The 113,422-nt window shown below is 60.9% G+C and carries 107 protein-coding genes and 3 pseudogenes (1 of these 110 cut by a window edge); 68 read left to right on the top strand and 42 right to left on the bottom strand.

The window, feature by feature from the left end; translation table 11 throughout:
- Positions 1-582, bottom strand: the 5' end (the start) of a protein-coding gene (locus tag AACU78_RS16270) for a hybrid sensor histidine kinase/response regulator (RefSeq protein ID WP_106577286.1). It extends 1,728 nt beyond the left edge of the window; the window shows 582 of its 2,310 coding nt (coding positions 1-582); its start codon is at positions 580-582; its stop codon lies off the left edge, out of view.
- 172 nt (positions 583-754) lie between these two features.
- Between AACU78_RS16270 and AACU78_RS16265 the strand changes: the two genes are divergently transcribed.
- Both AACU78_RS16265 and AACU78_RS16260 read left to right on the top strand, forming a co-directional pair.
- Positions 755-1,645, top strand: a complete 891-nt coding sequence (locus AACU78_RS16265) for an ATP-binding protein (protein WP_106576807.1) — start codon at positions 755-757, stop codon at positions 1,643-1,645.
- A complete protein-coding gene (locus AACU78_RS16260) occupies positions 1,642-2,124 on the top strand; it encodes a GAF domain-containing protein (protein WP_106576806.1) in 483 nt (160 codons plus the stop codon). The genes AACU78_RS16265 and AACU78_RS16260 overlap by 4 nt, the downstream gene beginning before the upstream one ends.
- A 38-nt stretch (positions 2,125-2,162) precedes the next feature.
- On the opposite strand, the gene AACU78_RS16255 is transcribed toward AACU78_RS16260, so the two are convergent.
- The 8 genes from AACU78_RS16255 to AACU78_RS16220 all read right to left on the bottom strand — a co-directional run bounded on the left by AACU78_RS16255 (position 2,163) and on the right by AACU78_RS16220 (position 10,953).
- Positions 2,163-5,801 (bottom strand): transporter substrate-binding domain-containing protein, encoded by a 3,639-nt coding sequence (locus AACU78_RS16255; protein ID WP_106576805.1) that lies wholly within the window; start codon positions 5,799-5,801, stop codon positions 2,163-2,165.
- An 8-nt stretch (positions 5,802-5,809) separates the two neighbouring features.
- Positions 5,810-6,433, bottom strand: a complete 624-nt coding sequence (locus AACU78_RS16250) for a response regulator transcription factor (protein ID WP_106576804.1) — start codon at positions 6,431-6,433, stop codon at positions 5,810-5,812.
- Positions 6,434-6,688: 255 nt separating this feature from the next.
- Complete coding sequence (locus tag AACU78_RS16245) at positions 6,689-7,084, bottom strand: response regulator (protein WP_106576803.1); 396 nt, start codon at positions 7,082-7,084, stop codon at positions 6,689-6,691.
- 172 nt (positions 7,085-7,256) lie between these two features.
- The gene (locus AACU78_RS16240; protein WP_106576802.1) at positions 7,257-8,588 is read right to left on the bottom strand and encodes a deoxyguanosinetriphosphate triphosphohydrolase; all 1,332 of its coding nucleotides are present in this window, start codon (positions 8,586-8,588) and stop codon (positions 7,257-7,259) included.
- A 71-nt stretch (positions 8,589-8,659) separates the two neighbouring features.
- Entirely contained in the window at positions 8,660-9,823 is a 1,164-nt protein-coding gene (locus AACU78_RS16235) for an EAL domain-containing protein (protein WP_106576801.1), read from the bottom strand.
- Between the two features lie 92 nt (positions 9,824-9,915).
- Complete coding sequence (locus AACU78_RS16230) at positions 9,916-10,251, bottom strand: hypothetical protein (RefSeq protein ID WP_106576800.1); 336 nt, start codon at positions 10,249-10,251, stop codon at positions 9,916-9,918.
- Positions 10,248-10,634 carry a phage holin family protein gene (locus AACU78_RS16225; RefSeq protein WP_064451560.1) on the bottom strand — a complete coding sequence of 129 codons (387 nt, stop codon included), beginning with the start codon at positions 10,632-10,634 and terminating at the stop codon, positions 10,248-10,250. The genes AACU78_RS16230 and AACU78_RS16225 overlap by 4 nt, the downstream gene beginning before the upstream one ends.
- Positions 10,635-10,638: 4 nt before the next feature.
- Complete coding sequence (locus tag AACU78_RS16220; protein WP_106576799.1) at positions 10,639-10,953, bottom strand: DUF883 family protein; 315 nt, start codon at positions 10,951-10,953, stop codon at positions 10,639-10,641.
- Between the two features lie 361 nt (positions 10,954-11,314).
- Here AACU78_RS16220 and AACU78_RS16215 point away from each other — a divergent pair, with 361 nt between their 5' ends.
- On the top strand, positions 11,315-12,523 hold the full coding sequence (locus tag AACU78_RS16215) for an ammonium transporter (protein WP_106577285.1): 1,209 nt from the start codon (positions 11,315-11,317) through the stop codon (positions 12,521-12,523).
- Here the strand turns inward: AACU78_RS16215 and AACU78_RS16210 are convergent.
- A complete protein-coding gene (locus tag AACU78_RS16210) occupies positions 12,510-14,228 on the bottom strand; it encodes a cation:proton antiporter (RefSeq protein ID WP_106576798.1) in 1,719 nt (572 codons plus the stop codon). The two genes, AACU78_RS16215 and AACU78_RS16210, sit on opposite strands and share 14 nt — an antisense overlap.
- Before the next feature lie 326 nt (positions 14,229-14,554).
- Between AACU78_RS16210 and AACU78_RS16205 the strand changes: the two genes are divergently transcribed.
- The 3 genes from AACU78_RS16205 (at position 14,555) to AACU78_RS16195 (ending at position 16,164) form a co-directional block, all read left to right on the top strand.
- Entirely contained in the window at positions 14,555-14,791 is a 237-nt protein-coding gene (locus tag AACU78_RS16205) for a glutaredoxin family protein (RefSeq protein WP_106576797.1), read from the top strand.
- A gap of 74 nt (positions 14,792-14,865) precedes the next feature.
- Positions 14,866-15,201 (top strand): hypothetical protein, encoded by a 336-nt coding sequence (locus AACU78_RS16200; protein ID WP_017529348.1) that lies wholly within the window; start codon positions 14,866-14,868, stop codon positions 15,199-15,201.
- Between the two features lie 72 nt (positions 15,202-15,273).
- Positions 15,274-16,164, top strand: coding sequence for a pseudouridine synthase (locus AACU78_RS16195; protein WP_106577284.1), 891 nt, complete (start codon positions 15,274-15,276; stop codon positions 16,162-16,164).
- A gap of 56 nt (positions 16,165-16,220) precedes the next feature.
- Here AACU78_RS16195 and AACU78_RS16190 read toward each other — a convergent pair whose 3' ends face one another.
- Complete coding sequence (locus AACU78_RS16190; protein ID WP_065901933.1) at positions 16,221-16,442, bottom strand: YgdI/YgdR family lipoprotein; 222 nt, start codon at positions 16,440-16,442, stop codon at positions 16,221-16,223.
- Positions 16,443-16,521: 79 nt separating this feature from the next.
- On the bottom strand, positions 16,522-17,124 hold the full coding sequence (gene mobA / locus AACU78_RS16185) for a molybdenum cofactor guanylyltransferase MobA (protein ID WP_106576796.1): 603 nt from the start codon (positions 17,122-17,124) through the stop codon (positions 16,522-16,524).
- 76 nt (positions 17,125-17,200) lie between these two features.
- Between mobA and moaB the strand changes: the two genes are divergently transcribed.
- Both moaB and AACU78_RS16175 read left to right on the top strand, forming a co-directional pair.
- On the top strand, positions 17,201-17,740 hold the full coding sequence (moaB, locus tag AACU78_RS16180) for a molybdenum cofactor biosynthesis protein B (protein ID WP_106576795.1): 540 nt from the start codon (positions 17,201-17,203) through the stop codon (positions 17,738-17,740).
- 22 nt (positions 17,741-17,762) lie between these two features.
- Positions 17,763-18,950, top strand: a complete 1,188-nt coding sequence (locus tag AACU78_RS16175) for a molybdopterin molybdotransferase MoeA (RefSeq protein ID WP_106577283.1) — start codon at positions 17,763-17,765, stop codon at positions 18,948-18,950.
- Positions 18,951-19,073: 123 nt separating this feature from the next.
- On the opposite strand, the gene AACU78_RS16170 is transcribed toward AACU78_RS16175, so the two are convergent.
- Together AACU78_RS16170 and fliK are read right to left on the bottom strand one after the other, a co-directional pair.
- Positions 19,074-19,403 (bottom strand): EscU/YscU/HrcU family type III secretion system export apparatus switch protein, encoded by a 330-nt coding sequence (locus AACU78_RS16170; protein WP_053255183.1) that lies wholly within the window; start codon positions 19,401-19,403, stop codon positions 19,074-19,076.
- Positions 19,400-20,977: a flagellar hook-length control protein FliK gene (fliK, locus tag AACU78_RS16165; protein WP_106577282.1), complete on the bottom strand. Its 1,578-nt coding sequence runs from the start codon at positions 20,975-20,977 to the stop codon at positions 19,400-19,402. The genes AACU78_RS16170 and fliK overlap by 4 nt, the downstream gene beginning before the upstream one ends.
- A gap of 200 nt (positions 20,978-21,177) precedes the next feature.
- Between fliK and ccmA the strand changes: the two genes are divergently transcribed.
- The 10 genes from ccmA (at position 21,178) to AACU78_RS16115 (ending at position 28,531) form a co-directional block, all read left to right on the top strand.
- A complete protein-coding gene (ccmA, locus tag AACU78_RS16160) occupies positions 21,178-21,813 on the top strand; it encodes a cytochrome c biogenesis heme-transporting ATPase CcmA (RefSeq protein WP_106576794.1) in 636 nt (211 codons plus the stop codon).
- Positions 21,810-22,478 (top strand): heme exporter protein CcmB, encoded by a 669-nt coding sequence (gene ccmB / locus AACU78_RS16155; RefSeq protein WP_003189951.1) that lies wholly within the window; start codon positions 21,810-21,812, stop codon positions 22,476-22,478. Before ccmA ends, ccmB begins: the two co-directional genes overlap by 4 nt.
- A gap of 81 nt (positions 22,479-22,559) precedes the next feature.
- Positions 22,560-23,315, top strand: a complete 756-nt coding sequence (locus tag AACU78_RS16150; RefSeq protein ID WP_106576793.1) for a heme ABC transporter permease — start codon at positions 22,560-22,562, stop codon at positions 23,313-23,315.
- A complete protein-coding gene (gene ccmD / locus AACU78_RS16145; protein ID WP_106576792.1) occupies positions 23,312-23,488 on the top strand; it encodes a heme exporter protein CcmD in 177 nt (58 codons plus the stop codon). Before AACU78_RS16150 ends, ccmD begins: the two co-directional genes overlap by 4 nt.
- Positions 23,485-23,940 carry a cytochrome c maturation protein CcmE gene (gene ccmE / locus AACU78_RS16140; protein ID WP_106576791.1) on the top strand — a complete coding sequence of 152 codons (456 nt, stop codon included), beginning with the start codon at positions 23,485-23,487 and terminating at the stop codon, positions 23,938-23,940. The genes ccmD and ccmE overlap by 4 nt, the downstream gene beginning before the upstream one ends.
- Positions 23,941-23,944: 4 nt before the next feature.
- Positions 23,945-25,933, top strand: a complete 1,989-nt coding sequence (locus tag AACU78_RS16135; protein WP_106576790.1) for a heme lyase CcmF/NrfE family subunit — start codon at positions 23,945-23,947, stop codon at positions 25,931-25,933.
- The gene (locus tag AACU78_RS16130) at positions 25,930-26,466 is read left to right on the top strand and encodes a DsbE family thiol:disulfide interchange protein (protein ID WP_106576789.1); all 537 of its coding nucleotides are present in this window, start codon (positions 25,930-25,932) and stop codon (positions 26,464-26,466) included. Before AACU78_RS16135 ends, AACU78_RS16130 begins: the two co-directional genes overlap by 4 nt.
- Entirely contained in the window at positions 26,463-26,936 is a 474-nt protein-coding gene (locus AACU78_RS16125) for a cytochrome c-type biogenesis protein (protein WP_106576788.1), read from the top strand. The genes AACU78_RS16130 and AACU78_RS16125 overlap by 4 nt, the downstream gene beginning before the upstream one ends.
- A complete protein-coding gene (ccmI, locus tag AACU78_RS16120; RefSeq protein WP_106576787.1) occupies positions 26,929-28,119 on the top strand; it encodes a c-type cytochrome biogenesis protein CcmI in 1,191 nt (396 codons plus the stop codon). The genes AACU78_RS16125 and ccmI overlap by 8 nt, the downstream gene beginning before the upstream one ends.
- Before the next feature lie 16 nt (positions 28,120-28,135).
- Positions 28,136-28,531 (top strand): hypothetical protein, encoded by a 396-nt coding sequence (locus tag AACU78_RS16115; RefSeq protein WP_106576786.1) that lies wholly within the window; start codon positions 28,136-28,138, stop codon positions 28,529-28,531.
- Positions 28,532-28,873: 342 nt separating this feature from the next.
- Here AACU78_RS16115 and AACU78_RS16110 read toward each other — a convergent pair whose 3' ends face one another.
- Complete coding sequence (locus tag AACU78_RS16110) at positions 28,874-29,185, bottom strand: DUF6124 family protein (protein WP_256586933.1); 312 nt, start codon at positions 29,183-29,185, stop codon at positions 28,874-28,876.
- 204 nt (positions 29,186-29,389) lie between these two features.
- Positions 29,390-30,088, bottom strand: a complete 699-nt coding sequence (locus AACU78_RS16105) for a DUF695 domain-containing protein (protein WP_256586932.1) — start codon at positions 30,086-30,088, stop codon at positions 29,390-29,392.
- 241 nt (positions 30,089-30,329) lie between these two features.
- On the opposite strand from AACU78_RS16105, the gene phnC reads away from it, so the two are divergent.
- The 13 genes from phnC (at position 30,330) to phnP (ending at position 40,779) form a co-directional block, all read left to right on the top strand.
- Positions 30,330-31,163: a phosphonate ABC transporter ATP-binding protein gene (phnC, locus tag AACU78_RS16100; protein ID WP_106576785.1), complete on the top strand. Its 834-nt coding sequence runs from the start codon at positions 30,330-30,332 to the stop codon at positions 31,161-31,163.
- A gap of 32 nt (positions 31,164-31,195) precedes the next feature.
- Entirely contained in the window at positions 31,196-32,197 is a 1,002-nt protein-coding gene (gene phnD, locus AACU78_RS16095) for a phosphonate ABC transporter substrate-binding protein (RefSeq protein ID WP_106576784.1), read from the top strand.
- A gap of 148 nt (positions 32,198-32,345) precedes the next feature.
- Entirely contained in the window at positions 32,346-33,128 is a 783-nt protein-coding gene (gene phnE / locus AACU78_RS16090; protein ID WP_017136208.1) for a phosphonate ABC transporter, permease protein PhnE, read from the top strand.
- Between the two features lie 36 nt (positions 33,129-33,164).
- Positions 33,165-33,869 (top strand): phosphonate metabolism transcriptional regulator PhnF, encoded by a 705-nt coding sequence (gene phnF / locus AACU78_RS16085; RefSeq protein WP_164487918.1) that lies wholly within the window; start codon positions 33,165-33,167, stop codon positions 33,867-33,869.
- Between the two features lie 11 nt (positions 33,870-33,880).
- Positions 33,881-34,318 (top strand): phosphonate C-P lyase system protein PhnG, encoded by a 438-nt coding sequence (gene phnG / locus AACU78_RS16080; protein WP_106576782.1) that lies wholly within the window; start codon positions 33,881-33,883, stop codon positions 34,316-34,318.
- Positions 34,318-34,908 carry a phosphonate C-P lyase system protein PhnH gene (gene phnH, locus AACU78_RS16075; RefSeq protein WP_106576781.1) on the top strand — a complete coding sequence of 197 codons (591 nt, stop codon included), beginning with the start codon at positions 34,318-34,320 and terminating at the stop codon, positions 34,906-34,908. Before phnG ends, phnH begins: the two co-directional genes overlap by 1 nt.
- Entirely contained in the window at positions 34,908-35,984 is a 1,077-nt protein-coding gene (locus AACU78_RS16070; protein WP_106576780.1) for a carbon-phosphorus lyase complex subunit PhnI, read from the top strand. Before phnH ends, AACU78_RS16070 begins: the two co-directional genes overlap by 1 nt.
- Positions 35,977-36,843, top strand: a complete 867-nt coding sequence (locus AACU78_RS16065; RefSeq protein ID WP_106576779.1) for an alpha-D-ribose 1-methylphosphonate 5-phosphate C-P-lyase PhnJ — start codon at positions 35,977-35,979, stop codon at positions 36,841-36,843. The genes AACU78_RS16070 and AACU78_RS16065 overlap by 8 nt, the downstream gene beginning before the upstream one ends.
- Positions 36,804-37,613 carry a phosphonate C-P lyase system protein PhnK gene (gene phnK, locus AACU78_RS16060; RefSeq protein ID WP_164487974.1) on the top strand — a complete coding sequence of 270 codons (810 nt, stop codon included), beginning with the start codon at positions 36,804-36,806 and terminating at the stop codon, positions 37,611-37,613. The genes AACU78_RS16065 and phnK overlap by 40 nt, the downstream gene beginning before the upstream one ends.
- Positions 37,613-38,332 carry a phosphonate C-P lyase system protein PhnL gene (phnL, locus tag AACU78_RS16055; RefSeq protein ID WP_106576777.1) on the top strand — a complete coding sequence of 240 codons (720 nt, stop codon included), beginning with the start codon at positions 37,613-37,615 and terminating at the stop codon, positions 38,330-38,332. The genes phnK and phnL overlap by 1 nt, the downstream gene beginning before the upstream one ends.
- Positions 38,322-39,467, top strand: a complete 1,146-nt coding sequence (locus AACU78_RS16050; protein WP_106576776.1) for an alpha-D-ribose 1-methylphosphonate 5-triphosphate diphosphatase — start codon at positions 38,322-38,324, stop codon at positions 39,465-39,467. The genes phnL and AACU78_RS16050 overlap by 11 nt, the downstream gene beginning before the upstream one ends.
- On the top strand, positions 39,467-40,039 hold the full coding sequence (gene phnN, locus AACU78_RS16045; RefSeq protein ID WP_106576775.1) for a phosphonate metabolism protein/1,5-bisphosphokinase (PRPP-forming) PhnN: 573 nt from the start codon (positions 39,467-39,469) through the stop codon (positions 40,037-40,039). The genes AACU78_RS16050 and phnN overlap by 1 nt, the downstream gene beginning before the upstream one ends.
- Positions 40,030-40,779, top strand: coding sequence for a phosphonate metabolism protein PhnP (gene phnP / locus AACU78_RS16040; protein WP_106576774.1), 750 nt, complete (start codon positions 40,030-40,032; stop codon positions 40,777-40,779). The genes phnN and phnP overlap by 10 nt, the downstream gene beginning before the upstream one ends.
- Positions 40,780-40,892: 113 nt before the next feature.
- On the opposite strand, the gene AACU78_RS16035 is transcribed toward phnP, so the two are convergent.
- The gene (locus tag AACU78_RS16035) at positions 40,893-41,588 is read right to left on the bottom strand and encodes an ArsR/SmtB family transcription factor (RefSeq protein WP_106576773.1); all 696 of its coding nucleotides are present in this window, start codon (positions 41,586-41,588) and stop codon (positions 40,893-40,895) included.
- A gap of 75 nt (positions 41,589-41,663) precedes the next feature.
- Here AACU78_RS16035 and AACU78_RS16030 point away from each other — a divergent pair, with 75 nt between their 5' ends.
- Positions 41,664-42,782: a cytochrome P450 gene (locus AACU78_RS16030; protein WP_106576772.1), complete on the top strand. Its 1,119-nt coding sequence runs from the start codon at positions 41,664-41,666 to the stop codon at positions 42,780-42,782.
- A gap of 324 nt (positions 42,783-43,106) precedes the next feature.
- On the top strand, positions 43,107-45,146 hold the full coding sequence (locus AACU78_RS16025) for a M10 family metallopeptidase C-terminal domain-containing protein (protein WP_106576771.1): 2,040 nt from the start codon (positions 43,107-43,109) through the stop codon (positions 45,144-45,146).
- On the opposite strand, the gene AACU78_RS16020 is transcribed toward AACU78_RS16025, so the two are convergent.
- Positions 45,103-46,017, bottom strand: a complete 915-nt coding sequence (locus AACU78_RS16020) for a LysR family transcriptional regulator (protein WP_106576770.1) — start codon at positions 46,015-46,017, stop codon at positions 45,103-45,105. The two genes, AACU78_RS16025 and AACU78_RS16020, sit on opposite strands and share 44 nt — an antisense overlap.
- Before the next feature lie 14 nt (positions 46,018-46,031).
- A complete protein-coding gene (locus AACU78_RS16015) occupies positions 46,032-46,688 on the bottom strand; it encodes a peroxiredoxin-like family protein (RefSeq protein ID WP_106576769.1) in 657 nt (218 codons plus the stop codon).
- Between the two features lie 223 nt (positions 46,689-46,911).
- Between AACU78_RS16015 and AACU78_RS16010 the strand changes: the two are divergent.
- Positions 46,912-47,091: pseudogene (locus AACU78_RS16010) on the top strand (type II toxin-antitoxin system HicA family toxin); the annotation flags it as partial.
- 26 nt (positions 47,092-47,117) lie between these two features.
- Positions 47,118-47,204, top strand: a pseudogene (locus AACU78_RS16005) (type II toxin-antitoxin system HicB family antitoxin); the annotation flags it as partial.
- Positions 47,205-47,216: 12 nt separating this feature from the next.
- On the opposite strand, the gene AACU78_RS16000 reads toward AACU78_RS16005, so the two are convergent.
- Entirely contained in the window at positions 47,217-48,413 is a 1,197-nt protein-coding gene (locus tag AACU78_RS16000) for an MFS transporter (protein WP_106576768.1), read from the bottom strand.
- 178 nt (positions 48,414-48,591) lie between these two features.
- Here AACU78_RS16000 and AACU78_RS15995 point away from each other — a divergent pair, with 178 nt between their 5' ends.
- Positions 48,592-49,206, top strand: coding sequence for a DUF5666 domain-containing protein (locus AACU78_RS15995; protein WP_106576767.1), 615 nt, complete (start codon positions 48,592-48,594; stop codon positions 49,204-49,206).
- A gap of 132 nt (positions 49,207-49,338) precedes the next feature.
- Here AACU78_RS15995 and AACU78_RS15990 read toward each other — a convergent pair whose 3' ends face one another.
- From AACU78_RS15990 to gcl, 8 genes are all read right to left on the bottom strand, one after another.
- Complete coding sequence (locus tag AACU78_RS15990; RefSeq protein WP_106576766.1) at positions 49,339-50,343, bottom strand: sulfate ABC transporter substrate-binding protein; 1,005 nt, start codon at positions 50,341-50,343, stop codon at positions 49,339-49,341.
- A 105-nt stretch (positions 50,344-50,448) separates the two neighbouring features.
- Entirely contained in the window at positions 50,449-51,273 is an 825-nt protein-coding gene (locus AACU78_RS15985; protein ID WP_106576765.1) for an ion transporter, read from the bottom strand.
- A 31-nt stretch (positions 51,274-51,304) separates the two neighbouring features.
- Positions 51,305-52,177, bottom strand: a complete 873-nt coding sequence (locus AACU78_RS15980) for an urea transporter (RefSeq protein WP_106576764.1) — start codon at positions 52,175-52,177, stop codon at positions 51,305-51,307.
- 119 nt (positions 52,178-52,296) lie between these two features.
- Positions 52,297-53,712: a pyruvate kinase gene (gene pyk / locus AACU78_RS15975; RefSeq protein WP_106576763.1), complete on the bottom strand. Its 1,416-nt coding sequence runs from the start codon at positions 53,710-53,712 to the stop codon at positions 52,297-52,299.
- On the bottom strand, positions 53,702-54,982 hold the full coding sequence (locus AACU78_RS15970) for a glycerate kinase type-2 family protein (RefSeq protein WP_106576762.1): 1,281 nt from the start codon (positions 54,980-54,982) through the stop codon (positions 53,702-53,704). Before AACU78_RS15970 ends, pyk begins: the two co-directional genes overlap by 11 nt.
- Before the next feature lie 189 nt (positions 54,983-55,171).
- The gene (locus AACU78_RS15965) at positions 55,172-56,062 is read right to left on the bottom strand and encodes a 2-hydroxy-3-oxopropionate reductase (RefSeq protein WP_106576761.1); all 891 of its coding nucleotides are present in this window, start codon (positions 56,060-56,062) and stop codon (positions 55,172-55,174) included.
- 175 nt (positions 56,063-56,237) lie between these two features.
- Positions 56,238-57,020: a hydroxypyruvate isomerase gene (gene hyi, locus AACU78_RS15960; protein ID WP_106576760.1), complete on the bottom strand. Its 783-nt coding sequence runs from the start codon at positions 57,018-57,020 to the stop codon at positions 56,238-56,240.
- A 10-nt stretch (positions 57,021-57,030) separates the two neighbouring features.
- Positions 57,031-58,806, bottom strand: a complete 1,776-nt coding sequence (gene gcl, locus AACU78_RS15955; RefSeq protein ID WP_106576759.1) for a glyoxylate carboligase — start codon at positions 58,804-58,806, stop codon at positions 57,031-57,033.
- A gap of 256 nt (positions 58,807-59,062) precedes the next feature.
- On the opposite strand from gcl, the gene AACU78_RS15950 reads away from it, so the two are divergent.
- Entirely contained in the window at positions 59,063-59,503 is a 441-nt protein-coding gene (locus tag AACU78_RS15950; RefSeq protein ID WP_106576758.1) for a GlcG/HbpS family heme-binding protein, read from the top strand.
- Positions 59,504-59,622: 119 nt separating this feature from the next.
- Here the strand turns inward: AACU78_RS15950 and AACU78_RS15945 are convergent, their stop codons facing one another.
- Together AACU78_RS15945 and AACU78_RS15940 are read right to left on the bottom strand one after the other, a co-directional pair.
- Positions 59,623-60,081: an REP-associated tyrosine transposase gene (locus AACU78_RS15945; RefSeq protein ID WP_106576757.1), complete on the bottom strand. Its 459-nt coding sequence runs from the start codon at positions 60,079-60,081 to the stop codon at positions 59,623-59,625.
- Between the two features lie 210 nt (positions 60,082-60,291).
- On the bottom strand, positions 60,292-60,897 hold the full coding sequence (locus AACU78_RS15940; protein WP_083359383.1) for a TetR/AcrR family transcriptional regulator: 606 nt from the start codon (positions 60,895-60,897) through the stop codon (positions 60,292-60,294).
- A gap of 241 nt (positions 60,898-61,138) precedes the next feature.
- On the opposite strand from AACU78_RS15940, the gene AACU78_RS15935 reads away from it, so the two are divergent.
- From AACU78_RS15935 to AACU78_RS15910, 6 genes are all read left to right on the top strand, one after another.
- Positions 61,139-62,266 (top strand): efflux RND transporter periplasmic adaptor subunit, encoded by a 1,128-nt coding sequence (locus AACU78_RS15935; protein ID WP_106576756.1) that lies wholly within the window; start codon positions 61,139-61,141, stop codon positions 62,264-62,266.
- 13 nt (positions 62,267-62,279) lie between these two features.
- Positions 62,280-65,342, top strand: coding sequence for an efflux RND transporter permease subunit (locus tag AACU78_RS15930; protein ID WP_106576755.1), 3,063 nt, complete (start codon positions 62,280-62,282; stop codon positions 65,340-65,342).
- A gap of 4 nt (positions 65,343-65,346) precedes the next feature.
- The gene (locus AACU78_RS15925) at positions 65,347-68,472 is read left to right on the top strand and encodes an efflux RND transporter permease subunit (protein ID WP_106576754.1); all 3,126 of its coding nucleotides are present in this window, start codon (positions 65,347-65,349) and stop codon (positions 68,470-68,472) included.
- A complete protein-coding gene (locus AACU78_RS15920) occupies positions 68,469-69,881 on the top strand; it encodes an efflux transporter outer membrane subunit (protein WP_106576753.1) in 1,413 nt (470 codons plus the stop codon). The genes AACU78_RS15925 and AACU78_RS15920 overlap by 4 nt, the downstream gene beginning before the upstream one ends.
- A 444-nt stretch (positions 69,882-70,325) precedes the next feature.
- Complete coding sequence (locus AACU78_RS15915) at positions 70,326-71,231, top strand: DUF808 domain-containing protein (RefSeq protein WP_106576752.1); 906 nt, start codon at positions 70,326-70,328, stop codon at positions 71,229-71,231.
- 146 nt (positions 71,232-71,377) lie between these two features.
- Positions 71,378-71,749 (top strand): DUF805 domain-containing protein, encoded by a 372-nt coding sequence (locus AACU78_RS15910; RefSeq protein ID WP_106576751.1) that lies wholly within the window; start codon positions 71,378-71,380, stop codon positions 71,747-71,749.
- 64 nt (positions 71,750-71,813) lie between these two features.
- On the opposite strand, the gene AACU78_RS15905 is transcribed toward AACU78_RS15910, so the two are convergent.
- Both AACU78_RS15905 and AACU78_RS15900 read right to left on the bottom strand, forming a co-directional pair.
- Positions 71,814-72,602 carry an MlaA family lipoprotein gene (locus AACU78_RS15905; protein ID WP_106576750.1) on the bottom strand — a complete coding sequence of 263 codons (789 nt, stop codon included), beginning with the start codon at positions 72,600-72,602 and terminating at the stop codon, positions 71,814-71,816.
- On the bottom strand, positions 72,595-73,893 hold the full coding sequence (locus tag AACU78_RS15900; RefSeq protein WP_106576749.1) for a serine/threonine protein kinase: 1,299 nt from the start codon (positions 73,891-73,893) through the stop codon (positions 72,595-72,597). The genes AACU78_RS15905 and AACU78_RS15900 overlap by 8 nt, the downstream gene beginning before the upstream one ends.
- Positions 73,894-74,128: 235 nt before the next feature.
- On the opposite strand from AACU78_RS15900, the gene AACU78_RS15895 reads away from it, so the two are divergent.
- On the top strand, positions 74,129-74,497 hold the full coding sequence (locus tag AACU78_RS15895; RefSeq protein WP_106576748.1) for a hypothetical protein: 369 nt from the start codon (positions 74,129-74,131) through the stop codon (positions 74,495-74,497).
- Positions 74,498-74,587: 90 nt separating this feature from the next.
- Here the strand turns inward: AACU78_RS15895 and AACU78_RS15890 are convergent, their stop codons facing one another.
- Positions 74,588-76,141, bottom strand: a complete 1,554-nt coding sequence (locus AACU78_RS15890) for a glycoside hydrolase family 17 protein (protein WP_106576747.1) — start codon at positions 76,139-76,141, stop codon at positions 74,588-74,590.
- 331 nt (positions 76,142-76,472) lie between these two features.
- Between AACU78_RS15890 and AACU78_RS15885 the strand changes: the two genes are divergently transcribed.
- The 3 genes from AACU78_RS15885 to AACU78_RS15875 all read left to right on the top strand — a co-directional run bounded on the left by AACU78_RS15885 (position 76,473) and on the right by AACU78_RS15875 (position 79,508).
- Positions 76,473-77,324 (top strand): glycine betaine ABC transporter substrate-binding protein, encoded by an 852-nt coding sequence (locus AACU78_RS15885; RefSeq protein WP_106576746.1) that lies wholly within the window; start codon positions 76,473-76,475, stop codon positions 77,322-77,324.
- A gap of 217 nt (positions 77,325-77,541) precedes the next feature.
- Positions 77,542-77,853: a DUF485 domain-containing protein gene (locus tag AACU78_RS15880; protein WP_106576745.1), complete on the top strand. Its 312-nt coding sequence runs from the start codon at positions 77,542-77,544 to the stop codon at positions 77,851-77,853.
- Positions 77,850-79,508: a cation acetate symporter gene (locus tag AACU78_RS15875; RefSeq protein WP_106576744.1), complete on the top strand. Its 1,659-nt coding sequence runs from the start codon at positions 77,850-77,852 to the stop codon at positions 79,506-79,508. Before AACU78_RS15880 ends, AACU78_RS15875 begins: the two co-directional genes overlap by 4 nt.
- A 335-nt stretch (positions 79,509-79,843) precedes the next feature.
- On the opposite strand, the gene gltA is transcribed toward AACU78_RS15875, so the two are convergent.
- A complete protein-coding gene (gltA, locus tag AACU78_RS15870) occupies positions 79,844-81,133 on the bottom strand; it encodes a citrate synthase (RefSeq protein ID WP_078047629.1) in 1,290 nt (429 codons plus the stop codon).
- A 364-nt stretch (positions 81,134-81,497) separates the two neighbouring features.
- Here gltA and sdhC point away from each other — a divergent pair, with 364 nt between their 5' ends.
- The 11 genes from sdhC to AACU78_RS15815 all read left to right on the top strand — a co-directional run bounded on the left by sdhC (position 81,498) and on the right by AACU78_RS15815 (position 95,570).
- The gene (gene sdhC, locus AACU78_RS15865) at positions 81,498-81,872 is read left to right on the top strand and encodes a succinate dehydrogenase, cytochrome b556 subunit (RefSeq protein WP_106576743.1); all 375 of its coding nucleotides are present in this window, start codon (positions 81,498-81,500) and stop codon (positions 81,870-81,872) included.
- Positions 81,866-82,234, top strand: coding sequence for a succinate dehydrogenase, hydrophobic membrane anchor protein (gene sdhD / locus AACU78_RS15860; protein ID WP_003172805.1), 369 nt, complete (start codon positions 81,866-81,868; stop codon positions 82,232-82,234). The genes sdhC and sdhD overlap by 7 nt, the downstream gene beginning before the upstream one ends.
- Before the next feature lie 3 nt (positions 82,235-82,237).
- Positions 82,238-84,010: a succinate dehydrogenase flavoprotein subunit gene (sdhA, locus tag AACU78_RS15855; protein ID WP_106576742.1), complete on the top strand. Its 1,773-nt coding sequence runs from the start codon at positions 82,238-82,240 to the stop codon at positions 84,008-84,010.
- Between the two features lie 11 nt (positions 84,011-84,021).
- The gene (locus AACU78_RS15850) at positions 84,022-84,726 is read left to right on the top strand and encodes a succinate dehydrogenase iron-sulfur subunit (protein WP_003172807.1); all 705 of its coding nucleotides are present in this window, start codon (positions 84,022-84,024) and stop codon (positions 84,724-84,726) included.
- A 261-nt stretch (positions 84,727-84,987) separates the two neighbouring features.
- Complete coding sequence (locus AACU78_RS15845; protein WP_106576741.1) at positions 84,988-87,819, top strand: 2-oxoglutarate dehydrogenase E1 component; 2,832 nt, start codon at positions 84,988-84,990, stop codon at positions 87,817-87,819.
- Positions 87,820-87,863: 44 nt separating this feature from the next.
- Positions 87,864-89,096, top strand: a complete 1,233-nt coding sequence (odhB, locus tag AACU78_RS15840) for a 2-oxoglutarate dehydrogenase complex dihydrolipoyllysine-residue succinyltransferase (RefSeq protein WP_106576740.1) — start codon at positions 87,864-87,866, stop codon at positions 89,094-89,096.
- A 99-nt stretch (positions 89,097-89,195) separates the two neighbouring features.
- Positions 89,196-90,632 carry a dihydrolipoyl dehydrogenase gene (gene lpdA / locus AACU78_RS15835; RefSeq protein WP_106576739.1) on the top strand — a complete coding sequence of 479 codons (1,437 nt, stop codon included), beginning with the start codon at positions 89,196-89,198 and terminating at the stop codon, positions 90,630-90,632.
- A gap of 202 nt (positions 90,633-90,834) precedes the next feature.
- A complete protein-coding gene (gene sucC / locus AACU78_RS15830) occupies positions 90,835-92,001 on the top strand; it encodes an ADP-forming succinate--CoA ligase subunit beta (protein WP_003233235.1) in 1,167 nt (388 codons plus the stop codon).
- The gene (sucD, locus tag AACU78_RS15825) at positions 92,001-92,882 is read left to right on the top strand and encodes a succinate--CoA ligase subunit alpha (protein ID WP_003172813.1); all 882 of its coding nucleotides are present in this window, start codon (positions 92,001-92,003) and stop codon (positions 92,880-92,882) included. The genes sucC and sucD overlap by 1 nt, the downstream gene beginning before the upstream one ends.
- Before the next feature lie 418 nt (positions 92,883-93,300).
- On the top strand, positions 93,301-94,614 hold the full coding sequence (brnQ, locus tag AACU78_RS15820) for a branched-chain amino acid transport system II carrier protein (RefSeq protein WP_106576738.1): 1,314 nt from the start codon (positions 93,301-93,303) through the stop codon (positions 94,612-94,614).
- 215 nt (positions 94,615-94,829) lie between these two features.
- Positions 94,830-95,570 carry a DUF599 domain-containing protein gene (locus AACU78_RS15815; protein ID WP_106576737.1) on the top strand — a complete coding sequence of 247 codons (741 nt, stop codon included), beginning with the start codon at positions 94,830-94,832 and terminating at the stop codon, positions 95,568-95,570.
- Positions 95,571-95,672: 102 nt separating this feature from the next.
- On the opposite strand, the gene AACU78_RS15810 is transcribed toward AACU78_RS15815, so the two are convergent.
- A complete protein-coding gene (locus AACU78_RS15810; protein WP_106576736.1) occupies positions 95,673-95,930 on the bottom strand; it encodes a hypothetical protein in 258 nt (85 codons plus the stop codon).
- Positions 95,931-96,088: 158 nt separating this feature from the next.
- Between AACU78_RS15810 and AACU78_RS15805 the strand changes: the two genes are divergently transcribed.
- From AACU78_RS15805 to AACU78_RS15790, 4 genes are all read left to right on the top strand, one after another.
- Entirely contained in the window at positions 96,089-96,565 is a 477-nt protein-coding gene (locus AACU78_RS15805) for a PaaI family thioesterase (protein WP_106576735.1), read from the top strand.
- Positions 96,562-97,014 (top strand): PaaI family thioesterase, encoded by a 453-nt coding sequence (locus AACU78_RS15800; protein WP_106576734.1) that lies wholly within the window; start codon positions 96,562-96,564, stop codon positions 97,012-97,014. The genes AACU78_RS15805 and AACU78_RS15800 overlap by 4 nt, the downstream gene beginning before the upstream one ends.
- A gap of 89 nt (positions 97,015-97,103) precedes the next feature.
- A complete protein-coding gene (gene htpG, locus AACU78_RS15795; RefSeq protein ID WP_106577279.1) occupies positions 97,104-99,008 on the top strand; it encodes a molecular chaperone HtpG in 1,905 nt (634 codons plus the stop codon).
- A gap of 65 nt (positions 99,009-99,073) precedes the next feature.
- Positions 99,074-99,802 carry a dienelactone hydrolase family protein gene (locus AACU78_RS15790; RefSeq protein ID WP_106576733.1) on the top strand — a complete coding sequence of 243 codons (729 nt, stop codon included), beginning with the start codon at positions 99,074-99,076 and terminating at the stop codon, positions 99,800-99,802.
- Positions 99,803-99,900: 98 nt separating this feature from the next.
- Here the strand turns inward: AACU78_RS15790 and AACU78_RS15785 are convergent, their stop codons facing one another.
- A complete protein-coding gene (locus AACU78_RS15785; protein ID WP_106576732.1) occupies positions 99,901-100,767 on the bottom strand; it encodes a pirin family protein in 867 nt (288 codons plus the stop codon).
- A gap of 64 nt (positions 100,768-100,831) precedes the next feature.
- Positions 100,832-101,248, bottom strand: coding sequence for an OsmC family protein (locus tag AACU78_RS15780; protein WP_106576731.1), 417 nt, complete (start codon positions 101,246-101,248; stop codon positions 100,832-100,834).
- A gap of 142 nt (positions 101,249-101,390) precedes the next feature.
- Here AACU78_RS15780 and AACU78_RS15775 point away from each other — a divergent pair, with 142 nt between their 5' ends.
- The 3 genes and pseudogenes from AACU78_RS15775 (at position 101,391) to AACU78_RS30085 (ending at position 104,136) form a co-directional block, all read left to right on the top strand.
- Positions 101,391-102,413: an amidohydrolase family protein gene (locus AACU78_RS15775; protein ID WP_106576730.1), complete on the top strand. Its 1,023-nt coding sequence runs from the start codon at positions 101,391-101,393 to the stop codon at positions 102,411-102,413.
- Positions 102,397-103,281: pseudogene (locus tag AACU78_RS30090) on the top strand (MCP four helix bundle domain-containing protein); the annotation flags it as partial. The gene AACU78_RS15775 and the pseudogene AACU78_RS30090, both read left to right, overlap by 17 nt.
- Positions 103,273-104,136 (top strand): methyl-accepting chemotaxis protein, encoded by an 864-nt coding sequence (locus tag AACU78_RS30085; protein ID WP_371924121.1) that lies wholly within the window; start codon positions 103,273-103,275, stop codon positions 104,134-104,136. The pseudogene AACU78_RS30090 and the gene AACU78_RS30085, both read left to right, overlap by 9 nt.
- A 178-nt stretch (positions 104,137-104,314) precedes the next feature.
- Here the strand turns inward: AACU78_RS30085 and fabB are convergent, their stop codons facing one another.
- The 5 genes from fabB to AACU78_RS15745 form a co-directional block, all read right to left on the bottom strand.
- Entirely contained in the window at positions 104,315-105,535 is a 1,221-nt protein-coding gene (gene fabB, locus AACU78_RS15765) for a beta-ketoacyl-ACP synthase I (RefSeq protein WP_106576728.1), read from the bottom strand.
- Positions 105,536-105,546: 11 nt separating this feature from the next.
- Complete coding sequence (gene fabA / locus AACU78_RS15760; protein WP_003210552.1) at positions 105,547-106,062, bottom strand: 3-hydroxyacyl-[acyl-carrier-protein] dehydratase FabA; 516 nt, start codon at positions 106,060-106,062, stop codon at positions 105,547-105,549.
- A 249-nt stretch (positions 106,063-106,311) separates the two neighbouring features.
- A complete protein-coding gene (locus AACU78_RS15755) occupies positions 106,312-108,213 on the bottom strand; it encodes an ATP-binding protein (protein ID WP_106576727.1) in 1,902 nt (633 codons plus the stop codon).
- Entirely contained in the window at positions 108,210-109,139 is a 930-nt protein-coding gene (locus tag AACU78_RS15750; RefSeq protein WP_106576726.1) for an ABC transporter substrate-binding protein, read from the bottom strand. The genes AACU78_RS15755 and AACU78_RS15750 overlap by 4 nt, the downstream gene beginning before the upstream one ends.
- Before the next feature lies 1 nt (position 109,140).
- Positions 109,141-111,261, bottom strand: coding sequence for a TonB-dependent receptor plug domain-containing protein (locus AACU78_RS15745; protein WP_339382655.1), 2,121 nt, complete (start codon positions 111,259-111,261; stop codon positions 109,141-109,143).
- Between the two features lie 195 nt (positions 111,262-111,456).
- Here AACU78_RS15745 and AACU78_RS15740 point away from each other — a divergent pair, with 195 nt between their 5' ends.
- The 3 genes from AACU78_RS15740 to sixA are packed head-to-tail and all read left to right on the top strand — an operon-like array spanning position 111,457 to position 113,286.
- Positions 111,457-112,482 (top strand): NAD(P)H-dependent glycerol-3-phosphate dehydrogenase, encoded by a 1,026-nt coding sequence (locus AACU78_RS15740; protein WP_106576724.1) that lies wholly within the window; start codon positions 111,457-111,459, stop codon positions 112,480-112,482.
- A gap of 10 nt (positions 112,483-112,492) precedes the next feature.
- Entirely contained in the window at positions 112,493-112,840 is a 348-nt protein-coding gene (locus AACU78_RS15735; protein ID WP_106576723.1) for a DUF4389 domain-containing protein, read from the top strand.
- Complete coding sequence (gene sixA / locus AACU78_RS15730; RefSeq protein WP_106576722.1) at positions 112,837-113,286, top strand: phosphohistidine phosphatase SixA; 450 nt, start codon at positions 112,837-112,839, stop codon at positions 113,284-113,286. Before AACU78_RS15735 ends, sixA begins: the two co-directional genes overlap by 4 nt.
- Positions 113,287-113,422 lie beyond the last annotated feature (136 nt).

Genomic DNA, 113,422 nt, shown 5'->3' with positions numbered 1-113,422 from the left:
CAGCGCGCGAATAATGCGCACCAGCGGTTGGGTCAGCATCACGTAAAACAGGCCCAACAGGATGCCGGTCAGCAGCAGGCTGCGGGCAAAACCGTTAAGCAGTGTGATCTCGGCGCGGTGCAGAAAGCGGCTGCCGAAGGCGTAAGTGTCGACGTCCAGGCGCAACACGCCCAAGGAATCATTAGGCATGTGGCTCAGGAACAACCGGTCCTCAAACTGGCGGTTGGCGCCAAACAGAAAATCGCTGATGGGGCGGTAGGTGCTTTCCTTGCGCGGGCGATCGACGTCGGCCAGTACCACGCCATTGTTGTCGACCAATTGCGCACGGGTGATCGCCGGGGAGTGCAGCAGGCCCAGCGTCAGTTCCTGGGCGAGTTCGGCGTCGATGTTGTAGGCGATACGGGAGGCGGGGTTATGGCTGATTTCGATCAGCGAGCGTATTTCACGGTTGATGGATGCGTCTTCGCTGGCATAATCAATGCCGATTTGGATCAGACTGAGCAAGGTTCCCAAGACGAAACCGACCAGCACAGTCAATCGAGCTTGTTTATAAGACAAGCGGTGGGCGAACTTGATATCCATCGGGTGTTGAACCACTTCACGTTTCCCTTCGCCCGGCAAGCATAGCTGAACATCCACCGGCTTTGGCTTGCTCGGCATAATCGTTGATTTTTTTACAGGTGCAGCCCTGTCGCGGTGTGCCGCAGGGTTGCCAATACGCCATCTTTTGCAAGAACTTGCCAGAGGAATAGTCGTGGATAATCGATTGAATGCCTTTCTTGAGCGTGCCGATGCGGTACTTGCACGCCTGGAACCGTTGTTGCCGGCGCCCCGCCAAGCCATCGACTGGGACCAGTGCCTCGCCGCCCGTTGGCAGCGCGAAGGCCGCAGCGGCTTTTTGCTGCCCCTGGAAGTCAGCCTGGACATGCGCCTTAGCGACCTGATCGGTGTGGACAAGCAACGCGAACAACTGGCTCGCAACACCCAGCAGTTTCTCGAAGGCCTGCCCGCCAACCACGCGCTGCTGTGGGGTTCGCGCGGCACGGGTAAATCGTCAATGGTGCGCGCCTTGCTCGCCCAGCACGCCAAGGCCGGCTTGCGCCTGATTGAAATCGAGCGCGATCACCTGGCCGACTTGCCGCGCGTGGTCGAGCAACTGCTCAAGCTGCCGCAGCGGTTCATCCTGTTCTGCGACGACTTGTCGTTCGAGGCCGGCGAGGGCGACTACCGCGTGCTCAAGAGTGTGCTGGACGGCTCGCTGGAGCAGGCGCCGGAAAACGTGCTGTTGTATGCCACGTCCAACCGTCGTCACCTGGTGCCGGAAAACCAGAGCGACAATGACAACTGGAAACGCGTGGACGGCGAGCTGCACCCCAGCGAGGCCGTTGAAGATAAAATCGCCCTGTCCGACCGGTTCGGCCTGTGGTTGTCTTTCTACCCGTTCTCTCAGGAACATTTCCTGAACGTGGTCGAGCACTGGATTGGCGAACTGGCCAGCAAGGCCGGTTTGCAATGGCAGCGCGATGAAGCGCTGGATATTTTGGCCGTACGTTGGGCCACCGGGCGCGGCAACCGCAATGGCCGGTGCGCGTATCAATTCGCCCGTTACTGGGTAGGTCTCAAGTTGTTGGAGCGTCAACCATGATCGATTTGCAACAGGCCGGCACGGGCCTGGATGGCTATGCAATGCTGTGTGCGCAACTGGAGTCGCTGTTGGCCGATGAACGCGACTTCATCGCCAACAGCGCGCAGTTCTCTGCGTTTCTGTTCAACCAGCTGGATGACCTGAACTGGGCCGGCTTCTACCTCAACCGCAACGAAGAGCTGGTGCTTGGCCCGTTCCAGGGCCAGATTGCCTGCGTGCGCATTCCGTTCGGTCGTGGGGTGTGCGGCGCGGCGGCGGCTTCGCGGCAAACCCAGCGGGTGGAGGACGTTCACGCGTTCCCTGGGCATATCGCCTGTGACAGCGCTTCCAACAGCGAACTGGTGGTGCCCCTGGTCAAGGACGGCCAACTGATTGGCGTCCTTGATCTGGACAGCCCGTCGCTCTCGCGTTTTACCGCGCAGGACCAGGCGGGCATCGAACAGCTGGCAGCGATTTTCCTGCGTCTGACCGACTGCTGACCGCTGGCGGCAGGGAGAGTGCAAAACACTCGCCCTGCCTATTGCAAGGCGTCCAGTTCATTAAGGCGCATCTGCAGCATCCTCTCCAATTCAAGCATGCATTTTTCCAGGGTCTTGATGCCGGTTTCGATCCTCGGCCGATCTTCACCTTGCGCGCAGGCGTGCTCCAGCGCTTCACATTCGCCGGCCAGCGCAGCAGCCTGCACGATGCGCGCAGCTCCCTTGATCTTGTGGGCCTGGTCAATGATGGCCTGGGGCGATGCCTGTTGCGCCAACATGGCGGTCAGTTCCTGACGGTCATGACGGCTGCTGTTAAGCAATTCCTCGAGCAGGCGGCGACTCAGCTGTGGGTCGCCGCCCGTCAGCGCTTCCAGGCTGCTGAGGTCGAGCCTCACACCGCCGGGTTGCTGGCCGATCTGCGCCAGTTGCCGCTCCAGCACCGTCAGGCTGATTGGCTTGAACAGGCAGTCATTCATACCCGCTTGCGCGCAGCGCAGTTTCTCTTCCGGCTGAGCATTGGCGGTGAAGCCCAGCACGACGCAGGCCGGCAGCTGTTCGCGCTGTTCATACTCACGGATCGAGCGGGTCAATTCGTAGCCGTTCATGATCGGCATGTTGCAGTCGGCGATGACCAGGTCGAAGCGTTCCTGACGCCATGCCTTGAAGCCGGCGGCACCGTGCTGGGCTGCGGTGAACTGATGCCCCAGGTAACCCAGTTGCTGACACATCAGCAGGCGGTTCGCGGGATGGTCATCCACCACCAATACGTTGAGCACCGGCGCAAGCGCCGGGGGCGCGGGTTTGAGTTCACCCACGGGCTGGACCGGCTGCAGGCGGGGCATTGTCAAGTTGACATGCACTTGGGTGCCCACCATCGGCACACTGCTCAGGCTCAGTTGCCCGCCCATCATCGCGCACAGGCTTCGGCAGATCACCAGCCCCAGGCCGGCGCCGCTTCTGGCCAGGTGCCCGGAGTTATCGGCCTGGGCAAACGGCTCGAACAGGCGCAGTTGGTCGTCGCGACTGATACCGATGCCGGTGTCCTCGACCACCAGTTTCATTTCGACCTGCTGCGGTTGATCGGTGGGTTGCACGTCCACCTTGATGTGCACCCGCCCGCGCTCGGTGAACTTGATCGCATTGCTCACCAGGTTGGACAGCACCTGTTTGAAGCGTAACGGGTCGATCAGCACCTCGGTGTCATCCTGCTCGGGCTTGAACTCCAGCAGCAGGCTGAGGGTTTTCTGCCGTGCCAGGCCGTCGAACACGCGCACCACCGATTCGATGACTTCCCGCAGGTTCACGCGTTCCGGCGCCAGGCTCAAACGGCCGGACTCGATGCGCGCGATGTCCAGAATATCGCCGATCAATTCCAGCAGGTCTTTGGCCGAGTTGTAGGCCACTTCGATCGCGGGGCGGTCGAGATGACCCTGGTCAGCCCGCTTGAGGGTCAACTCCAGCATGCCGATCACGGCATTCATCGGCGTGCGGATTTCATGGCTCATGGTGGCAAGGAAGGTGCTTTTGGCCCGGTTCGCTTCATCGGCGCGTTCCTTGGCGGCGCGCAACTCGTCGAACAGCTGGCGTCGCTCACTGATGTCGATCCAGCCCCCGATGATGCCCTGGACTTCACCGACGGAGTCACGGTAAGGAAGAATCCAGTGATAGATCGTCAGTTTTTTTCCGTGCAGGTGCAGGGTGCGGTCGAGAATCAGTGGGTTGCCTTGCGCCACGACTTGCTGGTAGTCCGCGTGGTATTGCGCGGCTTCCGATTCCCGGGCCATGTCCATCTGGATCACGCTCTTGCCGATCACGTCTTCACGCTTGACGTCGAAGACCTGCAAGTAACTGTCATTACAGGTTTGCAACAGGCCGTTTCGATCACGCACATAGATCGGGTGCGGGGTTTCGTTGACCAATGCGCGCATGAACTCAAACTGATCGTTAAGGGCGCGCTCGGCCATTTTTCGATGTTTGATCTGGCGGCGCATGTGGGCGTTCCAGGTCAGTGAAATCAGCAGCAACAGCCCGGTGCCGACGATGATTTGCGCGATCAACTGGTGGTAATTGCGCCAGTAACTGTCGGGGGCGGCGGTATAGCCTCGCCAGCGACTGTTGATCACGCCCATTTCGTCTGGAGCAATGCTCAGCAGGGCCTTGTCCAGGATTGAACTCAATTCGACGGCGCGGCGAGGTGTTGCCAGGGCGAACGTGGCGGGTAGGGTGCCGATACTGGTGCTGATCTGCAGTTTGTCCTGGAAAACCTGGGAGGACAGGAAGTAGTTGGCGATCACCAGCGAGTTGACGGCACCTTCCACATTGCCTTGGGCCAGCATTTCGGATGCCTTGAAGGTGTCGCTGACCTCCACCAGGCGAATCTGCGGGAAGTCCTGCGTGAGGATTTTTTCCAAGGGGTTGCCCACGGTGATCGCCAGGCGCTTGCCTGCCATCTGCTCCAGGTTCGAGGGCGCGCCGGGCTCTTTGCGGGTCAGCAGGACGTAGGAGTTTTCCAGGTAAGGGCGACTGAAACTCAGCGAAGCCTCCCTTTCAACGCTGGGGACAATGGCCCCGATGATATCGGCTTTACCGGTGGTGACCTGCTCGATCATCGCGTTGACTTCGCGACTGCGCAGGATCTTGAAACGTAACCCGGTGCGCAGGCGTATCAGTTCCAGCAAGTCTGCGGTGATGCCGCGAAAATTGCCTTCGGCGTCGAAAAACGTCAGCGGTGCGAAGGTCTCATTGACGACGACTGTCACCACCGGATGGTCTTTGAGCCAACGCTCTTCGCGCTGGGTCAGCTGCAGTTTCTTGTCGGTCAGCAAGATATCGCTGCCGGCGCTCCAGCGCTTGGCGATACTGTCGCGTTCATTGATGGGGATGGCGGCCAGCACCGAATCGACGATGCTCAGCAAAGTGCGCTGTTCCTGGCGCAGCGCAAAGCTGAAGCCGTAGGCTTCATGCTTGCCGAAGTTGGCCATGCGGATGTTTTTCAGGTAGCCCTTGTTGATCATGTAATGGGTGGAAATGGTGTCGCCCAAAAACACGTCGGCCTGGTCGAACGCCACCGCATTCAACGCGTTTTGGTACGAGGGGTAGGCGCGGATGTTGGCCTTTGGATACAGCTTCTGCACTTCGCTCAACGGCAGGTAGTGGTAGACCAGGCTCAAGCGCAGTCCGGCCAGCCCATTGCCCAGGTTGTAAGTTTCACCCTCACGGGTTACCAGCACGGGTTGGTCCACCGCGTATGGCTGCGACAGGATGAGATTCGGGTTGGCGGCTTCAAAGCCGTTGGAGGAGCCCAACAAGTCAATTTCGCCCGTTTCAAGCGCGTGGATCGAGGCTTCTCGGGTGGGGTAGCGCACCACCTTCACGGGCAATGCCAGGGCTTGGGCCAACAGCCCTGCGTAATCGGCGGTCAGGCCCTCATAGTCGCGGCCGCTGGAGGTCAGGTCGAAGGGCGGGTAGTCCGGCGCCGAAGTGCCGAGCACCAACTCGCGTTTGTTCTGTAACCACTGGCGCTGGGCCTTGTCCAGTTGAACATCCAGTTGTACCGCACTTGCACGGCTCAACAGCGTGAAGTGTTCCGGGCCGGGAGCGGGGTCCGCAGGCACCGTCGTGCTGAAACACACACCGGCGATTAATATAATCAAATAGTCCTTTATACGGCTGGGCATCCGCTTTCTCACACTAGCGCGTTTCGTTTTGCCATCTCGATAAGTTCTACCAAGGACTTGGCTTTAAGTTTTTGCATCAGCCTTTTTTTGTAAGTACTTACTGTTTTGTTACTTAAAAACATGCCTTTGGCGATTTCCTTATTGGTACGGCCCTGTGCGAAAAGTTGTAAGACCATCAGTTCCCGATCGTTCACTGTTTTAAACAGTTCAAGTTCCAGCGTGTCTGTGCCGTCTGCATTGCCATTGAGCGCCTGGCTGGGAAAATAGTTGTAGCCCGACAATACGGCGCGGATCGCACTCAGCAGTTCGCTCAGGTCGCCTTCCTTGCACACATAGCCATCCGCGCCCGAGCGCATGCAGCGCGTGGCAAACAGCGTCGGGCTCTGGGCGGTCAGAATCAGGGTTTTCATCGATGTGTTCATGGCGTTGAATCGGCACAGCACTTCGAGGCCGTCAAGTTTGGGAATGCTGATATCCAGAATGATCAAGTCCGGCAGGCATTCGCGAACCATTTGTATCGCATCACAACCGTTGTCCGTTTCACCGACGACTTTATAACCCTCATGTTCCAGCAACATGCGGATCGCCAGCCTGATAACGGGGTGGTCATCAATGATAAAAACCGTGTTCATAATCACATTCCATGCAAGTGCAAATAAAGCGGGCACATTAGCTCAGAAGAAGAGGGAGGAGCATGAACCATGGTGGGAACAGGTATAAAACAGGAGAATTCCTACATGAAAAAAGGTAGTTGCCTACCAGTTGTTAAGGCTTTGTGACGCTGGATGTAAGCAAGTTTTAAATCAGTGCGGTCATTGGCAGTGCCAGCGATTCAGCGATTGGTTCAGGTATGTTTTCGTAGGTGGGCAGAGTTTAAAGTCCTACATTTATAATCGGACCAGGGGGGCAATCAAATTTTCGAGTTCGTCTTTATTCAGCGGTTTGGATAAATAACCAAGCAGCGGCAAACCACGCTGCAGGGCTTGGGTGGTCAGGTTGAACAGTTCCGAGGAAGGCAGCCCGCTCAGCAGAATGGCGCCGGTTATAAAGTGTTGGCGACTGGCGATTTCCACCAGCTCCAGGCCGAGTAAATCAGGCAGGCACTGGTCGCACAGCATCAGGTCAAATGGCCTTTTGGACTCAGACATCGCGCGGATCGCCTGTTCGGCATTTTCTGCCAGAGTCAGGTGGTCGAAGCCGAAGGTGTTAAGCAGGCACTGGGTGGCCAGAAGCTGAAAGGGGTGATCCTCCACCAATAGGATTCGAAGAGGGTGTCTGGGCATAGGGGCACACGGGTCAGTCAAGCGTCGATGGGGTGGCGCGTAGGAATTGCTCGCCAGGTCCGCCAGAAGCGGGCGTGATTATTCCTTGAATGAGTGTACGAATTCGATCAGGCAGCTCTGTTCCCTTCGTAGGCAGATTCTGTTCGGGGAACAGGCGGCGTGATCGAAAGCGTCATTGTGGGCTCGAACGCCCGGTCATCTCCCGTGCCATCTCGGTGGCGTAGCTGTCGGTCATGCCGGCAATAAAGTCGATCATGCGCATGAACGAGGCGTGCAACGGCCACGCCGGGTCCGGTGCGCTGTTGCCGAGCAGGTCGAGGATGCGCCGGTTCTTGAACGACGGCGTGCGCCCGCCATGTTGCTCCAGCGCGGCACCGCAAAACGCATTCAAGAGGATTTCGAGGGTGGTGTAGGCACCGATTTCATGCAGGGTCTTGCGCTTGTCCTGGAAGATTTTCTTGCGGGCCATGTCCTTGGCATCCAGCACGCAACGCTTGGCAGGGCCATGCATGTGCTCCACCAGATCGCCCGGCAGTGTGCCGGCCAGCAACGCATCCTGCTGTTCCACGAAAGCCCGGGCAGCGGCATTGGTCAGGTGCTCGATGGCCTTGCCGCGCAAAATCGCCAGCTTGCGCCGGCGCGAGTCTTGCGCGCCCAGTTGTCGATAAGTCTGGGGCAGGTCGTCACCGACCAGGTCGAGCAACAACGACTCGACCTCGGCGTATTCGAGCAACTCCATTTCCAGGCCGTCTTCGAGATCGATCAAGGCGTAGCAGATATCGTCTGCCGCCTCCATCAGGTACACCAGTGGATGACGGGCCCAGCGTTGTTCTTCCAGTTGCGGCAGGCCAAGCCTGTGGGCGATCTGCTCAAGAATCGGCAGCTCGCTCTGGTAACAGCCGAACTTATGCTTCTTGTAGCCCAGCGAGTCGGCGTGGCGGGCGGTCCAGGGGTATTTCAGGTAGGTGCCCAGAGTGGCATAGGTCAGGCGAGTACCGCCGTCGAACTGGTGGTACTCAAGCTGGGTCAGCACCCGAAAACCCTGGGCGTTGCCTTCGAAATTGAGGAAGTCATTGCGCTCGGCGCTGCTCATGTCGTCCAGCCAGCCGCGTCCGGCCGCCTGTTGGAACCAGTGGCGGATGGCATCTTCGCCGGAATGCCCGAATGGCGGGTTGCCGATGTCATGGGCCAGGCAAGCCGATTGCACGACCATGCCCAGATCGCTGGGGTCGCACCAGTCGGGCAGGGCGCTGCGCAGGGTTTCGCCCACGCGCATGCCGAGGGAACGGCCGACGCAGCTGACTTCCAGGGAGTGGGTCAGGCGCGTATGAATATGATCGTTGCTGGACACCGGGTGCACTTGGGTCTTGCGGCCCAGGCGGCGGAAGGCGCCGGAGAAAATAATACGGTCATGGTCTTTGTGAAACGGGCTGCGGCCGAGTTCTTCCGGGCTGTGCAGAGGCTTTCCAAGACGTTCGCGGGTAAGCAGGGTGGGCCAATCCAAGGCGGGTACTCTCCGTGCGGTGAATGACCCTCCCAGCTTCCCGGTTCAGATGCACCGGGGCAAGCGAAAATCTACAAGCCGGCCGCGTCTATATCGATTAACAGCAAACGCTGACCGTTATCGAAGAATTGTCCGGCGGTCAGGCAATACTGATTGGTGGTGGCGTCGCGGTAAGTCTGGGAGAGGGTCAGGCGTCGCTCCTCCCAGCCTTCGGCCAGCAGGTGATAGAAGTAGGGGCGCCACGACCAGTTATGCCCCAGGTAGCGGCTGTCGGCCTGCCAGGCGTCCTGGCGCCATTCGAAGTTGGGCGTCAGCTGGGTGCCATGCCGGTCGCACTGATAAAAGCGCAGCAGCCAGGGAAAATCCGGCAATTGAGGTAACTGTTCCAGCGGTGCCTGGCCCTGTGCCCAGTTCTGCAGGATCAGCATCAGCTGGGCCAGTTGCAGGCGCAAGTGCATGATGCGGCCGCGTTCAGCCAGTTTTTGCTGCACGTAAACCGTGCGCAGCCGGGCAAATTGCGGCACGAAGGCATCGGTGGCAAACCAGTCGAGTTGCGCTTGGGCAAACAGGTAACCCTGTACGTACCGCGCGCCGCATTCCAGGGCGAAGCTCAGCTGCGCCTCGGTTTCCACGCCCTCGGCGATGATCCAGCAGCCCGTCTTTTCGGCCATTTGCGCCAGCGCGCGCACGACCTCACTGCTTGGTCCGCCCTTGGCGGCTTCCTGGAACAGGCGCATGTCCAGCTTGAGGATATCCGGCTGCAGCGCGAGCACCCGGTCAAGCTGGGAGTAGCCGGCACCGAAGTCATCGATGGCAATGCGTGCACCGGCCTCACGATAGCGCGCCACCACCTCGGCCAGACGCTGGATGTCACCGCCCAGTTCGGTGATCTCGAACACAATGCGCTGCGGATCGACGCCATGCGCATGCACCTGCTTCAGGCTGGGCAAGGCTTGGCCGGGGCGCAGACGGTTGATCCAGCGGGGCGAGATGTTCAGGCTCAGAAACCAGTCTGCGGGCGCTTCATGCAGGCGGCTCAAGGCATTGTCGCGGATCTGCCGGTCGAGGCGGCGCAAGGCCACGCCTGGCGTGCGCGGGTCGGCAAACAGCGGGCCGACTGACAGCAAGCGGCCATCAGCCTGGCGCAGACGGCCGAGTGCCTCGACGCCGGCGATGCGCCCGGTGGCAGTGTCGATGAATGGCTGGAAACAGGCGAGCGGTTGCCCGTCGATCACGGGGCCTCCTTAAGAGAGCTGGCGAAAAAAGGCCCGGCCCTCAGTAACGAGGGCCGGGCCGATTCTGTTTGCAAGAATGCAGCCAGTCGCGATTAACCCTTGCGCCCTGCCATGGCCAATTTGATCAACGGGATCAAACCGGCGCCCAGCCGCACCAGGCGCGTCACGCTGCTGATACTGCCGGCCTTGGCGCCCTTGCCGGTAAAAAAGCCCATCAGCGTCACTGCAGCCACGCCCCACAGCGGCGCATGCTTGATGCCCAGGCTGTCCTGCCAGTTATGGCGCAGGTCACGCACTTTGTTCAGCGGGACCATCAGTTGCTGAGACTCATGGCGGATTTCCTGACGGTGCATTTCCATGCGCAGGCGGATCAACGCCTTGCGCATTTCCCGGCGGGAGGTGTTTTGCGGGATTTCAGTCATGCTCATGGCAGCAGGCGCTCCCGATCATTGGCCAGCTCTTCGAGGGTGGCGTGGAAGGGCGTGGATTCATCGAATATCGCCGCTTTCAAGCGCACTCCGCAAAATGCTGCGGCCAGGCTGTAGAACACGCAGAGGCTGATAATCCCGGTGAGACGGTAAGTGTCCCAGACCAGAATCATCACCAGCGCCGATAACCCCACCAGCAGCAGCAAGGCAAACACCAGCGCCAGGCCTGCAAACAGCAGCAAGCTGACCGTGCGGGATTTCTGCTCCTGCAACTCGATGCCAAACAATTCGACGTGGCTGTGCAGCAAGCCCAGAACGGCCGCGCCCAGGCGTCGGGAAGTGGAGCTTGAGCTCGTGGACGAGCCGGATTCGCCGATAGACATGGTATTAGCGCCTTGTAGCCAGCAGACCGATCAGAAAGCCAACGCCGGCGGCAATGCCGACTGACTGCCAAGGGTTGGCTTGCACGTAATCTTCGGTGGCGGTGACAGCCGCCTGGCCGCGTTCACGCAGGGAATCTTCGGTCAGTTGCAGGGTTTCGCGGGCCTTGAGCAGGCTGTCGTGGATCTTTGTGCGCAGCTCGTCGGCCTGGTCGCCGGCCAATACCGCGGTGTCGTCCAGCAACCTTTCAGTGTCACTGACCAAGGTTTGAAAATCCGCCATCAGTATTTCTTGAGCAGTCTTTGCAGTTCTTCGGGCCATGGTTATCTCCGTGATTGGCTGATCTGTGCGTCTGGTGCGTTACGTTTGTTTTCGAGTCACCGGTAACGGTGAAGGTTCACTGCAATTGTCTGGTACAGCTTTTGCTTTGCCTTGGTGCGCCTGCCCCAGGGTATGCGCTGAATCCGGGCGACCCGAGGCTAATGCCTTGAAAAACCTTACCCTAAATCAACAAAACCCGCGGAAAAACCCTGTCGGCAACGGCCTGTTGTGTTGATCGCTGCGCTAAAGCGGTTCACACCTTCTGCACAGAGGTGGGACCGGTGGTGCCAATTTAGTGCGCGACACCCTGGCTTGAACCGCTTTGGTGCTTTTTGCCTTTAATGCAGGCCTGCCAACCTCCATGGAAAATATGCAAAGTGCGGTGGACACGCTTGTTCACAGCTCCAACACCCTGTTCATCCTGATCGGTGCGGTCATGGTTTTGGCCATGCACGCCGGCTTCGCGTTCCTGGAAGTCGGTACCGTGCGCCAGAAAAACCAGGTGAATGCCCTGTCGAAGATCCTCAGCGACTTCGCTATCTCTACCCTGGCCTATTTCTTTATAGGCTATTGGATCTCCTACGGCGTGAGCTTCATGCAACCGGCGGCGGTGATCAGCGCCGATCATGGCTACGGCCTGGTGAAATTTTTCTTCCTGCTGACGTTTGCAGCGGCGATTCCGGCGATTATTTCCGGGGGGATTGCCGAGCGCGCCAGGTTCGCTCCGCAGCTGTGTGCCACCGCGCTGATCGTGGCGTTTATCTACCCGTTTTTCGAAGGCATGGTGTGGAACGGCAACTTCGGCCTGCAAGCCTGGCTGCTGGCAACCTTTGGTGCCAGCTTTCACGATTTTGCCGGTTCCGTGGTGGTGCATGCCATGGGCGGCTGGCTGGCGCTGGCGGCGGTGCTGCTGCTGGGACCGCGCAATGGTCGATACCGGGAAGGGCGCTTGGTGGCCTTTGCGCCGTCGAGCATTCCGTTCCTGGCGCTGGGCTCGTGGATCCTGATTGTCGGCTGGTTCGGCTTTAACGTGATGAGCGCGCAGACTCTCAATGGCGTCAGCGGCCTGGTCGCCGTGAACTCGTTGATGGCCATGGTCGGCGGCACCGTTGCCGCGTTGGTGATTGGCCGCAATGACCCAGGCTTCCTGCATAACGGCCCGTTGGCCGGGCTGGTGGCGATCTGCGCCGGTTCCGACCTGATGCACCCGGTGGGCGCGCTGGTCACCGGTGCGGTGGCCGGTGGATTGTTTGTGTGGTTCTTTATCGCGGCCCAGGATCGCTGGAAGATCGACGATGTGCTGGGTGTATGGCCGCTGCATGGCTTGTGCGGCGTGTGGGGCGGCATAGCGTGCGGCATCTTTGGCCAGACGGCCCTTGGTGGCCTGGGCGGCGTGAGCCTGATCAGCCAGTTGATCGGCACGGCACTGGGCGTGGCGGTGGCGCTGATCGGCGGGCTGTTGGTGTACGGCGTGATCAAGCGCGTGCACGGGCTGCGCCTGAGCCAGGAGCAGGAGTACTACGGCGCGGACCTGTCGATCCACAAGATTGGGGCGGTCAGTCAGGATTGAGCGGTTTTTCGGTCTGCGCATCAAAGCCGTGCAATAGGCGATAACGGTCATGGCGCACCTCATCCACCCGCGCCTGCACCTGATGGTCCGGCAGGCCCAGCAGGATCAAGGCGTGGGAGGCGAGCATCAGGCTCGATTCCAGTAACTCGGGCACCACTTCGCTGGCGCCCGCAGCTTTCAACTCGGCCAGCTGGCTGTCATCGCGCGTGCGCACCAGCACGGGGACGTGCGGGTTGATCCTCCTGGCTTCTTTCAGGACGGTCAGGGCCACCTCGCTGTTATCCACGGCAATCACCACCAGCCGCGCGCGCTCCAGGCCGACCGCACTGAGCAGGGCCCCACGGCGGCAGTCGCCGTAATGCACGCTGCTGTCTTCGGTGGCGGCCTCTTTCACGCGCTCGGGGTCGTCATCCAGGGCGATGAACGCCTGATGTTCCCGGCGCAAAAAGCGCCCGATGGATTGCCCGACGCGGCCATACCCGCAAATCACCGCGTGGCCATGTAAGTCGGCATTGAGCGCGGTGATTTCCTCCAGTTGCACCTGCTGGTTGGGCTTGCGGTGCAGGCGCAGGGCTATGCCCGGTGCGGCGCGCAGCAACAGCGGGGTCAGCAGCATCGAGCAGAAGGTGGCGGCCAGCAGCAAACCGTTGAATTCGTCCGGAATCAGCCGGCTCTGCTGCATCTGCGCCATCAACGCGAAGCAGAATTCGCCGCCTTGCGCCAGGGCAAGGCCGCTGCGCCATGCGGTTTCACCGTCGCTGCCGCGCAGCTTGACCAGGGCTGCCACCACACAGCCCTTGATCAGCATCAGCGCGAGGGTCAGGCCGAGGATCAGCAGGCTGTGGCTGACGAACAGCTGCAGGTCGATAAGCATGCCGATGCTGACGAAAAACAGCCCAAGCAGAATGTCGCGAAATGGCCGTATGTCCGCTTCAATCTGATGCCGGTAATGGCTTTCCCCCAACAGCATGCCCGCCAGAAAAGCCCCGAGGGCAGGGGAGAGGCCGAGCAAATGCGTGAGCCAGGCGGTGAGCAAGACGATCACCAGCGCCAACAGCACAAACAGTTCAGCCGAATGGGACGCGGCAACTTCGTGGAACAGGCGGGGCAGCAACCAACGACTGGCGAACAGCAAGCCGACGAACAACAACACGGTTTTGCCCAGCGTCAGCGGCAGTGCCCAATACCAGGCGTGTTCGCTGCTGCCGGCAAACACCGGCACCAACGTGAGCAGCAACACCGCCACCACATCCTGGAACAGCAATACGCCAATCGCGTTCTGGCCGTGGCTGCTGAAGATTTCCCCCAGGCTGCTCAGCTCCTTGCTGACAATCGCGGTGGAGGACAATGCCAGCCCCGCGCCGAGCATCAGCGCGACGCTCGGCGACAGACCGAAGCCCATCAACAGCCCTCCCAGCAAGGCTGCACACCCCAGCACCTGCAAACTGCCCAAGCCAAACACCACGCTGCGCAGGGCAAGCATCCTGGTCAGGGAAAACTCCAACCCCAAAGAAAACAGCAGGAACACCACCCCCAATTCGGCAAGGTCGGGCAGCTCTTCGCTGTCATTCACCCAATCCAGAGCGGTGGGCCCCAACGCCAGGCCCACGCACAGGTAACCCAGTACGGGCGGCAATTGCAGGCGGCGAAACAGCGCTATCACCAGCAGGGATGAGGCCAGAATGATCAGCAGATTGGCAAACACAGGCGGCTTCCTTGCAGGTTGAGCGGACAAAAAGGCGCGAGAATCGCTGAATCAGTTATAGGCCATGGTGATCTGGGTCAGGCTTTCTATGCCAAGCCGGCGATTTGTGGCCAGCGGGCCTGTCGTGGTGAGCGGGCTTGCTGTGGCGAGCGGGCTTGCCCCGCGTTGGGGCGCGAAGCGCCCCTGAAGCCTGCTAGCGAGTCCATCCTGAACAAACACACCGGCCGCCTGAGCCGTTTCGCCAATCAACGCAGATCAAGCCCGCTCGCCACCGGTATTTGGCAGGCTTAGAATGGTTGCCTGTTTCCTGATCAGGCCTATTCGCCATGCTTCCTGAATGCCAGTTGTTCGGCACCCTGGGTTGCCATCTTTGTGAGATTGCCGAAGTCGAAATCATGCCGCTCGTCGAACACGGGTTGCTGGTGGAACTGGTGGATATCACCGATCCCGATGACCTTACAGACGCCTACAGCCTGCGGATTCCGGTGCTTCGCCGGGTGGATACCGGGGCCGAGCTGGACTGGCCATTCGACACAGCACAGGTTGTTGCCTTCCTGTCCTAGGCGTTCTCCGATGGCGAGTTTCCAAATATTACGTTACTGTATGTTTGTACAGCGATTGAATAGAGGGAACGCCCGTGGTGAATGTTGAACAATTGAAAAGCAGCGTCAATCGCATGTCCGCCGACGTCGTGCGCGACGCGGTGAACGAGCTGCGCCTCGACGGCCTGGTCACGGAAGGCAAGACGCCGTTTAACAAAGTGCATTTCAATACCTGCTTTGCCGAGATCGAAGCGTTGTTCCAGCGCGCCGGCTATCACAAACAGTTGGATGTAGTGGGTTACCAAGGGTTGTTGTACGCGCTTTACGATCCCGGTCGCTGGGAAGCGGTGGACGTACTGCGTTGGCTCAAGGAGTTCACCGAAGCGGCCAGCGCTTCGCCGATCCTGCGCGCGCAATTGGCCAAGGCCTGAGATCCGCCCTAGGCTCCATCGCGCTCCATGCGGGATAATGCCCGCCTGATTTTCCAGGCCTCGAGCATTGTCATGTCATCTTCCGGTTTTTCCGCGTCGCAACACCAAGCCAGCACGTTGTATTTGCCACCTGGCCCGTGGACGACGGTGCTGGAGTGTCTGTGTGAGCATTTCCCTGCGATTGGCTGTGAACGCTGGCTGGACCGCATCGCCCGTGGCCGTGTACTCGACATCAACGGCACGCCGATCCAAATGGATTTGGCCTACAAGGAAGGCCTGTGCATTTACTACTTCCGTGAAGTGCCGAATGAGAAAGTCATTCCGGTTGAGGAAACCATCCTGTATGCCGACAAGCACCTGGTGGTCGCCGACAAACCGCATTTTCTCCCGGTGACCCCGGCGGGCGAGTACGTTGAACAGACCCTGTTGCGCCGCCTGATCCGGCGCCTGGATAACCCTGCTCTGGTGCCCTTGCACCGCATCGACCGGCACACCGCGGGGCTGGTGCTGTTTTCGGCCAACCCGCACAGCCGTTCAGCCTATCAACAGCTGTTTCCCACACGGCGCATCGACAAATTCTACGAAGCCATCGCTCCCGCGTTGCCTGATTTGACCTTTCCCATGGTTCACAAAAGCCGTCTGGTGGAGGGCGAACCGTTCTTTCGCATGCAGGAAGGCCCCGGCGTCAGCAACACCGAGACGGCGGTAGAAGTCCGTGAGAAAAACGCCGACCTGTGGCGTTACGGCCTGTTCCCCGTGACCGGCAAGAAGCACCAGTTGCGCGTACACATGACCGCGCTGGGGGCGAGTATCTGCAATGACCCGTTCTACCCCGACGTCATCAAGGATGCCGAGGACGATTACGCCAACCCGCTCAAACTGCTGGCCCAGGGCGTGCGGTTTATCGACCCGGTCACCGGTGAGCAACGCGATTTCCGCAGCCTGATCACCCTCGACTGGTAAATCCCGGAAACGACAAGGCCCGCGCGAGGCGGGCCTTGTGGGTCCAGCGTTAAGACTTACAGGTCTTTAACGGTGCGAACCTGATCCTTGTTGATGCGAGTCTGCTTGCCGTCAAGTTGTTCGAACTCGTAGAAGCCCGAAGCCTTATCGAATTTAGGGGTGTCGACGGCCTGGATTTCGCGACCGTCATTCAGGGTGATCACTGTAGGCGAGGCGCAACCGGCGAGAGTAGCGAGGCCCAGTGCAAGCATGAGAGCGGCGATGGTCCGTTGAGTCATGAGTTTGTCTCCGAGAGAATGCTTTTAAATTGCTGACCTTGTGACGCGCGGCGCGTCGACAAAGTTCCTTGTGCGAGGTTCATTCTGACACGCCGCAGGCTGCGTGCAACAGTTCAGGTGTATTCAGGTTGGCCAGGCGCGGGTCATTGGCCGGGCACTCCAGGCCCACGCCGCCCAGTTTCAGCAGAATCTTGCGCGGGCTGCGTTCACCGGCGTTCCAGGCCCGTTCTACCTCAGTTTTAAGGTGGGTTGGGATGATGCAAATCAAGGGTTCCCAGAATTCGCCCTGGCGCACCATCACCGGCACCTGCGGCGTGCGGCGTGCAGTTTCACGCAGATCGGCAAGCAGCGCCGCGTCGATGTTTGGTACGTCGCAGGGCAGTATCAGCAGCTGCGCATGGCGCGCGGCGGCGAGCCCGGCGCGGATGCCTGCCAGCGGGCCGGGAAAGTCCGGGCTGTCGTCGCTCACCAACTGGTCGGCGTAGGGCGCATACAGGTCATGGTTGCGATTGCACGAGATGATCAGGTCATCCGTCAGCGCCCGGGTCAGGCGTTGCAGGTGGGCAATCAACGGCTGGCCGTGCCACGCCAGCAGGCCCTTGTCCTGACCACCCATGCGTTGGCCACGGCCACCGGCCAATAGCAGAATCGAACAGGGCAGGGGCGAAGAATCGAGAGACATGGCGGTTCCGCAGCGGCAGGTAAATAGGGCCCTGTGATATAACATCGGGCTGTTCCTTCGACAACCGGACCGAGCCATGAACGCCAAGGCTGATGCGCCCTTCGTACCCCTGAATATTGCTGTACTGACTGTCAGCGACACCCGCACCCTGGACACCGACACCTCGGGCCAGGTCTTCGTCGACCGGCTGACCGCCGCCGGCCACACCCTGGCCGAGCGCGCACTGCTCAAGGACGACCTCTACAAAATCCGCGCGAAAGTCGCCCACTGGATCGCCGAAGACGTGGTGCAAGTGGTGCTGATCACCGGCGGCACCGGCTTCACCGGCCGCGACAGCACGCCCGAAGCGGTGAGCTGCCTGCTCGACAAACACGTCGACGGCTTTGGCGAACTGTTCCGCCAGATCTCCGTGGCCGATATCGGCACCTCCACCGTGCAATCGCGCGCCCTGGCCGGCCTGGCCAATGGCACGCTGGTGTGCTGCCTGCCGGGTTCGACCAACGCGGTGCGTACCGGCTGGGACGGCATCCTCGCCGAGCAACTGGACAACCGTCATCGCCCCTGCAACTTCGTTCCTCACTTGAAGCAGGCCGAACCCTGCGAATCCCGTGGATAAGCCCGGCAAAACCGGCGCCCTGATGCCAGTGGAAGACGCGCTGCGCCAACTGCTGGACATGGCCGAAGCCGCGCCGATCCGTGATCCGCACGTGGTGCCGCTGGCCGACTGCGACGGCCGCGTGCTCGCGCAAGACCTGATCTCTACGCTCGACTTGCCGCCCTGGCCGAACAGCGCCATGGACGGTTACGCCCTGCGCCTGGCGGACTGGAACGGCGAGCCGTTGCCCGTCAGCCAGCGCATCTTCGCCGGTCAGGCGCCGCAGCCGTTGGCGGCTGGCACCTGTGCACGCATCTTCACCGGCGCACCGGTGCCCGAAGGCGCCGATTGTGTAGAAATGCAGGAAAATGCCGTGGTCCACGCCGATGAGCGTGTGAGTTTCACCGAACCTTTGCAGGTGGGTCAGAACATCCGCCCGCAAGGCCAGGAAACCACCGTCGGCGAGTTGGTGTTGAGCGCCGGCACTCGCCTGGGCCCGATCGAGCTGGGCCTGGCCGCCTCACTGGGGCACGACCGCTTGAACGTGGTGCGCCGCGTGCGCGTGGCCGTGTTGTCCACCGGCGACGAGTTGATCGAGCCCGGTTTGCCGCTCGGCCCGGGGCAGATCTACAACAGCAACCGACGCGTGCTGTGCAGCTGGCTGGCGCGCATGGGCTGCGAGGTGATCGACGCCGGGATTCTGCCGGATGACCTGGAGAAAACCCGCAAACGCCTGTCGGACCTGGGCACTGTCGATCTGATTCTGTCGACCGGTGGTGTGTCGGTGGGCGAGGCTGACTTTCTCGGTATCGCCCTGCGTGAGGAGGGCGAGTTGGCCCTGTGGAAGCTGGCGATCAAACCAGGCAAACCGCTGACCTTCGGGCATTTTCGCGGTGTGCCGGTGATCGGCCTGCCCGGCAACCCGGCCTCGACCCTGGTGACCTTTGCGCTGCTGGCGCGGCCTTATCTGCTGCGCCGCCAAGGCGTGCAAGATGTCGAGCCATTGCGTTTTGAAGTGCCGGTGGGTTTCACCTGGCCCAAGCCGGGCAACCGCCGCGAGTACCTGCGCGGGCGTATCGAGCAAGGCAAGGCGATCATCTACCGCAACCAGAGCTCCGGCGTGCTGCGCAGCGCGGCGTGGGCGGAAGGGTTTGTGGAGGTGCTGGAAGGGACGACGCTGGCTATTGGGGATCGGGTCAATTTCATTCCCCTGAGTGAAGTCCTGAACTGACAATAGACTGTGGGAGCTGGCTTGCCTGCGATAGCGGTCTACCTGTTCCAGATAAGCAAGCTGACACACCGCTATCGCAGGCAAGCCAGCTCCCACATGTGTATGCGTGAATGTCTGAGATGCTCAGTAATCATCCCCACGCTCAGTCACATCCCGCTCCACCGGCTCGGCGTTCGGGTCGTAGCCTACCGGGAACTTGCCCTTGAGCGTCCACGCAAACGCGATAATTTCTGCCACCGTGCGGTACAACTCCTCCGGAATGCTGTCGCCCAGCTCCATGCGCGCCAGCAGCTTCACCAGCTCGGCGTTCTCATAGATCGGCACTTCATTTTCCCGCGCCAACTTCAAAATGGCTTCAGCCAGGGCGTCGTCGCCCTTGGCCGTCAAGGTCGGCGCTTGCTGGCCGTCGTACTTGAGGGCAATCGCCTGGCGTGGTGGGGTTGGATTTTTCATGCGGTTTCATCCACCCAGCGTTGTTCCAGGCCGGTTCTTGGTCCGCGCGGTGGGGTGCCGAGGTGGCAATCCAGGTCGCCGACGTTGAGGCCCGAGGTCACCAGGCGCTCGCGCAAATGGCCCAAGTGGCTTTCGATCAAACTGGCGGTAAAGGGCCGGGTTGCCCACAGCTGGCTGGACAGTTTGCCCTGGGTCAGTTGCGCCTGAACCTGCAATGGCCCCAGCGGCTCCATGTCGAACGCCAACTCGACGCGCCAGAGCATCTGCTTGGGGTCTTTCTTGTCTTTGCGTTCGGGCTGGTCCTTGTCCGGCGTCGGTTCCTCGCGCTGGAACTTGACCTGCAACGGCACGATGTCCTGCAACGTGCGCATGGGGATTTCCAGTTGCCAGGTGGTTTGCAAGCGGCCATCGGCGGTGGTGCCGGTTTGCTCCAGGCTCGACAGCTGATGGCTTTGCAGGCGCGAAATCGCACCGGCGGCCAGGCGCAGCAGGTTTTCCAGGTCGCTTTCGCCTTCCAGGCGCTGCATCAACCGATCCGGCAGCGGAAAGCCGGCGGGTGCCTGGCGCGCGCCGATCTGGCCGAGCGTATTCAGCGGGTTACGCACAAAATTGGGCAGTACCTGAGCCAGGGTATTGGCGGCGAGGATGGCATTGAGGTTGGTGGCACTGGGCAGGGCCGGCAGCAAGTCGGCGACCAGGCGCAGCAATGCGCCTTTCATGTCCAGCGGCGGGATTTGCGGGTTTTGCCCGGCGAGTAACTTGGCCTCCAGAAACGCGCCGCTGTTCTGTACCAGCTGCGCCAACACCTTGGGGTTGCTCACTTGTGCCAGGTCGGGCAACGCCGCCAGCAACCGCGCCGCCGCGGCGCGCAGGTCGGTGGACGTGCTGTCGTCGGTGGGCAGGTTTTGCAGGGCGGTGAAGACCACGTCCAGCGAGCCTTGGCGACTTTGCTGGGTGGAAAGCTGTTGAGCCACGGCCAATTGATCCTTGAGCCCGCTCAACGGCACGAAGTTCAAGGTTTGCGCATTTTGCACCACGGCGCTGAGCAAGCTGCCCACCCGCAGTGGCTGCGGGCTTTCCAACGTCAGCGTGGTGCCGGCGAGGGCGTTGTTGAGCACCGTCACCAGCGAGCGATAGATCGCCGGTTGCGTGGTGCCTTGCGGCAACATCTGGGTGGTCAGCACCTTGGCTTGCAACAGCGTGCCCACCGGCATTTGCGTGGTGTCGATACGGGTGAGGGCGGCCACGTTGGCGCTCAAGGCCTGCTGCAGCGAGAGGGTCAGGTTGCCGGCTGGCGTCTGGCTCACCGCTACATTGCTGCCCAACGGCAGAGGCTGGGCGCTGCTGGCTTGCACCAGGGTCTGGCGGCCGCCTTCAAGGGTCAATTTGAGCAACAGCTGAAACGCATCGCCGCCTTGTTTAAGCGCGATCACCTCGGCGTTGGCGGTTTTCCCAGGGTCGATCAGTCCGGCCTGCGGCTCCAGCAGTTTGAGCAACTCGCCGGTCGGCGGCAGCGGGGCAGGCCCGGGCGCCGGGGCAGGAGGCAGCGTAGGAAGGTTGATCTCACCGGTCATCGTGCGCATCGTCTCTGGGGAAATTGCCCTCTTTAGAGTAGGGCATCACATGTATAATGCCGCCCGTCTGCAAAGAGAGCGGTAAAAACCTCACAACTATTTGATCCAGCTCTCTAAAATCGGTCGCCAAAGCCGTTATTGTGCATCTCTCTATAACGGCCGCTGCACCGCCGACTTGAACCGTAAAGGCCCGCGATCTCTTGACCAGCCCTCTTCTTGAAGCCGTAGCGCTCGCCTGTGAACGCGACCTGCGGATGCTGTTCGAACACCTCGAACTGCGTCTGACGGGCGGCGACATGGTGCAAATCAGCGGCCCCAACGGCAGCGGCAAGACCAGTTTGCTGCGCCTGCTGGCCGGTTTGATGCAGCCGACGGCAGGGGGTGTGCGTCTCAACGGCAAGCCGCTCAACGAACAACGCACTGAGCTGGCCCGCAACCTTGTCTGGATCGGCCACGCCGCCGGCATCAAGGACGTGCTCACGCCGGAAGAGAACCTCAGCTGGCTCAGCGCCCTGCATCACCCGGCCTCCCGTGATGCCATTTGGCAAGCCCTGGCGGCCGTCGGCCTCAAAGGCTTTGAAGATGTTCCCTGCCATACCCTGTCCGCCGGCCAGCAGCGACGCGTAGCGCTGGCGCGCTTGTACCTGCCGGGCCCGCCGCTGTGGATTCTCGACGAACCGTTCACCGCCCTCGACAAACAAGGCGTCGCCCAGCTCGAAGAACACCTGGCCCGGCACTGCGAGCAGGGCGGTTCAGTGGTGCTCACCACGCACCACACGCTGACGCGCATGCCCGCCGGTTACCGTGATCTGGATTTGGGCCGGTGGTCGGTATGAGTGTGTTCGCGCTGCTGGTCGCCCGTGAAGCACGGCTGTTGTGCCGGCGCCCGGCTGAATTGGCCAATCCGCTGGTGTTCTTTGCCATCGTCATCGCCTTGTTCCCGTTGGCGGTCGGTCCCGAGACTAAACTGTTGCAAACCTTGTCCCCAGGGTTGGTGTGGGTCGCTGCGCTTTTATCGGTGCTGCTCTCGCTGGACGGGCTGTTTCGCAGCGATTTCGAAGACGGTTCCCTCGAACAGTGGGTCCTTTCGTCGCACCCGCTGCCACTTCTGGTTTTGGCCAAGGTACTGGCACACTGGGCTTTTTCCGGCCTCGCGCTAGTCTTGCTCTCACCGTTGCTGGCGATGATGCTGGGCTTGCCCGTCGAATGCCTGCCGGTATTGTTGCTGTCCTTGTTGCTCGGTACGCCGGTGCTCAGCCTGTTGGGGGCGGTGGGCGCAGCGTTGACCGTCGGTTTGAAGCGGGGTGGCCTGTTGCTGGCCCTGCTGATTCTGCCTTTGTATATCCCGGTGTTGATCCTGGGCAGCGGCGCCTTGCAGGCCGCGCTCATGGGCATGCCGGCGACCGGTTACCTCCTGTGGCTTGGCAGCCTGACCGCCCTGGCGGTAACCCTGACACCCTTTGCTATAGCGGCTGGCCTGAAGATCAGCGTCGGCGAATAATGAGGTCTGGTTAAGCGTTATTAACCAGTAAAGACCCTGAGTTTCTCGCCAAGACGAGAAACCACCGTGATGGAAACAGCAATGAACTGGACCTGGTTTCACAAGCTCGGCTCGCCCAAATGGTTTTACGGCATCAGCGCCAAGCTGCTGCCGTGGTTGAGCGTCGCCGCCGTGTTGCTGATCGGCATAGGCCTGGTCTGGGGCCTGGCCTTCGCACCGCCGGACTACCAGCAAGGCAACAGCTTTCGCATCATCTATATCCACGTGCCCGCCGCGATGCTGGCGCAGTCCTGCTACGTGATGCTGGCCGTGTGCGGCGTGGTCGGGCTGGTGTGGAAGATGAAACTGGCCGACGTCGCCCTGCAATGCGCGGCGCCCATCGGCGCGTGGATGACCGCCGTGGCGCTGGTCACTGGCGCCATCTGGGGCAAGCCGACCTGGGGTTCATGGTGGGTGTGGGACGCGCGACTGACCTCGATGCTGATCCTGCTGTTTCTGTACTTTGGCCTTATCGCCCTGGGCAATGCCATCAGCAACCGCGACAGCGCCGCGAAGGCCTGCGCGGTGCTGGCGATTGTCGGCGTGATCAACATCCCGATCATCAAATACTCGGTGGAGTGGTGGAACACCCTGCACCAGGGCGCCACCTTCACCCTGACCGAAAAACCGGCGATGCCCGTGGAAATGTGGGCGCCGCTGCTGCTGATGGTGCTGGGTTTCTACTGCTTCTTCGGCGCCGTGCTGCTGATGCGCATGCGTCTGGAAGTGCTCAAGCGTGAGGCCCGCACCAGCTGGGTCAAGGCCGAAGTGCAAAACAGCCTGGGAGCGCGGGGATGAGTTTCAACTCTTTCAGTGATTTTCTCGCCATGGGCCACCACGGCCTGTATGTCTGGACGGCCTATGGCATCTGCCTGGCAGTGCTGGCCCTCAACGTCGCCGCGCCGATCCTGGCCCGCAAGCGTTACCTGCAACAAGAGGCGCGTCGTTTGCGCCGGGAGACCGATAAGTGAATCCGCTGCGTAGAAAGCGTCTGTTGATCATCCTGGCCATCCTGGTCGGTGTGAGTGTTGCCGTGGGCCTGGCGATGAGCGCCCTGCGGGAGAACATCAACCTGTTCTACACCCCGACCCAGATCGCCAACGGCGAAGCGCCGGTAGACACGCGTATTCGCGCGGGCGGCATGGTGGAGAAGGGCTCGCTGAAACGTTCCGGTGATTCCCTCGACGTCACCTTCGTGGTCACCGACTTCAACAAGGCCGTGACCATCACCTATCGCGGCATCCTCCCGGACCTGTTCCGCGAAGGCCAGGGCATCGTCGCCCTCGGCAAGCTCAATGCCGACGGCGTGGTGGTCGCCGATGAAGTGCTGGCCAAGCACGATGAGAAATACATGCCGCCGGAAGTCACCAAGGCCCTGAAAGACAGCGGCCAACCCGCTCCAACCCCAGCAAAGGAGGGCTAAGTTGATGACGTCCGCACTGTTTATTCCCGAGCTGGGCCAGTTGGCGATGATCCTCGCCCTGTGCTTTGCCATCGTGCAGGCCGTGGTGCCGTTGCTTGGCGCCTGGCGCGACGACCGCTTGTGGATGAGCCTGGCCCAGCCGGCCGCCTGGGGCCAGTTTGCCTTTCTGTTGTTCGCGTTTGGTTGCCTGACCTATGCCTTCATGACTGACGACTTTTCTGTCGCCTATGTCGCCAACAACTCCAACAGCGCGCTGCCCTGGTACTACAAATTCAGCGCCGTGTGGGGCGCCCACGAAGGCTCGTTGCTGTTGTGGGCCTTGATTCTCGGCGGCTGGACCTTCGCCGTGTCGGTGTTCTCGCGCCAACTGCCGCAAGTCATGCTGGCGCGGGTGCTGGCGGTGATGGGCATGATCAGCATTGGGTTTCTGCTGTTCCTGATCATGACCTCCAACCCATTCAGCCGCATCCTGCCGCAGATCCCGGTGGACGGGCATGACCTCAACCCATTGCTGCAAGACATCGGCCTGATCGTGCACCCGCCGATGCTCTACATGGGTTACGTGGGTTTCTCGGTGGCCTTTGCCTTCGCCATCGCCGCCTTGCTCGGCGGGCGTCTGGATGCCGCCTGGGCGCGCTGGTCGCGGCCGTGGACCATCGTCGCCTGGGCCTTTCTCGGTATCGGCATCACTTTGGGCTCGTGGTGGGCCTATTACGAACTTGGCTGGGGCGGCTGGTGGTTCTGGGACCCGGTCGAAAACGCCTCGTTCATGCCGTGGCTGGTGGGCACCGCGCTGATTCACTCGTTGGCGGTCACCGAAAAACGCGGCGTGTTCAAAAGCTGGACCGTGTTGCTGGCCATCGCCGCGTTTTCCCTCAGTTTGCTTGGCACGTTCCTTGTGCGTTCGGGCGTGCTGACGTCGGTGCATGCGTTTGCGTCCGACCCGGCGCGCGGCGTGTTCATCCTGATCTTCCTGCTGTTTGTGGTGGGCGGCTCGCTCACCCTGTTTGCGTTGCGCGCGCCGGTAGTCAAGAGCCAGGTCGGCTTCAACCTGTGGTCGCGTGAAACGCTGTTGCTGGGCAATAACCTGGTGCTGGTGGTGGCCGCGTCGATGATCCTGCTCGGTACCTTGTACCCGCTGGTGCTGGACGCGCTGAGCGGCGCCAAGCTGTCGGTTGGCCCGCCGTACTTCAACGCGTTGTTTATCCCGCTGATGGGCCTGCTGATGGTGGTGATGGCAATCGGCGTATTGGTGCGCTGGAAAGACACCCCGGTGAAATGGCTGGCTGGCATGCTGATGCCGGTGCTGCTGGGCAGTGTGGCCTTGGCGATGATCGCAGGCTTTGCCTATGGCGACTTCAACTGGGCGGTGCTCGCGACTTTCCTGCTCGCCGCCTGGGTATTGCTGGCCGGCGTGCGCGACGTTGTCGACAAAACCCGCCACAAAGGCCTGATCAAAGGCTTGCCGACATTGACCCGCAGCTATTGGGGCATGCAGGTCGCGCACCTCGGCATCGCCGTGTGCGCCCTCGGCGTGGTGCTCTCCAGCCAGAACAGCGCCGAGCGCGACCTGCGCCTGGCGCCCGGCGAGTCCATGGACCTGGCCGGTTACCACTTCATCTTCGAAGGCGCCAAGCACTTTGAAGGCCCGAACTTCACGTCGGACAAAGGCACTATTCGTGTGGTGCGCAACGGCAAGGAAGTGGCCGTGCTGCACCCGGAAAAACGCCTGTACACCGTGCAAAGCTCGATGATGACCGAGGCCGGCATCGACGCCGGTTTCACCCGCGACCTTTATGTGGCGCTGGGCGAGCCGCTGGGCGACGGCGCCTGGGCGGTGCGCGTGCACGTCAAACCGTTTGTGCGCTGGATCTGGTTCGGTGGGTTGCTCACCGGCGTGGGTGGTTTGCTGGCCGCGTTGGACCGGCGTTATCGCGTCAAAGTAAAAAGCCGAGTGCGCGAAGCCCTCGGCCTGCAAGGAGCGCCGGCATGAAGCGTTGGTTGATGGTGTTACCGCTGGCGGCCTTTCTGGTGGTGGCGGTGTTTCTTTATCGCGGCTTGTACCTGGACCCGGCCGAGCTGCCTTCGGCGATGATCGGCAAGCCATTCCCGGCGTTCAGCCTGAAGACCGTGCAGGGCGACAAGACCCTGACCCAGGCCGACCTGCTGGGCAAGCCGGCGCTGGTCAACGTGTGGGCGACCTGGTGCATCTCGTGCCGCGTCGAGCACCCGGTGCTGAACAAACTCGCCGAGAAGGGCGTGGTGATCTACGGCATCAACTACAAGGACGACAATGCGGCGGCCCTGAAGTGGCTGACGGAGTTCCACAACCCGTACCTGATGGATATCCGCGACGAAGACGGCAACCTCGGTTTGAACCTCGGCGTGTACGGCGCTCCGGAAACCTTCTTTATCGACGCCAAAGGCGTGATTCGTGACAAGTACGTCGGTGTGATCGATGAAGTGGTCTGGCGCGAGCAACTGGCCGCCAAGTACCAGGCGCTGGTCGATGAGGCCAAGCCATGAAGCGTTTGTTAGCCGCTGCCGTGTTGGCGCTGGGGTTGGTCGGCGTGGCCCACGCCGCCATCGACACCTACGAATTCGCCAAGGACGGTGACCGTGAGCGTTTTCGCGAACTGACCAAGGAACTGCGCTGCCCCAAGTGCCAGAACCAGGACATCGCCGACTCCAACGCGCCCATCGCCGCCGACCTGCGCAAAGAGATTTTCCGCATGCTGGGGGAGGGCAAGGACAACCAGCAGATCATCGACTTCATGGTCGAGCGCTACGGTGATTTCGTGCGTTACAAACCGGCCCTTACCGGCAAGACCGCGCTGCTCTGGTTCGGCCCCGCCGGGCTGCTGCTGACCGGTGTGGTGGTCATGGCCGTGATCGTCCGCCGCCGCCGCGCCGCGCCTACCGATGGCTCTGACGCGTTATCCCCCGAAGAGCGCAAACGCCTCGACCAATTGCTGGACACCAAGACTGATGATTGATTTTTGGCTCGCAGCAGGGTTGCTGCTCCTGATTGCCCTGAGTTTCCTGTTGATCCCTGTATTGCGCGGCCGTCGCGCCCAGCGTGAAGAGGACCGCACCGCGCTGAACGTAGCGCTTTACCAGGAACGCGTCGCCGAGTTGCAAGTGCAGCAGGACGAAGGCGTGCTGAATGCCGCGCAGCTCGACACTGGCCGCGCCGAAGCGGCCCGTGAGCTGCTGGCCGATACCGAAGGCGCGGAAACGCCTCGCGAATCGCGCCTGGGCAAACCGTTGCCGTTTTTGGCGGCGTTTCTGGTGCCGATCCTGGGCGTCGCGCTGTACCTGCATTACGGGGCGAGTGACAAGGTTGAACTCACCCGCGAATTCTCCCAGCCGCCGGTGTCGATGCAAGACATGACCCAGCGCCTGGAACGCGCCGCCGCTGCCCAGCCGGATTCGCCGGAAGGGTTGTACTTCCTCGGTCGCGCCTACATGGCCCAGGACCGTTCCGCCGATGCGGCCAAAGTCTTCGAGCGCACCGTGGCTTTGGCCGGTCGCCAGCCGGAACTGCTCGGCCAGTGGGCGCAGGCGCAGTATTTTGCCGACAACAAACAGTGGTCGCCCAAGGTGCAGGCGCTGACCGATGAAGCCTTGAAGCTGGACCCCAAGGAAGTCACCAGCCTTGGCCTGTTGGGTATTGCCGCCTTTGAAGGCCAGCGCTATCAGGACGCCATCGACTATTGGAACCGCCTGTTGGCGCAGCTGCCACCGGAAGACAATTCCAGGGTCGCGTTGCAAGGTGGTATCGACCGAGCGGCGGAAAAGCTCAGGGAGAGCGGCGGTACTGTCGCTCAAGCGCCCAAGGCTGTTCTTAAAGTGCGCGTGGATTTGTCCGCCGAGGTGAAGGCCAAAGCCCTGCCCACCGACAGCGTGTTCATCTTCGCCCGTGCCGTCTCCGGCCCGCCTGCACCGCTGGCGGCCAAGCGCGTGACCGTCGCCGAACTGCCTGTCACCGTCGAACTGGGCGATGCGGACGCGATGATGCCGCAGTTGAAACTGTCGAACTTCCCCGAAGTCCAACTGGTTGCGCGCATATCCCGGGCCGGTCAACCGACCGCTGGCGAGTGGATCGGCCGCAGCCAACCCTTGGCCAGCACTGCCACTGCGCTGCAGCAGCTGACCATCGACAGTCCGGACAAGTAAATCGAGGAAAACGCCTATGACCGCCTTTGCACGCATCACCCTGCTCAGCCTGATACTCGGCCTGAGCGCTTGTGCGGTCCACCGGCCACCTCCGGCACCCACCGGCCCGACCATCCCGCCGTCGGGCCCTTCGACCCAGCCAAGCACCCAACCGTCCGGCCCGGTGACCCCGCCGCCGAAACCGCTGCCAAGCAAATCGCCGACCTTCGCCCCACCACCGGGCGCCGCCAGCCACTGGGACGGCAAGATGCAGGTGTATGTGCTGGAAGAACAGTCCGACACCTTCTACCGCCAGCGCACCTATTACCGCTGGAGCAACGGCTGGAGCCGCTCCATCAGCCCGAACGGGCCGTGGGAAGAGACCGATGTGCACGGCGTACCGCCGGGGTTGAGCAAGCAATACGCGCAATGAAAAAAGGCGACCTTCGGGTCGCCTTTTTCATACCCGTGGAATGCATTCTTGGATCCACTGGAGACCAAATGTGGGAGCGGGCTTGCTCGCGAAGGCGCAGTGTCAGGCAGCCTATCAATCACTGCCCCACCGCCTTCGCGAGCAAGCCCGCTCCCACAGTTTTGAGCTCTATCTGATCTGAATGTTAGGCCTGTTTCGCCATCGTGCGAGAAATCCCCTGATGTACACCACACTCAGTGTGGGAGCGGGCTTGCCTGCGATAGCCGTGTGTCAGCCATAAATCCGTCATCGGACCCACCGCCATCGCAGGCAAGCCAGCTCCCACAGGGGACCACCGCGCTATCAAGCGGCGGGACACTCACGATCCAGCGCCTGATCTACTGACAGCTGAGCAATCTCATTCATCTGCACCACCGCCAGCACCTGCTTGCGGCCTGTGCCCTCCAAATGCTCGGCACAGTCGTACGCACACACCGTCGCCGATTCCAGCATCTCGCTGGCAGTGGTCAGGGCAACTTCGGTGCTGAGGCCGGGGCGGACGGTGAAGATGAGGTTGGGCGGAGTGTGTGGGGTGGTTGACAGGTCATAGGAACCCGGCAGGCCGATGCCTCCCGTGCACAGCCGCCACAAAGCAGGTTGGAAAGGGTGAGCCATACGCAGGTTGGTCGACCGGGGAATGGGAGACCCGGCAGGGCTTGGCCCTCCTGCGTACGGCTCGGTCCACATAATGCAGAGCGGTTAAATGACTGAGCGTAGGGAAAGTCTTGTTCAGCTGTCGTTATACCGATCGTTCCCACGCAGAGTGTGGGAACGATCGGTCGACACTGAATACCTTAAGGCAAGCTGTGTCCGCGATCATCATTCCATGCAGGTTTTGGGCGTGATGCGCAGTGTCCCCGTCTTGACCATGTCGCTGTTCAGTGCGGGCTCTTCAGTCGCCGTGAATATCAGAGGGTAAGGCTCGCTCTTGGCCAGCGCGGCATTCACCCGTGCCATGAACGTCTCTTCACTTTTGGCGTAGAAAATCCACTGCACCTGCTGGTCAGCCGTCACTGTGCACACAAACTTCGCAAGCCCTTGCGCCTCCACGGCCGGCACGACCTGCTGGCGCATTTGGCCCATCCTGTAGACGTCGCCCGGTAAGGGCACGGGGAAAGGTGAGTCGTATTTCCAGGTGATCCTGACCTTGTAAGGCAGCGCCTGTTTTTCAGCGACCGAGATCGAGCGTTCGCCCTGGTAGCTCAGGACCTTGGGCGTTTCCGGGAAGTCGGCTTGCTGATAACCGTCCGGGCCCGCATCAGCCAAAGGTTGGCGACCGGGCGTCGTGTCGAGCACGGCGAGGACGTCCTTGAGCATTTTCGCTTTTTGCGCCTGCCGGTCGGCCACGCAACGCTCGAATGCCGCACTTGCTGCAGACCCTTTATCCAAGCACTGATCGCGTACAGCCACCGGCGGTGGTTGAGGGGCAGGGGTGGCGCAACCCGCGAGGAGCAGGCTGGCGAGCGTCAGCCCGCACAGTCGGTGATAGGCCAGAGGACGTGTTTGGTCAGTGAACATCCGTGTTTTTCCTTTAACGCTGCGGGAGTGCCATCAAATAGTGGCTAGTTGATAGCGCGGAGTGTGCCAGACGTCTTCCCCGCAGACCACTGGATACCCACCTCCAACCTTTCACAAAACCTTCATCAAACCGCCGCCCGCCAGTCATGTGCAAGTAATAGCACTGACACCTGGCGCGCCTACTGTCGTTTGAACTCAACCGCAGCCATCCCCTGGCTGTTCAAACCAGACAGAGATGCCCATGACTCACGCTATCCATGTCGATCACTTGAACAAGACCTTTGCGAAGAAATCCGCATTGGTCGACCTCGAACTCACCATTGCTACCGGTGAGATGGTCGCGCTGATTGGCGCTTCCGGGTCCGGCAAGTCCACGTTGCTGCGCCACTTGGCAGGCCTGGCCTGTTGCGACAAAAGCAACGGCGGCAGCGTCAAGGTGCTGGGCCGGGAGGTGCAGGCCAGTGGACGGTTGAATGGCAAGGTGCGGCGGCTGCGTGCAGACATCGGCTACATCTTCCAGCAGTTCAACCTGGTCAATCGCCTGAGCGTGCTCGACAACGTGCTGCTCGGTTGCCTGGGCCGCATGCCGCGCTGGCGCGGCAACCTGGGTTTGTTCAATGCCGAGGAAAAGGCCTTTGCCCTCGAATCCCTCGCCCGTGTTGGCCTGGCCGATCTGGCCGCGCAACGTGCGTCGACCTTGTCCGGCGGTCAGCAGCAGCGCGTGGCGATTGCCCGGGCCTTGACCCAGCGCGCCGAAGTGATTCTGGCCGATGAGCCTATCGCATCGCTGGACCCGGAGTCGGCGCGCAAGGTCATGGAGATCCTCGCCGATATCAACCGCCGCGACGGCAAGACCGTGGTGGTGACCCTGCATCAAGTCGATTACGCCATGCGTTATTGCCCGCGGGCTGTGGCCCTCAAAGGCGGACGGATTCATTTCGACGGGCAGGGCAGCGCCATGAGCAGCCAGTTCCTCAACGATTTGTACGGTGCCGACGTCGACACCAGCCTGATGTTTTCCGACCAGACCCGCCACACCGACGTTACCCCTCGGCTGGCCCTGGCGCGCGCTTGAAACCCTACTCACGACCCACAGGAATTCCTTCCATGTTGAACCGTATCGGCCACGTGTTTCTGTCTGCGGTGTTGCTGGCCGGCGTCGCACTGGGCAACGCCCAGGCCGCCGACAAAACCATCAACTTCGGCATCATGTCCACCGAGTCCTCGCAGAACCTCAAGAGCATCTGGCAGCCGTTTCTGGATGACATGCACAAGAAGACCGGCCTGACCATCAACGCCACGTTCGCCTCCGACTATGCCGGCCTGATCCAGGGCATGCGCTTCAACAAAGTCGACGTGGCGTGGCTCGGCAACAAGGCGGCGATGGAAGCGGTGGACCGCTCCAACGGCGAGATCTTCGCCCAGACCGCCGCCGCCAACGGTGCCGCCGGTTACTGGAGCGTGCTGATCGTGCGCAAGGACAGCCCGATCAACAACGTTGACGACATGCTCAAGAACGCCAAGAACCTGACCTTCGGCAACGGCGACCCGAACTCCACCTCGGGCTACCTGGTGCCGGGTTACTACGTGTTTGCCAAGAACAATGTGGATGCCGCCACCGCGTTCAAACGCACGCTCAACTCCAGCCATGAAGTCAACGCACTCAGCGTGGCCAAAGGGCAGTTGGACGTTGCCACCTTCAACACCGAAAGCTGGGACCGCCTTGAAGTCACCCAGCCGGACAAGGCCGCCATGCTCAAGGTGATCTGGAAATCGCCGCTGATCCCGGCTGACCCGATGGTGTGGAGCAAGGCGCTGAGCGACAGCGAGAAGACCAAGATCCGCGATTTCTTCGCCCACTACGGCGACACCGATGAAGAGAAGGCCGTGCTGAAGAACATGCAGCTGGGCAAGTTCCTGCCGTCGAGCGATGACCAGCTGTTGCCGATCCGCCAGCTGGAGCTGTTCAAGCAGCGCACCACCATCAGCGCTGACGACCACCTCGAAGCCGCTGACAAGGCCAAGAAGCTGGCGGACATCGACGCCGACCTGGCCAAGCTGCAGCAGCGCATCACCGAGCTGGACAAGAAGACTGCAGCCAACGGCTAACCCCTGTAGGAACCGGGCTCTATGTGGGAGCGGGCTTGCTCGCGAATACGGTGTGTCATTCAACGCATCCGGCGACTGATTCACCGCCTTCGCGAGCAAGCCCGCTCCCACTTCAAGCCCGGTTCCAACCCTACACCGAGAGTGACCCATGACAACTCTGCACGCTGAAGCTGTAGGCAAACGCACTTGGCCGCAATACCTCGGCTGGGGCCTGTTTCTGGTCCTGCTGGCCTGGGCCTGGCACGGCGCGGAGATGAACCCGCTGGCGCTGTACCGCGACTCTGGAAACATGGCGACTTTCGCCGCCGACTTCTTTCCGCCCGACTTCCACGAATGGCGCTCCTACCTCAAAGAGATGATCGTCACCGTGCAAATCGCCCTCTGGGGCACAGTGCTGGCGATTGTGTGCTCGGTGCCGCTGGGCATCCTGTGCGCTGACAACATCACCCCCTGGTGGGTGCACCAACCGCTGCGCCGAGTGATGGATGCGTTCCGCTCCATCAATGAAATGGTGTTCGCCATGTTGTTCGTGGTCGCCGTCGGCCTTGGTCCCTTCGCGGGCGTTCTGGCCCTGTGGATCAGCACCACCGGCGTGCTCGCCAAGCTGTTTGCCGAAGCCGTCGAAGCCATTGACCCAGGCCCGGTCGAAGGCGTGCGAGCCACCGGCGCGAGCGCCTTGCAGGAAGTGATTTACGGCGTGATCCCGCAAGTGATGCCGCTGTGGGTGAGCTACGCGCTGTATCGCTTCGAAGCCAATGTGCGTTCGGCCACGGTGGTCGGCATGGTCGGCGCCGGCGGCATCGGCGTGATCCTCTGGGAAAACATCCGCGCCTTCCAGTTCGTCCAGACCTGCGCGGTGCTGCTGGTGATCATCGTTGTCGTGAGCTGTATCGACGTGCTGTCCCAACGCCTGCGCAAGCAGTTCATCTGACGCCAGAGGGGTGCCCACGCGGCGCTTTTTTTAAGCATGCAGTTGTCTAGACAAGATGAGCCGGTGTACCGCGAACTCGCGGACATCCTGCGCCGTGAACTGAGCAGCTACCAGGCCGGCGACTTCCTGCCCGGCGAGGTGCACATGGCCGAGCGTTTTGGCGTCAACCGCCATACCTTGCGCCGTGCCATCGACGAACTGGTGTTCGAAGGCAGCCTGTTGCGCCGCCAGGGCAAGGGCACTCAGGTGCTGGACCGCCCGCTGATTTACCCGATGGGCGCCGAGACGTCCTACAGCCAATCGCTGTCGGCTCAGGGCATGGGCGTGCAGGCGGTGCTGCTCAAGCGCCGCTACTGCTACGCCAGCCGAGACGAAGCGCTGCAGTTGGGCATCGCCGAAATGGCGCCGATGATCGAACTGCAAACCCTGCGCAAGCTCGACCACCAGCCTGTCAGCCTGATCCGCCATCGCTACTGCGCCAGCCGCGCGCCGCTGCTGGCCGATTACACCGGCGGCTCGTTGCGCCAGTACTTGCGCGAGCGGGACTTGCCACTGACCCGCACCCAAAGCCTGATCGGCGCGCGTTTGCCCAACCGTGACGAAGCCGCGCTGCTGATGATGCCCCGGCACTTGCCGGCCCTCACCGTATTCACCCTTTCCCGCGATCGCGACGGCCGCCCGGTGGAGCTGGCGCAGTCCACCAGCCGTTCGGATCGCTTCCAGTACCAAGTGGTGACCTGATGGAGACCCCGATGAACCTGTCCCCGCGTCAGCATTGGATGGGTGTGCTTGCCCGCGCCCAGCTCAATGAATTGCAACCTCACGAAGCGGCTTTGAAGGACGCCGAGTACCAGCTGATTCGCGCCCCTGAAATCGGCATGACGTTAGTGCGTGGCCGCATGGGCGGGGATGGCGCCGCCTTCAACGTCGGTGAAATGAGCGTGACCCGTTGCGTGGTGCGCCTGGCTGACGGCCGCACCGGCTACAGCTATTTGGCCGGGCGCGACAAAGCCCACGCCGAGTTGGCCGCCCTGGCCGACGCGCACCTGCAAGGCACGCAACCGAGCCTGTGGCTCAGCGATTTGATCACCGCGCTGGCCGCTGCCCAAGCCAAACGCCGCGCGCAAAAAGAAGCCGACACTGCCGCCACCAAGGTTGAGTTCTTCACCTTGGTGCGAGGAGAAAACTGATGAATGCGCACCTGTTGCAACCGGCGTTTGTCGACCCGGTACTCGATGCCCAGCGCGGTTTTCGCGCGGCGCTCAAAGCCCTGGCCGAACCGGGCCTGATCCAGCACTTGCCTTCAGCGCCGCGCCTGGATGGCCTGGCACCCGCCACCTACGCACTGTGCCTGGCGCTGCTGGATGGGGACACGCCAGTGTGGCTGGCGCCGACCTTCGACACGCCGCTGATCCGCGCCAACCTGGCCTTTCACTGCGGCTGCCCACTGACGGATAAGCGCGAAGAAGCGGCCTTTGCGTTGCTCGGCGAACAAGACCTGCTCGACCTCAGCGGCTTCGACCACGGTAACGACCGTTACCCCGACCAGTCCTGCACCTTGCTGGTTCAGCTTACCGATCTGGAGTCCGGTCGCGGCCTGCACTGGCATGGCCCCGGCATCAAGACGCAACGCCGGGTGAACCTGCCGGTGCCGCAGGATTTCTGGCTGGAACGCCAACGCCGCGAAGCCTTCCCGCGTGGCCTGGACGTGGTGTTCAGCGCAGGTCATCACCTGATTGGCCTGCCACGCAGCAGCCGCATTGCACAGGAGCACGCCTGATGTACGTAGCCGTCAAAGGTGGCGAGCAAGCCATCGACAATGCCCACCGCCTGCTGGCGAAAAAACGCCGGGGCGATACCGCCATTCCCGAACTCAGCGTTGCACAAATCCGCGAACAACTGCCGTTGGCCGTGGCGCGGGTGATGACCGAAGGCTCGCTGTTCGACGAAGAACTTGCCGCGCTGGCGATCAAGCAAGCGGCGGGCGACCTGGTGGAAGCAATCTTCTTGCTGCGCGCCTACCGCACCACGCTGCCGCGCTTCAGCCCGAGCCTGCCGATTGATACGGCGCACATGGTATTGAGTCGACGCCTGTCGGCCACCTTCAAAGACGTGCCCGGCGGCCAGCTGCTCGGCCCGACCTTCGATTACACCCACCGGCTGCTGGATTTTTCGCTGCTGGCCGAAGGTGCATACCCAGGCCCGCAAACCACGGCGGATGCGCGCATCGAAGCCTGCCCACGGGTGCTCGGTTTGCTCGCCAAAGAAGGCCTGATCCAGAACGAAGCTGACGACAACGCCAGCGTCGCCGACATCACCCGCGACCCGCTGGAATACCCGGCCAGCCGCGCCGAGCGCCTGCAAGCCCTGGCCCGTGGCGATGAGGGGTTTCTGTTGGCGCTGGGTTACTCGACCCAACGCGGCTATGGACGCAATCACCCGTTTGCCGGCGAGATTCGCATTGGCGACGTAGAGGTGTGGATCGACCCCGAAGAACTGGGCTTCCCGGTGTGCCTGGGCAGCATCGAAGTGACCGAGTGCGAGATGGTCAACCAGTTCGTTGGTTCGGCCACGCAGCTGGCGCAGTTCACGCGTGGCTATGGCCTGGCGTTCGGGCATGCCGAGCGCAAGGCGATGGGCATGGCGCTGGTGGACCGCTCGCTGCGCGCCGAGGAATACAACGAAGAGGTGGTGTCGCCGGCTCAGCGCGAAGAGTTCGTGCTGGCCCATTGCGACAATGTCGAGGCCGCGGGCTTTGTTTCGCACCTCAAATTGCCTCACTACGTGGACTTCCAGTCCGAGCTGGAACTGATCCGCAAACTGCGCCAACCGGCAGAGGGCACGCGCCATGAATGACCTGACTCAAACACCTGCGCGTGACCCGGCGTACAACTTTGCCTACCTCGACGAGCAGACCAAACGCATGATCCGCCGCGCCTTGCTCAAGGCCGTGGCCATCCCCGGTTACCAAGTGCCGTTCGGGGGCCGCGAGATGCCGTTGCCGTACGGCTGGGGCACCGGCGGCATGCAATTGACCGCCGCGATCCTCGGCGCCGATGACGTGCTCAAGGTCATCGACCAGGGCGCCGACGACACCACCAACGCCGTGTCGATCCGGCGCTTCTTTGCGCGCACGGCCGGTGTCGCCACCACCCAAGCCACGCCGGAGGCGACCGTGATCCAGACCCGCCACCGCATCCCGGAAACGCCGCTGCAGGCCGACCAAATCATGGTCTACCAAGTGCCCATCCCGGAGCCGCTGCGCTTTATCGAACCGTCGGAAACCGAGACGCGCACCATGCACGCGCTCAACGATTACGGGGTGATGCACGTAAAACTCTACGAAGACATCGCCACTTTCGGCCACATCGCCACCAGCTACGCCTACCCGGTAATGGTCGATGAGCGCTACGTGATGGACCCATCGCCGATCCCCAAATTCGACAACCCCAAGCTCGACATGAGCCCGGCACTGATGCTGTTTGGCGCCGGGCGTGAAAAGCGCCTCTACGCAGTGCCGCCGTACACCCAAGTCACCAGCCTCGACTTTGAAGACCACCCGTTCGAGGTGCAGAAGTGGGCACACAACTGCGCGATCTGCGGCAGCCACGAGTCGTTTCTCGATGAGCTGATTCTCGACGACGCCGGTACCCAGAGTTTTGTGTGTTCCGACACCTGGTATTGCGCCCAGCGCGTGAAGGAGAACAACCAGTGAGCCAGCCGTTATTGCACGTGCGCGACCTGTCTTTGCTTTACGGCCCGGAAAAGGGCTGCCAGGGCGTGAGCTTTGATCTGTACCCCGGTGAGGTACTGGGAATTGTCGGCGAGTCCGGCTCAGGCAAATCCACCTTGCTCTCGCTGCTGAGCGGGCGTTTGCCACCGCAAGCCGGGAGCATTGGCTACCGCAGCAAGGACGGTGAATGGCTCGACCTCTACAGCGCCAGCGAAGCCGAGCGCCGCACCTTGCTGCGCACCGAGTGGGGCTTTGTCGAGCAGAACCCCCGTGACGGCCTGCGCATGGGTGTGTCGGCCGGCGCCAATATTGGCGAGCGTCTGATGGCCCAGGGCGTGCGCAACTATGCGCAACTGCGCGGCGCCGGTCTGGATTGGCTGGGCCAGGTGGAAATCGACCCGCAGCGCATCGATGACCTGCCACGCACCTTCTCGGGCGGCATGCAGCAGCGCCTGCAAATCGCCCGCAACCTCGTCTCCAGCCCACGGCTTGTGTTCATGGACGAACCCACCGGCGGTCTGGACGTGTCGGTGCAAGCGCGTTTGCTCGACCTGCTGCGCGGCCTGGTACGTGAGCTGGATTTGGCGGTGGTGATTGTCACTCATGACCTGGCCGTGGCCCGTCTGTTGGCCGACCGCCTGATGGTGATGCGCCGTTCGCGCGTGGTGGAAACGGGGCTCACCGACCAGATCCTCGACGATCCACAGCACCCTTACTCTCAACTGCTGGTGTCTTCGGTATTGCAGCCATGATGAATGCCTTGATCGAGGTTCGCGACCTCTCGAAAACCTTCACCTTGCACCAGCAGAACGGCGTGGTGCTCAACGTGCTGCGCGGCGTGGATTTCAGCGTGCAGGGCGGCGAATGCCTGGTGCTGCACGGCCAGTCCGGCGCGGGTAAAAGCACCTTGCTGCGCACGCTGTACGGCAACTATCTGCCGGCAGGTGGCAGCATTCGCGTAAGGCATGCCGGTGAGTGGCTGGAGCTGGTCGGCGCCGAGCCGCGCGACATTTTGCAGGTGCGCCAGCAAACCCTGGGTTACGTCAGCCAATTCCTGCGCGTCATTCCGCGCGTGGCCTGCCTGGACGTGGTGATGGAGCCCGCGCTCGCCCGTGGTTGGTCGAAGGCCAATGCGCAGTCCCGCGCCGAACACTTGCTGACGCGCCTGAATATTCCCCAACGCCTGTGGCAACTGGCGCCCGGCACCTTCTCCGGTGGCGAGCAGCAGCGCGTGAATATCGCCCGTGGCTTCATGGTCGAGTGGCCGGTGATGCTGCTGGACGAGCCCACCGCGTCTCTTGACGACAACAATCGCCAGGTGGTGCTGGAACTGATGAACGAAGCCAAGGCTGGCGGCGCCGCACTGATCGGCATCTTCCACGACCGCGCCGCCCGTGAAGCGGTCGCCGACCGCCATTTCGACATGACCCCCACGCCCGTTGCCGCAGAGGAATATGAACATGCCCGCTGAACAGATCCTCAGTAATGCCCAGGTCGTTACGGCTGAGCGTGTGTTCCTCGGTTCGGTGGTGCTGCGCGACGGCCAGATCGTCGACATTGCCGAAGGCCGCAGCCAGTTGCCCCAGGCCCAGGACCTGGGCGGTGATTGCCTGCTGCCGGGGCTGGTGGAGTTGCACACCGACAACCTGGAAAAACACATGACCCCGCGCCCCGGCGTGGACTGGCCGTCGACCTCGGCGGTGCTCAGCCATGACGCGCAGATCATCGCGGCGGGCATCACCACGGTGTTCGACGCGGTGTCCATCGGCGATGTGAACCCCAAGGGCAACCGCATGAAGAAACTGCCGGCGATGCTCGACGCCATCGCCTCGGCAGAAGGCGCCGGGCTGACCCGCGCCGAGCACCACTTGCACCTGCGCTGCGAGCTGTGCCACCCGGACACCCTGAGCGTGTTCCGCGACCTGGTGGAAAACCCGCTGGTGCGTCTGGTGTCGGTGATGGACCATTCGCCGGGCCAGCGCCAGTTCGTGCTTGAATCCAAGTACCGTGAGTACTACATGGGCAAGTACCACCTCAACGACGAAACCATGGACGCGTTTATCGTGTTGCAAATGGCCAACTCCCGCGAGTACAGCGACCGCTATCGCGCGGCCATCGTCGAACATTGCCTGGGGCGTGGGTTGTCGGTGGCCAGCCACGATGACGCGACGTTGGCGCATGTTGAAGAGTCGGCGCGCTACGGCATGACCATCGCCGAATTCCCCACTACGCTTGAAGCAGCCCAGGGCTGCCGGGCGCTGAACATGAAAGTGTTGATGGGCGCGCCGAACGTGGTGCGCGGCGGGTCACACTCGGGTAATGTGGCCGCCGCCGGCCTGGCTGCGCAGGGATTGCTGGATATACTTTCCAGCGACTACTACCCGGCCAGCCTGTTGCAGGCCGCGTTCGTGCTGGCCGATGAGCAGGACGGCGGCGACCTGGCGCGCGCGGTCAAGATGATCAGCCTGGCACCGGCGCACGCGGCGGGCCTGACCGATCGCGGTGAAATTGCGGTGGGCCTGCGCGCTGACCTGGTCCAGGCCAAACGCCGCGAAGGGCTGCCCGTGGTGCAACAAGTGTGGCGACAAGCGAAGAGGGTGTTTTGATGGCAGGCAGGTTGATCTATCTCATCGGGCCATCGGGTTCGGGCAAGGACAGCCTGCTGGATGCCGCCCGCCCGCGCTTGGCCGAACGCGGCTGCCGCATTGTGCGCCGCGTGATTACCCGTTCGGCCGAGGCGGTGGGCGAGGCGGCCCAGGGTGTGAGCCCGGAGCAGTTCGCCGCGATGCAGGCCGAGGGCGCGTTTGCCCTCAGCTGGCACGCCAATGGGTTGTCGTACGGCATCCCGCGTGTGATCGACGACTGGCTGGCGGCGGGGGAAGACGTGCTGGTCAATGGGTCCCGCGCGCACCTGGCACAAACCCGCGAACGCTATCCCTCGGTGCTGGTGCTGTTGCTGACGGTCGATCAAACCGTGTTGCGCCAGCGCTTGATCGCGCGGGGGCGTGAGTCGTTGGCCGATATCGAGGAGCGCCTGGCACGCAATGCACGGTTCACCGCAGACCTGATCGCCGGCAATGGTGCAGGGCTGTTGGTGCTGGATAACTCCGGCCCGCTGGTGCATACCGTCGAGCGCTTGCTGTGCTGCCTGGATCACGGGCACTCGGCATGCGCCTGACCTTGCTTGGCACCGGTGACGCGCGGCAAGTTCCGGTGTACGGCTGCGAATGCGCTGCCTGCGCCCTGGCGCGCAGCGATGAAGGGTTACGCCGCCGACCGTGCAGCGCGTTGATCGAATGTGGCGACCAGCGCTGGTTGATCGACAGCGGTTTGCCGGACCTGACCGAACGCTTCCCGCCGCGCAGTTTCAACGGGATTTTCCAGACCCACTACCACGCTGACCATGCGCAAGGTTTGCTGCATTTGCGCTGGGGCCAGGGGCTGGTGATTCCGGTGCACGGGCCGGCGGACCCGCAAGGGTTGTCCGACCTTTACAAGCACCCGGGGATTCTGGATTTCAGCCAGCCGTTTGGCGCATTCGAAACCCGCGAATTTGGCGAGTTGCGCGTGACGGCGCTGCCGTTGCACCACTCCAAACCCACCTTCGGTTATCTGCTGGAAGGCGAAGGTCGGCGCATCGCCTACCTCACCGACACGGTCGGCCTGCCGCCTGCCACCCTGGCCTGGCTGCAACGCGCGCCACTGGAGGTGTTGGTGCTCGATTGCTCCATGCCGCCGCAGCCCCAAGCACCGCGCAATCACAATGACGTGACGCTGGCATTGCGCAGCATTGAGCAAACAGGTGCGCAATTGGGCGTACTGACGCACGTGGGGCATACGCTGGACGCGTGGTTGCTGGAACATCGGCGCGAGTTGCCCAGGCATGTGACAGTGGCGTGGGATGGCCGGGTGCTTTGAACACGGCATGACGTCTGTGGGAGCGGGCTTGCTCGCGAATGCGGTGTGTCAGTTGAGGGATTCTTCACTGACCCTGCGCTTTCGCGAACAAGCCCGCTCCCACATTGTGATTTTTATTGTCTGCAGATATCCATTCCAAATCGGCTTGCCAGCGCCTTGCGTCCCTTGGCCGTCAACCCCAACGCGCGACTGTCCAGGTCCTGGGTCACCCATCCGCGGCGGATAACACTTTGCAGCAATGCCGCGCCCAAAGCACCGGCCAGGTGCGGGCGGCGCATGCTCCAGTCCAGGCACGAACAGGCGAAACGTCGGCGCTGCGTGCGCAGTGCGGGCACATCGATGCCCAGCTCGGTCATGGTTTGTTCACCTGCCGCGCTTAGCTGGTAAGCGCCGTCGCCCATCAACCAGCCGCTGGCGATGAAATGGTCGTGCAGGTGCACGGCCAGGGTACCGGCCATGTGGTCGTAGCAGGTGCGCGCAAACTGCAAACGCGTGGGCGTGGTCGAGACGAAACCCCTGCTGGTGTGGCGGCTGATCACCATCAGGCCCTCGATGGCCTGCGCCACGTGCGGCCCAGCCAGGCTGTAATAGCGATGACGTCCCTGGGTGTGCAGCGTAAGCAGGCCATCGTTCTTGAGCCTGGCCAAATGGGCACTGGCGGTCGAGGCGCTGACCTGGGCAATTGCCGCCATCTCGGTGCTGGTTCGTGCGTGGCCATCCATCAGCGAACAGAGCATTTTCGTTCGTGCGGGCTCCGCAATCGCACCCGCCACGTGTGAAAGCGCCGTGTCCTCGTCCTGAGCGTGCATATTTCGTTCCTGAGCGAATCGTTGCCGTGTGAGAGGCCAGATAGTAACGCTTCTTTTGCAAACAGGACGTGCCCGATGACACCGCTGCAAGCCGCGACCCATGCCGACCCTTACGCCTATTACGCGGCCCTCAGGCGCAACGATGAGCTGTCGTTCGATGCTGGAATGGGACTGTGGATCGCCAGTAGCGCCAGGACTGTCGAGGCCGTGCTGACGCACCCTGACTGCCTGGTACGCCCGTCACACGAGCCGGTGCCTGCGGCGATCGCGAACGGTGCGGCGGGTCAGGTGTTCGCCAGGTTGATGCGCATGAACGAGGGCGCGGCCCACCAGTGCCCCAGGGCGGTGGTCGAACCTGCACTGGCCAGGTTGGACGCGGTGCATATCGCCAGGGTGGTGACGCAAGTCAGCAGGCGCCTGCACAGCCTCGATGAGTGGATGTTTACGTTGCCGGTCGCTGTGGTGGGTTCGCTGTTGGGTGTGCCTGGCGAGCGGTTGCACAGAGTCGCCGCGCTGACCCGGGATTTTGTCGCGTGTCTTTCGCCGCTGAGCAGCCAGGCTCATTTGCGCGCCGCCGATGCTGGCGCTGTACACCTGGGGCAGCTGTTCGGTGCAGTGCTCGAGCAGACCGGGTTGCTTGAGCAGCTTCTCCACGGCGAGTGGGGTGACCCGAATGCATTGACGCCTAACCTGATAGGCTTGCTCTCCCAGACGTGTGAAGCGAGTGCCGGCCTGATTGGCAATACGCTGGTCACACTCGCCCGGCGGCCTGACCTGCTGGCGCACATCCAGCGCATGCCGGCTTTGGTGCCAGCGCTGGTGGAGGAGGTGGCCCGCTATGACTCGCCGGTGCAGAACACGCGGCGATTTGCGGTCGGGCCCTGCTCGATTGGCAATCGCTTTCTAGAGAAGGGCGATACCGTTCTCGTGTTGCTGGCCGCTGCGAACCGGGACCCCGATGCAAACCCTGACCCGGACAGCATTCTGCTTGAGCGACCCGGCCGGCGCTTGTTCAGCTTTGGCGTTGGCAAACACCACTGCCCTGGCCAAGCGCTCGCGTTGAACATCGCATCGCAAGCGCTGCGCGAATTATTGCGCCAGCCGAGCGTCTGGGCCGATGCTCGCCAATGCGGTTACTGGCCGTCGCTGAATGGGCGCATCCCACGGTTTGAATGTGCAGGCCTATATCCGTAACGTGAGCCGCTTCCAGGCGATCAAGTGTGTAGGGTTTTGTTTCCATGCCGAGCTTGACGCGTGAGGGTTTTCTAAACTTTATATGTTTTACAGTGTTTTAAAGTCCCTGTTTTCGGGCGAGGGTTTGAGTGTGTAGTGCGCGTATATGATTATTCTTGTGTGTGGATGTGAAGTGTATGTATCCAGTTGTTATATGTTTGGGCGTGAAACATAGTCAGGGCTGGTGCGCGGTTTTTTGATGTGGGAGGTTAGTTTGGCGGTTAAGTAGGTTGCCGCGTCCTGCGCCCTGTTTCGGGTCGGCTTAATGTTTTCAAAGGATGTTATATGCGCGTTGCCTCTTCATTTGTTGCCCATCATCTACATCAGTCTAAATTGCCTGAATCCAGTGCACCGGCTTTCACACACCCTGCCCACGTCTCCATGGCGCCAGCCCAGAAGCCCGCTTTTGGCACGCAGGAGGCCGCCAACCAGATCCTGCGGGGAGGCTATCGCCATTACGATCGCGATGGCGACGGTAAAATCGAGTTGTCTTTTACCCTTGACGAAAAGTTCTCTGCCCAACAAAAAGTGTCCATTCGCCAGGTACTTCAAATGTGGCAAGACGTGACCACGATTATATTCAAAGAAAATTCAACCTGCGCCGACGGCTCAATAACCATTGCAGCCGATCCTCGTACCAGTGGTGGCGTGTCACAGTTACCCAATCAGTATTACGGTGACATGAAAACCACCATTGGAACGCAGGGCGCTCGCGAAGTCCCCGCGCACGGCGATTACTTTTTATTTACCGCAGTTCATGAGTTGGGGCACGCCCTGGGCCTTGGTCACCCTGGCGAATATGGCAAGCGAGTGCACACCTATGCACAGACCGCATACGAGCAAGACACCAAGGCCTGCAGCGTAATGAGTTATTGGGATGAAACCAATCAACCGGGCCATGACTTCCAACGGCGCCATCCGTGCGTGCCGATGAAAGATGACATTGGCGCGATACAAAAACTCTACGGTGCCAATGTCAATACGCGACCTACCGACACGACCTACGGGTTCAACTCCAACACGGGCCGTGATCACTTGAGCCTTGAGTCCGCGAACGATGCGCCGATCTTTTGCATTTGGGATGGGGGCGGCAATGACACGCTGGACGTTTCCGGGTTTTCCCAGGATCAGGTCATCAACCTGCACGCTGAGTCGTTTTCCAGTGTGGGCGGCTTGAGGGGCAATGTATCCATCGCCAAAGGCGTTACGCTGGAAAACGCTGTCGGCGGTTCGGGCAACGACCAAATCAACGGCAACGAGGTGGGCAACAGGCTCCGCGGTGGCGCGGGCGCGGACAGGTTGCGCGGCGGTGGCGGCGCGGATGTTTTTGTGTACGACAGGGCGAGCGATTCTACGCTTGGCCAGCCAGACGAGATTCTGGATTTCACCAGTGGCACCGACAGGATCGATCTTTCCGGCCTGTTGAAAAATACCTCCATCAGGCATTTTTACGTGGTTGAGCAGTTCACGGGACGAGCCGGCGAGATCGTCCTCAGCCATGACCAGAGCAGTGGCGCTGGTAGCTTGAGCCTTGACCTTACCGGCCAGGGCAAAGCCGATTTGTTTCTCAAAAGTGTGGGGAGGATTCGCGCCCGTGACATTGTCACGGGCACCGGGTCCGGGCTTGGGCTGACGGGCCTCAAACGCCAACGCAGCTCCACGCCGGGGCTTCCATCGGGCCTCAAGGCGCACGATACCGTCTATGGCTTCAACGCCAACAGCGGTGACCGCTCAAGCAGCCTGCATGCCGGCAGCGGCGCGCCGCGTTTCCTGGTACAGGACGCGGGTGGCAATGACACCCTGGATTTTTCCGGTTTCGAGCATCACCAAACCATCGATTTGCGCCATAACTCCGCCTCCAGTGTGGGCGGTCTGCGCAACAACGTCGCCATCGCCAGGGACGTTGTCGTGGAGAATGCGATTGGCGGCTCCGGCCAGGACACGCTCATCGGCAACGCGGTGGACAACGTCCTCACTGGCGGTGCTGGCGGCGATGTGCTCTGGGGTGTGGGCGGTAGAAACACGTTCAAATATGACCAGGCCAGTGACTCGACCGGTCACGATGCCGATGTGCTCATGGATTTCGCCAGTGGCGAGGACACTGTCGATCTGAGGGCACTGGCCAAACAGTACGCAACCCCCTTGCGCCTGGTGCAAGACTACACGGGGCGCGTTGGCGACACCGTGATCAACTACCACCCACAGAGCGGCCGCTACGCTGTGGGCATCGACCTGCTGGGCCACCGCCAGTCTGACTTCCTGATCAAGAGCGCGCGTTTGATCAAGCCCCAGGATGTGCTTGGCCTGACTGCGCATCGGCGCTGATCAGGGTTTGCACGTACTCCACAAACGCGCGTGCCTTGGCACTCGCCATCCTGCCAGTGGGGAACACTGCCCATAAATCAATCGGCGGCAGTTGCCAGTCAGTCAGAACGGGCTTGACCTCACCACTGGCCAGTTCCGGGGCAAACATCCAGGTCGATGCCATGGTCAGGCCCAAATGGTTCAGCACCGCGGCGCGCACGCCCTCTGCGGCGGTGACGCGGATGCGGCCGCGGGCGACGACCGGGTAGTGACTGTCGCCCTGGCTGAACGTCCAGTTTGAGCCGCCGCCCAGGCTGTAGATGATTGCCTGGTGTTGCAGCAAATCCGCCGGGGTGGTCGGCTCGCCACAGCGTTCGAAGTAGGCCGGGGTGGCGAGGATTTGCCGCGGGGATTGGCCGATCTTGCGGGCGGTAAGGCCCGAGTCGCTCAAGTTGCCCATGCGCAGGGCGACGTCGATGCCTTCTTCCACCAGGTTGAGGCTGTGGTCGTTGAGCACCACTTCGACGTTCACGGCGGGGTATTGCGCCAGGAACGGGCCCAGGTGAGGAATGAGGTGCAACCGGGCGAAGGTGGTTGCGGCGCTGATGCGCAAGTTGCCCGACAGCCCGGCGCCTGCACCGCGTGCGGCGTCGTCGGCCTCGTTGGCTTCGTCGATGGCGCGCCTGGCTTTTTCGAAAAACGCCAGGCCTGCCTCGGTCGGTGTCAGGCCGCGCGTGGAGCGCAGCACCAACCGCACCGCCAGGCGCGCCTCCAATTGCGCGATGCTTTTGGAGACAGCAGGCTGGCCTATCCCCAAGCGTTTGGCGGCAGCTGAGAACGAGCCGGTTTCGACCACGTTCACGAAGGTTTCCATGGCGGTGAGGCGGTCCATCGGGTGTCCTTGGGTTATTGGGTAAGGGCGTCGAGCATCGCCGACGGTTCTGGGCGTTGAGTGTAATCCGGGTTGACCTCGGCGTAACGAATCACGCTGTCCTGGCCGATCACGTAGCGCGCTGGCATCGGCAGGGTCCAGGCCGGGTCGTCATTGATCAGCGGCAAGTTGTTGCCCAGGGCCTTGTAGAGTTCGATCAGGTAGTCCGGCAGTTGAAAGCGCAGGCCGAATGCATCGGCAACGTCGTTGTGGGTATCGCTGAGGATCGGGAAACCCAGCTCGGTGATGCGTTCGGATTTACGGCTGTTGGCGGCAGTCTGCGGCGACAGGGCCAGCAGGCTCGCGCCGTGGTCTTTCAACGTCGGCAAAAAGGTTTGCAGCGCTTGCAGCTCCATATTGCAATACGGGCACCACACGCCGCGGTAGAACGTCAGCACCAAGGGGCCGTTGGCCAACAGATCGGCTGAGGACACCCACGTACCGTTGGCATCCTTGAGACTGAACAACGGCGCCTTGTCACCCACCTTCAACGCACGCTGTGCGGCGCCGGACGCAATCAGCTCGGCTGTGGCGCGTTCCATGATCGGATGGATATGCGCCGGCGCGTTGTAGGGAGGCTTGCCGGCTTTGAAGTCAGCACGGAAGGCATCAAGTGTGGCTTGAAGTGTCATTGCGATATTCCCTCAGGAGATAAGCCGAGTTGGCGGGAGGGATAATGGGCGTGGCGGGGCGGGCGAAGAAGCAGGGTGAGGCGCATAGCAATTATGCCCTGCGGGAATAAACACCGCTTATTTCCACTCTTTAGGCATACAGCCGTCACTCTTGTTAAAGCAATCTGCGCTTGAGTAAATAACTCTAGGGTTACGTTTATCAAGCCGGGCCAAGGAGGCTGAGGTGCAAAGCGGGTTATTGATCAAGGAGCTGCAAGACGCGGGTTGGGTGCTGGATCGGCTCACCGGCAGCCATCCTATTTTTACTCACCGTTATAACCCGTACACGATCCTGGTGCCGCATCCCAGGAAGGACGTGCCCCTGGGCACCGTCAAAAGCATCAGGAACGCGCCGGGCTGTTTCAGTGTTGAGCAGAGCATTCATGCAACCAACGAATCGACCGCTATGTGCGCGAGCACAAGGTTAAAAGCCGCTCGTCATTTCTGGCGGATGCGGCCCTGGAGAAGTTGGTGCGCGCCTGGTTGCGGTCAGGCTGTGGCAACGGCCACCGTGCGCGATGCACTCAGGAACCGCAACAACGCCACCAGTGGGAACGCACTGCCCACCAGCATCACGCCCAGCCAGCCGCCGTGTTCATACACACTGCTGGCAATCGCCGAGCCGAAGGCGCCGCCGATGAAGATGCTGGTCATGTACAGCGCGTTCAAGCGGCTGCGGCTGTTGGCGTCGAGGGCGTAGATGGCGCGTTGGCCGAGGACCATGTTCATCTGCACGCAGAAGTCCAGCACCACACCGGTGACGGCCAGGCCGATCACGCTGTACAGCGGATGCACGAAGGCCGGCAAAAAGCTCAAGGCGGCAAACAGCATCGCCAGCAGCGAAGCGCGGTGCGTGTGACCGGCGTCGGCCAGGCGGCCAGCGATAGGCGCGGCGATGGCGCCCAAGGCACCGACCAGGGCGAACAGCGCGATCTCGCTTTGGCTCAAGCCGTGGTTGCGCGACAGTTCCAGCGGGGCGGCAGTCCAGAACAGGCTGAACGTGGCGAACATGCAACCCTGGTAGAACGCGCGCTGGCGCAGGACCGGTTGCTGGCGCAGCAGCGTGCCAAGGGAGCGCAGCAGCTGGCCGTAGCTGGCGCTGTGGTCGGGCTGGCGCTTGGGGATGGTCATCAGCAGGACCACGCTGATGAAGGCCATCAATGCCGCGGCGGCCATGAACATCGCGCGCCAGCCGAAGTGGTCGGCCACCACGCTGGACACCGGCCGTGCCAGCAGAATGCCGAGCAACAGGCCGCCCATGATGCTGCCAACCACGCGGCCCCGGGATTCGGCGGGCGCCAGGTGCGCCGCCAGCGGGATCAGGATTTGCACCGAGACAGAACTGAAGCCGATCAGCAACGACACAAGCAGGAACAAATTCGGCTGCTCGGTAAAGGCAGCACCCAGTAGGCTGGCGATGGCCAACACGGTGGTGGCGATCATCAGCTTGCGGTTTTCCAGCAAGTCACCCAGCGGCACCAGGAAAAACAGGCCCAAGGCGTAGCCGATTTGTGTCAGGGACACGATCAGGCTGGCCATCGCCGGCGTCAGGCCAATGTCGGGTGCAATCAGTTCGATGATCGGTTGGGCGTAGTAGATGTTGGCAACAATGGCGCCGCAACAGAACGCAAACAGCATCACCATGCCTCGGGTCATGGTGCTTGAAGCGTGTGGGGTAGCGTTCATGGTGTTCTCGTTAAAGCGAAGGAAGAGGGCGTGCGAGAGTAAAGACAATCGCACGGCCGGAGTAGGGCGCTGGGGGTGATAACACTCATGCCGCAAATTAATGACTGAATCGTTAACTTTTGAGTCGAACGGCAATGATACATTCAGTCACAACTGCCGAAACAGGAAATCCACTTTCATGAAAATTTCGCTGAACAAGATGATCCTGGCTTCAACCCTGGCCGCCGCCATGGCCATTGGCTTGGCCAATGCCGCCGAGGCTCCGCGGGTCGGTGTGCGCGGCGCCATTACGGCGATCGATGGCGACGCAATGCACGTCAAGGTCAACAGCGGTGCAGACGTCACCGTGCACCTGACCAAGGACACCCAGGTCCGCGCCGTCACCCTGGCCAAGATTGATGAAATCAAGCCCGGCAGCTACATCGGGTCGGCCGCCATGCCGAATGCCGATGGCACCCTGACTGCCCTGGAAGTTCACGTGTTTCCACCGGCCATGGCCGGCACGGGCGATGGGCACCGTGCGTTTGACTTGAAAGAAGGCAGCAGCATGACCAACGGCACCGTCGGCGATCTGGTGGTCAGCAACGGGCGCACCTTGACCGTGAAGTACAAAGGCGGCGAGCAGAAGATTGTGGTGCCGGATGATGTGCCGATCGTCAACCTGGAGCCAGGGGATCGCAGTTTGTTGAAGCCCGGTGTGAAGGTGGTGATGTTTGCATCGCAGGCGGCGGATGGGACGGTTACCGCTCAGGCGATTTCGGCCGGTAAGGACGGCGTGACACCGCCGATGTAACGGCCAAAACACAGAGCCAAATGTGGGAGCGGGCTTGCTCGCGAAAGCGCAGTGTCAGTCATCGAATCAATCGACTGAACCACCGCCTTCGCGAGCAAGCCCGCTCCCACATTGTTTACCGCATTTATTCAGTTACTGACCGCTGTAGATCTGATCAAAAATCCCACCATCATTGAAGTGGGTTTTCTGCACGGTGCGCCAGTCACCAAAGGTCTTCTCCACCGACAGGAAGTCGACTTTCGGGAAGCGGTCGGTGTACTTGGCCAACACCTTCGGGTCGCGGGGACGCAGGTAGTTGTTGGCTGCGATTTCCTGACCTTCAGGCGACCACAGGTACTTCAAGTAATCTTCGGCCGCCACGCGGGTACCTTTTTTCTCAACCACTTTGTCGACCACCGACACCGGTGGCTCCGCTTCGGCGGAAACGCTTGGGTAGATCACTTCGAACTGATCACGGCCGAACTCACGCGCGATCATTTCTGCCTCGTTTTCAAAGGTCACCAGCACGTCGCCGATCTGGTTGGTCATGAACGTGGTGGTGGCTGCACGGCCGCCGGTGTCCAGCACTGGCGCGTGTTTGAACAGTTCGCCAACGAACTTCTTCGCCTTGTCTTCATCGCCGCCGTTCTTGAGCACATAACCCCAGGCCGACAGGTAGGTGTAGCGGCCATTACCCGAGGTTTTCGGGTTGGGCACGATCACTTGCACGCCATCTTTGAGCAGGTCCGGCCAGTCCTTGAGGGCCTTGGGGTTGCCCTTGCGCACGATAAACACCGTGGCGGAGGTAAACGGCGCGCTGTTGTTCGGCAGGCGGGTGACCCAGTTGTCCGGCACCAGCTTGCCGTTGTCCGCCAGGGCATTGATGTCGGTGGCCATGTTCATGGTGATCACGTCAGCCGGCAGGCCGTCGATCACCGAGCGCGCCTGTTTGCTGGAGCCGCCGAAGGACATCTGCAAGGTCAGCTTGTCGTTCGGGTGCTCGGCTTCCCAGTGCTTCTGGAAGGCGGCGTTATAGTCTTTGTAGAAGTCGCGCATCACGTCATAGGAGACGTTGAGCAGTGTGACGGGGGCAGCCTGCACGGCGCCCGCCAGGGCTAGGCCGGCGGCCAGTAAAGAGGCGCTAACGAGTTTTTTCACTGCTCATTCCTTGTTGTTCGAGAAGGTTGTCGATTGAGTGGGGGCATTTTGCCACCGACTATAGCCGCGCCCGTATAGACGTTTAAAGATTAAAACGAACTTTGCTTATTCCACTTTACGAAACAGATTGCTGCCACAGCGCGAGCAAAACGCTGCGTTGGGCTCGTGGTTGTCTTTCTGGCACACCGGGCAATCGTGCTGCAGCTGTTCGCCGCGCATGGCACTGGCCAATTCAGCGGTAAAGATCCCCGTGGGCACGGCGATGATCGAATAACCCGTGATCATCACCAGCGACGAGATGACCTGACCCAGCGGAGTCTTCGGCACGATGTCGCCAAAGCCCACGGTGGTCAGCGTCACGATCGCCCAGTAGATGCCTTTGGGAATACTGGTAAACCCGTGTTCCGGGCCTTCGATCACGTACATCAGCGTGCCGAATACGGTCACCAGGGTGCACACGCTCAGCAGAAACACCACGATCTTCTGCTTGCTGCCACGCAGCGCCGCCATCAGATAGTTGGCTTGCTTGAGGTACGGGCTGAGCTTGAGCACGCGGAAAATCCGCAGCATCCGGATGATGCGGATGATCAGCAGGTACTGCGCGTCGCTGTAATACAGCGCGAGGATGCCGGGCACGATGGCGAGTAAATCCACCAGCCCATAAAAACTGAACGCATAGCGCAACGGCTTGGGCGAGCAATACAGCCGCAGGCCGTATTCGATGGCGAAGATGACGGTAAAGCCCCACTCGATATAGGCCAGCACGTCGGCGTAGTTATCGTGGACGGTCTGGATACTGTCGAGGATCACGATCACCAGGCTGGCGAGGATGATCAGCAACAGGGTGCTGTCGAAGCGCCGGCCGGCCACGGTGTCGCTTTGGAACACCATTACATAGAGGCGCTGACGCCAGTCGTTGTTGCTGTCCATAAAACCCGCCCAAATCGAATATCGGGCAAGCCTAGGGGGATTCGAACGGGCTGTCCACGCGGGCTTTGAACATCCGCTGGCTGGCGTGTACCAGCCAGCAGGCCAGGACAAATGGCGCCGTCAATGCGGGCAGGTGCAGGGCGGTGAAACCGGGCGTGAGGATGACCGCCAGAAGGATGCCGAGCAGTGGCTGCCAGGGGCGGCGGCATGACTGGCTTAACGCCAGCGCGGCCAGCGCCGGGTTATAGCTGTGCAGACCGAGGAGGGCGCTGGCCGGTTCGTCCAGCCACAGGGCGATCAACACGCCGGTAGCGGCGCCCGTGAGTGCCCATAGCGCGGCGCGGCGGTTGGCCAGCAACAGGCCAAGCGCAATCAGCGCGCCAGCCATCGGCCGGTCCAGCAGCATGATTTGCGCAAGCCCGGTGAACGGCGCGGTGAGCACGTCCAGGGTGTCGGGTTCGGTGAGCGTGAATGTGCTGTCAGGCACTGTGCCCACCAGCAACCAGCCGAGGCCCACAAAGGGCGCGGTGTAGGCGGGCAAGTCATGCGGCGCAGTGGCGTGTTTCAACCATTGCCGCGTGAGCATCGCACTCAGGCCGCCGCACGCCAGGATCAGCGGCGGCAATAAGGCCGACCAGGCGAAGTGCTGGCTGATCAGCAAGCCCAGCAGCACGCCGTTGTAGCTGTAAAGGCCAGCTTGGCGTTCGGCCTTGGGATAACCCCGGCGCTGGGCCGTGAGCAAACCGGCGACACCACCCAATAATGCGCCGCCGAATAAGGCCGGGGCGCCGATCAGGATGGCCAGCAGGCACAGCAAGCCACACAGTGGCTGGCGTTGCAGGAAGATCTGGCTGAAACCGTTGAGCAGGGCTTCGGCCCAGTCGGGGCAGGTTGGGTTGTGCATGGTGGTTAGTCAGTGAGACAGAGTCGTCCCCAATCGCAGGCAAGCCAGCTCCCACATTTGAACGCATTGCAGATCAAAATGTGGGAGCGGGCTTGCCCGCGATGAGGCACTTACAGACGCTAAATCAACGTCTCGATGCGCAACGAGTTGGTCGACCCCGGCTGCCCGAACGGCACCCCCGCCGTAATCACCAACGTATCCCCGCGCTGCGCCATGCCTTGCGCCTGAGCAATCTCCAGCGCCGTGGAACACACCTCATCCACCTGGCGCAGTCGATCGTTGACCACCGAATGCACGCCCCACGCCACGCTCAAGCGCCGCGCCGTGGACAGGTTCGGCGTGAGGTTGAGGATAGGCGCCACCGGCCGCTCCCGCGCCGCGCGCAGGCTGGAGCTGCCGGACTCGCTGTAGTTGACCAGCACCGCCACCGGCAGAATGCTGCTGATACGCCGAATCGCGCAGCTGATCGCGTCTGACACCGTGGCGTCCGCCTTCGGCCGGCTGACGTCCAGCTGCGTCTGGTAGTCCGGGCCGTTTTCCACTTGGCGGATGATCTTGCTCATCATCTGCACGGCTTCCAGCGGGTATTCACCCGAAGCGGTTTCCGCCGACAGCATCACCGCGTCTGCGCCTTCGGCCACCGCGTTGGCCACATCCGTCACTTCGGCGCGGGTTGGTGCAGGCGAAAAACGCATGGATTCGAGCATTTGCGTGGCCACCACCACCGGTTTGCCCAGCTGGCGGCAGGTGCTGATGATGTCTTTCTGGATTTGCGGCACGCTTTCGGCGGGCACTTCCACGCCCAGGTCGCCTCTGGCCACCATGATTGCGTCACTCAGCTCAGCGATTTCCTGCAAGCGTAGGACGGCGGACGGCTTTTCGATCTTGGCCATCAAAAACGCCTTGTCGCCGATCAACTCGCGGGCCTCGCGGATATCTTCCGGGCGCTGCACGAATGACAGCGCCACCCAATCCACGCCCAGCTCCAGGCCGAAGCTCAGGTCGCGGCGGTCCTTGGCGGTCAGCGGGCTGAGTTCCAGCAGCGCTTGCGGCACGTTCACGCCTTTGCGGTCGGACAGTTCACCGCCATTGAGCACGGTGGTGTCGATGGCCTCGGCATGTTTGGTGATCACCCGCAGGCGCAGCTTGCCGTCATCGAGCAGCAGGTCCATGCCCGGCTCCAGCGCCGCGATGATTTCCGGGTGGGGCAGGTTGACCCGGCATTGATCGCCCGGCGTTGGGTCCAGGTCCAGACGCAACGCCTGGCCGCGCACCAGTTGCACCTTGCCCTCGGCAAACGTGCCGACGCGCAGCTTCGGCCCTTGCAGGTCCATCAGGATGCCCAGCGGGTAATTGAGCTGGCGCTCCACCTGGCGAATCCACTGGTAGCGTTGGGCATGATCGGCGTGGTCGCCATGGCTGAAGTTGAGGCGAAAGATATTCACCCCGGCCTCCACCAGCTCGCGGATGTCATCGATGCCGTCGGTGGCCGGGCCCAGGGTGGCGAGGATTTTGACCTTCTTGTCAGGCGTCATGTTTGGCAGTCTCAAGAATCAGGATGGCGCGGAAGTCATTGACGTTGGTGCGGGTCGGCTCGGTGATGATCAAGCCGTCGAGGGCGGCGAAATAGCCGTAGCCATTGTTGTTGTCCAGCTCGTCGCTGGCCGACAGGCCCAAGGCTTCGGCGCGGGCGTAGCTGGTGGGGGTCATGATCGCGCCGGCGTTGTCTTCCGAACCGTCGATGCCGTCGGTGTCGCCGGCCAGGGCGTAGACGCCGGGCAGGCCCTTGAGGCTGTCGGTGAGGCTGAGCAGGAACTCGGCATTGCGCCCACCACGGCCATCGCCGCGCACGGTGACGGTGGTTTCACCGCCGGAGAGGATCACGCACGGTGCCGCCAGCGGCTGGCCATGCTGCACGATCTGCCGGGCAATGCCGGCGTGCACCTTGGCCACGTCCCGCGCTTCGCCTTCGAGGTCGCCGAGGATCAGCGGGCTGAACCCGGCCTGACGCACTTTCACCGCCACGGCTTCCAGCGACTGCTGTGGGCGGGCGATCAGTTGGAAGTGGCTGCGCGCGAGCACCGGGTCGCCGGGCTTGACGGTTTCCGACGCGGGGTCTTGCAACCAGCTGCGCACCGAAGCGGGCGCGTCGATGCTGTAACGCTTGAGGATTGCCAGGGCTTGCTGCGAGGTGCTTGGGTCGCCGACGGTGGGGCCGGAGGCGATGACGGTGGCCTGATCGCCCGGCACGTCGGAGATCGCGTAGGTGTAGACCGTTGCCGGCCAAGCCGCCTTGGCCAGGCGCCCGCCCTTGATCGCCGAGAGGTGCTTGCGCACGCAATTCATCTCGCTAATGGTCGCGCCGGATTTGAGCAGGGCTTTGTTGATGGTCTGCTTGTCGGCCAGGGTAATGCCTTCGGCGGGCAGCGCCAGCAAGGCCGAACCGCCACCGGAGAGCAGGAAGATCACGCGGTCGTCTTCGGTGAGGTTGCCGATCAGTGCCAGCACGCGCTTGGCCACCGCCAGGCCGGCGGCATCGGGCACCGGATGTGCGGCTTCGACCACTTCGATTTTTTTGCACGGTGCGCCGTGGCCGTAGCGGGTGACCACCAGGCCCGAGACGTCGCCTTGCCAGCACTCCTCGACCACGAGAGCCATGGCCGCCGCGGCTTTGCCAGCGCCGATCACGATCACACGGCCGCTGCGGTCGGCGGGCAGATAAGGTTCAAGCACTTGCCGGGGGTGGGCGGCGTCGATGGCTGTGGCAAACAGCTCGCGAAGCAGGTGTTGCGGATCGACCGACATAAGCGGGCTCCCGGAAATTTTTGTTATTAGAGGTGCATCAATGTCGAATGTGGAATGCGATCAAATGTGGGAGCGGGCTTGCCCGCGAATGCGGTCTTTCATTCAACATCCGTGCTGACTGACCTGGCGCATTCGCGAGCAAGCCCGCTCCCACATTCGACCGCATTTCAACGGGAGGAGCGGTGTGGGTTACTTATCGCGAATCGAAAAATTCGCCATGTGCTCCAGGCCCTTGATCAGCGCCGAATGGTCCCAATTGCCGCCGCCAATCGCCGTGCAGGTACTGAACACCTGCTGCGTACCGGCGGTGTTCGGGAGGTTGATGCCCAGCTCCTTGGCACCGGCCAGTGCCAGGTTCAAATCCTTCTGGTGCAGGTTGATGCGGAAGCCCGGATCGAAGGTGCCTTTGATCATGCGCTCGCCATGCACTTCCAGAATCTTCGAGGAAGCAAAGCCGCCCATCAGCGCTTCACGCACCTTGGCCGGGTCGGCGCCGTTTTTCGAGGCGAACAGCAGCGCTTCGGCCACCGCCTGAATATTCAGCGCGACGATGATCTGGTTGGCGACCTTGGCGGTCTGGCCATCGCCGTTGCCGCCGACCAGGGTGATGTTCTTGCCCATGCTCTGGAACAGGGGCAAAGCGCGTTCGAAGGTCTGCGGCTCGCCACCGACCATGATGCTCAAGGTGCCGGCCTTGGCGCCGACTTCACCACCGGACACCGGGGCGTCGAGGTACTGCGCGCCGGTTTCGTTGATCTTCGCCGCGAACCCCTTGGTGGCGGTGGGCGAGATCGAACTCATGTCGATCACCACCTTGTTCGGCGACAGGCCGGCCGCGACGCCATCCTTGCGGAACAGCACGTCATCGACCTGCGGGGTGTCGGGCACCATGACGATAATGAACTCGGCTTCCTGCGCCACTTGCTGCGGGTTGGCCAGGGCCACTGCGCCCGCGTCGATCAGGGCCTGCGGGGCTTTGCCGTGGTGTTCGGAGAGGAACAGTTGGTGACCTGCTTTCTGCAGGTTCGCCGCCATGGGTTCGCCCATGATGCCGGTGCCGATAAATCCGATTTTAGCCATGATCAAAATCCTCTTTTTATTAGGTGTACGGGCCTGGCACGGCCGTCTAAACACAGGAGATCCAATGTGGGAGCGGGCTTGCTCGCGAAGGCAGTCTGACACTCAGCATTGATGTCGACTGATACACCGCTTTCGCGAGCAAGCCCGCTCCCACATTTGGTCCGTGTTTGTTCAATCAGATAGCGTTGTGGCTCTTGAGCCAGCCAAGACCCGCTTCAGTGGTGGTCAACGGCTTGTATTCACAGCCGACCCAACCCGTATAACCAATGCGGTCCAGATGCTCGAACAGGAAGCGATAGTTGATCTCCCCGGTTCCCGGCTCGTTACGCCCCGGGTTGTCCGCCAGCTGGATGTGGTTGATCTCACCCAGGTGCGCGGCCATGGTCCGGGCCAGATCGCCTTCCATGATTTGCATGTGATAGATGTCGTATTGCAGGAACAGGTTGGCACTGCCCACCTGCTCGCGAATCGACAGGGCCTGCGCCGTGTTGTTGAGGTAGAAGCCTGGGATGTCACGGGTGTTGATCATCTCCATGACCAGCTTGATGCCCGCGGCTTGCAGCTTGTCGGCGGCGTACTTGAGGTTGGCGACAAAGGTTTTTTCCACGGTTTGGTCGTCAACGCCTTGCGGCCGGATGCCGGCCAGGCAGTTGATCTGGGTATTGCCCAGCACCTGGGCGTAGGCGATGGCCAGCTTGACCCCGGCGCGGAACTCCTCGACCCGGTCCGGGTGGCACGCCACGCCGCGTTCGCCCTTGGCCCAGTCACCGGCCGGCAAGTTGAACAGCACTTGGGTCAGGCCGTTGGCGTCCAGTTGCGCCTTGATCTCGGCGGAGCTGAACTCGTACGGGAACAGGTACTCGACCCCCTGGAAGCCGGCATCGGCAGCCGCTTTGAAACGGGCGAGAAAGTCCTGCTCGGTAAACAGCATGGACAGGTTGGCGGCAAAACGCGGCATAGGGTTCTCCTTAATCGAGCAGGGAAATGGCAGTCGGCGCATCGTTGCCGACCAGGGCCAGATCTTCGAATTCGTTGACGGCGTTGATCTCGGTGCCCATGGAAATATTGGTCACGCGCTCCAGAATAATCTCAACAATCACCGGAACCTTGAATTCTTCGATCATTTCCTTGGCCTTGCGCAGCGCCGGGGCGATCTGGTCCGGTTCGAATACACGCAGTGCCTTGCACCCCAGGCCTTCGGCGACGGCCACGTGATCGACGCCATACCCATTGAGTTCCGGGGCGTTGAGGTTGTCGAAGGACAGCTGCACGCAGTAGTCCATCTCAAACCCGCGCTGGGCCTGGCGGATCAACCCGAGGTAGGAGTTGTTCACCACCACGTGGATGTACGGCAGCTTGAACTGCGCGCCCACGGCCAGCTCTTCGATCATGAACTGGAAGTCATAGTCGCCCGACAGCGCCACCACTTTGCGGCTCGGGTCAGCCTTGACCACACCGAGCGCGGCCGGAATGGTCCAGCCCAAGGGACCGGCCTGACCGCAGTTGATCCAGTGACGTGGCTTGTAGACGTGCAGGAATTGCGCGCCGGCAATCTGCGACAGGCCGATGGTGCTGACGTAGCAGGTGTCTTTGCCGAACACCTGGTTCATCTCTTCATACACGCGTTGCGGCTTGACCGGCACGTTGTCGAAGTGGGTCTTGCGGTGCAGGGTGGCCTTGCGCTCCTGGCAGTCGTGCAGCCAGGCGCTGCGGTCCTTGAGTTTGCCGGCGGCTTTCCACTCGCGGGCCACTTCAATGAACATCGTCAGGGCGGAGCCGGCATCGGAAACGATGCCCAGGTCCGGGGTGAACACACGGCCAATCTGCGTCGGCTCGATGTCGACGTGGATGAATTTGCGCCCTTCGGTGTACACCTCCACCGAGCCGGTGTGGCGGTTGGCCCAGCGGTTGCCGATGCCCAGCACTACGTCCGATTTGAGCAGCGTCGCGTTGCCATAACGGTGCGAGGTTTGCAGACCGACCATGCCGACCATCTGCGGGTGATCGTCCGGGATCGTGCCCCAGCCCATCAGCGTCGGGATTACCGGGATGCCGGTCAACTCGGCGAACTCCACCAGCAGTTCGCTGGCGTCGGCGTTGATCACGCCGCCACCGCTGACCAGCAATGGCCGTTCGGCCTGGTCCAGCAGCGCCAACGCTTTTTCGACCTGGATGCGCGTGGCCAATGGTTTGGCCAGGGGCAGCGGCTGGTAGGCGTCGATGTCGAATTCGATCTCGGCCATCTGCACGTCGAATGGCAGGTCGATCAGCACCGGGCCTGGGCGGCCGGAGCGCATTTCATAGAAGGCTTTCTGGAACGCGTAAGGCACTTGGCCCGGCTCCAGGACGGTGGTCGCCCACTTGGTCACCGGCTTGACGATGCTGGTGATGTCGACGGCCTGGAAATCCTCTTTGTGCATGCGTGCACGCGGGGCCTGGCCGGTGATGCACAGAATCGGGATCGAGTCGGCCGAGGCGCTGTACAGGCCGGTGACCATGTCGGTGCCCGCCGGGCCCGAGGTGCCGATGCACACACCGATATTGCCGGCCTTGGTGCGGGTGTAGCCCTCGGCCATGTGCGAGGCGCCTTCAACGTGGCGAGCAAGGACGTGATCGATGCCACCGACCTTCTGCAAGGCCGAATACAGCGGGTTGATGGCGGCGCCTGGAATGCCGAAGGCGGTGTCCACGCCTTCACGGCGCATCACCAGGACGGCGGCTTCGATTGCTCTCATTTTGCTCATGGTTTTGGTGCCTCTTGCGTTTTGTAATTGTATACAAGTGGTTTCTGGTCGAAGTGTATTCACGGCGAGCGGGGCAGGTCAATGCATTTTATAAACTGGCCTTTACGCAGGTCTGGATAGCTTTTTTCGACGTATGGAGCCTTTGTGCGGAAATATTGTATACAAAAAATAATTTCATTGTGTTCTATTTGTTTGATCGAGCTTCTGATCAAACAGACTTCAACCCTTTCCCAATAACAAAAGAAGGACGGCACCCATGAGCGCTTTAACCTTGAAACTCGCCACCCAACTGGCCAGCCAGGCCCTCACCGCAGGCCGCACCATTTGCGCCGCGCCGCTGACCATTGCGGTGCTCGACAGCGGCGGCCACTTGGTCACCCTGCAACGCGAAGACGGCGCCAGCCTGCTGCGCCCGCAAATCGCCATCGGCAAGGCCTGGGGCGCGATTGCGCTGGGCAAGGGGTCGCGTTTGCTGGCGTTGGATGCGCAGCAGCGCCCGGCATTTATCGCGGCGTTGAACAGCCTCGGGCAGGGCAGCGTGGTGCCCGCGCCGGGCGGCGTGTTGATTCGGGATCAGGCGGGGGCGGTACTGGGGGCGATCGGGATCAGTGGGGACACTTCGGATATTGATGAGCAGTGCGCGATTACGGCGATTGAGGGGGTGGGGTTGTTGGCGGATGCGGGGGTGTCTGCTTGATTTGAGATGACTGGGCTGGCCCCTTCGCGAGCAAGCCCGCTCCCACAGTTTTTTGACCGTGTTCACAGATTAAATGTGGGAGCGGGCTTGCTCGCGAAGGCGACGACTCGGTCCCGGCTCTATACCCAAACCGCACCCCACAGCGGATAGTCGCCAATGCGCTTCACCAACCCGGCCCGCAGAGGGTTGGCGACAACATACCTGGCCATTTTCACCAAGTCGTCTTCCTTGCGCAGCGCACGATCATGAAAGCTGGTCTGCCACAGCCGCCCCTTGCGGCCCGTGGCACCGTTCACAGTCCGAGTGCTTTTGGATTTCACCTGGCACAGAAGGTCCCCCAGCGAGCCTTTTTTCAGTTCGATCAGCCAGTGAAAATGGTCAGGCATCACCACCCAGGCCAGGGAGTTAGCCAGCCCTTGGTACTGGGCCAATCTGAACTGCCAGACCACCAGGCGACCGAGGTGAAAGTCGCTGAATATTGGTACGCGTTCGTGGGTGTTGGTGGTGATCAGGTAGGTGCGATTTGATTCGCTGAATCGGCCGATGCGCAGGCGGTGTGAGGTCGCGTGATCAGGCATTCCATTGCCTCCCTTCAGAGAGTGTTCTGAGAGGCTAGATCCTGGTGACGGATGCTGATCGTCAGGCTGTTGGCAGGATGTGTCTGGGAGGGCGCTTTCGCGAGCAAGCCCGCTCCCACATTGGCTCTAAGGTGTTCATACACTGTGTGTCCAGCGCAAAACCCCTGTGGGAGCGGGCTTGCTCGCGAATGGCACAGGCGCCGCGGCCTCTCAGTCCGGCTCACACCCCTTGAGCACCAACCGAATAATCGTCTGCGCCGCCGCTTCATAATCCGCCTCATCCAGCTTGGCCTTGCCGGTCACCGCCGATATCTGCCAATCAAAGTCGGCGTAGGTCTGCGTCGCCGCCCAGATGCTGAACATCAGGTGGTTGGGGTCAATGGCGGCAATCAGGCCGCGATCCACCCAGCTCTGGATGCAGTCGATATTGTGCTTGGCCTGGGCGTTCAGTTGCTCGACCTGCTGGCTGCTCAGGTGCGGTGCGCCGTGCATGATTTCGCTGGCGAATACCTTGGAGGCAAACGGCAGGTCGCGGGAGATGCGGATCTTGGAGCGGATGTAATTGCTCAGCACCACCGCGGGCTCGCCGTCTGGATTGAATGGCGTGGACGCCGCCAGGATCGGCTCGATAATGCTTTCGAGCACCTCGCGGTAGAGGTTGTCCTTGCTCTTGAAGTAGTAATAGACGTTGGGCTTGGGCAGCCCGGCCTTGGCGGCGATGTCGCTGGTTTTGGTCGCGGCGAAGCCCTTGTCGGCAAACTCCTCGCTGGCCGCCCGCAGGATCATTTCTTTATTGCGCTCGCGAATGGTGCTCATAAACCAGGATTTTCCTTGCCAGGACAGGCGGTCGAGCATGGTAGCACCGGCTTGACGCAGCGCTCAAGAATGCCGGCGCAGCCCTTGTACGCCGGGCGTTGCAGCTGACTTTGTCTGTCTTGATGCTGAACGCATTCACGGTAGTACAGGCACAGGCTGGGCGCGCTGCTAGAGTTCAGAGCAAGGACGCGGCCATCCGGGTCTGCGTTCAGTCCTGTATTCGGCGTTCGAGTGAGAAACCGTGGAGAAAAGCAGACGACGTACGTTCGCCTGGGTTGTTGGCGCGTTATTGGTGGTGGCGCTGTTGATTGGCCTGGGCATGCATTTGTTTGGCGGCGCCCATAAAGGCAAGCCCGTGTCCCCCGGCGAACCGGTGGCAGCGGTGCCGGTGGCCTTGCAGGATGTGCCGGTGTACATCGACGCCCTCGGCACCGTCACGCCCACCCGCAGTGTCACGGTGGTGACCCAGGTCGATGGCATTCTCAGCAGCGTGGAATTCAAGGAAGGCCAGCACGTCAGCAAAGGCCAGGTCATCGCCCGTATCGACGACCGCGCGCTCAAGGCGCAGCTGGCCGTGGCCAAGGGCACCCTGGCTCACGACCAGGCAGTGTTGAGCAATGCCCAGCGCGACCTGGCCCGTTACCGCGACCTGGTCAAAGCCGGCTCCACCAGCCAGCAAACCCTCGACACCCAAGCCTCGCTGGTGCAGCAACAACAAGGCACCGTGGCCGCCGACCAAGGCAACGTACAAAACCTCGAAGTGCAATTGAGCTACTGCACCATCACCTCACCGGTGGATGGCGTGGTCGGCCTGCGCCTGGTCGATCCTGGCAACTACGTGACCACCGCCAGCACCACTGGCATCGTGGTGATCACCCAGATGAGCCCGGCCACCGTGGTGTTTGCCGTGCCCGAAGACGACCTGGGGGCGATCAACCAGGCCATGTCCCATGGCAGCGTCACGGTGTTGGCCTACGACCGCAACAAGAAATCCCTGCTTGCCACCGGCGCGCTGCTGGCGCTGGACAACGAGGTGGATACCAGCACCGGCACGATCAAGGTCAAGGCGCAGTTCGATGATTCGGGCAATGCGCTGTTTCCCAACCAGTTCGTCAATGCGCGGCTCAAGGCCGACACTTTGAGCCAGATCGCCGTGGTCCCGACTCGTGCGATCCAGCACGGCAGCAAGGGCGACTTCGTGTTTGTGGTCAACGGCAACAAGGCCAGCCTGCGCACGATCAAGACCGGCCCGTCCACCGGCGATGTCTCGGCGGTGCTCGACAATGGCGTCAAGGCCGGTGAGCAGGTGATCACCGAAGGCGCCGACAAGCTCGACGACGGCTCGGCGGTGAAGGTCGTCGCCCAGTGAGGAGCTGCCGAGCATGAATATTTCGCGGCCCTTTATCGAACGCCCGGTGGCCACCACGCTGATGATGGTCGCGGTGTTGCTGCTCGGCCTGTTGGGTTACCACTTGCTGTCGGTGTCGGCGCTGCCGGAGGTGGATTACCCAACCATCCAGGTATTCACCCAATACCCCGGTGCCAGCCCCGACGTGGTCAGTTCTTCGATTACCGCGCCGCTGGAGCGCCAGCTCGGCGAAATGCCGGGGCTCAAGTCGATGAACTCCACCAGCTCGGACGGCGCCTCGGTGGTGACCCTGCAATTCGACCTGTCGCTGTCGCTGGACGTGGCCGAACAGGAAGTGCAGGCGGCGATCAACGCGGCGGGCACCTTCCTGCCGGCCAACCTGCCGTACCCGCCGGTGTACAGCAAGGTCAACCCGGCAGATGCGCCGGTGCTGACCCTGTCATTGACCTCCGACGTGTTGCCGCTGACCAAGGTCGAAGACCTGGCCGACACGCGCCTGGCACAGAAAATCTCGCAGATCACCGGCGTCGGGCTGGTCACCATCAGTGGCGGCCAGCGCCCGGCGGTGCGGGTCGAGGCCAACACGTCGGCGCTGAACAGCCTCGGCCTGTCCCTGGATGACCTGCGCACCTCGCTCGGTACGGCCAACGTCAACCAGGCCAAGGGCAATATCGATGGCAAGTTTCAGGCCTATTCCATTGGCGCCAACGACCAACTGCAGTCGGCCGAGGAATACCGTGACCTGGTGATTGCCTACAAAAATGGCGCGCCGATTCGCCTGTCGCAGATCGCCAGTTCCACCCAGGGCGCGGAAAACCCTCGCCAGGCGGCGTGGACCAATGACACGCCGTCCATCGTGTTGAACATCCAGCGCCAGCCCGGCGCCAACGTGATCGAAGTGGTCGACCGCGTGCAGCAACTGCTGCCCAAATTACGCGCCAGCCTGCCGGGCACCTTGAAGGTCGCGGTGCTCACCGACCGCACCCAGACCATCCGCGCCTCGGTCACCGATGTGCAGTACGAGCTGGGGCTGGCGATTTTGCTGGTGGTGATCGTGATCTTCATCTTCCTGCGCAATATTGCGGCCACGATCATTCCTGCCGTCACCATCCCGCTGACGTTGATCGGCACCCTGGCGGTGGCCTACGCGCTGGGCTTTTCGCTGAACAACCTGACGTTGATGGCATTGACCATCGCCATCGGTTTTGTGGTCGATGACGCCATCGTCATGATCGAAAACATCACGCGCTACCTGGAGGCCGGCGACACCCCGTTGCAAGCGGCACTCAAGGGCGCGGAGCAGATCGGCTTCACCATCATCTCGCTGTCCATCGCGCTGATCGCGGTGATGATCCCGCTGCTGTTCATGGGCGATGTGGTCGGGCGGTTGTTCCGCGAATTCGCCATGACCGTGGCGGTGACCATCGTGATTTCGGCAGTGATTTCACTGACGCTGACGCCCATGATGTGCGCGCGCATGCTCAAATCCAAGCATGAAGAGCGCCGCCCGGACTTCTTCGACCGCATCAACAACCACTACGTACGCGGCCTGGATTGGGTGTTGGCGCACCGCACCTTGACCCTGATCTCGGTGGTGCTCACCGCCGCGCTGACCTTGTTCACCTTGGTGATCATGCCCAAGGGCTTTTTTCCCGATCAGGACACCGGCCTGATCCAGGGCATTTCCCAGGCCTCGCCGACCATCTCGTTTCAGCAGATGCAGGTTGAACAGCAACGCCTGGCCGCACGCATCCTCAAGGACCCGGCGGTGCTAAGCCTGTCGTCGTTCGTCGGTATCGACCAGACCAACCCGACCATCAACCAGGGCAACTTGCTGATCAACCTCAAGCCGCGTGGCGAGCGAGACAGCAGCACCGAAGTGATCCGCCGCCTGGCCGATGCGAATGCCGACGACGCCGGCATCCGCCTGTACCTGCACTCGGTGCAGGACCTGACCCTGGACGCCACGGTGTCCACCACCAGCTACCGCCTGGGCCTGCAAGCCACCGACCCGGATGAGCTGGAGCAGTGGACCACCAAGCTGCTGGCCGCAATCAAGCAAGACCCGATGTTCACCGACGTGCAAAGCCAGGCCATGCAGTTTGGCAACCAGATCAAGCTGACCTTCGACCGCGCCACCGCCTCGCGCCTGGGGATTACTCCGCAGGCCATTGACGATGTGCTGTACGACGCGTTCGGCCAGCGCCAGGTCTCAACCATCTACACCCAGCTCAACCAGTACCACGTGGTGATCGCCACCGACCACCCGCCGCGCAACTTGCCGGACTTGCTCACCGGTTTGTACGTGGATATTCCTGGCGGTGGCGTGGCGCCGCTGTCGAGCATGGCGACCCTGGAGGTGGTGCGTTCGCCGGTCACCATCAACCGGTTGGGGCAGTTTCCCTATGCGGATGTGTCGTTCAACCTCGCGCCCGGCCAGACGCTGGGCGCGGCGGTGACGCGGCTGCAGGACATTGAAGCCAAGGTCGGCCTGCCGTTGTCGGTGCAAGCCAATCTTGAAGGTGCGGCGGCGACGTTCCAGGCATCGCTGTCAAACCAGGTGTTTCTGGTGCTGGCGGCGATCGTGGTGGTGTACCTGATGCTGGGCATTCTGTACGAGAGCTTCGTGCACCCGGTGACCATCCTGTCGACCCTGTTGTCGGCGGCCCTCGGCGCGTTGCTGGCGTTGCTGGTGACGGGCACGCAGTTCGACATCATCGGCCTGATTGGCATTGTGTTGCTGATCGGCATCGTCATGAAAAACGGCATCATGATGGTCGACTTCGCGCTGGAGCTTCTACGTGAGGGCGGCTTGAGCCCGGTAGAAGCGATTCGCCAGGCGGCGGAGCTGCGCTTTCGGCCGATTCTGATGACCAGCATGGCCTCGCTGTTCGGCGCGGTGCCGTTGGCGTTGGGCACCGGCATCGGCTCGGAGCTGCGCCACCCGCTGGGCATCGCGATCATCGGCGGGCTGTTGCTCAGCCAGTTGCTCACGCTGTTTTCCACGCCGGTGATCTTCCTCGCCATGCACGGCCTGGGGCAGCGTTTCAGCCGCCGCCCGGTGGCGTTGGAATGATGCGATGAACCTCAGCGCGCCGTTTATCCATCGCCCGATTGCCACCACGTTGCTGGCGGCCGGGCTGGCGTTGTTTGGTGTGTTGGCCTTCAACCTGTTGCCGGTGGCGCCGCTGCCGGAAGTGGACTTCCCGACCATCAGCGTCAGCGCCTCGTTGCCTGGCGCCGACCCCACCACCGTCGCCAGCTCCGTGGCCACGCCGCTGGAACGCCAGTTCGGGCAGATCGCCGGGGTCACGCAAATGACCTCGGCCAGCAGCCTCGGCTCGACGCGCATCACCCTGCAGTTCGACTTGAGCCGCGACATCGACGGCGCCGCGCGGGACGTGCAGGCGGCGATCAACGCCGCGCGCAGCAACTTGCCCAGCGACTTGTCCGGCAACCCGACCTACCGCAAGGTCAACCCGGCCGATTCGCCGATCCTGATCATCAGCCTGACCTCCGACAGTGCCACGCCGGGGCAGATGTACGACGCGGCCTCGACGGTGCTTGAGCAGCGCCTGTTGCAGACCACCGGCGTCGGCGACGTGACGGTGGGCGGCGGCGCGTTGCCGGCGGTGCGCATTGAGCTGAACCCGGACCGGCTCAACCAATACGGCGTCAGCCTGGAGCAGGTGCGCCAGGTTATCAGCGCCTCCAACGCCAACTTGCCCAAGGGCAACGTGGCGGTCGGCGACCGCTCGTATGGCATTGGCGCTAATGACCAGTTGCTCGACAGCAACGACTACGGGCCGCTGGTGGTCAAGGCCAAAAACGGCGACCTGATCCACATTGCCGACCTCGGCTATGTGCGCGAAGACGTGCAGGACCTGCGCAACTTCGGCCTGTCCAACGGCAAGCCGGCGGTGCTGCTGGTGGTGTTCAAGCAGCCGGGCGCCAACGTGATCGACACGGTGGACGCGGTGAAAGCCTCGCTGCCGTTTTTGCAAAGCTCGATTCCGGCGTCGATCAAGCTCAACCTGTTGATGGACCGCACCACCACCATTCGCGCGTCGTTGCATGACGTGGAATTGACCTTGCTGGCCTCGATCCTGCTGGTGACGCTGGTGACCTTCGGTTTCTTCCGCGACTGGCGCAGCACCCTGGTGCCCGCCGTGGTGGTGCCGTTGTCGTTGCTTGGCACCTTTGGCGCGATGTACTTCCTCGGCTACAGCCTGAATAACCTGTCGCTGATGGCGCTGACGATTTCCACCGGCTTTGTGGTCGACGATGCGATCGTGGTGGTGGAAAACATCATGCGCCACCTGGAGCGCGGCAAGACGCGGGTCGAAGCCGCGCTGGCCGGGGCGCAGGAAGTCGGCTTTACGGTGCTGACCATCAGCGTGTCGCTGGTGGCGGTGTTTATTCCGTTGTTGCTGATGGGCGGGATTGTCGGGCGGCTGTTTCGCGAGTTCTCGGTGTCGCTGTCGGTGGCCATCGTCATCTCGATGGTGATTTCGCTGACGGTGACGCCGATGCTCGCCAGCGTGCTGCTGCGCGCGCCCAAGGAAATCCGCGAAGGCAATGAACACCCCGATTCACGCTTTCACCGCTTTTACGACCGCACGCTGGGCTGGGTCATCGAGCACTCGATTCTGATGGGCGCAGTGACTGTGCTGGTGATCGTGCTCGCGGGCGTGCTGTACGTGCTGGTGCCCAAGGGCTTTTTTCCCCAGGAAGACACCGGCCGCCTGCAGGGCAGCATCATCGCGGCGCAGAGTATTTCCTACGGGGCGATGCAAAAGGACTTCACCGAGATCAACCACAAGGTCATGCAAAACCCCAATGTGCAAACCGCTGCCGGGTTTGTCGGCGGTGGTGGCGGTGGCGGCGGGGCGGTCAACAGTGCGCAGCTGTTTGTGCTGCTCAAGCCGATTGATCAGCGCAAGGACAGTGCCGTCGATGTGATCGGCCAGATCCGCCGCAGCCTCGGCGATCTGCCTGGCACCAAGCTGTTTTTGCAGGCCGCCCAGGACATCACCGTGGGGGGCCGACAAAGCGGCGCGCAGTACCAATACACGCTGACCGCCGACGACCAGCAATCCCTGGATGAATGGGTGCCCAAGGTGGTGGAAGTGCTGCACACGTTGGCGCAACTCACCGACTTGAACACCGACCAGCAAGACAACAGTCTATTGGCCAATGTGAGCATCAACCGTGACACCGCCGCGCGGCTCGGCGTGGGCATGTCGGCGGTGGACCAGACGCTGTACGACGCGTTCGGCCAGCGTCAGGTCTCGACCCTTTATCGCGCCGCCAACCAGTACCACGTGGTGATGGAAATCGCCCCGCAGTACTGGACCGATCCTCAAGCGCTCGAGGGTATTTACGTGCCGGCCGGCAACACGGCAGTGGCGACCAAGGGCACCACCGTCGCGCCGAACCTGACCACGCCCACGACGTTGGTGCCGCTGTCCGCGCTGGCCGATAACAGCATCTCGCGCACGGCGATTTCGATCAGCCACCAAGGCACTTTTCCCGCCGTGACCGTCTCGTTCAACCTCGCCCCCGGCACCTCCATCGGCCAGGCCACCGCGCTGGTGGACGACGCGGTGAAACAGCTGCGCATGCCGGCCAGCGTCACCGGCCAGTTTGCCGGCACGGCCCAGGTGTTCCAGTCGTCGGTGGCCAGCGAGCCGCTGCTGATCGTCGCCGCGTTGCTCTCGGTGTACATCGTGCTGGGCATTCTGTATGAAAACCTGATGCACCCACTGACCATCCTCTCCACCTTGCCCTCGGCGGGCGTCGGTGCGTTGATCGCCTTGCTGCTGACCGGCACCGAACTGTCGATCATCGCGCTGGTAGGCGTGATCCTGTTGATCGGCATCGTCAAGAAGAACGCAATCATGATGATCGACTTCGCGATCACCGAGCGGCGTGAGTTTGGCCTCACGGCCAAGGAAGCGATCCGGCGCGCCTGCCTGATCCGCTTCCGACCGATCATGATGACAACGCTGGCGGCGATTCTCGGCGCACTGCCGCTGGTGCTCGGCTCAGGTTATGGCTCGGAACTGCGCCGGCCGTTGGGGATTGCGATTATTGGTGGGCTGTTGCTCAGCCAGGTGCTGACGCTCTACACCACTCCGGTGATTTACCTCTGGCTCGACCGGGCGTCGCAACGCCTGGGGCGGCACAAGGAAGCAAGGTCATGAAACTCAGATATAGCGTGCTGTTGGCCAGCCTGGTGCTGGGGGGCTGCATGGTGGGGCCGGATTACCAGAAACCGGCAATGGAGCTGCCGCAGTCGTTCAAGGAAGGCGCGCAGTGGCAGCGCGCGGTGTCCAACCCCCAAGGGGCGCTGGACAGCCAGTGGTGGCTGGCCTATCAGGACCCGGTGCTCAATGACTTGGTGGCGCGTTCGGCCAAGGCCAACCAGTCGATTATTGCGGCCGAGGCGGCGTATCGATTGGCCCAGGCGCAGGTGGCGTCGAGCCGCGCCGGGTTGTGGCCGACGGTGGGCGTGGGCTTGTCCGGTTCGCGCGGCGAGGGCGGCGACGGCAGCACGTCCAGCACCACCACCGCATCGACCGGGGTGAAGAACAGCGTCAGCGCCACCTTGACCGCGAGTTGGGAGCCGGATTTGTGGGGTGAAGTGCGCCGGGGGATCGAATCGAGCCAGGCCACCGCCCAGCAATCGGATGCGCTGCTGGCCGGTGTGCGGTTGTCGATCAGTTCCAGCGTGGCGAGCAATTACCTGGCGTTGCGGCAGATGGATATCGATGTGCGCCTGTTGCAACAGCAGCAGCGCATCAATCAGCAATTGCTCGACATGATCCAGGCGCAGTTCACCCAGGGCGTGGCGACCAATGACCAGTTGCTGGTGGCTCAGGATCAATTGACCACCTCGATAGCCGGCTTGCAGACCTCGCTGCGTGATCGCGAACAGTACGAGCATGCCTTGGCGGTGCTGGTGGGCGTGGCGCCGAGTGAGTTCAGCATTGCGCCACGGACTGATTTTGCATTCGTGGTGCCACGGCCACCGTTGACCCTGGCCTCGACTTTGTTGCAACGCCGGCCTGACGTGGTTGCGGCTGAGCGCTCGGCGGCGGCGGCGAATGCCAAGATCGGCGTGGCGCAGGCGGCGTTCTTTCCCACCCTGGACCTGACTGCCCAGCTGGGGTATCGCGGCAGTGCGCTGGGTGGGTTGTTCTCCCTGCCCAACCGCATCTGGACATTGGGGCCGGCGCTGGCGGAGACGATTTTTGATGGCGGCGCGCGCGAGGCGGCGGTCAAGCAGGCTGAGGCCAGCTATGACCAGATTGCGGCGAATTATCGGGGCACGGTGCTGAGTGCCTTGCAGAATGTCGAGGACAATTTGTCGGCGATCAACCATCTGCAAACCCAGGCGGATGCTTTCCAGCAGGTGTACCAGCGCAATCAGCAGTTGTTCGGCAGTCAGCAAGCGCAGTTGCGCGCAGGCACAGTCAGCCAGGAGACGGTGCTGACCCAGCAACTGGTGTTGCTGCAAGCGGAGCAGAACCTGCGTGATACCCAAGGGCAACTTAGCCAGGGCAGCGTGGCGTTGATCCAGAGCCTGGGCGGTGGTTGGCAGGCGCCCTGATGAGTTGATACACCGCAATCAAACTGTGGGAGCTGGCTTGCCTGCGATTGCGGTCTCCGGGCCGCCCAGTATTTTGCTGACCCAGCACATTCCAACTGTGGGAGCGGGCTTGCTCGCGAAGGCTATATGTCAGTTGGCTGGGATATTGATTCGGAGTGCATATCCATTGCTGCGGTAACGGCCGCTTAGGGTTCCGCTCTTACAGCGGGTCACTTTTGTAAAGACACAAAAGTAACCAAAAAGTCTTCGCCCCACCACTCGGTGCCTCGCCTTGGCTCGGCATGCCCCAAGCCTGTGTTCGGCCAGCGTGGTTGACGGGGCGACTCAGATCAAGATCAAGATCAAAAGCCAGATCACCAGCAATCCTCCACGCAGTGGAAACCTATATTCCCTCACGGTCGCCGCGTTATATTCGCGGCACTTTAATTTCAGGATGACCGCGTCATGGCAGGAAGCAGCTTACTGGTACTGATCGACGACATCGCCGCCGTCCTCGACGATGTGGCGTTGATGACCAAAATGGCCGCCAAGAAGACTGCCGGGGTGCTCGGCGATGACTTGGCGTTGAATGCCCAGCAGGTTTCCGGGGTGCGGGCCGAGCGGGAGATCCCGGTGGTGTGGGCGGTGGCCAAGGGTTCGTTTCTCAACAAGTTGATTCTGGTGCCTGCGGCGCTGCTAATCAGCGCGTTTGCGCCGTGGGCGGTCACGCCGTTGTTGATGCTGGGCGGGGCTTATCTGTGTTTCGAGGGCTTTGAGAAGCTCGCGCATAGCTTCATACACAAGCGCACTGAGGAACAGGCGCACTTGGTTGAAGCGGTGGCGGACCCGGCGACTGACTTGGTTGCGTTTGAGAAGGACAAGATCAAGGGCGCGGTCCGTACCGACTTCATTCTGTCGGCGGAAATCATCGCCATCACCCTCGGCACGGTCGCCGACGCACCGTTGATGCAGCAAGTGATCGTGCTGTCCGGCATCGCCATTGTCATGACCATCGGCGTTTACGGCCTGGTCGCCGGTATCGTCAAGCTCGATGACCTCGGCCTGTGGCTGACCCAAAAGCCCGGCCAGGCCGCACGTAGCATCGGCGGGGCGATTCTGCGTGCTGCGCCTTACATGATGAAAAGCCTGTCGGTGATCGGCACGGCAGCGATGTTCATGGTCGGCGGCGGGATTCTCACACACGGCGTGCCGGTGGTGCATCACTGGATTGAGGTGGTGAGCCAGAGCACCGGTGGGCTGGCGTGGCTGATGCCGACGCTGCTCAATGCGGTGGCCGGCATTATTGCGGGGGCGGCAGCGTTGGTGGTGGTTCAGATCTGCGAGAAAATTTGGCACGCAGTAAGACATTGACAGGTGTTTGCCAGGGCGTGTGAGTCAGTCTAGTCGCAGCGCTTTAGGCTTTTCCCTACAGAGGACCCATTCAAACCTTCCTAAGATCTGCGGCTCTGTTTGGCCTATCCAGGCGTTTTACAGAGTCTGTAATCAGGGAGTTTTAAATGAATTGGTATCTGGACGCACTGAAGAAATCATTTGTATTCGAGGGGCGGTCGCACAGGCGAGCCTTCTGGTATTTTCAGTTGGTTGATAAGGTAATTGCAGGGGCATACATAGCGATTTGCAGTTGGTTTTTTGAAGAATGGATAAAAACTACCTTGGGTATTGGCTTGGGTTATTTGCTGCTGACGCTGCCAGCCAGGGTCACTCTGTTATGCAGAAGGCTCACCGATAACGGCATTAGCCAGGTCAACTCGTTCTGGACGTTGTTGCCTTTTGTCGGGTCGCTCTTCTGGGTTGGTTTTGGGTTATGCCCGGGCGTTAAAGAACAATCTGGCAGTCGCTCTGTGGATACGTCACGTACTGCTGAGTGATGTTGGAGCACAAACAAAAAAGCCACTCATTTAGGTGAGTGGCTTTTTTGTATCTGGATGGCGTTTACTCGGCAATCTGCAACTTGCGCGATTCGGTGTAGATATACCGCACCTTCTCGTACTCAAACGGCGAGTTCATCTGACCGTAGCGGAAGCTGGTCTGGTAGCGCTTGTCGACGGCGCGCAGGGCCCAGATTTCCGGGTGGTTTTCGCTGACCTTGGACACGTTGAGGAAGTTGATCTCGGTTTCTGCGCCGTAGTCGACGATCAAGCCGGTGGTGTCGCGCAGGTTCGACGGGCCGAAGATCGGCAGCACCAGGTAGGCGCCGCCGGGTACGCCGTAGAAACCCAAGGTTTGACCGAAGTCTTCGCTCTGGCGCGGCAGGCCCATGGCGGTGGCCGGGTCCCACAGGCCGGCGACGCCAATGGTGGTGTTGAGCAGCAGGCGCCCGGTGGTTTCCAGGGAGCGATGGCCCTTGAGCTGCAGCAGGCTGTTCAACAGGTTGGGCACGTCGCCCAGGTTGTTGAAGAAGTTACTCACGCCGGTGCGCAGAAAGCTCGGGGTGACATAGCGGTAGCCGTCAACCACCGGCAGGAACACCCACTGATCGAAGCGATAGTTGAAGTGGTACACGCGGCGGTTCCACGACTCCAGCGGGTCATACACGTTGAGCGCGGTCAGCGATGAACGCTCGAACTCGCGCTGGTCCAGGCCCGGGTTGAACTTGAGCTTGGTCAGCGGCTCCTTGAAACCGTCGGAATCTATTTTGACCGGTTCATGTGCCTTGCTGTTGTCGGCATTGGCGACGCCCGCGCACATCAGGGCGGCGAGCAGCAGAAGATATTTAGCCACGGAAGAACTCCAGCATGGCGTCGGCGTTGACGCGGTAATTGAGGTTGCCGCAGTGGCCGCCCAGCGGGTAGACGGTCAAGCGATCGCCGAAGGTTTTACGCAGGAAACCGAGGTCGCCAGGGCCGAGGATCACGTCGTCGGCGTTGTGCATCACCGCGATTTTCGGGCTGCTGTGCAGGTAGTCCTTGAGCGCGTACAGGCTCACCTGGTCAACCAGTTGCAGCAGGCTGCCGCCGTCGGAACGCGCGCGCCACATGGGGATCACTTGTTCGGTGAGGTAGCAGTCGAAGTCGCATTGCAGCGCACGCTTGAGGAACGGCGTGAGGCTGGTGCCTTCGGTGATCGGGTATTTAGGCGGAATGATCAGGCCACGGCGGTTGATCAGGTCCGAGGTAAAGGCAATGTCGGCCGCCGAGAAGCGGAACGAGGTGCCGATCAGCATCGCCATTTGTTCGTTGGTCAGGTGCTGCTTGGAGTTCTGGAAGTCGTAGAGCAGGGCGTCATTAAGGTCGATGTAGCCCTTTTGCTGGAAGTAGCGAGTCAGTTTGCTCAGCACCAGCTCATAGAAAGTGGTGGTGTTGTTGATGCCTTTGACCTCGGTCTGTACCAGCTTGTCGAGGTTGGTGATGGAGGTGTAGAGGTTGACCGGCGGGTTGAGCAGCAGCACCTTTTTGAAGTTGAAGCTGCGACGGGTCTCGTCGAGCTTGCTGACAAACGCCGCATCCAGGGCACCGAGGCTGTAGCCGGTGAGGTAGAAGTCAGTTACCGGCAGCGAAGCGTTCTGCGCACGCACAGCTTGCATCACGCGGTACATGTCCTCGGCGTCTTCCTGGGTAATCCCCGGGGTGGCGAAGCGCGAGGCGGCGCTGATGAAGTCGAAGCTGGTCGGCGACGACAGCTGCACCACGTGGTAGCCGGCCTGGTAATAGAGTTTTTTCAGGTATTCGTTGATGCTGCTGTCAAACCGCGCGCCGGTGCCCGCGATCAGGAAGATCAGTGGCGCGGCGTGGTCTTGTTTGGCGATGCGATAGGTGAGTTTCTTCACCGCCCAGAAGTTGTCCGGCAGGCTGAACTCGCGCTCGGGGCGCATGTTCAGCGTGTAGTCGGACTGGTTGATCTCGTCGTCGGTCGGCAATTTAGGCCGAAGGTCAGGCGGGGTGGTCGCAATGGTCGCTTCGAACGGGTTGGTCAAAGGGTAGCCATAGCTGGCCTGGTCGATGTCGACGGCCAGTGCTGACGCACTCAAAAATAGGCTGCCCAGCAAGGCAGCACAGCGCAAGGAACGGAGCATGACTTAATCCCTAAGAGGAAACGTGCTGAATGAAGTTCGCAGGCTATGACCACCGCGTTGCCACCGAAGTGCCAGCCTTCGGCACTAAAAGTCGGAAAAAAGCCACGGAATCGGGGTAATAGTAGCGAGAAGATACACTTTGCGACGCCTGGATGAACACTTATCTGTGCACACCGCTTGCTAACGGCCGCCGTGGGATTAAGCTGAGCGCCGTTTTTGCCTATCGGAGTGCCCCATGTCCCGTCGTTTGCCGTTGATCCTGCTGCTTATTGCCTTGCCTTTATGGCTGGCCGCCAGTTATGGCGCACGTTACGGCTTTATGGAGGATGGCCAGTGGGTTGGCATCTGCGCCGATGAGGCCAGCCGCTGGGAATGCCAGTTGCGCTCGAACCTGGGGTTGATGATTCACTTCAAGGTGTTGGGCTGGGCCGCGTTGGTTACATCGGTGCTGGGATTTTTTGTGCCGGGCCGTGCCGGATGGGGCCTGGCCGTGTTGGGGATGGTGTTCGGCTTGCCGGCGCTGGCGTTGTACAACACCACGTTTGCGGTGTTTGCGGTGGTGATTGCAGGGTTGCGGCTGGTCAGGAAGCCGCGGGCGGCCTGACAGGGGCTCTTCGCCTGCAAGCCCGCTCCCACAGTTTGACCGCGTGAATTCGGCCTTAATGTGGGAGCGGGCTTGCCTGCGATGGCGGCCTTAAGCCTTGCGCACGCGCAAGCAACGCCACAAGGCTACAACCATCAGCACACTCACGATTGCCCAACCCCACGCCTGCTGGTTCTGCACACCTTCGCGATACAGCTGTGGCGCAATGCCAGCGCCGATGATGAAGGCCAGCAGCGCAATCTCCCGACGCGGGCCGGTTACCGGGCGAACCAGGTAAACCAGCGCCGGCAACACCAGCGCCGCACTCGGGAAGCTGCGATAACGCGGGTCAAACACCAGCGCCAGCATCATTACCGCACCGGCGAACCCGGCGATTGCCACCAGCCAGCCCGCGCGTTGCTCCAGCCAGTTAAAGGCCCGCTCACGCCAACCGTCGCGCGCGCTCAGGGCCAGGGCGGCGTGGGCCAGCACCAGCAGGTTCAACACCACCAGCAAGCCTGCCCACACCCATTCATCGTTGAAGCGCGCGGTAACGCGGGTCAGTTCGGCCCAAGTGCCGATGGAACAGGCCGCTACGGCACCGAGCAATGGCAGCATGAGTGCTGCGCGCGTGCTGCGAACGCGCCCGCCAAGTACCAAGGTGCCCAGCAGGATAATCCCGCCCACGCCCAGCCACAGCGGCCAGTACGGCACATTGCTGACCGGCCCGGCGAGGATGCCCTTGTCCTGGCGATCAGCATCAAACAGCCCCCAGTAACCCCCGACCGCGCCTTCGCTGGCGCGTTTCCATGGCTGGTCAAAGGCTTCGATCAGGTTGTAATGCCAGCCATTGGCCTCGGCCATGGCCACAAAGCCGCGCATGAACTTGGCTTCATTGACCCGGCTCGGCACGGCGGTTTCGCGCTGGCGGCCTTCGCTGGGCCAGCCAGTCTCGCCGATCAGCACGTCCTTGGGAGCGAACTGGTTGCCGAAAGTCTGACGTACATCACCCACATGCTTGAGCGCCTGGTCGATGCCCGACGGGTCATCTTCCCAATACGGCAGCAGGTGAATGGTCAGGAAATCCACCGCCGGGGCGATTTCCGGGTGCTTGAGCCAGAACTCCCACACGTCGGCATAAGTCACCGGCTGCTTGATCTGGCTTTTGACCTTATGGATCAGCGTCACCAACTGCTTGGCGGTGACTTCCTTGCGCAGCAGCGCTTCGTTGCCGACGATCACCGAGGTGACCACGTCCGGGTTGGCGTTGGCGGCAGCGATCAACTCGGCGACTTCTTTTTCGGTGGCAACCGGGTCACTGCTGACCCAGGCGCCGGCCATTAACTTCAACCCATGCTTGCGTGCCAGGTCCGGCAAGGCTTCCAGGCCGGTCATGGAGTAGGTGCGAATGCATTCAAAGCGGGTGGCCAGCAGGGCCAGGTCGGCGTCCATGCGCTCGGGGCGCAGCTTGAAAGGCTGGTCGAACGGCGACTGGTCCTTGTCGAACGGCGTGTACGAGGCGCATTGCATTTTGTGGCTGGCGCTGGCCACGTCCGGCAACACCACAGGCCGGCCGAGGCCGTACCAATAGCCGACAAGGGCAAGCACGCCGAGGATCAGGGCGAAAATATAGGGCAGGGCAGGGAAGCGGGCAGTCGCGGGCATGGTCGGCTTATCTGGGGAGCAAAGGCGCGCATCTTACCCGGATTTAGCCCGTCCCAGTGCGGTCGCATAATTTAGACATGCAAAGTTCGGGCGGGATTTTGCTGCGATGTCCTACAAATCGTCCTGCTGGCGATGTGATGTCGTTTCTTGCTCACCTGAGGTCGCAGTCAGAGCAGGTCCAAGGCCCCGGCAGGTTGATGATCGAAGTGTCAGCACTCCACTGATGTCTGGGCCGCCGGATCGATGCGCGTGAAGGGGGCGCGGTGCACCACATAACAACAGGTTGACGTCGCTCGGCATCCGCCGGGCGCAGCACTTTCGGGGAAGTACTATGAAGATGCGACGACTCTTGGGCGCAGCTGCCACTCTGGTAGTTGCGATGAGCTCCACACTGGCCAGCGCCGACAGCAAAACCCTGAGCATCGGTTACGTAGATGGCTGGTCTGACAGCGTTGCCACCACCCACGTGGCGGCAGAAGTGATCAAGGAAAAGCTCGGTTATGACGTGAAACTGCAGGCCGTCGCTACCGGGATCATGTGGCAGGGCGTGGCCACCGGCAAGCTCGACGCCATGCTCTCTGCCTGGCTGCCCGTGACCCACGGTGAGTACTGGGCCAAGAACAAGGACAAGGTGGTCGACTACGGCCCCAACTTCAAGGATGCAAAAATCGGCCTGATCGTGCCGGAGTACGTCAAGGCCAAATCGATTGAAGACCTCAAGACCGACACCACCTTCAAGAACAAGATCGTCGGCATCGACGCCGGTTCAGGCGTGATGCTCAAGACCGACGAAGCCATCAAGGCCTATGGCCTGGACTACAAGCTGCAAGCCAGCTCGGGCGCCGCGATGATCGCCGAACTGACCCGTGCCGAAGACAAACAGGAGTCCATTGCAGTCACCGGTTGGGTGCCGCACTGGATGTTCGCCAAGTGGAAACTGCGTTTCCTGGACGATCCAAAAGGAATTTATGGGGCTGCTGAAACCGTCAACAGCATCGGCAGCAAGGGCCTGGAGAAGAAGGCGCCGGAAGTCGCCGCCTTCCTGAAGAAATTCCAGTGGGCCTCCAAGGATGAAATCGGCGAAGTCATGCTCGCTATTCAAGAGGGTGCCAAGCCGGATGCGGCAGCCAAGGACTGGGTGGCCAAGCACCCTGAGCGTGTGGCCGAGTGGATTGGTAAATAACCGTCGAGCTGTCTAGCTAGCACCTTGCAAGCCCGCCTGGCGTTTTCGTCAGGCGGGTTTTGTCGTTTCTGGGGTAAAGGCTGTCACTTTAATCAGTTCAAAGTTGGCGCCAACGCTAATGTCGTTCTAATACTAAGGTCGTCTGGAACCTGTTCTGCAGCCGCATACAGTGGATACGTTCCAATAATAAAAAAGCTGTGCTGCGAGGATAAAAACAATGAACGACAGCATTTACCTCTCGATTCAAAACAGCCCGCGTTTCAAGGAGCTGGTGAGAAAAAGGGAAAGGTTCGCCTGGATTCTCTCGGCGATCATGCTAGGGCTTTACTCCGCTTTCATCCTGTTGATTGCCTACGGGCCACAAGTGCTGGGGGCCAAGCTCAGTCCCGGTTCCTCGATTACCTGGGGAATCCCGATCGGGGTCGGGCTGATTGTGTCGGCCTTCATTCTTACCGGCATCTACGTACGGCGCGCCAACGGCGAATTCGACGACCTGAACAATGCGATTCTCAAGGAGGCTGCGCAATGATCCGGCGTTTATTGGCTGTAGGTGGCGCTTCGATCTTCGCGCCCGCCGTTTGGGCAGCGGATGCCTTGACCGGTGAAGTGCATAAGCAACCGCTGAATATCGCAGCGATCCTGATGTTCGTGGCGTTTGTCGGCGCAACGCTGTGCATCACCTACTGGGCGTCCAAGCGCAACAAATCGGCGGCTGACTACTATGCGGCCGGCGGCAAGATTACCGGCTTCCAAAACGGCCTGGCGATTGCGGGCGACTATATGTCGGCAGCGTCTTTCCTGGGTATTTCCGCGCTGGTGTTCACTTCCGGCTACGACGGCCTGATCTATTCGATCGGCTTCCTGGTGGGCTGGCCGATCATTCTGTTCCTGATCGCCGAGCGCCTGCGTAACCTGGGCAAGTACACCTTTGCCGACGTGGCGTCCTATCGCCTCGGGCAAACCCAGATCCGCAGCCTGTCGGCCTGTGGCTCGCTGGTGGTGGTGGCGTTCTACCTGATCGCGCAGATGGTTGGCGCGGGCAAGCTGATCCAACTGCTGTTCGGCCTGGATTACCACGTGGCGGTGATTCTGGTGGGCATCCTGATGTGCCTGTATGTGTTGTTCGGCGGCATGCTGGCGACCACCTGGGTGCAGATCATCAAGGCAGTGCTGCTGCTGTCCGGTGCCTCGTTCATGGCGCTGATGGTGATGAAGCACGTCAACTTCGACTTCAACACGCTGTTTGCCGAGGCGATCAAGGTTCACCCTAAAGGTGAAGCGATCATGAGCCCGGGCGGCCTGGTGAAAGACCCGATCTCGGCGTTCTCCCTCGGGCTGGCGCTGATGTTCGGTACTGCTGGCCTGCCGCACATCCTGATGCGCTTCTTCACCGTAAGCGACGCCAAGGAAGCGCGTAAGAGCGTGCTGTATGCCACCGGCTTCATCGGTTACTTCTACATCCTGACCTTTATCATCGGCTTTGGCGCGATCCTGCTGGTCAGCACCAACCCGGCGTTCAAGGACGCGGCAGGCGCCTTGCTTGGCGGCAACAACATGGCGGCGGTGCATTTGGCCAACGCGGTGGGCGGCAGTATTTTCCTGGGCTTCATCTCGGCCGTGGCGTTTGCCACCATTCTGGCAGTGGTTGCCGGCTTGACCCTGGCGGGTGCTTCGGCGGTGTCCCACGACCTGTATGCCAGCGTGATCAAGAAGGGCAAGGCCAACGAGAAGGATGAGATTCGCGTGTCGAAGATCACCACCATCGCCCTGGCGGTGCTGGCAATCGGCTTGGGTATCTTGTTCGAGAGCCAGAACATTGCGTTCATGGTCGGCCTGGCGTTCTCCATTGCCGCCAGCTGTAACTTCCCGGTGCTGCTGCTTTCCATGTACTGGAAAAACCTCACCACCCGTGGCGCGATGATTGGCGGCTGGCTGGGCTTGATCAGTGCCGTTGGCCTGATGATCCTCGGCCCGACCATCTGGGTGTCGATCCTGCACCACGAGAAAGCTATCTTCCCGTACGAATACCCGGCGCTGTTCTCGATGATCATTGCGTTCATCGGCATCTGGTTCTTCTCCATCACCGACAAGTCGGCGGCGGCAGAGAAAGAGCGTGCGCTGTACTTCCCGCAGTTTGTGCGTTCACAAACGGGCCTGGGGGCGAGTGGGGCGGTTAACCACTAAGCGTCGTAACAGTTACAAAAAAAGCCCCGGTCGCGAGATCGGGGCTTTTTTTTGCTTTTATTGGTAACGGATTTCACAAAACTGTTTCTCAAGTCTGGCATCAATAAAAAGCAGATAGTTGATCGTTCCCACGCAGAGCGTGCGAGCGATAAGTCGGTGGCTGGGGTTTCTGGGGTGTTTTGGCTGGCCTCATCGCGGGCGAGCCCGGCTCCTACCTTTGAAATGCATTCTCCCGTGGGAGCTGGCTTGCCTGCGATGGCGCCGGGCCTGGCGACACAAACAAAAACGGCCTCCACAAAGGAGGCCGTTTTCAGTACAGCTAAGCGCTTGATGGCTTACTTGCGGTCTTCCAGCTTGGTGATGTCACGCGACTCGTAGCCGGTGTACAGCTGGCGCGGGCGGCCAATCTTGTACGGGCTGGAGAGCATTTCTTTCCAGTGGGAGATCCAGCCCACGGTCCGCGCCAGGGCGAAGATCACGGTGAACATGCTGGTTGGAATGCCGATCGCCTTGAGAATGATCCCCGAGTAGAAGTCGACGTTCGGGTACAGCGAGCGCTCGATGAAGTACGGATCGGTCAGCGCGATCTCTTCCAGGCGCATGGCCAGTTCGAGTTGCGGATCGTTCTTGATGCCCAGCTCCTTCAACACTTCGTCGCAGGTCTGCTTCATCACGGTGGCGCGCGGGTCACGGTTCTTGTAGACGCGGTGACCGAAGCCCATCAGCTTGAACGGATCGTTCTTGTCCTTGGCCTTGGCGATGAACTTGTCGATGTTCGAGACATCGCCGATTTCATCGAGCATGGTCAATACGGCTTCGTTCGCACCGCCGTGGGCAGGGCCCCAGAGTGCGGCGATACCGGCGGCGATACAGGCGAACGGGTTGGCACCCGAGGAGCCTGCCAGGCGTACGGTGGAGGTGGAGGCGTTCTGCTCGTGGTCGGCGTGGAGGATGAAGATCCGGTCCATGGCCTTGGCGAGTGTGGGGCTGATCGGTTTGATCTCGCACGGGGTGTTGAACATCATGTGCAGGAAGTTTTCCGCGTACGTCAGGTCGTTGCGCGGGTACATCATGGGTTGACCCATGGAGTACTTGTAAACCATTGCGGCCAGGGTTGGCATCTTGGCAACCAGGCGGATCGCGGAGATTTCGCGATGCTGCGGGTTATTGATGTCCAGGGAGTCGTGATAGAAGGCCGACAGGGCGCCAACCACGCCGCACATCACGGCCATCGGGTGGGCGTCGCGACGGAAGCCGTTGAAGAAGGTCTTCAACTGCTCGTGAACCATGGTGTGGTTCTTCACGGTGCTGACGAACTGGGCTTTTTGCTCGGCTGTTGGCAATTCGCCATTTAGCAGCAGGTAGCAGGTTTCGAGATAGTCCGATTGCTCGGCCAGCTGCTCGATCGGGTAGCCCCGGTGCAGCAGAATGCCATTGTCGCCGTCGATATAGGTGATCTTCGACTCGCAAGAGGCGGTCGACATGAAGCCTGGGTCGAAAGTGAAACGGCCCGTGGCCGTCAGGCCCCGTACGTCGATAACATCGGGACCAACGGTGCCGGTTAAAATGGGCAGCTCGACGGGGGCTGCGCCCTCGATGATCAACTGCGCTTTTTTGTCAGCCATGTGGCCTCCTATTTATGCTTCAAATCATCAGACAGACCCCCCACGCAGGGCCCGCACCACTATAGTGAGATAAATTCAGATGTCAATTTGCCTAAAGTCTTGCTCCAGAAGGCTTTAACCGTACTTTTTCGTCGAAATTGACTGCCATTTACGCCTTTTATCCCGCCAGCGCAATCAGCTATTAGGGTGAGGAGCGCGCGTTGTCATTAGTAACCTAACTGTCTATACTCGGCCACCGACCGCCAAGGGCTTTTGGGCTTGCTTTCATTGGGGGTCGCACTCCCTGGGTGGTGCTTACCTGACCAGTGCACTCCCCAACAACTTTGCCCTGATTGTTAGGGGCTCTTCAGTGTGAAAAAAAGCCGTGAATAGCCAACGACCTGTAAACCTAGACCTAAGGACCATCAAACTCCCCATCACCGGCGTTACGTCGTTCCTGCACCGTGTTTCCGGCATCATCCTGTTCCTGGGCTTGGGCATCATGCTTTATGCATTGAGCAAATCCCTGGGTTCCGAGGAAGGTTTTGCCGAGGTGAAGGCATGCTTGACCAGCCCGCTGGCCAAGTTCGTAGCATGGGGCCTCCTGTCCGCTCTGCTTTATCATCTGGTAGCCGGCGTGCGCCACTTGATCATGGATATGGGCATCGGTGAGACGCTGGAAGGCGGCCGCCTGGGCTCGAAAATCATCATCGCCATTTCCGTGGTGCTGATCGTTCTGGCAGGAGTTTGGATATGGTAACCAGCGTTACGAACCTTTCGCGTTCAGGCCTCTATGACTGGATGGCGCAGCGTGTGTCTGCGGTCGTTCTCGCGGCTTATTTCATTTTCCTGATCGGATACCTCGTCGCAAACCCGGGCATTGGCTATGAGCAATGGCACGGCCTGTTTTCCCACAATGCGATGCGAATCTTCAGTCTGCTGGCACTTGTAGCTCTGGGCGCTCACGCCTGGGTCGGCATGTGGACCATCGCGACTGACTACCTGACGCCGATGGCGCTGGGCAAGTCCGCGACTGCAGTCCGTTTCCTCTTCCAGGCAGTATGCGGCGTCGCGATGTTCGCTTACTTCGTCTGGGGTGTGCAGATTCTTTGGGGTATCTGATTCATGGCTAACATTCCAACTATTTCCTTCGACGCCATCATTATTGGTGGCGGCGGTGCTGGCATGCGCGCAGCGCTGCAGCTGGCCCAGGGCGGTCACAAGACTGCTGTGATCACCAAAGTGTTCCCAACGCGTTCCCACACCGTATCGGCCCAGGGTGGCATCACCTGCGCCATCGCGTCCGCCGACCCGAACGATGACTGGCGCTGGCACATGTACGATACCGTCAAGGGTTCCGACTACATCGGTGACCAGGACGCTATCGAATACATGTGTCAGGAAGGCCCGGCCGCCGTGTTCGAGCTGGACCACATGGGTCTGCCGTTCTCGCGTACCGAGCAGGGTCGTATCTACCAGCGTCCATTCGGCGGCCAGTCGAAGGATTACGGTAAAGGCGGCCAGGCTGCCCGTACGTGTGCTGCGTCCGACCGTACCGGTCACGCGCTGCTGCACACCCTGTATCAGGGCAACCTGAAAGCCGGCACCACGTTCCTGAACGAGTACTACGCGGTTGACCTGGTGAAAAACGCTGACGGCGCATTCGTCGGTGTGATCGCCATCTGCATCGAAACCGGTGAAACCTCCTACATCCGCGCCAAGGCTACCGTTCTGGCGACTGGCGGTGCAGGCCGTATCTACGCATCGACCACCAATGCCCTGATCAACACCGGTGACGGCGTTGGCATGGCACTGCGTGCAGGCGTACCGGTGCAAGACATCGAAATGTGGCAGTTCCACCCAACCGGCATTGCCGGCGCCGGCGTACTGGTAACTGAAGGTTGCCGTGGTGAAGGTGGCTACCTGATCAACAAGAACGGCGAGCGCTTCATGGAGCGTTATGCTCCGAACGCGAAAGACCTTGCCGGTCGTGACGTTGTAGCCCGTTCGATGGTCAAGGAAATCATTGCCGGTAACGGCTGTGGCCCTAATGGCGACCACGTACTGCTCAAGCTCGATCACCTGGGCGAAGAAGTACTGCACAGCCGCCTGCCGGGTATCTGTGAGCTGTCCAAGACCTTTGCTCACGTTGACCCGGTGGTTGCTCCGGTTCCGGTTGTTCCGACTTGCCACTACATGATGGGCGGCGTGCCGACCAACATTCATGGTCAGGCGATCACTCAGAACGCCGACGGCGTGGACGAGATCATTCACGGCCTGTTCGCGGTAGGCGAAGTGGCGTGCGTATCGGTTCACGGCGCCAACCGCCTGGGCGGCAACTCGCTGCTCGACCTGGTGGTATTCGGTCGTGCTGCCGGCCTGCACCTCGAGAAGGCATTGACCGACGGCATCGAATACGATGACGCGACCGACGCCAACATCGAAACTGCCCTGGCGCGTCTGAACGCTCTGAACGAGCGTACCGATGGCGAAGACGTGGCAACCCTGCGTCGCGAGCTGCAAAACTGCATGCAGAACTACTTCGGTGTATTCCGTACCGGCGAATACATGCAGAAGGGTATTGCCCAGCTGGCCGATCTGCGCAAGCGCATCGCCAACGTCAAGATCAACGATAAGAGCCAGGCGTTCAACACCGCTCGTATCGAAGCCCTTGAGCTGCAAAACCTGTTGGAAGTGGCTGAAGCGACTGCGATCGCCGCCGAGGTTCGTAAGGAATCCCGTGGTGCTCACGCTCGTGAAGACTTTGAAGACCGCGACGACGAGAACTGGTTGTGCCACACCCTGTACTTCCCGGGTGACAAGCGCGTGACCAAGCGTGCCGTGAACTTCTCGCCGAAAACGGTTCCGACGTTTGAACCGAAGATTCGGACTTACTAAGGGTGGCTGCCATGTTGAAAGTCAGTGTTTATCGCTACAACCCTGATCAGGACGCTGCGCCGTTCATGCAGGAATTCCAGGTTGATACCGGTGGTAAAGACCTGATGGTGCTGGACGTACTGGCCCTGATCAAAGAGCAGGACGAGGGTTTCTCCTATCGTCGCTCTTGCCGTGAAGGTGTGTGCGGTTCCGACGGCATGAACATCAACGGCAAAAACGGCCTGGCGTGCATCACGCCGCTGTCTGCCGTCGTGAAAGGCAACAAGCTGATCGTTCGTCCTCTGCCAGGTTTGCCGGTTATCCGTGACCTGGTCGTCGATATGAGCATCTTCTACAAGCAATACGAGAAAGTTAAGCCGTTCCTGCAGAACGACACGCCGGCTCCGGCCATCGAGCGTCTGCAATCCCCGGAAGAGCGTGAAAAGCTCGACGGTCTGTACGAGTGCATCCTGTGCGCTTGCTGCTCGACTTCGTGCCCGTCCTTCTGGTGGAACCCGGACAAGTTCCTGGGTCCAGCTGCCCTGCTGCAAGCGTATCGCTTCCTGGCAGACAGCCGTGACACCAAGACGTCCGAGCGTCTGGCTTCACTGGATGACCCGTTCAGCGTATTCCGCTGCCGCGGGATCATGAACTGCGTCAACGTATGTCCCAAAGGCCTGAACCCGACTAAGGCCATTGGTCACATCCGTAACATGCTGCTGCAAAGCGGCGTGTAACCGACGTTGTAACAAAGCAGGACCGTTGTGCCCGTAAATGCTACGGCGCAGGCTTCAACCGGCGCCGTAGTTTTAACTTGAGCAGCGACTTACAAAGCCGCGGCTCTTATTTTGAAGAAATGAGACAAGCAGGGGCATTCGGGTTGGTACCCGAACTATCAGCGTGATCCTAAGTGGCTTGTTTTGGTCGCTGCACTTGGCCTTTTGCAAGCAAACTCGGTGTTTTCGCCGGTGGTGTCCCCAAATCGAGGGTGACCAAGCATGCAAGAAAGCGTGATGCAGCGCATGTGGAACAGCGGCTATCTTTCAGGTGGTAACGCTGCCTATGTGGAAGAGCTTTATGAGCTCTACCTGCACGACCCTAACGCTGTGCCAGAAGAATGGCGCACCAAATTTCAGACGTTGTCTTCAGACGGCAACGCTGCCACCGATGTATCGCACGCAACAATTCGCGATCAGTTTGTGCTGCTGGCAAAGAACCAGCGCCGCGCTCAGCCGGTTTCCGCCGGGAGCGTGAGCAGCGAGCACGAGAAGAAGCAAGTTGAAGTACTGCGACTGATCCAGGCTTACCGGATGCGTGGCCACCAGGCGGCCCAGCTTGACCCGCTGGGGCTCTGGCAGCGTCCTGCACCTGCTGACCTGTCGATCAATCATTACGGCTTGACCAATGCCGATCTTGATACGACCTTCCGTGCCGGCGACCTGTTCATCGGCAAAGAGGAAGCGAGCCTACGCGAAATTCACGAAGCGTTGCAGCAGACATATTGCCGCACCATCGGCGCTGAATTTACGCACATCACCGATTCCGAGCAGCGCCACTGGTTCCAGCATCGTCTGGAAGGTGTGCGTGGCCGTCCGGTTTTGTCTGCCGACGTACGCAGCCACTTGCTGGAGCGCGTGACCGCAGCCGAAGGCCTCGAGAAATACCTGGGTACCAAATACCCGGGCACCAAACGTTTCGGCCTGGAAGGCGGCGAAAGCCTGATTCCAATGCTCGATGAGCTGATCCAGCGTTCCGGTTCCTACGGCACCAAGGAAATCGTGATCGGCATGGCTCACCGTGGTCGCCTGAACGTGTTGGTTAACACCTTCGGCAAGAACCCGCGCGAGCTGTTCGACGAGTTCGAAGGCAAGAAGAAGGTCGAGCTGGGTTCCGGTGACGTTAAATACCACCAGGGCTTCTCGTCCAACGTGATGACCACCGGCGGTGAAGTTCACCTGGCCATGGCCTTCAACCCATCCCACCTGGAAATCGTTTCTCCAGTGGTCGAGGGTTCGGTACGTGCTCGCCAGGATCGTCGCAACGATTCCACCGGTGAAAAGGTTCTGCCGATTTCCATCCACGGTGACGCGGCATTCGCCGGTCAAGGCGTGGTTCTGGAAACGTTCCAGATGTCGCAGACGCGCGGCTTCAAGACTGGCGGTACGGTTCACATCGTCATCAACAACCAGGTGGGTTTCACCATCAGCAACCCGCTGGACGCGCGCTCTACCGAGTACGCCACCGACGTTGCCAAGATGATCCAGGCGCCGATCCTCCATGTGAATGGTGATGATCCGGAAGCCGTGCTGTTCGTGACCCAACTGGCCATCGACTACCGCATGCAGTTCAAGCGTGACGTGGTGATCGACCTGGTCTGCTACCGTCGTCGCGGTCACAACGAAGCGGATGAGCCTAGCGGCACCCAGCCGTTGATGTACCAGCAAATCACCAAGCAGCGCACCACCCGTGAGCTGTACGCCGAAAGCCTGATCAAGGCCGGTGTGGTTGACGACGCGCGTGTTCAGGCGAAGATCGATGAATACCGCAACGCGCTGGACAACGGTCTGCACGTAGTAAAAAGCCTGGTTAAAGAGCCGAACAAAGAGTTGTTCGTTGACTGGCGTCCGTACCTGGGCCACGCCTGGACTGCGCGTCACGACACCTCGTTCGATCTGAAAACCCTGCAGGAACTGTCCGCCAAGCTGCTGGAAATTCCAGATGGCTTCGTGGTGCAGCGCCAGGTTGCGAAGATCTACGAAGACCGTCAGAAGATGCAAGCCGGCGGCCTGCCGATCAACTGGGGTTACGCTGAAACCATGGCGTACGCGACCCTGGCGTTCGAAGGTCACCCGATCCGCATGACCGGCCAGGACATCGGCCGCGGTACGTTCTCGCACCGCCACGCGGTATTGCACAACCAGAAAGACGCGGGCACCTACATCCCGTTGCAGAACCTGTACGAAGGCCAGCCACGTTTCGACCTGTACGATTCGTTCCTGTCCGAAGAAGCCGTACTGGCGTTCGAATACGGTTACTCGACCACCACGCCAAACGCGCTGGTGATCTGGGAAGCCCAGTTCGGCGACTTCGCCAACGGTGCCCAGGTGGTTATCGACCAGTTCATCACCAGCGGCGAGCACAAGTGGGGCCGTCTGTGCGGTCTGACCATGCTGCTGCCACACGGTTATGAAGGTCAGGGTCCGGAGCACTCTTCGGCCCGTCTGGAGCGTTACCTGCAGCTGTGCGCCGAGCACAACATCCAGGTGTGCGTGCCGACCACTCCGGCCCAGATCTACCACTTGCTGCGTCGCCAGGTGATCCGCCCGCTGCGCAAGCCGCTGGTAGTGCTGACCCCGAAATCGCTGTTGCGTCACAAATTGGCCATCTCGACCCTGGAAGATCTGGCCGACGGTTCGTTCCAGACCGTGATTCCAGAAATCGACACCCTGGACGCGGCCAAGGTCACTCGCCTGATCCTGTGCAGCGGCAAGGTTTACTACGACTTGCTGGAAAAACGCCGTGCCGAAGGCCGCGAAGACATCGCCATTGTGCGTATCGAGCAGCTTTACCCGTTCCCGGAAGACGACCTGATGGAGGCCATCGCGCCTTACACCAACCTCACCAACGTGGTGTGGTGTCAGGAAGAACCGATGAACCAGGGCGCGTGGTACAGCAGTCAGCATCACTTGCGTCGCAGCATCGGTAACCACAAAACAGGCCTTGGCCTTGAGTATGCCGGTCGTGATGCTTCTGCTGCACCTGCGTGTGGTTATGCGTCGATGCACGCCGAGCAGCAGGAAAAACTGCTGCAAGATGCTTTCACTGTTTAACGCCTTCGCGCTGACTGAAACCGAATTTTAAGGACCCACAGATAATGGCTATCGAAATCAAAGCCCCGTCATTCCCGGAATCGGTTGCCGATGGCACCGTTGCCACCTGGCACAAGAAACCAGGCGACGCCGTAAAGCGTGACGACCTGATCGTCGACATCGAGACCGACAAAGTCGTTCTGGAAGTGTTGGCTGAGGCTGACGGCGTACTGGGCGCAATCGTTGCCGAAGAAGGCGCTACCGTTCTGTCGAACCAGATCCTGGGCTCGATTGAAGAGGGCGGCGCTGCTGCTCCTGCTCCAGCCGCTGCCCCAGCCGCTGCTGCTGCACCGGCTGCTTCGGCTCCAGCTGCACCGGCTGCTGCTGGCGAAGATCCAATCGCTGCACCGGCTGCGCGTCAGCTGGCTGAAGAGAACGGCATCAACCTGGCGTCCATCAAGGGCACCGGCAAAGACGGCCGTGTCACCAAGGAAGACGTGGTGGCTGCAGTTGAAGCCAAGAAAAACGCTCCAGCTGCCGCACCTGCCAAGGCTGCTGCCCCGGCTGCCGCTGCGCCTGTGTTCGCCGCTGGCGACCGCACCGAGAAGCGTGTACCGATGACTCGCGTACGTGCCACCGTGGCCAAGCGTCTGGTCGAAGCACAGTCGAACATGGCGATGCTGACCACCTTCAACGAAGTCGACATGACCGAAGTCATGGCCCTGCGCTCGAAGTACAAGGACCTGTTCGAGAAGTCCCACAATGGCGTGCGCCTGGGCTTCATGTCGTTCTTCGTGAAAGCGGCCACCGAAGCGCTGAAACGCTTCCCGGCAGTCAACGCTTCGATCGACGGCAGCGACATCGTTTACCACGGCTATGCAGACATCGGCGTTGCCGTGTCCAGCGACCGTGGCCTGGTGGTACCGGTTCTGCGTAACGCCGAACTGATGAGCCTGGCTGAAATCGAAGGCGGCATCGCCGGCTTCGGCAAGAAAGCCCGTGACGGCAAGCTGACCATCGACGAGATGACCGGTGGTACCTTCACCATCACCAACGGTGGTACCTTCGGTTCGATGATGTCGACCCCGATCGTCAACCCGCCACAAGCTGCGATCCTGGGCATGCACAACATCATCCAGCGTCCGATGGCCATCAACGGCCAAGTCGTGATCCGCCCAATGATGTACCTGGCACTGTCTTACGATCACCGCCTGATCGATGGTAAAGAAGCCGTGACTTTCCTGGTGACCATCAAGAACCTGCTGGAAGACCCGGCTCGTCTGCTGCTGGACATTTAAAGACGCAGCGGCAAGTTGCGAGCTACAAGCTGTAGGAAAAAGCAGCTTGGCTTGCGGCTTGTCGCTTGAAGCTTGTCGCTGAATAGAGGAACTATTTTCATGTCGCAGAAATTTGACGTTGTAGTGATTGGTGCAGGTCCTGGCGGCTACGTTGCCGCCATCAAGGCCGCACAACTGGGCCTCTCGACTGCTTGCATCGAAAAATACACCGACAAGGAAGGCAAACTGGCGCTGGGCGGTACTTGCCTGAACGTAGGTTGCATTCCTTCCAAGGCGCTGCTGGACAGCTCCTGGAAATTCCACGAAGCCCAGAGCGGTTTCGCGATCCACGGCATCAACCATGCTGGCGTGACCATGGACGTGCCAGCAATGGTCGGCCGTAAAGCCAATATCGTTAAAGGCCTGACTTCCGGCGTTGCCACCCTGTTCAAGGCCAACGGCGTTACGTCCCTGCAAGGTCACGGCAAACTGCTGGCCGGCAAGAAAGTTGAAATCACCAAGCCGGACGGTTCGGTAGAAGTCATCGAAGCCGAGAACGTGATCCTGGCTCCAGGCTCGCGTCCAATCGACATTCCACCGGCTCCAGTTGACCAGAACGTGATCGTTGATTCGACCGGCGCCCTGGAATTCCAAACTGTTCCAAAGCGTCTGGGCGTGATCGGCGCTGGCGTCATCGGTCTGGAGCTGGGTTCGGTATGGTCCCGCCTGGGTTCTGAAGTCACCGTTCTGGAAGCCCTGGACACGTTCCTGCTGGCTGCCGACACCGCGGTGTCCAAAGAAGCGCTGAAAACCCTGACCAAACAAGGTCTGGACATCAAGCTGGGCGCCCGTGTTACCGGTTCCAAGGTCAACGGCGAAGAAGTCGTAGTGACCTACACCGATAAAGAAGGCGAGCAGACCATCACCTTCGACAAGCTGATCGTAGCCGTTGGTCGCCGTCCAGTGACCACCGACTTGCTGGCTTCCGACAGCGGCGTGAACATCGACGAGCGTGGTTTCATCCACGTTGACGATCACTGCGCTACCACCGTGCCTGGCGTGTACGCCATCGGCGACGTGGTGCGCGGCATGATGCTGGCGCACAAGGCTTCCGAAGAAGGCATCATGGTTGTCGAGCGCATCAAGGGTCACAAAACCCAGATGAACTACGACCTGATCCCGTCGGTTATCTACACCCACCCGGAAATTGCATGGGTCGGCAAGAACGAACAGCAGTTGAAAGCTGAAGGCGTTGAAGTTAACGTCGGCACCTTCCCGTTTGCCGCTTCTGGCCGTGCCATGGCAGCCAACGACACCGGTGGTTTTGTCAAAGTCATCGCTGATGCCAAGACTGACCGCGTATTGGGCGTCCACGTGATTGGCCCGAGCGCTGCAGAACTGGTTCAGCAAGGCGCGATCGGTATGGAATTCGGCACCAGCGCCGAGGACCTGGGCATGATGGTCTTCTCCCATCCGACCCTGTCCGAAGCGTTGCATGAAGCCGCGTTGGCTGTGAATGGCGGCGCCATCCACATCGCCAACAAGAAGAAGCGCTAAGCGAGATAATAAGAAACCACGGCGGTTGCCCGTCGTGAGCCTTGCGCGCAAGACTCACCGCGGAATATCCGCTGGACGCAGTCTTGCGCAGCTTTACGGGCGTTAAGCCCTGGAAGTTGTGCAAGCAGCAGTCACAGGTGGCGCGGCACTCATAATGAGCGCAGCGCCGAATGCGCAGTACCTAACGAAGACGGTAAAAAGCATGAATCTTCACGAGTATCAGGGTAAGCAGCTGTTCGCTGAATACGGCCTGCCAGTATCCAAGGGTTACGCAGTAGACACCCCGGAAGCAGCAGCAGAAGCTTGCGACAAAATCGGTGGTACCGAGTGGGTTGTCAAAGCCCAGGTCCACGCTGGTGGTCGCGGTAAAGCGGGCGGCGTTAAGCTGGTTCGCAGCAAAGAAGACGCCAAGGCCTTCGCACAGCAGTGGCTGGGCAAGCGTCTGGTGACTTACCAGACTGATGCCAATGGCCAACCAGTCACCAAGATCCTGGTTGAATCGTGCACTGATATCGCTAAAGAGCTGTACCTGGGCGCTGTCGTTGACCGTTCGAGCCGTCGCATCGTGTTCATGGCTTCCACCGAAGGTGGCGTGGACATCGAGAAGATCGCTCACGAAACCCCAGAAAAAATTCTGAAAGCCACTATCGATCCACTGGTTGGCGCTCAGCCATTCCAAGGTCGCGAGCTGGCTTTCCAGCTGGGCCTGGAAGGCAAGCAAGTTGCCCAGTTCGCCAAGATCTTCGTAGGTCTGGCCAAACTGTTCCAGGATCACGATCTCGCCCTGCTGGAAGTGAACCCGCTGGTGATCAAGGCTGACGGCGATCTGCACTGCCTCGACGCCAAGATCAACATCGACGCTAACGCCATGTACCGTCAGCCTAAGCTGAAGACTTTCCACGATCCGTCGCAAGACGATCCGCGCGAAGCGCACGCTGCCAAGTTCGAACTGAACTACGTAGCGCTGGAAGGTAACATCGGTTGCATGGTCAACGGTGCTGGCCTGGCCATGGGTACCATGGACATCGTCAACCTGCATGGCGGCAAACCAGCCAACTTCCTCGACGTGGGCGGCGGTGCTACCAAAGAACGCGTGACCGAAGCGTTCAAGATCATCCTGTCCGACTCCAACGTCGCTGCAGTATTGGTTAACATCTTCGGCGGCATCGTTCGTTGCGACATGATTGCCGAAGGCATCATCGGTGCAGTGAAAGAAGTCGGCGTTAAAATCCCGGTTGTTGTTCGCCTTGAAGGTAACAACGCTGAACTGGGCGCTAAAGTACTGGCAGAAAGCGGTTTGAACATCATCGCGGCTACCAGCCTGACCGACGCTGCTCAACAAGTTGTCAAAGCTGCGGAGGGCAAATAATGAGCGTCCTGATCAATAAAGACACCAAAGTTATCTGCCAGGGTATTACCGGTTCGCAAGGTAGTTTCCACACCCAGCAAGCCATCGAATACGGCACCAAGATGGTTGGCGGCGTAACGCCGGGCAAAGGCGGCACCGAGCACCTGGGTCTGCCAGTGTTCAACACCGTGAAAGACGCTGTAGCTGCCACTGGCGCCACCGCCAGCGTGATCTACGTTCCAGCTCCTTTCTGCAAGGATTCCATCCTGGAAGCAGCATTCGGCGGCATCAAGCTGATCGTTTGCATCACCGAAGGCATTCCTACCCTGGACATGCTGGACGCTAAAGTTAAGTGCGACGAGCTGGGCGTAGTCCTGATCGGCCCTAACTGCCCAGGCGTGATCACCCCAGGCGAATGCAAGATCGGCATCATGCCAGGTCACATTCACTTGCCAGGCAAGGTCGGTATCGTTTCGCGTTCCGGCACCCTGACCTACGAAGCTGTGAAGCAAACTACTGACGCCGGTTTCGGTCAGTCGACTTGCGTCGGCATCGGCGGTGACCCGATCCCAGGCTCGAACTTCATCGACATCCTGAAGCTGTTCCAGGAAGACCCGAAGACCGAAGCGATCGTGATGATCGGTGAGATCGGCGGTTCGGCTGAAGAAGAAGCGGCTGCCTACATCAAGGCACACGTGACCAAGCCGGTTGTTTCCTACATCGCTGGTGTGACTGCCCCTGCGGGCAAGCGCATGGGCCATGCTGGCGCAATCATCTCTGGCGGCAAAGGCACTGCAGACGAGAAATTCGCTGCACTGCAAGACGCAGGCGTTAAAACCGTGCGTTCGCTGGCAGACATCGGCAAAGCCCTGGCTGAGCTGACGGGTTGGGCTGTCAAGTAAGCCTCGCGCTTAGCTGACGCTTCACCCACACAAAGGCCACCTTCGGGTGGCCTTTGTGCGTTCTAAAGATTGTTGAAGATCAAAATGTGCGAGCGGGCTTGCTCGCGAATGCGCAGGATCAGTCGGGAAATTGGGTACTGACAGACCGTATTCGCGAGCAAGTCCGCTCCCACATTGTTCTGTATTAACAACGTTAAGTATGAAAACGCGACATTTGGATGTCGCTTATCGGACAGTTCGCCCCGCAACAGTGCGTTTGTCAGCCCAATTCTGTACTCTAGCCGCCTCTTTATGCGTCCGCATCCCAAAAGGAAGCCGCGCGCCAGACCGGTCGGTCCCCATAAGGACCGGCAGCAGTTCCCTCATCCACAGGGAATCCCTCTCTAAATTCCGATTCAGTAGTGTGGTATTTCCTCAAATGAAAGTGTTGAAAAGCCAGGATATCCTGGCGTTAGGCTTTATGACTTTTGCCCTGTTCGTGGGCGCCGGCAACATCATTTTCCCGCCTATCGTTGGTTTGCAGTCCGGGCCTCACGTCTGGATGGCAGCGCTGGGCTTCCTGATCACCGCGGTCGGTCTGCCGGTGGTCACCGTCATCGCCCTGGCCAAGGTCGGCGGCGGTATGGACGCGTTGAGCAGCCCGATCGGCAAGATCGCCGGCGGCCTGCTCGCGGCGGCGGCATACCTGGCGGTAGGGCCGCTGTTCGCCACCCCGCGTACCGCCACCGTTTCGTTTGAAGTGGGCCTGGCGCCGCTGACTGGCGAAAGCCCGCTGGCGCTGTTCCTCTACAGCTCGGTGTATTTCCTGGTGGTGTTCTTCGTGTCCCTGTACCCGGGCCGCCTGCTGGACACTGTCGGTCGCTTCCTGGCACCACTGAAAATCATCGCCCTGGCCATTCTGGGCATCGCTGCATTTGCCCTGCCGGCCGGTGATGTCGGCGTGGCGACACCGGAATACGTGGCCGCACCGTTCTCCCAAGGCTTCATCAATGGTTACCTGACCATGGATACCCTGGGCGCGCTGGTGTTCGGGATCGTCATCGTCAATGCCATCCGTTCCCGTGGCGTCGAATCCCCACAGCTGATCACCCGCTACGCAATCATTGCCGGGTTGATTGCCGGCGTGGGCCTGGCGCTGGTGTACGTCAGCCTGTTCCGCCTGGGCTCGGGCAGCCATGCCGTGGCCGCCGGTGCGAGCAACGGTGCGGCGGTGCTGCACGCATACGTGCAACACACGTTCGGCTCTCTGGGCAGCGGCTTCCTCGCCGTGTTGATCTCCCTGGCGTGCCTGGTCACCGCTGTGGGCCTGACCTGCGCGTGTGCCGAGTACTTCAGCAAAATCCTGCCGCTGTCCTACAAGACGCTGGTAGTGATCCTGGCGCTGTTCTCGCTGTTTGTGTCCAACCTGGGCCTGACCAAGCTAATCGCCTTCTCGATTCCGGTGCTTACCGCAATCTACCCGCCGTGCATCGTGCTGGTGGCCCTGAGCTTCTGCAAAGACTTCTGGTTGGAGCAGGGCCGTATCGTTGGCCCGGTAATGCTGGTGTCGTTCATCTTTGGTTGCATCGATGCGCTTAAGGGCGCAGGCCTGGCTGATTGGTTGCCTGCCCAGCTGGCGCACCTGCCGCTGAGCGAGCAAGGCCTGGCATGGCTGGTGCCGTCGGTGATGACGCTGGTCGTTGCATTTGTGGTTGATCGCATGCTCGGCAAGCGTAGCGAAGCCATCGCGTAAAGAGCGGTTTCACGCGGCATCGAAATGCCCCGTATCAATCGATACGGGGCATTTTTTATGCCTGTGAGACTACTCCCCTCTAAGGTTGAAGCACGGTCAGTGTGGGAGCTCGTTTGCCTGCGATTGCTGCATCACCCGATCTACTGCTATCGCAGGCAAGCCAGCGCCCACATTTGAACCGAGTTCGTCCCCATTCACTGCGTATAAGGCCCCGCATGTCGTTCATCGAAACCCATCAGGTCCACCTGCTCGCCGCCCTCTGGTTCGTCCTGTGCTGGGGGGGTTACACCCGATACGCCACTTGGAAAGCCCGTGACACCGCCTGCCTGGCCAGCGTGCTGCATTTGTATCGTGAGGACTGGATGCGCCGCATGTTGCTGCGCGACAACCGCATCGCCGACGCCAGCGTGATCGGCAACCTGGAGCGCAACGCTTCGTTCTTCGCCTCCAGCACGTTGATCATCCTCGCCGGCATTCTTACCGTGCTCGGTGCGTCCGAGCGGGCGGTGTCGTTGCTGGCGGACATACCCATGGTGCAGCAGGCGTCTCAAGGCATGTCGCAAATCAAGCTGCTGTGCCTGGCGCTGGTGTTCGTCTACGCGTTTTTCACCTTCAGCTGGTGTATGCGCCAATACAACTTTGCCGCGGTGCTGGTGGGGTCGGCGCCGATGATCGGTGAGCGGCATGTATCGGAGCAGGAGCGCAAAGCGTTTGCGCTGCGAGCAGCCAGAGTGATCTCCATGGCCGCCAACCAATTCAACTTTGGCCTGCGCGCTTATTATTTCGGCATGACCATGCTCGCCTGGTTTGTCAGCCCCTGGTTGTTCATGTTGATGAGCGGTGGGGTAGTGGTGGTGTTGTACCGTCGGGAGTTTCATTCCGACGTGCTGCAGGTGATGGTCTATACCCCGACCGATACGCCGGCATCCGAAGTGGCTAAAGACGCAGTGTCTTAACTAGGGCGTCCGGTTAGTCCAACTTTTGACCCACGACTAAACAGCAGGCAAAGAAAAGCCCGCTATGTAAGCGGGCTTTCTTTCGCAGCACTTGCCAGGCTATTAAGGCTTGGCAGGTGCTACTGGAGTAGCGGTACCGTCTTCTTTCGCTTTTTCAGCGTTTGCATCAGCCTGAGCTTTGGCAGCATCGGCGTTTTCTTTTGCAGCGTCGTTCACTTTATCCTGTGCTTTCGCCATGTCTTTCTGAGCTTGCTCAGAATGCGACTGTGCATCTTGGGCTTTGTCTTCGGATTTTTTATCGCAGGCAGCGAGGCCGAGGGCAGCGGCGAGCATCATGGAAATAGCTAAAGTCTTGCGCATGGGGTGTTTCTCCTTATTGAAGATATCTACTGGCCTTTCGAGCCTAGGGGGTCAGCATTAGTTCCTTTTATTCCCCAGATATATAAACACCGGTGATCAAGGAACTTTCAACCGCACGACATACTCCGCGGATCAACACTAATAAGAGTCTAGACCACATGACCGAAAATCCCCTGTTAGCCCGTGCCACGCGCTTTGTTTCGGCGCTGCGCCATTGCCAGGTGCTGGGCATCACCGTCCATGCTGCCAGCGACGAAGGCATGACGCTGTGCCTGCCTTACGCCCCGCATATCGTCGGTGATCCCCAGACCGGCGTGATTCACGGCGGCGCATTGACCTCCTTGATGGACACGGCCTGCGGTATGGCAACCCTGTGTGTATTGCCCGAGTTCGAGGTGTGCCCAACCCTGGACCTGCGCGTTGACTACATGCACCCCGCCGAACCGCACACACCGGTTTATGGCTTTGCGCAATGTTACCGAGTGACCACCGACGTGATCTTCACCCGTGGTTTCGCTTATCAGGATGACCCGCAACAGCCGATCGCCCATGTGGTAGGCACATTCATGCGCATGGGCAAGCGCCTCAAGGGCACCCAAGGGCTGGGCAGCACCATCAAGGGAGAGCGAGCATGACACACCGATTCAAAACCCGTCTCGAACAGGCCCATGAGCGCGGTAACTATGAAGCGCTGCTCGACCTGATTCCCTACGCCAAGCTGATCGGCATTGAGTGCACGCGTCTGGGAGATGAATTGCTGTTTCGCATGCCGGCCAACAAGGACAACATTGGTAACCCGATATTGCCGGCGCTGCACGGTGGGGTGATTGCCGGGTTCATGGAGTTGTCGGCGGCGTTGCACCTGCTGGTGTTTACCGGCTCGCCCGGCATTCCGAAAATCATCGACTTTTCCCTCGATTACCTGCGCGCCGGCCAGTTTCGCGACACTTACGCCAAATGCCAGGTTTGGCGCCAGGGCCGCCGAGTTGCCAATGTGGCGATCACCGCCTGGCAAAGTACCCCGGCCGAACCGATTGCCACCGCCCGTGCACATTTCAAGATCGAGGAATCGGCGCGCCCTTGAAATCCTGGTCTTAGCCCCCAACTTTGATGACAACCCGCCGCCAACCCTCAAGGGCGCGGCCACTGCCATCCAATTGGAGTTTGATGACCATGAGTGTGGAAACTCAAAAGGAAACCCTGGGCTTCCAGACCGAGGTGAAGCAGCTGCTGCACCTCATGATCCATTCGCTGTATTCCAACAAGGAAATCTTCCTTCGCGAATTGATCTCGAACGCCTCAGACGCTGTCGACAAATTACGTTTCGAAGCCCTGTCCAAGCCTGAGTTGCTGGAAGGTGGCGCCGAACTGAAAATCCGTGTGAGCTTCGACAAAGACGCCAAGACCGTCACCCTCGAAGACAACGGCATCGGCATGAGCCGCGAAGACGCGATCACCCATTTGGGCACCATCGCCAAATCCGGCACCGCCGATTTCATGAAAAACCTGTCGGGCGACCAGAAAAAAGACTCGCACCTGATCGGCCAATTCGGCGTGGGCTTCTACTCGGCCTTCATCGTCGCCGACAAGGTTGAAGTGTTCAGCCGTCGCGCCGGCCTCGACGCCAGCGAAGGCGTGCACTGGTCCTCCAAAGGTGAGGGCGAGTTCGAAATCGCCACCATCGACAAGGCTGACCGCGGCACCCGCATCGTGCTGCACCTCAAATCCGGTGAAGATGAATTCGCTGACGGTTACCGCCTGCGTAACATCATCAAGAAGTACTCCGACCATATTGCTTTGCCAATCGAGCTGCCTAAAGAACAGGCGGCTGTCGAGGGCGAAGACAAACCTGCCCAGGAATGGGAAGTGGTCAACCGTGCCAGCGCCCTGTGGACCCGTCCTCGCACCGAGGTGAAGGACGAGGAGTACCAGGAGTTCTACAAGCACATCGCTCACGACTACGAAAACCCGCTGAGCTGGAGCCACAACAAGGTCGAAGGCAAGCTGGAATACAGCTCGCTGCTTTACGTACCGGCCCGTGCGCCGTTCGACCTGTATCAGCGTGAAGCGCCAAAAGGCCTGAAGCTGTACGTGCAGCGCGTGTTCGTGATGGACCAGGCGGAATCCTTCCTGCCGTTGTACCTGCGCTTCATCAAGGGTGTGGTCGACTCCAACGACCTGTCGTTGAACGTGTCGCGCGAAATCCTGCAGAAAGACCCGATCATCGACTCCATGAAGTCGGCGCTGACCAAGCGCGTACTCGACATGCTGGAGAAACTGGCGAAGAACGAGCCAGAGCAATACAAGAGTTTCTGGAAAAACTTCGGCCAGGTCATGAAAGAAGGCCCGGCGGAAGATTTTGCCAACAAGGAAAAAATCGCCGGCCTGCTGCGCTTTGCGTCCACCCTGGGTAATGACGGTGAGCAGGTTGTGTCGCTGGCCGAATACCTGGCGCGCGCCAAGGAAGGTCAGGACAAGATCTACTACCTGACCGGTGAAACCTACGCGCAGGTCAAAAACAGCCCGCACCTGGAAGTCTTCCGCAAGAAAGGCATCGAAGTGCTGCTGCTGACCGACCGTATCGATGAGTGGCTGATGAGCTACCTCAGCGAGTTCGACGGCAAAACCTTCGTCGACGTGGCCCGTGGTGACCTGGACCTGGGTAACCTGGACTCCGAAGAAGAGAAAAAAGAAGCCGAAGAAGTCGCCAAAGCCAAAGAAGGCCTGGTTGAACGAATCAAGACCGCCTTGGGCGATGCCGTCAGCGAAGTGCGGGTTTCCCACCGTCTGACCGACTCGCCGGCGATCCTGGCCATTGGCGAGCAGGACCTGGGCATGCAGATGCGTCAGATCCTCGAAGCCAGCGGTCAGAAGGTTCCGGATTCCAAGCCGATCTTCGAATTCAACCCGGCTCACCCGCTGATCGAGAAACTCGATGGCGAGCAAAGCGAAGAGCGTTTTGGCGACCTGTCGCACATCCTCTTCGACCAGGCGGCGCTCGCCGCTGGCGACAGCCTGAAAGACCCGGCCGCCTACGTGCGCCGACTGAACAAGCTGTTGGTTGAACTGTCGGTTTAACACCGTTGTAGAAAAACCCGCTTCGGCGGGTTTTTTCGTTCTACGCATCTCAACTGGAGTAAATGATGAGCCAAGTCACTGTGCGTTCCGTGGTCTATCAGATTGATGGCCAGTCTTATGAAAGCCGCCTGGCGTTCGATGCCAGCCACCAGGGCCCGCTGCCGGGTCTGCTGATGGCGCCGAACTGGATGGGTGTGAGTGCAGGTGCTGAAGAGATTGCCAAAAGCGTGGCTGCCAAGGGCTACGTGGTGCTGATCGCCGACCTGTACGGCCAAACCGTGCGCCCCTCCAATGGCGATGAAGCCGGCGCGGCCATGATGCCGTTGAAGAATGATCGCCCGTTGCTGAACAAGCGCATGCAAGCGGCCTTCGAGCAACTGCAAGGCCAGACCGAGGCGGCGGTGGATACCTCCAGGCTTGCGACCTTTGGTTTTTGCTTCGGCGGTTGCTGCTCCCTGGAGCTGGCGCGTACCGGCGCCCCGTTGAAGGCCGCCGTGTCGTTCCACGGCACTCTCGACACGCCGAACCCGGCCGATGCGAAGAACATCAAAGGCTCGGTGTTGGTGCTGCACGGTGCGTCCGATCCCTTGGTGCCGAAAGAGCAACTGCCAGCGTTTGAAGATGAAATGAACGCGGCCGGTGTGGATTGGCAGCTCCTGAGCTACGGCGGCGCCGTGCATTCCTTCACCGACCCGCACGCCAATGTGCCGGGCAAGATGATGTATGACGCAAAGACCGCTGCGCGTGCGTTCCAGTCGATGCACAACTTGCTGGATGAAGTGTTCAAGGGCTGAATCTTCGGCGCCTGTCAGGGCCTCATCGGGGGCCAAGCCCCTCCCACACTTGAAGTGTGAATACATTCAAAATGTGGGAGGGGGCTTGCCCCCGATGGCTATCTCCCAGGCAACTCAATTCTTTCAGTTTCCCCCGGCACCGTCGGCCAATCCCCGGCCGCCCATCGTTGCCGCGCCTGTTCGATCATCGCCGGGTCGCTCGCGACAAAATTCCAATTGATCCGCCGTGGCCCGTCCAACGGCGCGCCGCCAAACACCACCAGGGGGCAATCACTTTCAGCAAACAGCGTCATTTCCTGCCCTGCAGGCAGCACCGCCAGGCTATGCACCGCCAAGGCCTCACCGTCCAACTGCGCTTCGCCCTCCAGCACATACACTGCCCGTTCCTCGTATTCATCCGGGATCAGCAGCGTCGTGGCCGTCTGCATCTGCACGTCGGCATACACGGTGGGCGAGAGCACCGGCACGGGCGATTTGAGGCAGAAGCCGGCGCCTGCGATCAGACGAATCTGCACGCCCAGGTTGTCACTGACCGGTAAGCTCGCCGCCGCGTGATGGCTGTAATGCCCGGGTCCGGTTTCGTGGTCCTTGGGGGAGGCCAGCCACACTTGCAGCCCATGCAGGCTGAAACCGTCGGCCTTGAGCGCCGCAGGCGTGCGTTCAACGTGGGCAATCGCGCTGCCGGCGGTCATCCAGCTGACGTCGCCGGCCTGCACCACTTGGTCCGAGCCGAGACTGTCCTTGTGTTGCAACGCGCCCTCAAACAAATAGGTCAGCGTGGACAACCCGATATGCGGGTGCTGGCGGATGTTCATGCCGGTACCCGGCGCATAGCGCGTGAGAAGCATGTGATCGAAAAACACGAAAGGTCCGACGCTGCGGCATTCGCGCGATGGCAGCGGGCGCAGGATCGGCTGGCCCTCGACCTCTTCGGCGCGCGGGCGGATCACGGTGAGGATGGGCATGGTGCGTCCCTGTCTGAGCGGGTTAGGGGAACAAGAGCATAACCCGCTCGACGGGAGGTTGGCGCTATTGGCTGAAAGCGCCTTCGGACAACGTGGTCTCGATGGTGACCTCGGCGGTGGTCATCAGTTTGTGCACCGGGCAGCGGTCGGCCACGTGGTGCAGCTCGTCGCGCTGCGCGTCGGTGAGCACGCCCTTGAGGGTCAGCTTGACGTTGAGTTTGTATTTGCCTTTTTGCTCCTCGGTGCTGTCATGGGTGACTTCAACGGTCACGCCGGTCAGCGGAATATCTTTTTTCTGGGCGTAGAGCTTGACGGTCAAAGCCTTGCACGAGGCCAGGGCAGCATCGAAATAGTCGTGCGGGGAGGGCGCCGAGTCGTCGCCGCCCAGGCTCTTGGGCAGGTCGGTGAACAGTTCGTGGTTATTGATATTCACACTGTGGCGAAAGTTGTCGTGGTTCAGGGTGTTGACGGTAACAGGCATGGTGAACCTCACAAGGTTGGCAGGATGAAGGTCATGCAGTTATAGAACATGCTGGCACTTAGGTGTTCCGCGTTTTTCGGCCGATGAACCGTGGCGCAGTGCACACGGTCTACCCGTTCTTAGCCAATAGCGAGGTTTTACCGTGCCCCTGACCCGCCTGAGTCTCGCCCTGCTGCTCGCCGCCGCCAGCGTTGCGGTGCAGGCGCGCGACTATGCCTACAGCGACGCGCACCTGCACTACGTGGATTTTTTCCAGGAAACGGCGGGCATGGATACATTGCTCAAGGCGATGGCCGACGCCCACATCGAACACGTGATGATTTCCGGTATCCCCGTCGCCAAAAAATGGCACGAAGACGAACCCAAGCGCCCGCGTTACTACGCCGGTGACGATGCCGATGCCTATTGGTACAGCGCCACTGACGTAATCGTTGCGGCTGCGGTGAACAAACTCACGCCTGAGCAGCGTCGGCACTTTCACCCGTTTTTATCCGGCTTCAACCCTAACGACAAAAACTCCGCGGCCCATATCCAGCGCATGCTGGATCTCAACCCCGGGCTTTGGCAGGGCATCGGTGAGGTGTTCACGCGCCATGATGACCTCACCGCCTTGACCGCTGGCGACACCCCGCGCGCCAACAACGAAGCCATGACGCGCATCTATCACCTCGCCGCCGAAAACGATCTGCCGGTGATGCTGCACGCCAACATTACGTCCAAGCGCGAGCGCAACCCGCTGTACCTGCCGGAGGTGGAAGAATCGTTGCGCAACCACCCGCATACCCGCTTTATCTGGGCCCATGCCGGCACCAGCAAAGAGATTCATCGTCATCAGGTGCAGATGGACTTTCTTCTGCCGACCTTGAGTCGACTGCTTGAGGCCTACCCCAATCTCTACATTGACCTGTCCTGGAGCATGCTCAGGCCGTACTTGCTCGATGAGGCGGGCAAGCCTCGGCCCGAGTGGATAAAGCTGGTAGAGCGCTTCCCGGAGCGTTTTATGCTGGGTTCGGATGTTGTAGGGCGCTTCAAAAAGCTCGGTAAGGAAATGCATCGCTTTGCACCCTTTCTCGACGCACTGCCCGAGGAGGTAGCCCGCAAGGTGGCGCGAGACAACTTCCTGGCGGTTCTGCCGAAATCAGCTCGCGATGAGCAGGCACATTGATATCGCCTTTTCGTCTTACGCAATATTGAACACGGGCCGATACCTTTCAGGAGACCCGCTGCAGGTGGATGCAGCGCATTTGGAAGGAATCCAGGCAATGAGTATCCGTAGTCTGAATATCGCCCCCCGCGCCGGTTTGGGCTTTGGCGTGCTGGCAATGATGGTGTTCGCCTTGGGCGGCTTTGCTCTGTTGCAGATGGCCAATATGCGCCAGCAGTCGGATCAGGTCGAAAACAACTGGTTGCCCAGCGTGATGGCGGTGGGGGAGATGAGCCAGGACCTGTTGCAGGTGCGTGCGCTGACCCTGCGCTTGCTGGTCAATCGTGACCCACAGGCGCTGGCGCAGAACGAGCAGAAGCTCACCGAGCTCAAAAGTGGCCTGCACCATGCGCAAACCCTCTATGAAGCGCTGATTGTGTTGCCCGAAGAGCGCACGCTGTTTGATCGCTTCAAGGCCGAGGAGCAGCAATACCTGCAGCGCCAGGAACAGGTCATGGCGTTCTCCAAGGCCGATCAATTGCAAGACGCGATCAGGGTGGTCAACGGCGAGATGAATCAACTTGCCGATGAGATGGCCGGGACGTTGCACGACCTGGTGGCCTTGAACAAGGCCAGTGCCAATCAGGCTGCGAGCCTGGCGCAACGGGTGTTCGCTCAATCTCGCACTTGGGTGGTCGGCATGATCGTGGTCACCGCGCTGATCACCATCGGGCTGGCGGTGTGGCTGACTCGCAGTATCGTGCTGCCGCTGGCACAGTCGTTGAAAATCGCCCAAGGCGTGGCCAGTGGCGACTTGACGGGTGAAATCAGCGTGACGGGCAGCGACGAGCCGGCGCGTTTGCAGCAAGCGCTCAAAGGCATGCAGGAGAACCTGCGCGACACCATTCGGCGCATTGCCGAATCGTCCAACCAATTGGCCTCGGCGTCCGAGGAACTCAGTTGCGTCACCGAGGACGCTACCCGCGGCTTGCACCAGCAGAATCAGGAAATCGAACAAGCGGCGACGGCGGTTAATCAGATGACGGCGGCGGTGGAGGAGGTGGCGAGCAACGCCGTGGCGACGTCACAAGCCTCCCGTGAGTCCGACCGCATTGCCCAGCATGGGCGTGAACAGGTGCACCAGACGGTCGAGTCGATCGAGGCCCTGGCCACGGATGTGACCGCCAATGCGACCCAGGTCGAGGAACTGGCGCAAAAGGTGTATGGCATCAGCAAAGTGCTGGATGTGATTCGCTCAATTGCCGAACAGACAAATTTGCTGGCCTTGAATGCGGCCATTGAAGCGGCCCGCGCCGGCGACGCCGGGCGTGGGTTTGCGGTGGTCGCCGATGAAGTGCGGGCCTTGGCCCACCGCACGCAACAGTCGACCCAGGAAATCGAGCAAATGATCAGCGCCATTCAACAGGGCACCGATCAGGCCGTGAGTTCGATGCAGCAGAGCAATACGCGGGCACGGTCCACGCTGGGCATCGCCAAGTCGGCGGGCACGGCGCTCGAAGAGATTGCGTCCGCGTTTACCCTGATCAACGAGCGGAACCTGGTAATTGCCAGCGCGTCGGAGCAGCAGGCCGCGGTGGCGCGCGAGGTGGATCGCAACTTGATGAATATTCGCGATTTGGCGCATCAGACGTCAACCGGGGCAAACCAGACCAGTGCGGCAAGCCAGGAGTTGTCGCGGTTGGCGGTGGACCTGAACACGATGGTGGCGCGGTTTTCGGTATAGGGCCATACACCGAGTTGACGCCATCGCAGGCAAGCCAACTCCCACACTTTGATGTGTGAACACAGTCGTATGTGGCAGCTGGCTTGCCTGCGATGAGGGCGACTCGGCCTCAAATCCAGCCACGCATAAAAAAGCCCCGAACCAGTCGGGGCTTTTTCACATGCTCAGCTTACAGGTCTTACTTACCCTGCCAGCGTTTCAGCACCAGGGTGGCGTTGGTGCCACCAAAGCCAAAGCTGTTGCTCATCACGGTATCGATTTTTGCGTTTTCAACGGTCTTGGTCAGAATCGGCATATCGGCAACGACCGGGTCGATCTCTTCAATGTTGGCCGAACCGGCCATGAAGTTGCCTTCCATCATCAGCAGGCAGTAGATCGCTTCGTGCACGCCAGCGGCGCCCAGGGAGTGACCGGACAGGCTCTTGGTGGAGCTGATCGCCGGAGCCTTGTCGCCGAATACCGCACGCACGCCTTCCATTTCCTTGGCATCACCGACCGGGGTCGAAGTGCCGTGGGTGTTCAGGTAGTCGATTGGGGTATCCACGGTGGACATGGCCATCTGCATGCAACGGATAGCGCCTTCACCGCTTGGCGCAACCATGTCGTAGCCGTCGGACGTGGCGCCGTAGCCAACGATTTCCGCGTAGATCTTCGCACCGCGGGCCAGAGCGTGTTCCAGCTCCTCGACCACGACCATGCCGCCACCGCCGGCGATGACGAAACCGTCACGCTTGGCGTCGTAGGCGCGGGAGGCCTTTTCCGGGGTTTCGTTGTACTGGGTGGACAGCGCGCCCATGGCGTCGAACAGGAACGATTGGCTCCAATGCTCTTCTTCACCGCCGCCGGCGAAGACGATGTCTTGCTTGCCCAGCTGGATCTGCTCGACCGCAGTGCCGATGCAGTGAGCACTGGTGGCGCACGCGGAGGAGATCGAGTAGTTCACGCCCTTGATCTGGAATGGCGTGGCCAGGCAGGCCGAAACGGTGCTGCCCATGGTCCGCGTTACACGGTACGGGCCAACGCGCTTCACGCCTTTTTCGCGCAGGATGTCCAGCGCTTCCATCTGGTTGAGGGTCGATGCGCCGCCGGAGCCGGCGATCAGGCCAGTGCGTACGTTCGATACCTGGTCTTCGCTCAGGCCGGAATCGGCGATGGCGTCTTTCATGGCCAGGTAGGCGTAGGCGGCAGCGTGGCCAACGAAGCGATAGATCTTGCGATCGATCAGTTCTTCGAGGGGCAGGTCGATGGAGCCGGAAACCTGGCTACGCAGACCCATTTCGGCATATTCCGGGTTGAAGCGGATGCCAGGGCGACTTGCACGCAGGTTAGCGGTGACGGTCTCTTTGTCATTGCCCAGGCAAGAAACAATGCCCAGACCAGTGATAACGACGCGGCGCATGCGGATAACCCTTAAAAGTTGTCAGTGGAAGTGAATACGCCGACCCGAAGGCCTTCGGCAGTATAGATCTCGCGACCGTCGACAGTGACCGAACCATCGGCGATTGCGAGGTTCAGCTTGCCCTTGAGGACGCGCTTGATTTGAATGTTGTAGGTGACTTTCTTGGCGGTCGGCAGGACCTGGCCGAAGAACTTCACTTCGCCCGAACCCAGTGCCCGGCCGCGGCCCGGCAGGCCTTGCCAGCCCAGGTAGAAGCCGACCAGTTGCCACATGGCGTCGAGGCCCAGGCAACCTGGCATGACAGGGTCGCCTTCGAAATGGCAGGCAAAGAACCACAGGTCAGGGGTGATATCCAGCTCGGCGACCAATTCACCTTTGCCGTACTTGCCACCCTCTTCGCTGATATGGGTGATGCGATCCACCATCAGCATGTTCGGGGCGGGCAGTTGCGCGTTACCTGGGCCGAACAGCTCACCGCGACTGCAGCGCAGCAGGTCTTCCCGAGTAAAGGCGTTTTGTTTGGTCATGCGAGCTCCTCAATAATCCCATGCGGCAGGGTAGGGCAAATCTTCCCGAACCGAATGAAGCGTTCATGCCTCATGTCGGCAGCCTACACATAGACTATTGCGTTGTAGTGAAAGTCACAGCGTCAAGGCACTGAATGTACACTTGTTCACTGAAATTTTAAACCGAGCCTGTTTATAGGCCCGTTCGGGTGCCTAAGACTGCCGCACTTTCGTGTTTCACGCCAGTCGCAGTTGGTTGATGGCGCAGCGCTATTGCACCCAACGTTGCAGTATTTGCTGCAAATCCGTGCGTTTGAACGGCTTGGCCAGGTAATCGTTCATTCCGGCTGCCAAACAGGCCTCGCGATCGCCCTGCAACGCGTTGGCGGTGAGCGCGATAATCGGCAGATTGGCGCAGCCGGGCAGTTGGCGAATCTGGCGGGTGGCTTCATAGCCGTCGATCAGCGGCAAGCGGCAATCCATCAGGATGGCGGTGAATATCAGGCTCTCGGCACTGCGGATCGCCTCGGCGCCGTCGGTGGCCAGGCTCACTTCAAAACCCAGGCTGCGCAACATGGCTTCGACCACGGTGCGGTTGACCGGGTTGTCTTCTACCAGCAACACATGGCGGCCGTCACCGGCGCTGGTTTTGCCTTCGGCGCGCAGGTCGATGGTCGGCAGGCTTTGCTGGTCGATGGCCAGCGGGATTTCCAGGGTAAACACCGAGCCTCGGCCTTCTTCGCTCTGGGCGCGCAACGTGCCGCCCATGCGTTCGGCGAGGGTGCGGGCGATCGGCAAGCCCAGCCCGGTACCGCCGTAACGTCTTGAAATGGAACTGTCGGCCTGCTGGAACGCATCGAACATCAGTTCAAGGCGCTCGGCGGAAATGCCGATGCCGCTGTCGCGCACGGTGCATGTGAACCAGACCAATTCATGGTCGAGGGTTTGCCAGTGAGGCTCGACGGTGACGGTGCCATGCTCGGTGAACTTCAGCGCGTTACCGATCAGGTTCACCAGGATCTGCCGGATACGCGTCGGATCGCCCTGCACTCGCAAGGACTCCATGCCCGCCGGAATCGGCAACACCAGCGCCAGGCCGCGCTGCTGGGCGCTGTGCTGGAAGGCCTGGGCGCAGCTGCTGATCAGGTCCGCCAGATTGAACGGGATATGCTCCAGCTCCAACGCGGCGCGCTCGATGCGCGAGAAGTCGAGGATGTCGTTGATCACCTTGAGCAAGTGCTCGGTGGACTCGGAGGCCAGCGCCGCGTACTCGGTCTGCTCCTCGGTCATCTCGGTGGTTTCCAGCAGTTGCAACATGCCCAGCACGCCGTTCATGGGCGTGCGCAACTCGTGGCTCATCATTGCCAGGAAGTCCGATTTGGCATTGTTCGCGCGCTCGGCTTCTTCGCGGGTCTGGATCAACTGGGCCATGGCCTGGTGTTGCTCGCGGCTGGCCTGGTTGAGGCCCTCGGCGAGGTTGTTGATATGGCGCGACAGGTCTCCGAGCTCCGAGTCGTCGACGATCGGCAGCGGCGTCTTGTAGTCGCCTTGCTGGATCGCTTTGACCGCGTGGCCCATGGCGCTGATCGGCTGCGACAGGCTGGCGGCCAGGCGCCGTGCGAGCAGGAAGGTAAACAGCAGGGCGAACAGGGCGAGAATCCCGGCCTTGAACAGAATCTCCTGTTGGCGCTGGCTGAACGCGTCATTGGACATGCCGACAATTACCCGTCCCAGGTAATCCGCCCGCGGCGCCTTGGGTTCGTTGAGGTTGTCCTGGAAAAAGTCATTGCCCAGCTGGATATGTTGCAGACGGATCGGGGCCTGGAACACTTTCACCGACAGCGAATGGTCGTGCTTCTCTGACGGCTGTTCGACGTACAACAGGATTTTCTCGGTGCTGTCCTGAATCTCCAGAAAGCGCACGTGCGGGGTGGCCAGTGTCGCGCGCAGCAAGCTGTCGAGCACATCGATGTTGCCGGAAATCACGCCGTATTCGGTGGCGGGGGCCAGTTGGTTGGCGATCAGCTGGCCGGTGTGGTCCAGCTCCTGGCGCAGATCCTGAATACGCACGAAGGTAAAGAAGCTGATCAGCAGCAGGGTCAGCAACAGCGCCGGACCCAAGGTGATGAGCTGGGTGCGGGTATTGATGTCCCAACGACGACGCAAGGTCATGGGCGTTTTTCTCCTTCGGCCAGTCCGGCGGCGACGGCGACTTCGTCAACCTGTTCGATGCCCAGTGAGCGCGCGACTTGCGGGTTGCCCACGACTTTGAAGTGTTCCGGGTACAAGGTGCGCGGCCAACTGGCCGGCGGATGGTTCAGCAGTCGGTCGAGCACGTCGAGCCAGTCAGCCTGGTCGCTGTAGGTGCTGGCCAGGCTACCGGCCTTGACGAACCCGGCGTTGGGGCCCACCAACGGCAGTTGCTGGGCATAGCTACTGAGCAACAGGTTCTTCACTGTTTTGGGGTTGTACAACTGCGGGTCGTCAAGGCCGAGCAACACATCACTGTTCTTGAACAGGTTCAGCAAGGGGCGACTGTCATTAATGTTGTCCCAGCGCTGCGGCACGATTTCCAGCCCCATCGGCGCCGCATACTGACGCAGCTCCTGCAGCATGAATTCACTGTCGATGCCGTAAAGCACGCCGATGCGTCGGTCTTGCGGCAGGATGCTGGCGATCAGCTTCAGCTGGCGTTCCAGCGGCGGGTCGCTCCACAACAGGCTGATTCTGGCCGGATGTGTATTGCCCAGCCGCTGGCGGGCTTGCAGGCGGCTGATGCGCAGCACCAGGGTCGGCGGGCCCTGGGCATCCTGCAGGCGCCAGTCAAGACCGGGCAAGTCCAACAGGATCAGGCGGGTGCTGGCCGGCAACTGGCTGGGCGCCGGCAAGTCTTTGAGCGGGGTGAAGGTCACATGGTCGTCGGGGCGGCGCTGGGCAAGGGCCTGGACGAAGGCCTGGACGCCGGCACCGTCTTCGGCGGCGGTCAGCAGGATGTCGGCGCTCCACGCCGGCGCGGTCAGCAACAGGCACGCCAACAGCACGCCTCGCCGCCAGAGCCGGGAGAAAAACAGCAGGATCATCCGTGACTGATCGCCCATGTCAGAACTCTAACTCCGCGCTGAAGTAGAGCACGTGGCGACTGTCGTAATTGTTGTCGGCCCAGGTGGTGGGCTGGTTATCGAGGCGTTGTTGCAACATGCCGGCCAGCTCCACGTTGGCGTTGCCCAAGGCAATGCGCTTGGCCACCCGCAGGTCGACCCGTTCGAAGCGATACCTGTTGAGCGCGTCGTCGCCATAGTAGAACAACGCACTGGACCAGCCCTGGCCCCATTCACGCAGCCAGCCGGCCGAGCCGCTGTTGCGTGCGGTTTGTGCCTTGTCCAGCGGGTTGCTGGAAGCGGCGTCGACGTAAGCATAGGTCAGCCGCAGGCGGTCGGCGTTGCTCATGCGCCAGTCGAACTGCGACTCGGCGCCGGTAAACCGTGCGCTGTTGGCGTTGCTGGCAATGTATTGGTTGTTGCGCAGTGGCGAGCTGATCATGTCGGTGATTTCGTCGTAGAACAGTTTCACGTCGACATTCAGCCCAAGGTCGGCAAAGAAGCCGTTGTAGCCCAGCTCGCGCGAGCGCATCAACTCTTTATCGAGGTTGCCGGGGCCACGAGTTACCACAAAATATTGCCCGGAGTTTTGCCCATAGGTCGGGGAACTGAGGTTGGTGACGCGATAGCTCCAGTTGACGTTGTTCTCGAACATGTCCGGCGAGCGAATCGCCTCGGAATACACCGCGCGCAGGCCGTGGCGCGGGTTGATCAGGTAGTTGACCGCCACCCGCGGCGTCAGCGAGTTGCCGCTCAAGTGGGTGTCTTCGTACATCGCGCCGCCTTGCAGCAGCCAGTGTTCGCTGGCGCGCCATTCCAGGTGGCCGAACAGACGCCAGGTGGTGTCGTCGAGTGTGCCGTTGAAGTAAGTGTCGGAATCGGCGCGGTCGTAGCGGTAATTCATGCCGCTGACCAGGCGCAGGCTGTCGGACAGGCTCAGGGTGTCCTGAAGCTCAATGTCATAGCGGCTTTCGCGGGTGCTTTGGTCGATATTGCCGCACACGCTCTGGCTGGCGCCCTGGCGCCACTGGTCCAGCACCTGGTTGCCGAGTGCTTGCTCGGCCGCGGTGCCGGACGGGGCCGTGCCCTTGCTGTAGATGTCCATGTGGCGGGCCAACTGTTCGGCATAGTTGGGGTTGAGCTGCCACAGTTGGGTCAGTTCCGGGCTGAACGACACCTTGGCGTCACAGGCTTTCCAGACCTGCTGGCGGTCCCATTGCTGGGCCGATCCCTGGATATACAGGCTGTGTTCGGGGTTGAACTCGACGTTCCAGCGCACGGAGCCGGCGTAGTCCTTGGCCGTCACGTCGGAATTGGTGCCACCTTCGGTAATCCCGGCGAATACCGGGGTGTAGGTGTAAGGGCGCTGGTTGCTCCCTTCCTTGGCGTCGAGTTGCAAATCGATGCTCTGCTGCGCGTTCAGGGTCTGGTTCACCGCCAGGCTGAAACGGCTGAGGCGGCGGCTGTCACGGCGGTCGGCGCCGACGGCGTCGCTGTCAAAACCCTCGTCCTGTTGCCCGGACATCGACAGGCGCAAGTCACCGGTTTCCCAGCCCATGCCCTGGCTGGCATAGAAGTCGTTGATCCCACGTTCGCCACGGATCACTTTGACCCGCGAACCGTGGCTGTTGGACGGCGAGCGCGTAAGGATATTGACCACCGCCATCAGCGCATTGGCGCCATAGCTGACTGTGTTGGGCCCGCGAAACACTTCGATACGCTCGATGTCTTCCATCGCCACCGGAATATCGCTCCAGTCCACCGTGGCCAGGCCCGCGCGGTACACCGAACGCCCATCGATCAACACCTGCATGCGCCGCGCATCGCTGGCGCTGGTGCCGTGGTAGTTCACCGCCGCCTGGTTGCCGGTGGTGTAGCCGACCATCATCCCCGGCACCAGGCGCAGCAGCTCGGCGATGTCCCGCGCGCCGCTGGCCTTGATCAGCTCGCTGTCGATCACGGTCATGCTGCCGGGCACGGCGGCGGCCGATTGCTTGAGGCGCGTGGCCGTCAGCACCTGTGGCAGCGGCTGACTGTCCAGAAACAGGTCATCAGCCACGGCAGGCACACTGCACAACAGCATCAACAATAGAGATGAGCGAGGAGGAGGGCCCAGATACACGGCACGGCCTTGATAATTACGGATAGCCGCCCATGTTAACTGAGGTGGGGCCATTTGCCAGTCGTGGCCCGCGCAATTACTTCACACAACGGCGGCATTTTCCGACAAGCGCGGGAATTGATACGGGGGCTGGCCGCAAGCGGGTCGCCCCGTATAATGCCGCCGTCGCCACTGGTATGGATTAACGGATTGCATATGACTGAACAGCGCCCTATTGCGGTCCTGGGAGGCGGAAGTTTTGGTACCGCCGTGGCAAACCTGCTGGCCGAGAACGGCCATGCGGTGCGCCAATGGATGCGCGATCCCGAGCAGGCCGAGGCCATCCGCGTGCATCGGGAAAACCCCCGTTACCTTAAAGGCATCAAGATTCATGCGGCGGTCGAACCGGTGACCGATCTGCTGGCCACGCTGACTGAATGTGACCTGTGCTTTGTCGCACTGCCTTCGAGCGCCTTGCGCTCAGTGCTGGCGCCTCATGCCGAACGCCTGGCGGGCAAGCTGCTGGTGAGCCTGACCAAGGGCATCGAGGCGCACACCTTCAAGCTGATGAGCGAAATCCTCGAAGAGATCGCCCCTCAGGCGCGCATTGGCGTGCTGTCAGGGCCGAACCTGGCGCGGGAAGTCGCCGAGCACGCGCTGACGGCCACCGTGGTCGCCAGTGAAGATGAAGCGTTATGTGAACGCGTCCAGGCGGTGCTGCATGGCCGCACCTTCCGCGTCTACGCCAGCGGCGACCGTTTTGGTGTCGAACTGGGCGGGGCGCTGAAGAACGTCTATGCGATCATCGCCGGCATGGCCGTGGCCCTGGGCATGGGCGAGAACACCAAGAGCATGTTGATTACGCGCGCGCTGGCGGAGATGACCCGCTTTGCGGTGAACCAGGGCGCCAACCCGATGACGTTCCTGGGCCTGGCGGGCGTGGGTGATTTGATCGTGACCTGCTCGTCGCCGAAAAGCCGCAACTACCAGGTCGGTTTCGCGCTGGGCCAGGGTTTGAGCCTGGAAGACGCGGTCACACGCCTGGGCGAAGTGGCCGAAGGCGTCAACACGCTTAAAGTGTTGAAGGCCAAGGCTCAGGAGGTCGGCGTGTATATGCCGCTGGTCGCCGGGCTGCACGCGATCCTGTTTGAAGGGCGCACCTTGAACCAAGTCATCGAGTTGCTGATGCGCGCCGAGCCCAAGACCGATGTCGACTTTATTTCCACCAGTGGTTTTAACTGAGGAACGCGCCATGAACGATCCCAAAGCGGCCCCGAAATACGAGTCCATTCTCCTGCGTATCCTGTGGATGCTGGTGTTTGCCCTGGTGTGGCAAGTCGCGCAGTTCCTGCTGGGTGCGCTGGTGCTGGTGCAGTTGGTGTATCGCCTGGTCTACGGCGCGCCGAACCTGGGCTTGATGAACTTTGGTGAAAGCCTCAGCCAGTTCCTTGCGCAGATCGGCCGTTTCGGCAGCTTTCACACCGAGCAGAAGCCCTGGCCGTTCGCCGATTGGCCGACCCCGCGTGCTCCTGAAGGTGAGGCCGCCCACAGCGTGCCGCCGGCGCCGCACCCGGTGCGTGATGAAGAGCCAAAGCTGTGAAGCTGTGGATTTTGCGTCACGGTGAAGCCGAAGGGCATGCGCGCACCGACGCCGAGCGCAACCTCACCGAGCATGGCCGCGGTGAAGTGTTGCGCAGCGCCGCGCACCTGATCGGCCAGCCGATCAGCGCCATCCTCGCCAGTCCGTATGTGCGTGCGCAGCAAACTGCACACTTGGTACGTGACGCGGTGGGGTTTGAGCCGCAGATTCGTACTGTGGCGTGGTTGACGCCTGACAGCAGTCCGTTGCAGGTATTGGAAAAGCTCGACACCGATGACAATGTGCTGCTGGTCAGCCATCAGCCGTTGGTGGGGAGCTTGATCAGCTTTTTGCAGCATGGGCATTTGCGTCAGCCGCAACCGATGCACACTGCCAGCCTTGCGGAGCTTGAGGGGGATTTTCCGTTGGCGGGGTTGATGAGTTTGGTTGGTGTTGAGAGCCCTTAGGGTCGGGGGCATATCCGTTGCTGCGGTAACGGCCACTTAGGGTTCCGCTCTTACAGCGGGTCACTTTTGGCAAACGCCCGGAATGCCGGCCCAGCCAAAAGTAACCAAAAGGTCTTTGCCCCACCACTCGGTGCCT

This window comes from Pseudomonas sp. R9.37 (genome assembly GCF_963878885.1).
In the GTDB taxonomy this organism is placed as follows: domain Bacteria; phylum Pseudomonadota; class Gammaproteobacteria; order Pseudomonadales; family Pseudomonadaceae; genus Aquipseudomonas.
The sequence above is the reverse complement of the archived record's forward strand: the minus strand, read 5'-3'. Positions and strand labels throughout refer to the sequence as shown.

Coding starts and splice junctions, on each gene's coding strand:
- AACU78_RS16260 (WP_106576806.1), top strand. CDS start 1,642: ATGATCGATTTGCAACAGGCCGGCACGGGCCTGGATGGCTATGCAATG.
- AACU78_RS16255 (WP_106576805.1), bottom strand. CDS start 5,801: ATGCCCAGCCGTATAAAGGACTATTTGATTATATTAATCGCCGGTGTG.
- AACU78_RS16250 (WP_106576804.1), bottom strand. CDS start 6,433: ATGAACACGGTTTTTATCATTGATGACCACCCCGTTATCAGGCTGGCG.
- AACU78_RS16245 (WP_106576803.1), bottom strand. CDS start 7,084: ATGCCCAGACACCCTCTTCGAATCCTATTGGTGGAGGATCACCCCTTT.
- AACU78_RS16230 (WP_106576800.1), bottom strand. CDS start 10,251: ATGAGCATGACTGAAATCCCGCAAAACACCTCCCGCCGGGAAATGCGC.
- AACU78_RS16225 (WP_064451560.1), bottom strand. CDS start 10,634: ATGTCTATCGGCGAATCCGGCTCGTCCACGAGCTCAAGCTCCACTTCC.
- AACU78_RS16220 (WP_106576799.1), bottom strand. CDS start 10,953: ATGGCCCGAAGAACTGCAAAGACTGCTCAAGAAATACTGATGGCGGAT.
- AACU78_RS16215 (WP_106577285.1), top strand. CDS start 11,315: ATGGAAAATATGCAAAGTGCGGTGGACACGCTTGTTCACAGCTCCAAC.
- AACU78_RS16205 (WP_106576797.1), top strand. CDS start 14,555: ATGCTTCCTGAATGCCAGTTGTTCGGCACCCTGGGTTGCCATCTTTGT.
- AACU78_RS16195 (WP_106577284.1), top strand. CDS start 15,274: ATGTCATCTTCCGGTTTTTCCGCGTCGCAACACCAAGCCAGCACGTTG.
- AACU78_RS16190 (WP_065901933.1), bottom strand. CDS start 16,442: ATGACTCAACGGACCATCGCCGCTCTCATGCTTGCACTGGGCCTCGCT.
- mobA (WP_106576796.1), bottom strand. CDS start 17,124: ATGTCTCTCGATTCTTCGCCCCTGCCCTGTTCGATTCTGCTATTGGCC.
- moaB (WP_106576795.1), top strand. CDS start 17,201: ATGAACGCCAAGGCTGATGCGCCCTTCGTACCCCTGAATATTGCTGTA.
- AACU78_RS16175 (WP_106577283.1), top strand. CDS start 17,763: ATGCCAGTGGAAGACGCGCTGCGCCAACTGCTGGACATGGCCGAAGCC.
- AACU78_RS16170 (WP_053255183.1), bottom strand. CDS start 19,403: ATGAAAAATCCAACCCCACCACGCCAGGCGATTGCCCTCAAGTACGAC.
- fliK (WP_106577282.1), bottom strand. CDS start 20,977: ATGACCGGTGAGATCAACCTTCCTACGCTGCCTCCTGCCCCGGCGCCC.
- ccmB (WP_003189951.1), top strand. CDS start 21,810: ATGAGTGTGTTCGCGCTGCTGGTCGCCCGTGAAGCACGGCTGTTGTGC.
- AACU78_RS16150 (WP_106576793.1), top strand. CDS start 22,560: ATGAACTGGACCTGGTTTCACAAGCTCGGCTCGCCCAAATGGTTTTAC.
- ccmD (WP_106576792.1), top strand. CDS start 23,312: ATGAGTTTCAACTCTTTCAGTGATTTTCTCGCCATGGGCCACCACGGC.
- AACU78_RS16135 (WP_106576790.1), top strand. CDS start 23,945: ATGACGTCCGCACTGTTTATTCCCGAGCTGGGCCAGTTGGCGATGATC.
- AACU78_RS16130 (WP_106576789.1), top strand. CDS start 25,930: ATGAAGCGTTGGTTGATGGTGTTACCGCTGGCGGCCTTTCTGGTGGTG.
- AACU78_RS16125 (WP_106576788.1), top strand. CDS start 26,463: ATGAAGCGTTTGTTAGCCGCTGCCGTGTTGGCGCTGGGGTTGGTCGGC.
- ccmI (WP_106576787.1), top strand. CDS start 26,929: ATGATTGATTTTTGGCTCGCAGCAGGGTTGCTGCTCCTGATTGCCCTG.
- AACU78_RS16115 (WP_106576786.1), top strand. CDS start 28,136: ATGACCGCCTTTGCACGCATCACCCTGCTCAGCCTGATACTCGGCCTG.
- AACU78_RS16110 (WP_256586933.1), bottom strand. CDS start 29,185: ATGGCTCACCCTTTCCAACCTGCTTTGTGGCGGCTGTGCACGGGAGGC.
- AACU78_RS16105 (WP_256586932.1), bottom strand. CDS start 30,088: ATGTTCACTGACCAAACACGTCCTCTGGCCTATCACCGACTGTGCGGG.
- phnC (WP_106576785.1), top strand. CDS start 30,330: ATGACTCACGCTATCCATGTCGATCACTTGAACAAGACCTTTGCGAAG.
- phnD (WP_106576784.1), top strand. CDS start 31,196: ATGTTGAACCGTATCGGCCACGTGTTTCTGTCTGCGGTGTTGCTGGCC.
- phnE (WP_017136208.1), top strand. CDS start 32,346: ATGACAACTCTGCACGCTGAAGCTGTAGGCAAACGCACTTGGCCGCAA.
- phnF (WP_164487918.1), top strand. CDS start 33,165: ATGCAGTTGTCTAGACAAGATGAGCCGGTGTACCGCGAACTCGCGGAC.
- phnG (WP_106576782.1), top strand. CDS start 33,881: ATGAACCTGTCCCCGCGTCAGCATTGGATGGGTGTGCTTGCCCGCGCC.
- phnH (WP_106576781.1), top strand. CDS start 34,318: ATGAATGCGCACCTGTTGCAACCGGCGTTTGTCGACCCGGTACTCGAT.
- AACU78_RS16070 (WP_106576780.1), top strand. CDS start 34,908: ATGTACGTAGCCGTCAAAGGTGGCGAGCAAGCCATCGACAATGCCCAC.
- AACU78_RS16065 (WP_106576779.1), top strand. CDS start 35,977: ATGAATGACCTGACTCAAACACCTGCGCGTGACCCGGCGTACAACTTT.
- phnL (WP_106576777.1), top strand. CDS start 37,613: ATGAATGCCTTGATCGAGGTTCGCGACCTCTCGAAAACCTTCACCTTG.
- AACU78_RS16050 (WP_106576776.1), top strand. CDS start 38,322: ATGCCCGCTGAACAGATCCTCAGTAATGCCCAGGTCGTTACGGCTGAG.
- phnN (WP_106576775.1), top strand. CDS start 39,467: ATGGCAGGCAGGTTGATCTATCTCATCGGGCCATCGGGTTCGGGCAAG.
- phnP (WP_106576774.1), top strand. CDS start 40,030: ATGCGCCTGACCTTGCTTGGCACCGGTGACGCGCGGCAAGTTCCGGTG.
- AACU78_RS16035 (WP_106576773.1), bottom strand. CDS start 41,588: ATGCACGCTCAGGACGAGGACACGGCGCTTTCACACGTGGCGGGTGCG.
- AACU78_RS16030 (WP_106576772.1), top strand. CDS start 41,664: ATGACACCGCTGCAAGCCGCGACCCATGCCGACCCTTACGCCTATTAC.
- AACU78_RS16025 (WP_106576771.1), top strand. CDS start 43,107: ATGCGCGTTGCCTCTTCATTTGTTGCCCATCATCTACATCAGTCTAAA.
- AACU78_RS16020 (WP_106576770.1), bottom strand. CDS start 46,017: ATGGACCGCCTCACCGCCATGGAAACCTTCGTGAACGTGGTCGAAACC.
- AACU78_RS16015 (WP_106576769.1), bottom strand. CDS start 46,688: ATGACACTTCAAGCCACACTTGATGCCTTCCGTGCTGACTTCAAAGCC.
- AACU78_RS16000 (WP_106576768.1), bottom strand. CDS start 48,413: ATGAACGCTACCCCACACGCTTCAAGCACCATGACCCGAGGCATGGTG.
- AACU78_RS15995 (WP_106576767.1), top strand. CDS start 48,592: ATGAAAATTTCGCTGAACAAGATGATCCTGGCTTCAACCCTGGCCGCC.
- AACU78_RS15985 (WP_106576765.1), bottom strand. CDS start 51,273: ATGGACAGCAACAACGACTGGCGTCAGCGCCTCTATGTAATGGTGTTC.
- AACU78_RS15980 (WP_106576764.1), bottom strand. CDS start 52,177: ATGCACAACCCAACCTGCCCCGACTGGGCCGAAGCCCTGCTCAACGGT.
- pyk (WP_106576763.1), bottom strand. CDS start 53,712: ATGACGCCTGACAAGAAGGTCAAAATCCTCGCCACCCTGGGCCCGGCC.
- AACU78_RS15970 (WP_106576762.1), bottom strand. CDS start 54,982: ATGTCGGTCGATCCGCAACACCTGCTTCGCGAGCTGTTTGCCACAGCC.
- AACU78_RS15965 (WP_106576761.1), bottom strand. CDS start 56,062: ATGGCTAAAATCGGATTTATCGGCACCGGCATCATGGGCGAACCCATG.
- hyi (WP_106576760.1), bottom strand. CDS start 57,020: ATGCCGCGTTTTGCCGCCAACCTGTCCATGCTGTTTACCGAGCAGGAC.
- gcl (WP_106576759.1), bottom strand. CDS start 58,806: ATGAGCAAAATGAGAGCAATCGAAGCCGCCGTCCTGGTGATGCGCCGT.
- AACU78_RS15950 (WP_106576758.1), top strand. CDS start 59,063: ATGAGCGCTTTAACCTTGAAACTCGCCACCCAACTGGCCAGCCAGGCC.
- AACU78_RS15945 (WP_106576757.1), bottom strand. CDS start 60,081: ATGCCTGATCACGCGACCTCACACCGCCTGCGCATCGGCCGATTCAGC.
- AACU78_RS15940 (WP_083359383.1), bottom strand. CDS start 60,897: ATGAGCACCATTCGCGAGCGCAATAAAGAAATGATCCTGCGGGCGGCC.
- AACU78_RS15930 (WP_106576755.1), top strand. CDS start 62,280: ATGAATATTTCGCGGCCCTTTATCGAACGCCCGGTGGCCACCACGCTG.
- AACU78_RS15925 (WP_106576754.1), top strand. CDS start 65,347: ATGAACCTCAGCGCGCCGTTTATCCATCGCCCGATTGCCACCACGTTG.
- AACU78_RS15920 (WP_106576753.1), top strand. CDS start 68,469: ATGAAACTCAGATATAGCGTGCTGTTGGCCAGCCTGGTGCTGGGGGGC.
- AACU78_RS15915 (WP_106576752.1), top strand. CDS start 70,326: ATGGCAGGAAGCAGCTTACTGGTACTGATCGACGACATCGCCGCCGTC.
- AACU78_RS15910 (WP_106576751.1), top strand. CDS start 71,378: ATGAATTGGTATCTGGACGCACTGAAGAAATCATTTGTATTCGAGGGG.
- AACU78_RS15900 (WP_106576749.1), bottom strand. CDS start 73,893: ATGCTCCGTTCCTTGCGCTGTGCTGCCTTGCTGGGCAGCCTATTTTTG.
- AACU78_RS15895 (WP_106576748.1), top strand. CDS start 74,129: ATGTCCCGTCGTTTGCCGTTGATCCTGCTGCTTATTGCCTTGCCTTTA.
- AACU78_RS15890 (WP_106576747.1), bottom strand. CDS start 76,141: ATGCCCGCGACTGCCCGCTTCCCTGCCCTGCCCTATATTTTCGCCCTG.
- AACU78_RS15885 (WP_106576746.1), top strand. CDS start 76,473: ATGAAGATGCGACGACTCTTGGGCGCAGCTGCCACTCTGGTAGTTGCG.
- AACU78_RS15880 (WP_106576745.1), top strand. CDS start 77,542: ATGAACGACAGCATTTACCTCTCGATTCAAAACAGCCCGCGTTTCAAG.
- AACU78_RS15875 (WP_106576744.1), top strand. CDS start 77,850: ATGATCCGGCGTTTATTGGCTGTAGGTGGCGCTTCGATCTTCGCGCCC.
- gltA (WP_078047629.1), bottom strand. CDS start 81,133: ATGGCTGACAAAAAAGCGCAGTTGATCATCGAGGGCGCAGCCCCCGTC.
- sdhD (WP_003172805.1), top strand. CDS start 81,866: ATGGTAACCAGCGTTACGAACCTTTCGCGTTCAGGCCTCTATGACTGG.
- sdhA (WP_106576742.1), top strand. CDS start 82,238: ATGGCTAACATTCCAACTATTTCCTTCGACGCCATCATTATTGGTGGC.
- AACU78_RS15850 (WP_003172807.1), top strand. CDS start 84,022: ATGTTGAAAGTCAGTGTTTATCGCTACAACCCTGATCAGGACGCTGCG.
- AACU78_RS15845 (WP_106576741.1), top strand. CDS start 84,988: ATGCAAGAAAGCGTGATGCAGCGCATGTGGAACAGCGGCTATCTTTCA.
- odhB (WP_106576740.1), top strand. CDS start 87,864: ATGGCTATCGAAATCAAAGCCCCGTCATTCCCGGAATCGGTTGCCGAT.
- lpdA (WP_106576739.1), top strand. CDS start 89,196: ATGTCGCAGAAATTTGACGTTGTAGTGATTGGTGCAGGTCCTGGCGGC.
- sucC (WP_003233235.1), top strand. CDS start 90,835: ATGAATCTTCACGAGTATCAGGGTAAGCAGCTGTTCGCTGAATACGGC.
- sucD (WP_003172813.1), top strand. CDS start 92,001: ATGAGCGTCCTGATCAATAAAGACACCAAAGTTATCTGCCAGGGTATT.
- brnQ (WP_106576738.1), top strand. CDS start 93,301: ATGAAAGTGTTGAAAAGCCAGGATATCCTGGCGTTAGGCTTTATGACT.
- AACU78_RS15815 (WP_106576737.1), top strand. CDS start 94,830: ATGTCGTTCATCGAAACCCATCAGGTCCACCTGCTCGCCGCCCTCTGG.
- AACU78_RS15810 (WP_106576736.1), bottom strand. CDS start 95,930: ATGCGCAAGACTTTAGCTATTTCCATGATGCTCGCCGCTGCCCTCGGC.
- AACU78_RS15805 (WP_106576735.1), top strand. CDS start 96,089: ATGACCGAAAATCCCCTGTTAGCCCGTGCCACGCGCTTTGTTTCGGCG.
- AACU78_RS15800 (WP_106576734.1), top strand. CDS start 96,562: ATGACACACCGATTCAAAACCCGTCTCGAACAGGCCCATGAGCGCGGT.
- htpG (WP_106577279.1), top strand. CDS start 97,104: ATGAGTGTGGAAACTCAAAAGGAAACCCTGGGCTTCCAGACCGAGGTG.
- AACU78_RS15790 (WP_106576733.1), top strand. CDS start 99,074: ATGAGCCAAGTCACTGTGCGTTCCGTGGTCTATCAGATTGATGGCCAG.
- AACU78_RS15785 (WP_106576732.1), bottom strand. CDS start 100,767: ATGCCCATCCTCACCGTGATCCGCCCGCGCGCCGAAGAGGTCGAGGGC.
- AACU78_RS15780 (WP_106576731.1), bottom strand. CDS start 101,248: ATGCCTGTTACCGTCAACACCCTGAACCACGACAACTTTCGCCACAGT.
- AACU78_RS30085 (WP_371924121.1), top strand. CDS start 103,273: ATGCAGGAGAACCTGCGCGACACCATTCGGCGCATTGCCGAATCGTCC.
- fabB (WP_106576728.1), bottom strand. CDS start 105,535: ATGCGCCGCGTCGTTATCACTGGTCTGGGCATTGTTTCTTGCCTGGGC.
- fabA (WP_003210552.1), bottom strand. CDS start 106,062: ATGACCAAACAAAACGCCTTTACTCGGGAAGACCTGCTGCGCTGCAGT.
- AACU78_RS15755 (WP_106576727.1), bottom strand. CDS start 108,213: ATGACCTTGCGTCGTCGTTGGGACATCAATACCCGCACCCAGCTCATC.
- AACU78_RS15750 (WP_106576726.1), bottom strand. CDS start 109,139: ATGGGCGATCAGTCACGGATGATCCTGCTGTTTTTCTCCCGGCTCTGG.
- AACU78_RS15740 (WP_106576724.1), top strand. CDS start 111,457: ATGACTGAACAGCGCCCTATTGCGGTCCTGGGAGGCGGAAGTTTTGGT.
- AACU78_RS15735 (WP_106576723.1), top strand. CDS start 112,493: ATGAACGATCCCAAAGCGGCCCCGAAATACGAGTCCATTCTCCTGCGT.